This is a genomic window from Pseudomonas reidholzensis (assembly GCF_900536025.1).
In the GTDB taxonomy this organism is placed as follows: domain Bacteria; phylum Pseudomonadota; class Gammaproteobacteria; order Pseudomonadales; family Pseudomonadaceae; genus Aquipseudomonas; species Aquipseudomonas reidholzensis.
In genome coordinates this window covers 394,558-509,900 of record NZ_UNOZ01000013.1, presented here as the reverse complement: position 1 = coordinate 509,900, position 115,343 = coordinate 394,558, and the positions used below count along the sequence as shown (strand labels likewise).

Genomic DNA, 115,343 nt, shown 5'->3' with positions numbered 1-115,343 from the left:
CCGTTCGAGCTGCTGCTCGGGCGGCGCACCTATGACATCTTTGCCGGGTACTGGCCGCGGGTGACCTCCGAGATGCCGCACACGGGTATCGTCGAGGTGTTCAACCGGGTGCCCAAGCACGTCGCCACGCATGATCCGGACACGCTCGAGTGGCACAACAGCCATGCACTGGAGGGCGATCTGGCAAAGGCGATAAGTACACTGAAACAGCAAGACGGGGCACCGCTGCTGACCCAGGGCAGTGGCGAGCTGGTGCGCCAGTTGATGGCCGCCGGGGTGGTGGATGAGTTGCGGCTGATGACGCATCCGGTGGTGCTGGGGCGCGGCAAGCGGTTGTTCGATGAGACGGCGCAAGCGGCGGCGTTCAGGCTGGTGCAGTCATCCACGACCCCGACCGGGGTGCTGGTGGCGCGTTACGTGCGTGCGGGTGAGGTGCGCACGGGGTCATTCGAGACTGTTTGATGGTGGGTCAGTCCCGGCGTCTTCGCGGGTGAACCCGCTCCTACAGGGGTAGCGCTGTTCTGCGGCCTTTGCGCGGTACCTGTAGGAGCTGGCTTGTCCTGCGATGGGCCGCAAAGCGGCCCCGGGATCCAAAGTTCAACCCAGGGCTAAGCGGCCAGCCTCCCGCTGGCAATCGCCTCCGAGGCTGCCAGCATCGCCCGCAGCAACACCGCACACCCTGCCGCCAGATCTTCGGGCGTGGCGTTCTCGATCTCGTTGTGGCTGATGCCGTTCTCGCACGGCACGAAGATCATCCCCGCCGGCCCCAGCTCGGCCAGGAAGATCGCATCGTGCCCTGCCCCGCTGACGATATCCATATGCGCCAAGCCCAGGGTGCGTGCCGAGTCGCGCACGGCATCGACGCAGCCTTTATCGAAATACAACGCAGGGAAGTCCGCCGTCGGCGTCAGCTCGAAACTCAAGCCATGCTTGGCACAGGTCCCTTCGATCACTTCGCGCACCTGGGCGATCATCGAATCCAGCTGTTCGCCCTGCAGATGACGGAAGTCCAAGGTCATGCGCACTTCACCCGGGATGACGTTGCGCGAACCCGGATACGCCTGCAGGCAACCGACCGTGCCACAGGCATGCGGCTGGTGCCCGAGCGCCGCGCGGTTGACCGCCTCGACCACCGCCGCGGCGCCCACCAGGGCGTCCTTGCGCAGGTGCATCGGGGTGGGTCCCGCATGCGCTTCGACGCCGCGCAGGGTCAGGTCGAACCATTTCTGGCCAAGCGCACCGAGCACCACGCCAATGGTCTTCTGCTGGTCTTCGAGGATCGGCCCCTGCTCGATGTGCGCCTCGAAATACGCGCCCACAGGATGGCCGAGCACGGCACGCGGGCCGGCATAGCCGATGGCGTTCAGCGCCTCGCCAACGGTGACGCCCTGGGCGTCGGGCTTGGCCAGGGTGTCCTCGAGGGTGAACTTACCGGCAAACACCCCCGAGCCCATCATGCACGGGGCGAAGCGCGAGCCTTCTTCGTTGGTCCACACCACCACTTCCAGCGGCGCCTCGGTTTCCACGCCGAGGTCATTGAGCGTGCGGATCACCTCCAGCCCGGCCATCACCCCGTAGCAGCCATCGAACTTGCCGCCGGTGGGCTGGGTGTCGATGTGGCTGCCGGTCATCACCGGCGCCAGCTTGGGATTGCGCCCCGGGCGACGGGCGAAAATATTGCCGACGCCGTCGATGCTGACGCTGCAGCCGGCCGCCTCGCACCATTGCACGAACAGGTCGCGGGCCTGGCGGTCGAGGTCGGTCAGGGCCAGGCGACAGACGCCGCCCTTGGCCGTGGCGCCGAGGCGCGCGAGTTCCATCAGTGAGCTCCACAGGCGCTCACTGTCGACGTGGCGCTGGGTGGATTGCAGGACATCCTTGGCGGGATTCATGGGCGTGTCTCCTCAGGCGCTTTCTTCTGATGACGTTTTTGTGGGTGTCTGAGCGGGCCGCTTCGCGGGTAAACCCGCTCCTACAGGGTCAGCGGTGATCCTGTAGGAGCGGGTTTACCCGCGAAGCAGCCCCCTCGTTCTCACGGTAACGGCTTGGCCACACGTGCCGGGCTACGGGCGGCCAGGCCACCGAGCAGGTAATACAATCCCCCGCCGAGCAGCGAGCCGGTAAACCAGCCGTAGTCGTAGAACCAGCTGAAACTGCTGTTGCCGATGGCCATCACGGTCAGCGCCACCGGCAAGGCAAAGGCGGCAAAACCGGCCCAGTTCCACGCCGGGTAGACGTCGTCGCGGTACAGGCCGGCGAGGTCCAGCTGTTGCCGGCGTATCAGGAAGTAGTCCACCACCATGATCCCGGCAATCGGCCCGAGCAGGCTCGAATAGCCCAGCAACCAGTTGGAATAGACACTCTCCAGGCTCAGGTCGGAAACGATCCAGCCGAGCTTCTTGAGCAACTCGTGGCCCATCAGCAACAGGCCGATCACACCGGTCAGCAGCACCGCACGGGTCCGTCCGATCAAGCGCGGGGCGATGTTCTGGAAGTCGTTGGTCGGCGACACGATGTTCGCCGCGGTGTTGGTCGACAACGTGGCGATGACGATCAATGCCATCGCCAGCGCCACCCAGCCCGGGCTCTGGATGCGGCCGATCAGGCTGACCGGATCGGACACCGTCTCGCCCACCAGCGACGCCGACGCGGCGGTCATCACCACGCCCAGCGAGGCGAACAGGAACATGGTCAGCGGCAGGCCGAAGATCTGCCCGAGAATCTGGTCCTTCTGGCTCTTGGCGTAGCGGCTGAAGTCAGGAATGTTCAGCGACAGGGTGGCCCAGAAACCGACCATCGCCGTCAGCCCCGCGCAGAAGTAACTGACCACGCTGGCGCCTTCCGGGCGCTTGGGCGGTTGCGCCAGCAACTCGCTCATCGACATGTGCGGCAAGGCCCAGAACAGCAGGCCGAAACCGACCGCCACCAACAGCGGCGCCGACAGCGTCTCCAGCCACTTGATCGACTCCGCGCCGCGCAGCACTACCCACAGGTTCAGCGCCCAGAAGATCATGAAGCCGATCACCTCGCCGGTGCCGGCCAGGGCCTTCCAGCCGTCGAACACCGAGCCGAGGAACAGGTGGATGGCCAGGCCACCAAACATCGTCTGGATGCCAAACCAGCCACAGGCAACCACCGCGCGGATCAGGCACGGCACGTTGGAGCCGAGGATGCCGAACGACGAGCGCAGCAGCACCGGGAACGGAATGCCGTACTTGGTACCGGGGAAGGCGTTGAGGGTCAGCGGGATCAGCACGATCAGGTTGGCCAGCAGGATCGCCAGCAACGCCTCGCCGACGCTCAGGCCGAAGTAGGCGGTGAGGACGCCGCCGAGGGTGTAGGTGGGCACGCAGATCGACATGCCGACCCACAGGGCGGTGATGTGCCACTTGTTCCAGGTGCGTTGGTGGACCTTGGTCGGGGCCATGTCGTGGTTGTAGCGGGGGCTGTCGAGCACGTCACTGCCAGCATTCAGCTCGCACAACCCATCCTTTTCGATCACTTCGGATCTGCTCTGTTGCATGGGGCCTTCTCCAGATTTTTTCTAGTTGTTTGCTCATCGGGCTAATGCGATGGCCGGAGTACACACACCTGCGCGACTGCACCTGCGGCCCGGCCTGGCTGCGGGCGCAATCAATAAACGTGCCGGGTTGGCCGAAGCCGCCCCAACGGGCCGCCGCCGACCGTAGGTAACGCGCTGTTCTGCAAAGCATTCAGCAACAACCGCGAACATCCCGTGAGGGCCCTCGCGCACTGCTCGCACCGCACCTGGCCGCGGCGTCAGGTTTCAATCTGGTGCAGCCTGATTTTTTTACCCGCGGCTCGCGCTCCAACGCCAGGTTTCAAGCAGCTGATTTTGCATGGAAAATCTTGACCAATTTGGCATCTTGTCAAGTGCGTCAAAATGGTGAAGGGGCTCACCATTTTGGTGATTTTCGAGTTAAATCGTTATTTTTCAATAGGTTATTGAAGCTATAAGCTTATAAATTATTTTCTTGAACAAACCTTGATCAGCATCTAGATTTCATTCTTGTCAGGTCTGACAGGATTGCAAGTGACCTCCAGCCACTGACCGAAAAATAATTCAAGAACCGGCCCAGACCGGTCAGCCTGCGAGGAAGACGGCATGTCCCTGTTGATCCGTGGTGCCACCGTGGTCACCCACGAAGAAAGCTACCCCGCTGATGTCCTCTGTGTTGATGGCGTGATCCGCGCCATCGGCGACAACCTCGACACCCCCGCCGGCTGCGAGATCCTCGACGGCAGCGGCCGGTACCTGATGCCCGGCGGCATCGACCCGCACACCCACATGCAGCTGCCGTTCATGGGCACCGTGGCCAGCGAGGACTTTTTCAGCGGCACCGCGGCGGGCCTCGCCGGCGGCACCACCTCGATCATCGACTTCGTCATCCCCAACCCACAGCAATCGCTGCTGGAGGCCTTTCACACCTGGCGCGGCTGGGCTGAGAAATCCGCCAGCGATTATGGCTTTCACGTGGCCATCACCTGGTGGAGCGAGCAGGTCGCCGAAGAGATGGGCGAGCTGGTGGCCCATCACGGGGTGAACAGCTTCAAGCACTTCATGGCCTACAAGAACGCCATCATGGCCGCCGACGACACCCTGGTGGCCAGCTTCGAGCGCTGCCTGCAACTGGGCGCGGTGCCCACCGTGCACGCAGAGAACGGCGAGCTGGTCTATCACCTGCAGCGCAAGCTGATCGCCCAGGGCATGACCGGCCCCGAGGCGCACCCGCTGTCGCGCCCACCGCAGGTCGAAGGCGAAGCCGCCAGCCGCGCCATCCGCATCGCCGAGACGCTGGGCACGCCGCTGTACCTGGTGCACGTCTCGACCCGCGAGGCGCTCGATGAAATCGCCTACGCCCGGGCCAAGGGCCAGCCGGTCTACGGCGAAGTCCTGCCCGGCCACCTGCTGCTCGACGACAGCGTCTACCGCCACCCGGAGTGGTCGACCGCCGCCGGCTACGTGATGAGCCCGCCGTTCCGCCCGCGTGAGCACCAGGAGGCGCTGTGGCGCGGGCTGCAATCGGGCAACCTGCACACCACCGCCACCGACCACTGCTGCTTCTGCGCCGACCAGAAAGCCGCGGGCAAAGACGACTTCAGCCGCATCCCCAACGGCACCGCCGGCATCGAAGACCGCATGGCCGTGTTGTGGGACGCGGGGGTCAACAGCGGCCGCTTGTCGATGCACGAGTTCGTCGCACTGACCTCGACCAACACCGCGAAGATCTTCAACCTGTTCCCGCGCAAGGGCGCTATCCGCGTTGGCGCCGACGCCGACCTGGTGCTCTGGGACCCGCTCGGCACGCGCACCATCTCGGCCGAAACCCACCACCAGCGGGTCGACTTCAACATCTTCGAAGGCCGCACGGTACGCGGCATCCCCAGCCACACCATCAGCCAGGGCCGGGTGCTCTGGGCCGATGGCGACCTGCGCGCAGAACCCGGCGCAGGCCGTTACGTGGAGCGCCCGGCGTACCCCTCGGTGTTCGAGGTGCTCAGCCGCCGCGCCGAGCATCAGCGGCCGACGCCCGTCCAGCGCTGACCCACCCGCAAGGCCGCACCGGCTCAGCAGAAGCCGGGCGGCGCCGTATTGCTGTTGACTGCCATCCACCCGCACGGCGCGGGCGGGTAACCGCCGCCTGCTCCGACAAAAAAAATAGAGAGAGGCTACAACCGTGATCGATGCCCTGAACCACTTGCCGCGCCCCCGGGCCGGCGCCGAGGAGCTGGCCGGCCAGTTCGGCGACCTTGCCCCACCGCTTACCGCTCGCCAGGCCGCCGTCGAGAGTTCGCGCTGCCTGTACTGTTTCGATGCGCCCTGCGTCAACGCCTGCCCGAGTGAGATCGACATCCCGTCGTTCATCCACCGCATCAGTGACGAGAACCTGCAAGGCGCCGCCGAGCGCATCCTCTCGGCGAATATCCTCGGGGGCAGCTGTGCCCGCGTCTGTCCGACCGAGATCCTCTGCGAGCAGGCCTGCGTGCGCAACAACGCCAAGGAGTGCGCGCCGGTGCTGATCGGCCAGCTGCAACGCTATGCGCTGGACAACGCCGCGTTCAGCGAGCACCCGTTCAAGCGCTCGCCGGCCAGTGGCAAACGTATCGCGGTGGTCGGCGCGGGGCCTGCGGGGCTTTCTTGCGCGCACCGCCTGGCCATGCACGGCCACGACGTGGTGGTCTTCGAAGCACGCGAAAAATCCGGCGGCCTAAATGAATACGGCATCGCCCGCTACAAGCTGGTGGACGACTACGCCCAGCGCGAAGTCGAGTTTCTGCTGGGCATCGGCGGCATCGAGATCCGCCACGGCCAGCGCCTGGGCGACAACCTCAGCCTGACCGACCTGCACCAGCAGTATGATTCGGTGTTTCTTGGCCTGGGCCTGAACGCCGTGCGCCAGCTGGGCCTGCCCGATGAACAGGCGCCGGGCGTGCTCGCCGCCACCGACTACATCCGCGAACTCCGCCAGGCCGACGACCTCAGCCAACTGCCGCTGGCCGATCGCTGCCTGGTGATCGGGGCCGGCAACACCGCCATCGACATGGCCGTGCAGATGAGCCGCCTCGGCGCGCGCGACGTCAACCTGGTGTACCGCCGTGGCCACGCCGACATGGGCGCCACCGAGCATGAACAGGACATCGCCAAGGCCAACCAGGTGCGCCTGCACACCTGGGCCCGCCCGGACGCCGTGCTGCTCGACGACGATGGCCGCGTGCGCGGCATGCGCTTCGCCCGCACCGCGCTGGTCGAAGGCCGCCTGGGCGACACCGGCGAGACCTTCGAGCTGGCCGCCGATGCGATCTTCAAGGCCATCGGCCAATGCTTCGACGAGCACAGCCTGGGCGACCCGCTGGCCGCGCAACTGGCCCGCGACGGTGAACGCATTCGGGTCGACGCCGGCATGCGCACCAGCGTGCCCGGCGTGTATGCCGGCGGCGACTGCACCGCGCTGGGCCAGGACCTCACCGTGCAGGCCGTGCAACATGGCAAGCTGGCCGCCGAAGCCATCCATGCCCAACTCATGCTCAATGTGGAGGCTGCGTAAATGGCCGACTTGTCTATCGTGTTCGCTGGCATCAAGTCCCCCAACCCGTTCTGGCTGGCCTCCGCGCCGCCGACCGACAAGGCCTACAACGTGGTCCGCGCGTTCGAGGCCGGCTGGGGTGGGGTGGTCTGGAAAACCCTCGGCGAAGACCCGGCGGCGGTCAACGTGTCGTCGCGCTACTCGGCGCATTTCGGCCCCAACCGCCAGGTGCAGGGCATCAACAACATCGAACTGATCACCGACCGCTCGCTGGAGATCAACCTGCGCGAGATCACCCAGGTGAAGAAGGATTGGCCAGACCGGGCGCTGATCGTGTCGCTGATGGTGCCGTGCGAAGAAGAATCGTGGAAGTTCATCCTGCCGCTGGTCGAGGCCACCGGCGCGGATGGCATCGAACTCAATTTCGGCTGCCCGCACGGCATGCCTGAGCGCGGCATGGGCGCCGCGGTGGGCCAGGTGCCGGAGTACGTCGAGCAGGTCACGCGCTGGTGCAAGACCTATTGCTCACTGCCGGTGATCGTCAAGCTCACCCCCAACATCACCGACATCCGCCAGTCGGCCCGCGCGGCCCACCGTGGCGGCGCGGACGCGGTGTCGCTGATCAACACCATCAACTCGATCACCAGCGTCGACCTCGACCGCATGGTCGCCCACCCGATCGTCGGCGACCAGAGCACCCATGGCGGTTACTGCGGCTCGGCGGTCAAGCCGATCGCGCTGAACATGGTCGCCGAGATCGCCCGCGACCCGCAGACCCGTGGCCTGCCGATCTGCGGCATTGGCGGCATCGGCAACTGGCGTGACGCCGCCGAGTTCGTCGCCCTGGGCTGTGGCGCGGTGCAGGTGTGCACGGCGGCGATGCTGCATGGCTTTCGCATCGTCGAAGACATGCAGGATGGCCTGGCGCGCTGGATGGACCAGCATGGGCACCAGAGCCTGGAGGCGTTTCGCGGGCTGGCGGTGGGGCACACCACGGACTGGAAGTACCTGGACATCAACTACAAGGTCATCGCCAAGATCGACCAGGAGGCGTGCATTGGCTGTGGGCGTTGCCACATTGCCTGCGAAGACACCTCGCACCAGGCGATCGGCAGTACCTTGCAGGCGGACGGTACCCATGGCTACAGCGTGATCGAGGAGGAATGCGTGGGCTGCAACCTGTGCCAGATCACCTGCCCGGTCGAGGACTGCATCGAGATGGTCCCGCAGGACACGGGCAAGCCGTACCTGAACTGGACGCAGGACCCCCGCAACCCCTACCGCGAGGCCAGCTGAGGCCCTGAGATCGCCGGGGGCTGCTACGCAGCCCTTCGCGGCGGTCCGGCGTCCCGGCCGCTCCTACAAGGATTACCGCTAACCCTGTAGGAGCGGGCTTGCCGGGACGCCGGACCGCCGCGAAGAGGCCAGCACTGACACAACATGCCCCCAGCTCTCAAGGCTCCAACCCAATCCCCCGCAAGATCACCCCGGTCACCGTCTGCACCGCCCGCTCAAAGCCCATGTCCGACAACGCCTCACCACCATTGAGCAGCGCCACCTGATAACCAAAGTCGGCATAGTGCTGAGTCGACGCCCAGATCATGTACAGCAAGGCCGAAGGCTCGACGGGCAGAATCCGCCCCTCCTCCACCCAGCGGCGAATCTTGTTGATCTTCAACTGCGCCCACGGCACCAGGTTGTCATCCAGGCTCGCCCCGAGCAGCGGCGCGCCATGCAGCATCTCCTCCGCCCAGATCTTCGAACCCAGCGAACGCGAGCGCGAGTGGCTCATCTTCGCCCGGATATAACTGGTCAGCACCACCCGCGGATCGTCGAACTGCTCGAAGCACAGCGCATCCTGCTTCCACACGTCGAGCAGGTCCTGCAGCACCGCGCGGTACAGGTCGTCCTTGGTGCTGAAGTAATAGTGCAGATTGGAGCGCGGCAGCTCGGCCCGTTCAGCGATATCGCCCATTGAAGTGGCACCAAAGCCCTTCTCGGCAAACACCTGCTCGGCGGCCTGCAGAATCTTCTCGACGTTGCGCCGGCGGATCTCGATCTTGTGGTTGGCCATGGCCTGTCCAAAACGCCTGAAACCCCTCAAGGCTAACAGTTTTGCGGGTATCCGTGCGCAGCCAGATAGGCTGCCGGCCCCTCAGCCGGCAATTTACTCCACAACCGCCGCGGCCTTGCGCAAGCGCCAGCTCAACCAGCGCCCCACACTCAACAGCCAGACCAACCCGGCAATCACCCTGACACTCGTCAACATCCCTTCGACGCCCGTCTGGCTGATCAGCTTGCCGGCAACGAAGGGGAAGCCGAACACCCCGACAAAATACGCCAGGCTGAACAGCAGCAGCGCCTGCGCAGTCAGTTTCGACGGGGCCTCGTTCGCCGCCAGGCCATTGATCACCGAGTAGTTCAGCCCATAGCCGACCCCCAGCAGCGCGGCCGTCAGCAGGTAACTGATGCTGCCCTGTACCCACTCGCCAAAGCCCAGCACCGCGATCAGCATCAGCGTGGTCAACAGCGCCGAGGTCGACAGTGGATGACGCTTCACCACCCAGCCGGCGACCAGCAGCCGACAGGCGATGGCCGCGCCCATGAAGCCGACGAAGAACAGCGCATAATCCAGGCCGTGGCTGGCGGCGTAACTGGTCTGGAAACTGCCCATGCCACCAAAGATCGCCCCGCCCAGGCCGACCATCAGGATCGACAGCGCCGAGCGCGAGCGCAGCACGCTGGCCGCTGCGCCCAGGCTGATCTGCACCCGCTCGGCCGGGCGCTGCGCCGCGTCACCCTGAGCGCTACCCAAGCGCCAGAAGTACAACCCGCCGAGTGCCGCCGCCACTGCCGCGGCAACAAACGCCGCCTGCACCGGCAGCCCGGCAAGCCCTGCCAGCTTGCCGGCCAACGGGCCGCTGCCGATGCCCGCCAGCATGCTGCCTGACAGCAGCGCAAAGCAGTGCGTGCGCCGGGCCGGCTCGACCATCGCCGCGACCATGATCGGGCCGACCGTGTAGAACATCCCCCAGCCGACCCCGAGCAGCAGGCCGCAGCCCATCAGCAGCAGCCCGAGCCCCGGCGCCAGCGCGAAGCCTAACGAAGCGATCACCAGGGCCACGGCGCCCAGCGCAATACAGCGCGGTGCGCCCAGGCGCTGCATGACATGCCCCGAGGCCAGCACCGCCAGCAAGGTGCTGACCATGGCCACGGCGAAGACCTGCCCGGCATCGCGCTCGGTGCCGCCGAACGAGGTCACCAGTAACGACAGCAGGAAGGTCGCGCCGTAGGCGATCGAGAGGAGAAAGCTGGCGACGCAGAACAGGCCGAAGCGTGGGTGGGCGGGTGACGGCATTGCAGCGCTCCATGCGCGAGGAGGAGCGCTGTTTCTACCATGGATGGGGATTGCGATAGGCAATGGAATGGTGGAGTTGAGGTCGCGAGATTTGCACCTGACCGCACGCTATCCAGAGCGCTCCTCTCCACCCTGTGGGAGCGGGTTTACCCGCGAAGAGGCCCGTCCAGGCAACCTCGTCGTATGGCAAGGGCTTCGCCCTTGTTCGCGGGTAAACCCGCTCCCACAGGGTTATCCGGTGCTCTTGATTTAGCGCCGGGTGATCACTACCTCAAGGTACTCGCTCGGCACCACCAGCGAGACATCGCCCGCCACGTTGCCGTCATTCAACAGCTGCGTCAGATCACGCTCCAACGCCGCCGCAGCCTCGCTCTCCAACGACGCAAACGCCTTGTGCACCGGCCCATACCAGGTCCGAAACACATCGATGAAATGCGCCGCCGAGCGATAGCGGAAATTGAACTGCTCGCGGCTTACCTTGAGCGACCCGATCGCCTCGCCAAACAGCTCGCGCAGTTGCTCTTCATCGCCCCAGCGCGACGGCGGTTGCGCCCCGGCAGGCGGCGGCAAATGCCGGCCGAGGGTCTTGAACATCTGCCCGACGAAACCCTGCGGCGTCCAGTTGGCCAGGCCGATCCGGCCGCCCGGCCGGCAGACCCGGGCCAGCTCTTTAGCGGCCTGCGCCTGATCCGGCGCAAACATCACGCCAAAGGTCGACAGCACCACATCGAAGGTGCCGTCAGCAAACGGCAAGGCCTCGACATCGGCGGTCTGAAACTGCACCTGCAAGTGTTCGGCGCGGGCGCGCTCTTCACCACGTTTCAACAGCTCGGGCACATAGTCGGTGGAGGTCACCCGACATCCGCGGCGTGCCGCGGCCAGCGTCGCGTTGCCATTGCCGGCGGCGACATCCAGCACCTGCTCGTCCCAGCGCAGGTCACAGGCCTCGGCCAACCGTTCGCCGACCAACTGCAGGGTGGTACCGATGACGGCGTAGTCGCCGCTGGCCCACGCCGCCTGTTGGCGGGCCTTCAATGCGTTCATATCCAGGGGTGTGCTCATGGCGTGCACCTGATTGTTGCGCGCGGCCGCCATCCTTCAGGCGGTCGATGCGCCAGTGAGTGAGTGGAGGTTCTAGGCTGGGGGCGGCGGGGTTTGGCGAGTATGCAGTGTCGTCGTGGGACGAGCAGGAGTTCCCCGGCGGCGCGTCCAGGCCTTGAAAAGGCTAAGCGCCCTGTTTGCAAACAGGCAAGGGATGGCGTCGGGCGGGCAAGACGATTTAGCTACAACGCTAATAAATCAAACGAATAACGGAGGTGGCGCAGGACATGCGGGCCGGCTCGCATTTCGACACGCCGTGATCAGCCCCTCAAGCAGCACAACAGGGACCCTGTCATGGCGATCACGTGCATGGCTTGGGGACTTGTACCGCGCTCGAGATCGAGCGGCGCTCGATCCTGAGGACGCTACAAAAGCCAGTGGCATGCACATCAGAGCCAAACAGATTCCATGCCCCTACCTAGCATTTTTGCCAGTTGTGCACCCCCGGCCAATATCCAGACACTGCACCCAGCGCACACCTCCCCTACCGCAAGTAGGGAGGTGATCGATGCCGAGTTACTCACTGTCTCGCTCAGGATGAAGCCATGAATAAAAAACAACTGGTCGCCGCTATCGCCGAACGTGCCGGCATCTCTAAAATCCTGGCGCGAAAGGCGCTGGACTCGATCCTGGAAGCCGTTGGAGAAACGCTGAAGCAAGGCAAAGCCGTCGGCATCGTCAACTTCGGCTCCTTCAGCGTTTCCCAAACCAAGCCACGCGTCGGGCGCAATCCGCGCACCAAGCAGAGGATCAACATTCCATCGTGCAACAAGCCCACGTTCAAAGCCGGTCAAGGCCTGAAACGAACGGTCAACCCCGCATTCTGAGAGAGCTAAGCCCCATCAATCAGGGGCTTGTCCGGCCCGGCCTCAACCACACCGGGCCCGATCCCGCGCCGGGCACTCTGCCCGGTGCAGATTCAACGCCGTGTTGATAATGCCGATATGGCTGAACGCCTGCGGAAAATTGCCCAGCATGCGCTTGCCCGCCGGGTCGTACTGCTCCGCCAGCAACCCCACCTCGTTGCACAGCCCGAGCAGGCGCTCATACAACGCCTGCGCCTCGGCCTCGCGCCCCAGCAGCACATACACATCCGCCAGCCAGAACGAACACACCAGAAACGTGCCCTCCCCCGGCGTCAGCCCGTCGCTGCAACTGTCGCTGTCATAGCGCATCAGCAACCCATTCTTCAGCAAACGCTGCTCGATCTGCTCGAGGGTGCGCAGAAAGCGCGGGTCATCCGCCGGCAAAAACCCGGTCAGGGCAATCTGCAACAGGCTGGCATCCATCTCCTCCGAGCCATACGCCTGAACGAAGAACCTGCCTTGCGCATCGAGCCCGCGCTCGCATACTTCGCGACGAATCTCGTCCGCCACGTGCCGGTAATGTTGACCCCGCTCGCGGTCCTCTTCGGTGGTACCCGCCAGCCCCGCCGCGCGGTCGAACGCCACCCAGGCCATGACCTTGGAGTGGACGAAGTGCTGGGTGCCGCCGCGCACCTCCCAGATGCCCTCGTCCGGCTCGCGCCAGATGCTTTCCACGTACGGCATGATCAGCCGGGCAATCGCTGAGCTGCGTGGATGGCGCGGCAAGCCGCCCTTGATCGCCTGGGCCATGGCGTCGGCGACTTCGCCATAGATGTCCAGCTGGCGCTGGCCGGCCGCCGCATTGCCGACCCGCACCGGCTGCGAGTGCTCGTAGCCGGCCAGCCACGGCAGGCTGTACTCCTGCAGGTCGCGCTCGCCCGCCAGGCCGTACATGATCTGCATCTGCTCAGGATTACCGGCCACCGAGCGCAGCAGCCATTCACGCCAGGCCTGGGCTTCGTCGAAGTAGCCGAGGTTCATGAACGCGAGCAGGGTCATGGTCGCGTCGCGCAACCAGCAGTAGCGGTAATCCCAGTTGCGCTCGCCGCCCACGCGCTCGGGCAGCGAGGTGGTCACGGCAGCGACGATGCCGCCGGTGGGGGCGTAGGTCATGGCCTTGAGGGTCAGCAGCGAGCGGCGCACCTGAGCGCTGTAGCGGCCGACGTCGGGGCAGCGGTCGGCGAAGGCCTGCCATCGGCCGAGGGTGCGCTCGAGGGCGTCGCTGATGTCGCAGTCGGGCTGCACCGGCAGGTGCGAGGGCTGGTGGCGCAGGCTGAAGCTGTGGCGCTCACCAGCCGCGACGCGAAAGCGCGAGACGGTGTGGTGGTCGCGGGCGTGGGTGCTGACGGTGCTGCAGAGGATCAGGCGGTCGGGGCCGGCGACGGCGCTGAGGGTCAGCGGGTCGAGCTTTTCTACCCAGGGCACGCTGCGGCCGTAGTCGAAGCGCATCACCAGGTCCATCTCGAAATTGGTTTCGCCGGCGAGGCCTTCGACGATGCGGATCACCGAGTTGGCGTCGCCGAGCGGCATCAGGTCGAGCACCCGGGCGCGGCCGGTTGCAGTGGTGTAGGTGGTTTCCAGGACGAGGGTGTCTTGCAGGTACTGGCGCTCGCTGAGTTCGACAGGGTCGCAGGGGGCCAGGCGCCAGCGGCCGTTTTCTTCGTTGCCGAGCAAGGCGGCGAACACCGCGGGGGCGTCGAAGCGTGGCAGGCAGAGCCAGTCGAGGGAGCCGTCGCGGCTGACGAGGGCGGCGCTGCGGCAGTTGCCGAGCAGGGCATAGTCTTCGATCGGGGCGGGCATTGGCGCTCCTTGAGTGGGGGGTTCCTGGGTTTTCGAGGGTCTCTAGGTTGGTCTGGCCAATGGGTGGGTTAAGTTCCGACCCGGAGTCGAGATAGTTGGGGCCGCTTTGCGGCCCATCGCGGGCAAGCCCGCTCCTACAGGCGCAGCTCAGCCCTCTGTAGGAGCGGGCTTGCCCGCGATGGGCTGCGCAGCAGCCCCAGTGCATCACCCCAATGAATGCCACTCACGCTTGTCGCGGGTCAGCAGTTCGTTGCCGGCCTCGGGGCCATCTTCGCCGGCGGGGTACGCATGCACCTCGCTTTCATTGGCCCACGCATCGAGAAACGGCTGCACCGCACGCCAGCCGTTCTCGATGTTGTCGGCGCGCTGGAACAAGGTCTGGTCGCCGGTCAGGCAGTCGTAGATCAAGGTCTCGTACCCCGTCGCCGGGGTCATCTTGAAGAAGTCCTTGTAGGCAAAGCCCAGCTCGACATTCTCCATCACCAGCTCAGGCCCCGGCCGCTTGGCCTGCAGATCAAACCACATGCCTTCATTCGGCTGGATCTGGATCTTCAGGTAGTTGGGCTTGGGCCGCTCCAGCTCCGACTCACGGAACTGCGCATACGGCGCCGGCTTGAAGCAGATGGCGATCTCGGTGTCGCGCACGCTCATGCGCTTGCCGGTGCGCAGGTAGAACGGCACGCCGGCCCAGCGCCAGTTGTCGATCATCACCTTGAGCGCGACGTAGGTTTCGGTCTGGCTGTCGGTGGCGACATTGCCCTCCTCGCGGTAGCCCGGCACGCGCTTGCGGCCTTGCTTGCCCGCGCTGTACTGGCCGCGCACGGAGTTTTTCAGGGCCATTTTCGCCGACCATGGGCGGATCGCGCCGATCACCTTGGCCTTTTCACCGCGCACGGCATCGGCGCCGAACGCCGCCGGTGGCTCCATGGCGACCATCGCCAGCAGCTGGAACAGGTGGTTGGGGACCATGTCGCGCAGCGCGCCGGTGTTGTCGTAGAACGCACCGCGGGTCTCGACGCCAACCGTTTCGGCGGCGGTGATCTGCACGTGATCGATATAGTGGTTGTTCCAGAACGACTCGAACAGGCCGTTGGAAAAACGGCTGACGAGGATGTTCTGCACCGTTTCCTTGCCCAGGTAATGGTCGATGCGGTAGATCTGCCGCTCGCTCATCACCTTCAGCAGCCGGGCATTCAGCGCTTCGGCGCTGGCCAGGTCGGTGCCGAAGGGTTTCTCCACCACCACCCGCCGAAAGCCCCCGGCGGATTCGTCGAGCAGGCCGGCATCGCCCAGGCGCTGTGCCACTTCCGGGAAAAAGCGCGGCGAGGTCGCCAGGTAGAAAATCGCATTGCCGTGGGTCGTCTTGGCGATGCGTTTGGCCAAGGCCTCATAGGTGGCCGGGTCGAGGAAGTCGCCGGTCTGGTAGTCCAGACGCTTGGCCAGCTTGGCCCAGACCTTGTCGTCCAGGCACTTTGTCGCGCCCTCGCCCTTGTCGCGGTCGGCCATGAACCCGTGCAGGCGCTCGGCGAACGCCTCGGCGGTCGCCGCGTTATGGTCGACGCCGACGATCCGCAGGTTGCGGTCGAGCAGGCCGTCACGGCTGAGGTTGTACAGCGCCGGGGTCAGCAGGCGCTTGACCAGGTCACCATTGGCACCGAACAGGAACAACGTGCACGGCGGTGCTGCGGGGATCTTCTGTTGGCTCATTCGCGTTTTTTCTCGACATGCCCACCAAAGCCCAGGCGCATGGCCGAGAGCACTTTATCGCCAAAGGTGCCCTGCTGCTGGCGCGAGCGGAAGCGCGCGAACAGGGCGCTGGAGAGCACCGGCACGGGGACCGCCTGCTCGACCGCGGCGTCGATGGTCCAGCGGCCTTCGCCACTGTCCGACACCGAGCCGCTGAAGTCGGCCAGCGCCGGGTCGGCGACCAGGGCATCGGCGGTCAGGTCGAGCAGCCACGAGGTGACCACGCTGCCGCGCCGCCAGACTTCGGCGATCTCCGCCACGTCGAGGTCGAAGCGCTGCGCCTCGGGCAGCTCCGGGCCGCCCTTGCTGCGCAGCAGGTCGAAGCCCTCGGCATAGGCCTGCATCAGGCCGTATTCGATGCCGTTGTGGACCATCTTCACGTAATGCCCCGAACCCGCCGGGCCGGCATGGATATAGCCGTGCTCGGCACGCGCCGGTTCGCCGCTGCGGCCCTGGGTGCGGGGGATGTCACCAACGCCCGGGGCAAGCGCCTTGAACAGGGGTTCGAGGCGCTCGAAGACGTCCTTCTCGCCGCCGATCATCATGCAGTAGCCGCGCTCCAGGCCCCACACGCCGCCGGAAGTGCCGACGTCGAGGTAGTGCAGGCCGCGCGTGGCCAGCTCGCTGGCCCGGCGCATGTCGTCCTTGTAGAAGGTGTTGCCGCCATCGATGATCGCATCGCCCGGCTCGAGCAGCTCGGCCAACTGGGCGATGGTCTGCTCGGTCGCCTCACCGGCCGGCAGCATCACCCACACGGCGCGTGGCGCCTCGAGCTTCTGAATCAACGCGCCGAGGTCGTGCGCACCGCTTGCGCCCTCTTTGTGCAGGGCGGTCACCGCCTCGCGGTTACGATCGTGGACCACAGTATGATGCCCTGCACGCATCAGCCGTCTTGCGATATTGCCGCCCATGCGGCCCAGCCCGACGATTCCCAGTTGCATGTGCCGACGCTCCCTCAGAAATGGATGACAAGGCAGTTCAGGTTTTCAGATTAGTCCAGCACTTCGCCCGAGGGTTCAGCGACGAACGGCGTGACAACGATAAACAAAAAAGTTCCCATGACTGCAGAAAGAATTCAGAATGCGCCCCGCGCGAAGCGTCTACGCTTAAAAATGTCACTAGCCAATTGCGAGGTGTGCAATGGGTAACTTTATGCCAGCTACTCCCGTCCAGACCCTTTATGTCTCCGTACGCCGTGATGAACTGCGCCGTCTGAAGGAAGAGCGTGACCAACTGCAGCGCCAAGTGGCGCAACTGAGCATGCTGCTGGAGCAGAGCCGCAGCGACGGCAAAGCTGTCAGCGTCTGATCTTAGCCCTTTCCTCCAGTGGGAGCTGCCTTGGCTCCCACGCTGCTTTGCCCCCTGCCCTGATCTCGAATACCTGTGTGGCTGAGCCATTTTGGGGCCGCTGCGCGCCCCATCGCGACGCAAGGCCGCTCCCACACGCCCGTTGAGTAATCACTAAAAACAATTGAATTGGGAACGATTCGTGTTTATGGTGCGCGCATTCCTCATTTCTCCATTCACGTCTGCCCCGAGGCGTTGCATGTCGCTGCCTGAATCGGATTCGACCCTCCCGCTCGATGCCTTGTATGGCGCCCACCACGGCTGGCTGCAAGCCTGGTTGCGGCGCTCGCTCGGCTGCTCGCAGCAGGCGGCCGACCTGGCCCAGGACACCTTCGTGCGCCTGCTGGTGCGCAACCAGCCGGTCAGTGACCGTGCCCCGCGCGCACTGCTGGCGCGCATCGCCCGCGGCCTGGTGATCGACCATTGGCGCCGTGATGCGCTGGAACGCGCCTACCTCGACGCCCTGGGCCGGCTGCCCGAGGCCAGCCACCCTTCACCCGAGGTGCGCCACGAGGCCTTGCAGTGCCTGGAGCGCATCGCGCAGATGCTCGACGGGCTCAAGCCGGCCGTGCGCGAGGCCTTCCTGCTGTACCAGCTGGGCGGCCTGACCCACTCCCAGGTGGCCGAGCAGCTGGGCATCTCCAGCCGCACCGCCGAACGCCATGTGGCGAGCGCCCTTCTGCACTGCTACCAGGTGTGCTTCGAGGGCGCGCCATGAGTGCCAGCGCCGAGCGCTTGCCGCAGGCGATCGTGTGCCAGGCCATCGAATGGCAGATGCGCTTGCGCGATCACCCGGACCACGCCGAGCTGCACGCGCAACTGCAGGCCTGGCGCCAGCGTGACGGGCGCCACGAGCTGGCCTGGCAACGCATGCGCCAGCTCAGTGGGCAGTTCCAGGCCAGCCAGTTGCCCGACGCGGTGCAGACCAGCGCCCTGCTGCGCCGCGCCGAAACCGATGTCAGCCGCCGGCGCCTGCTCAAGCTGCTCGGCGTCGGCCTGGCCGTGGGCAGCACCACCTTGCTGGTCAGCAAGGCCCCGCCGGGATGGCGCAGCGACTTCGCCACCGCCACCGGCGAGCGCCGCCAGCTCGACCTGGGCAGCGACCTGCAGGTGACGTTGAACAGCAACAGTGCGCTGGACGTGCAAGGCCGCGAGCTGATCCTGCGCAGCGGCGAAGTGCTGCTGGACGGCAATGCCTGGCGCGCAAGCTGCCGCTTCGCGCTCTGTGAAGGCCAGCAAGCACGCGCGGTGCTGCGTGAACGCGAGGGCTACAGCGAGCTGCATGTCGAACGTGGCGAAGTGCGGGTGACCGCCAACAGCGGCAGCCGCACCGTGCAGGCCGGCAGCGGCCTGGCGATCGAGGCCGGCGGCTTGCGCGAGCTGGCCCCGGGCGCACTCGACCCGTTTGCCTGGAGCCGCGGCCTGCTGATCGTCAGCGACATTCGCCTGGACGACTTCCTCGCTGAGGCCGGCCGCTATCGCCAAGGTTGGCTGGGCTGTGACGCCGAGGTCGCCGCGCTGCGCCTGTCGGGCGTGTTCCGCCTCGATGAGCCGGCGTTGATGCTGCGCAACATTAGCCACCTGTTGCCGGTGCGCGTGGTCGAGCGCACGCGCTGGTGGGTGCGTGTCGCCCACGCCTGAAAAAAATCTGTCGGACTTTGCCGGCTCATCCGGTTAGGGATGATCACTCCCTCAATGGTCCTCCTTCATGTTGCCTGCCCGCCGTCTGCCAAACGCCCGCGCGCCCTTCCCTGCGCGCACCCTGCCACGTGCCATCTGCCTGGCCCTGAGCCTGTTCGCCGGCGCCGCCCTGGCCGAAGCGCAGACCGCCCCGAGCATCCCCGCCGGGCCACTGGCACACGCGCTGAGCACCTTTGCCGAACGCGCCGGGATCACCCTGTCGTTCTCGCCTGAAGCGGTGCGCGGCCTGAACAGCCCTGGCCTGGCCGGCGGCGGCTCCGTGCAGGACGGCCTGACCGCCCTGCTCAGCGGCAGCGGCCTGGCGGTGCACAAGACCGCGTCCGGGTATGTGGTGCTGCCCGCCGCGACCGACGCCGGCCTGCAACTGGAGCCGACCAACATCGACGCCAACGCCGCCCAGAGCGCGTTCGCCCCGGTCAGCGGCTACTACGCGAGCAACGCCAGCAGCGCGACCAAGACCGACCGGCCGATCCTCGAGACCGCGCAGAGCATCAGCGTGGTCACCGCCGAGCAGATCGCCGACCGCAAGGTCGACCGGGTCGAGGACGCCGTGGCCTACACCGCCGGGGTCCGCGTCGGCAGCTCCGGGCTCGACCCACGCTTCGACATGATCAGCGTGCGCGGCTTCGAGACGACCATCGCCGCCGACTTCCTCGACGGCCTGCGCCAGCCCGGCAGCGGCTGGCTCTCGCTGTACCAGACCGAGGCCTACAACCTGGAGCGCATCGAAGTGCTCAAAGGCCCGGCGTCGGTGCTGTACGGGCAGATCAGCCCCGGCGGCATGGTCAACCGGGTGAGCAAGCGGCCGAGCCTGGAGGCGAAAAACGAGGTGCAGATCCAGTCCGGCAACTACAACCGCGAGCAAGGCCAGTTCGACCTCGGCGGGCGCCTGGACGCAGAAGGTGACCTGCTGTTTCGTGTGGTCGGCGTGTACCGCGATGCGGAAAACTACATCGAACAGCTGAACAACGACGTGCGCCTGATCGCCCCGTCGCTGACCTGGCAGATCGACCCCGACACGCGCCTGACCGTGCTCGCCCAGTACCAGGAGCGGGAAACCGCCGGTTCGCCGATGCTCTACAAGGACGGCGATCACCTGACCAACTTCTGGCAGGGCGACGAATACTTCGACAAGCTCGAGCAGCGCCAGTGGACCCTGGGCTACGAATTCGAGCACGTGTTCAACGACACCTTCACCTTCCAGCAGAACCTGCGTTACGGCCAGATCGACACCACCAACCAGTACCTCGAGCCGTCGGAAGCCGGCGATGGGCATACCCTCGATCGCTATGCCGTGGGTATCTACGAGCACCTCGAGTCGGTGTCGACCGACACCCGCCTGGTCAGCCGCTTCGCCACCGGCGACCTGCAACACACACTGGTGACGGGGTGGGATTACGCCATGATCGACACCTCACTGCTCTACGCATGGGGGGCCGGACCGTCGATCGACCGGTATGCACCGGACTACCACCAGTTCGTCGCCCGCCCCAGCGATGCACTGGCCGATCAGGACGGCCTGGAGCACCGCAGCGGCCTGTACCTGCAAGACCAGATCGAGATCGATCGCTGGCGCCTGTCGGCCGGGCTGCGCCGTGACTGGGTGCATGTCCGCCGCAGCGACAACATGAATTCCAGCAACAACCGCAAGGACAGCGACTCGGCCACCACCGGCTCGGTGGGCGCGCTGTACCTGTTCGACAACGGCGTGGCGCCCTACGCCAGCTACGCCACCTCGTTCCTCCCGCAAAGCAGCGCCAAGCCCGATGGCAGCCCGTACAAGGCCATCGAGGGCGAGCAGTACGAAGTCGGCGTGAAGTACCAGCCGCCGGGCAGCTCGACCCTGCTCACCGCTTCGCTCTATCACCTGACCCAGCAGAACGTGCTGACCCGTGACCTGGCCGACGCGACCCGCAGCATCGCCACCGGCGAGCAGGTGTCGCGCGGCCTCGAGCTGGAAGCCGTGTCCGACCTCAATGACCGCCTGAAGATGACCGCCAGCTACAGCTATAACAAAGCCGAAGTCACCAAGAACAACGACGGCAACACCGGCAAGGCCCCCATGAACGTGCCTCGCCACCTGGCCTCGCTGTGGCTCGACTACCGCCTGCCATTCGGCCTCGGCGTGTCGGGCGGCGCGCGCTACACCGGCAGCAACTACGGTGACGCGCAGAACACCGAGAAAAACGAAGGCTACACCCTGGTCGACGCCGGCGTGCACTACGACTTCGGCGGCGGCCTGGATGGCGTGCGCCTGGGCTTCAACGCCCGCAACCTGTTCGACAAGCGCTACATCAATTGCCAGCAGGGCTACTGCTACCGCGGTGAAGCGCGCAGCCTGGTCACCAGCCTCAGCTATCGCTGGTAAGGAGCCTGCACATGATCCGCCGACGCCTACTGCTTTGCCTGAGCGCGTTGCTGCTGCCCGTCATGGCGCTCGCCCAGGCTGCTCCGGTGACCCTCGACGGCACTGAGCAATGGACCCTGAAGAGCGCCGAAGGCCGCGAATACCGCATCATGATCAGCCTGCCGGAGGGCGACGTGCCGTGGACCGGCGGCTATCCGGTGATCTACCTGCTCGACGGCAACGCCTACTTCCCGGCGTTCCATGCCGCCAAGCGCGCGCAGGACCGTTTGCGCGGGGCGATCGTGGTGGCCATCGGTTACCCCAGCGACACCCCGCTGGACTTCGAGCGCCGCGCTTTCGATCTGTCGCCGCCACAACCGGCCGAGCGCAACGTGCCGGCGCAGGGCGGCCAGGACCTGTTCCTGGACTTCATCGAGCAGCGCCTGATGCCAGAGGTCAATGCACGCTTCAAGGTCGACCAGGACCAACGCAGCCTGGTCGGGCATTCGTTTGGCGGCATGTTCGGGGTCTATACCCTGTTCACCCGCCCGGCGTTGTTCCAGCACGTGGTGGCGGTGAGCCCGAGCCTATGGTGGCGCGATCGCTACCTGATGGTGCATGAGCGGGCGTTTACCCAGCGCGCGCAGGCCGGGCAGCTGGACCTGACCCACAGCAGCCTGACGCTGATGATCGGCGACCGGGAAATGCCCCAGGAGATTCAGGATGCGCGTGCGTTGCAGCACCGGCTGGAGGCGCTGTCGGGGTATGGGCTGCGCAGTGATTTCCAGCTGGAGTCAGGGGAAGATCACATGTCGATGCCGTTTCGGGTGGCGGCGCGGGTTTTGGATGAGTTGATCAGTACGCGACGTTTTTGAGCGCCCCCACTGGCCTCTTCGCGGGCAAGCCCGGCTTAACTGACTGGCATTGGTCTTGCCCCGCGAAGAGGCCATTCCGCCTTGCACCAATAGGGTGCACAGTCCGATCCATGCCTTCTCATGAGGCACCCGAAAACCGCCACTGCCCCGCAACTGTGCCAACAAAAAATCCCCTTCCCCGCTCCTCTCCAAAGCCCAGCGCAGACGCCAACGTTTGCGTCTAGTCCGCGTCATAACGAAAGTGACCAACGGGTCACCTTTTTATCCGTTCGTCTCCTACACTCAGGTTTCGGCCCGCCATTTGCTCTGGAAAATACCGACACCAAATAAGTCGAACTTTCCAAATCAACGGTGGGTCAGGAAGTAAGTAGGCCAGCGCAACGGGATACCCCAGCCACGGCCACCCACCCCGATCAGTCACACCGCCTTCGGCAGGAATGCCGATCGCGCAGTGCGTGCGCGCACGACCCAGGGCATGGATAGCGTTACCCGAATCAGATTAGAGAGAAACCAATACGAAACACTGCAGCGGGTGCCAGCCACCCGGCTAAATAGGGACGGAGAGAAGTATGATCAGTGCCGCTGTCGAGCCTCACGTAGAGTCATTCAAATCGGACAACCGCGAGCCGCTCAAGCCGGACTTCGCCACGACAGGCATGGCACCTGGCGCCCAGCGCCAAAACAACCCGAACAAACGCAAAGTGCTGTTCGTCACCTCTGAAATCGCCGACCTGGTCAAGACCGGCGGACTGGGCGATGTCTCCGCCGCCCTGCCCCGCGCACTGGCCCACCTGCACGATGTGCGCGTGCTGATCCCCGGCTACCCGCAAGTGATCGACAGCGACAACCCGATCCATATCGTCGGCGAGCTCGGCGGCCACGCGGCATTGCCACCGTGCAAGCTGGGCCGCATGGACCTGGCCGACGGCCTGGTCATCTACGTGCTGATCTGTCCCGAACTGTATGAGCGTGAAGGCACCCCCTACGGCGCCAACAACGGCCGCGACTGGCCCGACAACCATATCCGTTTCGCCCGCCTGGGCCTGGCCGCGGCCGAAATCGCCGCCGGTGAAGGCATGGCCCACTGGAAGCCCGACCTGGTCCACGCGCATGACTGGCCCGCGGGCCTGGCACCGGCCTACATGCACTGGCGCGGCCTGAGCACACCGACCCTGTTCACCATTCACAACCTGGCCTACCAGGGCGTCTACAGCCGCGCGTGCAGCCCTGAGCTGGCGATCCCGGCGCACGCCATGCAGCAGGAAGGCATGGAGTTCTACGGCAAGCTGTCGTTCCTCAAGGCCGGCCTCGCCTACTCCAGCCACATCACCACGGTGAGCGCCACCTACGCCAAGGAAATCACCACCCCGGAGTTCGGCTGCGGCCTCGATGGCTTCCTGGCCAGCAAGGCCCAGCAAGGGCTGCTGGGCGGCATCCCGAATGGCATCGACGAAAGCTGGGACTCGGCCACCGACAAGCACCTGCATCACAACTTCAGCCTCAACGACTGGGACGGCAAGGCCCGCAACACCGAGCAGGTGCGTGAGCTGTTCGAGCTCGAACCCTCCGAGGGCCCACTGTTTGCCGTGGTTTCACGCCTGGTCTACCAGAAAGGCCTCGACCTGACCCTCGGCGTTGCCGACTACATCGTCGAGCAAGGCGGCCAGATCGCGATCATTGGCCGCGGCGAGCCGGAAGAAGAACAGGCCATGCGCGAGCTGGCCCTGCGTCACCCGGGCCGCATCGGCGTGCGCATCGGCTTCAACGAGACCGACGCGCGGCGCATGTTCGCCGGCAGTGACTTCCTGCTGATGCCTTCGCGCTACGAGCCTTGCGGCCTGAGCCAGATGTACGCCCAGCGCTTCGGTTCACTGCCGGTGGCGCGCAACACCGGCGGCCTGGCCGACACCATCGAGAACGGCGTGACCGGCTTCCTGTTCGACGAATCGACAGTGGAGAGCTACCGCGAGGCCCTCAGCCGCGCCTTCTATGTCTACGGCAAAAAGGACCTGTTGCATGCCATGCGCTGCCTGTCCATGACCCAACCGTTCAACTGGTGCCAGGCGGTGGAACCCTACGCGCACCTGTATGAGGACCTGGTGAAGCAGGTTCAGCTCGGCCACTACTGATCGAGGTGCTGAAGATGCACAGACATGGCGCACACTTGCTGGACGCCACGTCGGCGCGCTTCGCCCTCTGGGCGCCGGATGCGCGCAGCGTGAGCGTGCAACTGGAACAGCAACCCGACTTCGCCCTGCAGCCCGACGGCGACGGCTGGTTTACCGGCGTCGCGGCCTGTCAGGCCGGCAGCCGTTATCGCTATCGGATCAACGACGAATTCTGCGTGGCCGACCCGGCGTCGCGCTACCAGCCCGAGGGCGTGCATGGCCCCAGCCAGGTGGTCGACCTGGGGCGTTATCCGTGGCTGCACCCGTGGCAGGGGCGACCTTGGCACGAGGCGGTGATCCAGGAGCTGCATGTCGGCTTGCTGGACGGCTACGCCGGCGTCGCCGGGCAGCTGGCGCGGCTGGCCGAGCTGGGCGTGACGGCCATCGAACTGATGCCCTTGGGGCAGTTCCCGGGGGATCGCAACTGGGGCTATGACGGCGTCCTGCCGTTTGCCCCGCAGCACACCTATGGCAGCCCGCAGCAGCTGTGCGCGTTGATCGACCAGGCGCATGGGCAGGGCCTGATGGTGATGGTCGATGTGGTCTACAACCACTTCGGCCCGGATGGCAATTTCCTGCATCAATACGCCAGCGGGTTTTTCCGCGAAGACCGCCAGACGCCCTGGGGGGCGGCGATTGATTTTCGCCGGCCCGAGGTGCGTGAGTACTTTATCCAGAACGCCTTGATGTGGCTGTGCGACTACCGCTGCGATGGGCTGCGGCTGGATGCGGTGCATGCGATCGACCAGCCGGACTTTCTCGTCGAGTTGGCGGCGCGGGTGCGTGCGGCGACGGGGGCCGAGATGGCTGCCGAAGGCCGGCATGTCTGGCTGGTCCTGGAAAACGAACACAATCAGGCCAGCCTGCTGCAACAAGGCTTCGACGCCCAGTGGAACGACGACGGCCACAACGCCCTGCACGTGCTGCTCACCGGCGAAACCGAAGGCTACTACCAGGACTACAAGGACCGCCCGATCGACCAGCTCGCCCGCTGCCTGGGCGAAGGCTTCGTCTTCCAGGGCCAGCCCAACCGCCACGGCCATCCGCGCGGCGAGCCCAGCGGCCACCTGCCGCCGAGCGCGTTCGTGCTGTTCCTGCAGAACCATGACCAGATCGGCAACCGCGCCCTCGGCGAGCGCCTCACCCGCCTCTGCTCGCCGCAAGCGCTGCGCGCCGCCACCGGCCTGTTGCTGCTGTCGCCGATGATCCCGCTGCTGTTCATGGGTGATGACGACGGCAGCTGCAAGCCCTTCCTGTTCTTTACCGATTTCCACGATGAGCTGGCCGACGCCGTGCGCGAAGGCCGCCGTGGCGAGTTCGCCCACTTCACCGCGTTTGCCGACCCCGAGCAACGCGAGCGGATCCCCGACCCCAACGCGGCGGCGACATTCGACGCGTCGCGGCTGCAGCGCCAGGACGTGCTGGCCGGCTGGCACGGCCTGTACCACCAGTTGCTCGAACTGCGCCGCCTGCACATCACCCCACACTTGCCGGATAGCCGTGCGCTGGGCGCCGAGGTGCTGGGCGACCAGGCGCTCACTGCGCGCTGGCGGCTGGGCAATGGCAGCGAGCTGCGCATCGACCTCAACCTCGGCGCCGAGGCTCGGCCCATCACGCTGCCGCCCGCCGATCGGCGCCTGTTCGACAGCAGCGATAACGCCCATCCCGACTCCACCCTGGCCGCGCACAGTTGCGTGGTCAGCCTGCTTCCCCCTGGCCAGGAGCCTACATGAGCGAATCGCCCTTGCACCGTCTGGCCGCCCGTGCCGGCGTGGCCCGCGACTGGATCGACGCCAACAACCGGCCACAGCAGGTCAGTGACGCCGTGTTGCGCGAGGTGCTGGCCGGCCTCGGCCACCCCGCCGGCGACGCCGCCGCCATCAGCGCCAGCCTGCAGACCCTCGCCGAAGCCGAAGACAGCGAACACCTGCCGCCGCTGCTGACGGTCGAGCTCGACCAGCCGCTGAACCTGCAGCGCTACTTTGCCGCCGGCAGCCCGGTGCGCTGTGAACTGGAAAGCGGCGACCCGGTCGAGCTGAGCCTCGACGACCAGGCGCGCCTGCCCGGCAAACTGCCGCTGGGTTACCACCAGCTGGACATCGACGGCCGCAGCTTCACCGTCGCCGTCGCCCCGCCGCGCTGCCACGCCCTGGACGACGCCGTCGAGGCAGCGCCCGCGCGCTGCTGGGGCCTGTCCGTGCAGCTGTACAGCCTACGCCGCCCCGGTGACGGCGGTTTTGGTGACTGCCTGGCGCTCGAGCAACTGGCGCGCAGCGCGGCCGAACGGGGCGCCGATGCCCTGGCGATCAGCCCGATCCATGCGTTGTCCGCCGCCGACCAGCGTCACTACAGCCCCTATTCGCCCTCCAGCCGGCTGTTGCTCAACAGCCTGTACGCCAGCCCCGCCGCGCTGCTCGGCGAACGTGCGGTGCGGCTGGCGATCGAGGCCTGCGAACTGCAGCCGACCCTGGATGAGCTGGAGCAACAGGCGCTGGTCGACTGGCCTCGCGCCGCCGATGCCCGCCAGCGTCTGCTCAAGGCGTTGTACAAGGACTTCAGCCAAGGCAACCATCCCCTGCGGGAAGACTTCGACAGCTTCCGCCTGGCGCGCGGCGAAGCGCTGGAACATCACTGCCGCTTCGAAGTGCTGCAGTTCGAAGCCATGGAGCGCGGCCTCGGCGCCGACTGGCGCAACTGGCCCGAGGCCTGGCACGACCCGTACCACCCGGAGGTGGAAGCCTTTGCCGCCGCCCACCCGTCGTGGGTGGAGTACCACGCCTTCTGCCAATGGCTGACCGAACGCAGCCTGCAACGCGCCCAGGAGGCGGCGCGCAGCCATGGCATGGCGATCGGCCTGATCGCCGACCTGGCGGTGGGCGCCGACGGTGCCGGCAGCCAGGCCTGGAGCCGCCAGGACGAGCTGTTGTCGACGCTCACCGTCGGTGCCCCGCCGGATATCCTCAACCGCGCCGGGCAGGACTGGGGCATCAGTGCGTTTTCGCCCGAGGGCCTCAAGCGCAACGGTTACCGGGCCTTTATCGAAATGCTCCGGGCCAACCTGGCGCACGCCGGCGGCCTGCGCATCGACCATGTGATGGGCCTGCGCCGGCTGTGGCTGATCCCGCGCGGGGCCAAGCCCAGCGAAGGCGCTTACCTGCATTATCCGCTGGACGATCTGCTGCGCCTGCTGGCCCTGGAGTCGCAGCGCCACCAGGCGGTGATCCTCGGCGAAGACCTCGGCACGGTGCCCGAAGGCCTGCGCGAGGTGCTCGCCGACAAGGCGGTGCTCGGCATGCGCGTGTTGCCCTTCGAGCAACATTCGACCGGGCACTTCAAGCAGATTCTCGACTGGCCGGACAACGCCCTGGCCACCACCGGCACCCACGACCTGGCACCGCTCGCGGGCTGGCTGGAAAGCCGCGACATCGACTGGTACCACCGCCTGAAACTGCTCGATGCGCCCGCCGAACTGCACTGGCGGCATGACCGGCACAAGGAACGTGACGGCCTGCGCCGCGCCTTGGAAGCCAACTACGGCCCCCTGAAAAGCAACGACCAGGTGGTCGACGCGGCCATTCGTTTCGTCGGCCATACCCGCGCGCCGCTGGTGCTGATCCCGCTGGAAGACCTGCTCGGCTGCGTCGAGCAGGCCAACCTGCCGGGCACCACCGAAGGCCACCCCAACTGGCGCCGGCGTTTCGCCGCGCCGGTGCGCGACCTGCTTGACGACGAAGACGCCGCGCGGCGCCTGGAGCTGCTGGCGCAGGCCCGTGAACAAGCCTGGGAGCGCGACCGATGAAGCCCTTGACCGCCACCGTGCGGCTGCAATTTCACAGTGACTTCACCCTTGACGATGCCGTGGGGCTGGTGCCGTATTTCGCCCGCCTGGGCATCAGCCATGTATACGCCTCACCGATCCTCAAGGCCCGCGCTGGCTCGCGCCACGGCTACGACGTGGTCGACCCGACCCGGGTCAACCCGGAGCTGGGCGGCGAAGCGGCGCTGGAGCGGCTGGTGGCCGCCCTGCGCCAGCACGGCATGGGCCTGATCCTCGACACGGTGTCCAACCACATGGCCGTCGGCGGTGCCGACAACCCGTGGTGGCAGAGCCTGCTGGCCTGGGGCCGGCGCAGCCCCTACGCAGAGTTCTTCGACATCCAGTGGCACTCCGCCGACCCGCTGCTGGCCGGCCAGCTGCTGCTGCCGTTTCTCGGCAGTGACTATGGCGTGGCGTTGCGCAACGGCGAGCTGCCGCTGACCTTCGAGGGCGACGCCGGGGTGCTGCAGGTCGCCCACTACGAGCACCGCTTCCCGATCTGCCCGCTCGACTACCCGCGCATCCTCCGCCACAGCGAGCACCCGCAGCTGCGTGCCCTGGCCCAGCGCTTCAGCACCCTGAGCGCCTCGGCCGACCCGCTCGAAGACGCGCTGGCGCTGCAGGCCGAGCTGGCCCGCACGGTCAACGCCGGGGCCAGCCTGGACGATGCCCTGGCGGCCTTCGACAGCCGCAGCGAAGACGGTTTCAAGCGCCTGCACCAGCTGCTCGAGCACCAGACCTACCGCCTCGCCAGTTGGCGCACTGCGGCCGATGACATCAACTGGCGGCGCTTCTTCGACATCAACGAACTGGGCGGCCTGCGCGTCGAGCGGGCGGTGGTGTTCGAGGCCACCCACGCCAAGCTGTTCGAGCTGATCGAGCGGGGCCTGGTAGACGGCCTGCGCATCGACCATATCGACGGCCTGGCCGACCCGCGTGGCTATTGCCGCAAGTTGCGCCGGCGGGTCGACAGCCTGCAGGCCTGGCGCCCGCTGGAGGCCGCCGTGGAGCATGTGCCGATCTACGTGGAGAAGATCCTCGGGGTCGACGAGCACCTGCACGCGGACTGGTTGACCGACGGCACCACCGGCTACGAGTTCATGAACCAGGTTTCGTTGCTGCAGCACGACCCGGCCGGCGAAGTGCCGTTGACCGAGCTGTGGAGCACCGTCAGCGAACGCCCCGAGTTTGCCGAAGAGGTTCGCCAGGCCCGCCACCTGGTGCTCAACGCGAGTCTTGCCGGCGACTGCGAGTCGGTCGCCCAGGCCTTGCTGCAAGTGGCCCGCGACGACCTGATGACCCGCGACCTGACCCTCGGCGCGATCCGCCGCGCCTTGCAGGCGCTGGTCGAGCACTACCCGGTGTACCGCACCTACATCAATGCCATCGGCCGCCCGGCCGAAGACGAACGGTTTTTCCAGCAGGCGCTGCTCGGCGCCCGGCAGACCTTGAGCGAGGCCGACTGGCCACTGCTCGACCAGCTCGAACAGTGGCTCGGCGGCCAACCCTGGCGCCGCCTGCCACCGGGCCGGCCGCGCAAGCACCTGCGCCACGCCTGCGTGCGCTTCCAGCAGCTGACCGCGCCCAGTGCGGCCAAGGCCGTCGAAGACACCGCCTTCTACCGCTCGGCGCGGTTGCTCTCGCGCAACGACGTGGGCTTCGAGGCGGAGCGTTTCAGTGCCCCGCCCGAACAGTTTCACAACGAGGCGCAGCGGCGCCTGCGCGACTTCCCCGACAACCTCCTGGCCACCGCCACCCACGACCACAAGCGCGGTGAAGACTGCCGCGCCCGGCTGGCCGTGCTGAGTGAGCGCGGGCCCTGGCTGGCGAGCCGCATCGAGCACTGGCGCGAGCTGGCGGCGCCGCTGCGTGAAGCCCTCGCCGACGGCCCGGCGCCGAGCCCAGGCGATGAAATGATGCTGTTGCAGACCCTGCTCGGCAGCTGGCCGCTGGACCTCGACCTGGACGATCAAACGGCCCTGCGCCGCTACGCCGAGCGCATCCGCCAGTGGCAGCAGAAGGCCCTGCGCGAGGCCAAGCTGCGCAGCGCCTGGAGCGCGCCCAACGAGGCGTACGAGCACAGCGCGGCGGCCTATGTCGATGGCCTCCTGCTCGACCGCGAGAACCAGCAACTGCGCAAATCCCTGGCCGATGCCGCGCAGCTGCTGGCCTGCCCCGGCGCGCTCAACGGGCTGGTGCAGTGCCTGCTGCGGATGACCTCGCCCGGCGTGCCCGACCTGTACCAAGGCAACGAGTACTGGGATCTGAGCCTGGTCGACCCAGACAACCGGCGGCCGGTCGACTACGCTTCGAGGCGGGCCAGCCTGGACGCCAGCACGCCGCTGGCCGAGCTGCTCGAACACTGGCGCGATGGGCGTATCAAGCAGGCGCTGATCGCCGAAGTGCTCGACTGCCGCCAGGCCCGCCCCGAACTGTTCCGCCGCGGCGACTACCTGCCGCTGAGCGTGCACGGCCGGCATGCCGACAAGGTGCTGGCGTTCGCCCGGCTTGGCGAGGGCGAGCGCGCCATCGTGGTGGTGCCGCGCCTGGCCAGCGAACTGCTGGGCAGTGCTTCGATACCGTTGATCCCGGCACATAACTGGGACGACACCCGGCTGGTCCTGCCGTTTGCCGAGTCACCTGCCAACTGGACTGGACTTTTCGCCAGCCGCGCGGTCAGCCCTTCTAGAGAGCTGCTGTTGAGCGCGGTATTAGCGGAGTCTCCGGTCAATCTGTTGATACAACAATCTTGAGCATCAGGAGCGTCATGATGAGTGTCGATGAAAAACGTATTCGCCAATTTGCCTATGAGATCTGGGAGTCAGAGGGGAAGCCTGCGGGGCAGGAAGACCGGCACTGGACGATGGCCCGCAAGCTAGCCGAAGCCGAGGCCTTGGCACCCAAGGCGGCGCCGCGCAAGAAAGCTGCGGCCAAGCCCAAGGCCGAGGCCCCGGCAAAGTCGGCGGCGCAACCGAAAAAAGCCGCCGCGCAGCCTAAGCCTGCGGCTAGCGCAGCTGAAAAACCTGCACCCGCGAAAAAGCCCCGAGCAGCCAAGAAGCCCGCTGCTGGCTAAGACGCTCCTGTTGTCGGCCTCATCGCGGGTAAACCCGCTCCTACAGGGATCGCAGTGAACCCTGTAGGAGCGGGTTTACCCGCGATGAGGCCTCAGCCAGCCCCCCTTCCCCCGGCCATCGAGGACTGCCATGAGCCCCCGCACCCCTAAGAAAACCCGCTCCGTCGCCCCGTCGCGGATTCGTGAAGGCATGCCCTTCCCCCTCGGCGCCACCTGGGACGGCCTTGGGGTCAATTTCGCCTTGTTCTCGGCCAACGCCACCAAGGTCGAGCTGTGCCTGTTCGACTCCAGCGGCGAGCAGGAGCTCGAACGCATCGAGCTGCCCGAGTACACCGACGAGATCTACCACGGCTACCTGCCCGACGCCCACCCAGGGCTGGTCTACGGCTACCGCGTGTACGGCCCGTACGAGCCGGAGAACGGCCACCGGTTCAACCCCAACAAGCTGCTCATCGACCCCTACGCCAAGCAACTGGTTGGCACCCTTAAATGGTCCGAGGCGTTGTTCGGCTACACCATCGGCCACCCCGACGGCGACCTTTCGTTCGACGAGCGCGACAGCGCGCCCTTCGTGCCCAAGTGCAAGGTCATCGACCCGGCCTTCACCTGGGGCCGCGACCAGCGCGTGCAGACCCCGTGGGAGCGCACCATCCTCTACGAGGCGCACACCCGCGGCATCAGCATGCGCCACCCCGCCGTGCCGGAAAAACTCCGTGGCACCTTCGCCGGCCTGGCCAACGACGACCTGCTCAAGCACATCAAGGACCTGGGCGTCTCGTCGATCGAGCTGCTGCCGATCCACGCCTTCGTCAACGACCAGCACCTGCTGCAAAAAGGCCTGAACAATTATTGGGGCTACAACAGCATCGCCTTTTTCGCGCCGCACCCGGCGTACCTCGCCAGCGGCAAGATCGCCGAGTTCAAGGAGATGGTCGCGCACCTGCACGACGCCAGCCTGGAGGTGATCCTCGACGTCGTCTACAACCACACCGCCGAGGGCAACGAGCAAGGCCCGACGCTGTCCATGCGCGGCATCGACAACGCCTCGTACTACCGCCTGATGCCCGATGACAAACGCTATTACATCAACGATTCCGGCACCGGCAACACCCTCGACCTGAGCCACCCGTGCGTGCTGCAGCTGGTGACCGATTCGTTGCGTTACTGGGCCGGCGAGATGCGCGTGGACGGTTTCCGCTTCGACCTGGCGACCATTCTTGGCCGCTACCATGACGGCTACGACGAGCGTCACAGCTTCCTCGTGGCCTGCCGCCAGGACCCGCTGCTGAGCCAGGTCAAGCTGATCGCCGAGCCTTGGGACTGCGGCCCGGGGGGTTACCAGGTGGGCAACTTCGCGCCCGGCTGGGCCGAGTGGAACGACCGTTTCCGCGACACCGTGCGCAGCTTCTGGAAAGGCGATGAAGGCCAGCTGGCCGACTTTGCCGCGCGCATGACCGCCTCCGGCGACATGTTCAACAACCGCGGCCGACGGCCCTACGCCTCGGTCAACTTCGTCACCGCCCACGACGGTTTCACCCTGCGCGACCTGGTTTCGTACAACAGCAAGCACAACGAAGACAACGACGAGAACAACCAGGACGGTACCGACAACAACCTGTCCTGGAACTGCGGCGCCGAAGGCCCCAGCGAAGACCCCGAGATCAATGCCCTGCGCATGCGCCAGATGCGCAACTTCTTCGCCACCCTGCTGCTCGCCCAGGGCACGCCGATGATCGTCGCCGGCGACGAGTTCAGCCGCACCCAGCACGGCAACAACAACGCCTATTGCCAGGACAGCGAGATCGGCTGGATCAACTGGGAGCTGGACGAGGACGGCAAGGAGCTGCTGACCTTCGTCAAGCGCCTGACCCGTTTGCGCCTGAAGTACCCGGTGCTGCGCCGCTCGCGTTTCCTGGTCGGCGACTACAACGAGGCGATCGGGGTCAAGGACGTCACCTGGCTAACGCCCGATGGCAGCGAAATGAGCGTCGAGCAATGGGAGGATCCGCATGGCCGCTGCCTGGGCATGCTGATCGACGGCCGCGCCCAGGTCAGCGGCATCGCCCGCCCCGGCTCGGAGGCGACCGTGCTGCTGATCGTCAACGCGCACCATGACGTGGTGCCGTTCCTGCTGCCGACGGTGCCCGAGGGCGAGTACTGGAGCTGCCTGGTGGACACCGACCGGCCACAGCTGCGCAAGCCGCAGCGGTTGGACTTCGAGTCGACGTTCGAGGTGACCGGGCGCTCGTTCCTGCTGCTGGTGTTGCAGCGCGAAGAGGAGTGAACCTGGGCTGGGAGGCTCGGTCTTAGTGTGTACCGATACTGAATCGGCAGGGGCACACTGAACCCTGTGGGAGCGGGTTCACCCGCGAAGACGTCAGCAGCGGCACTGTCAATGTCCGGCGAGGGCTTTGCCCTCGTTCGCGGGTAAACCCGCTCCCACAGGGTTGGCGCCACTCTCTGGCAATGAGCAAGACAGACAGGAGTCCACGTGGATCTCGAAGCCGGCAGTCAAGGTTTCGCCAGCGTCAGCCAAGCCCCCGCCGTCGATCGGCTGCGGGTGCTGACGGTGAATACGCACAAAGGCTTCACCGCCTTCAACCGGCGCTTCATCCTCCCGGAGTTGCGCGAAGCGGTGCGCAGCACCCAGGCCGACATCGTGTTTCTCCAGGAGGTGCTCGGCAGCCACGACCGGCATGCCGCGCGCTACCCGGGCTGGCCGCAGACCTCGCAGTACGAATTTCTCGCCGACAGCATGTGGAGCGACTTCGCCTACGGGCGCAACGCGGTCTACCCCGACGGCCACCACGGCAACGCGCTGCTGTCCAAATACCCGATCGTCGAACACCGCAACCTCGACGTGTCGATCACCGGCCCCGAGCGCCGCGGCCTGCTCCATTGCGTGCTCGACGTGCCGGGGCAACGCCCGGTGCACGCCATCTGCGTGCACCTGTCGCTGCTCGAAAGCCATCGCCAGCAACAGCTGCAACTGCTGCGCAAGCTGCTCGACGAACTGCCGGCGGATGAGCCGGTGATCATCGCCGGCGATTTCAACGACTGGAAGCTGCAGGGCAACCGTACCTTGCGCCTGCACAGCGACCTGCACGAAGCGTTCGAGCGCCACCATGGCCTGCTCGCGCGTACCTACCCGGCGCGCCTGCCGCTGTTGCGCCTGGACCGCATCTACCTGCGCAACGCGCAGAGCCACGCGCCGCAGATCCTCGGGCACAAGCCTTGGACGCACCTTTCCGACCATTTGCCACTGGCCGTCGAAGTGCGCCTCTAGCAATGATTCGGCATAGCCAGCACGCGGCAAATAGCGAACCCCGCTATCGACCGGTCATTTGATCGGCAATTCAACGCGTTAGCGTGTGCCACGCGCGCGCGACGGCCTGCGTGCAGTTTCTTGACGCGAGCGCCGTCCTCTCCTTAGCTGAGATGACTACCAGACGGAAAACGTCACGTCGGGCCTCTAGCTCGCGCCTTCCTGCGCGCTCCTGGAGGCCGTCGTGCTGGTTTGGGTCGCCCTCTGTTTTAGTCGTACAGCTCGTGACAACAGGCCAGGTCCTTGGCTGTACCACAAAAACAAAGGAGAACCGCCATGAAAAGAACTGCGCCCTCGCTGCGCCTCGACCATGTTCTCTACGCGGTTTCCACGTCGCTGCTCCTGGCAACCCCGGTGGAAACCTTCGCGTTCGACCTGCAGGAGGACGAGCCCTTCGCCAGCCTCCTGCAACAGCCGGCGATGCCCCAGCTGTCGCTTGACCCGGTCAGCGCCAGCGGCTTGAACCTGAACACCCTCAGCAGCTTTTCCGATCAGCTGAGTCAGCGCCACGGGCACGCGGCACCGGACCTGATCGCCAGCCAATGGGCGCAGTTTTTCCCGGGCATGCCGCAACCCGGCGCCCAGGCCCCCAACCAACTCGAAGCGCCGAGCCAGCAACTGGTGATCGGCCCTGACCTGTTCGTGCGTGAGTCGTCGGCGGGCAACGTGCACCGCGCCGGGGTGTTCGTCGGCCACAACAACCTGCAGACCTCGTTCAATGGCCTGCGCCCGTTGCTCGGCGACAAGCAACGCAATGCGGTCAACCTCAGCGGCGAGAGCCTGGGGGTGTACTGGAGCATGAGCAATGAACAGGGCTGGCACCTGGATGCGGTGGCCATGGGCACGCGCATCGACGTCAGTGGCCGCAACGAGGGCGGTCAGCGGCTGGACGACAGCGGGCATGCGATGACCTTCTCGCTGGAGGGCGGCTACCCGATCGGCCTGGGCGGCGGCTGGGTGATCGAGCCACAGGCGCAGTTGATCAACCAGCAGTTCTTCCCCGGCAGCCAGGTGCAGGAAGAGACCTTGCAGGCGTTCGACAGCCAGCCGAGCTGGAGCGGCCGGGTCGGTGCCAAGTTGAGCGGGCGCTATGAAGTGAGCGGGATGCCGATCGAACCCTACGTGCGGACCAACGTCTGGTACGACTTCAGCAATGCCGATGGGGTGCAGCTGGACCAGGTCGACAAGATCTCCAGCTCGCGCTATTCGACCACGGTGGAACTGGGCTTGGGGCTGGTGGCGCGGGTAGCGCCGAATGTGGCGCTGTTCGTCAGTGCCGATTACAGCAGCGACATGGATGGCAATGACCTGAACGGGTTGATTGGCAGCCTGGGTGTGAAGATGCGTTGGTAAGGGTTGAAATCAGTGTCGACTTCTTCGCGGGTAAACCCGCTCCCACAGGTTTTTGTGGAGGCCCAACAATTCGGGCCGTCCCGAAAACCCTGTGGGAGCGGGTTTACCCGCGAAAAAGCCACCACCGATCAGGCGGGCTTCATCACCAGAACCCCCAACGGCGGCAAGTTCAGGGCCAGCGACAACGGCTGGCCATGGCTGGCGATCGCCTCACTGGCCACCGCCCCCAGGTTGCCCACATTCGACCCGGCATACAGCTCGGCATCACTGTTGAGCAACTCCTGCCAGCGCTCGCCAAACGGCACGCCGATCCGATAGCCCTCACGCGGCACCGGGGTGAAGTTGGCCACCACCAGCAGCGGCTCCCCGGCACTGCTCCAGCGCAACCAGGCAAACACGCTGTTCTGCGCATCATCGCCGATCAACCACTGGAAGCCCTGCGGCAGACAGTCCTGCTCGTGCAGCGCCGGCACTTCGCGGTACAGGCGGTTGAGGTCGCTGACCAGGTTTTTTACGCCCTGGTGCTCGGAGTACTGCAACAGGTACCAGTCCAGCTGGTGGTCGTGGTTCCACTCACGCCACTGGCCGAACTCGCAGCCCATGAACAGCAGCTTCTTGCCCGGGTGGGTCCACATGAACGTCAGGTACGCGCGCAGGTTGGCGAACTTCTGCCAGCGATCACCCGGCATCTTGTCGATCAGCGAGTGCTTGCCGTGCACCACTTCATCGTGCGAGATCGGCAGGATGAAGTGCTCGGAGTAGGCGTAAATCAGGCCGAAGCTCATCTCGTTGTGGTGGTGCGTGCGGTGCACCGGGTCGTTCTGGATGTAATGCAGGGTGTCGTGCATCCAGCCCATGTTCCACTTGTAATCGAAGCCCAGGCCGCCCTGCTGGGTCGGCTGGCTGACGCCAGGCCAGGCGGTCGACTCTTCGGCGATCACCAGCGCACCCGGCGCTTCATGGGCGACGATGCCGTTGAGGTGACGCAGGAAGTCGATCGCTTCGAGGTTCTCGCGCCCGCCATGGCGATTGGGCACCCACTCGCCTGATTTGCGCGAGTAGTCGCGGTAGAGCATCGAGGCCACCGCATCGACGCGCAGGCCATCGATATGGAAGTGCTTGAGCCAATGCAGCGCCGAGGCCAGCATGAAGCCGCGCACCTCGTTGCGGCCGAGGTTGTAGATCAGCGTGTTCCAGTCCTGGTGGAAGCCCTCCAGGGGGTTTTCGTATTCGTACAGGGCAGTGCCGTCGAAGCGCGCCAGGCCGTGTTCATCGGTCGGGAAATGCGCCGGTACCCAGTCCAGGATCACGCCGATGCCGCCCTGGTGACAGGCGTCGATAAAGGCGGCGAAGTCTTCGGCGGTGCCATAGCGCGAGGTCGGGGCGAACAGCGACAGCGGCTGGTAACCCCACGAGCCGCCGAACGGGTGCTCCATGATCGGCAGCATCTCGATGTGGGTAAAGCCCAGCTCCTGCACATACGGCACCAGCCGCTCGGCCAGTTCGCGCCAGTTGTAGAAGCGCGCGACATCACCGCCATCGTCCAGCTCGCAGCGCCACGAGCCGACGTGCAGCTCGTAGATCGACAGCGGTGCGTTGTAGGCGTGGCGCTCGGCGCGCTGCTCCATCCACTGCTGGTCGCGCCATTCGTGCGCGAGCGGGCCGGCGACCTTGGACGCGGTGCTCGGTGGCAGCTCGGTGGCACGCGCCAGCGGGTCGGCCTTGAGCGGCAGCACGCCGTCGCGGCCGAGCACTTCGAACTTGTACGCTTCGCCCACACCCAGGCGCGGCACGAACAGCTCCCAGACCCCGGCGTTGTGACGCAGGCGCATGGGGTGGCGGCGGCCGTCCCAGTTGTTGAAGCCACCGACCACCGACACCCGCCGGGCATTCGGCGCCCACACCGAGAACAGCACGCCGTCGATGCCGTCGACCTGCACCGGCTGCGCGCCGAAGCGCCCGGCCAGGTCGCGGTGGTTGCCCTCGGCGAACAGGTACATGTCCATCTCGCCCAGTTGCGGGCCGAAGCTGTAGGGGTCTTCGGTGACCTGCTCGCCGCCGGCCCAGGCGATCTGCAGCTGGTACGCCTGGGCGTGCTCCAGGTGCGCGCTGAACAAGCCCGGCAGGCTGCCCTGCTGCATCTCGACCAGCACACTGCCGTCATGCCGTGCCAGCAGCCTGGCACTCAGTGCGCCGGGCAGAAATGCCCGGACGAACAGGCCGCCCGCACCATCCGGGTGCGGGCCGAGCACGGCAAATGGGTCGGCGTGCTCGGCGCGGGCCAGGGCGTCGATGTCCCGTTGCCGAAGTCCGCCGTTATCACGCGTGGTTGCGTTCATCTATGACTCTCCCCAGGTACTGATCAGTCCATGCAAGCCATGCAAAGGCACGGCCAGCCACGTCGGCCGGTTCTCAGCTTCATACGTGATTTCGTAAGCGGCTTTTTCCAGGCAGAACAGTTCCAATGCGGCGCGCTCGCCCTCGGCCTGTTGCCAGGCATGGGGCATGGCGGCGGTGGCCAGGCCATAGGCTTCGACGAAGGCGTGGCGCGACTGGTGCAGGTACTGCCGGGCAACCCGCTGGCGAGCCTGGCGCGCCGCGTCGGAGAGGTCTACCGCCGAGGCGCTGCGCAGGATCATCGCAGCAGCATAGTCGAAGGATCGCAACACGCCGCTGACATCCTTGTACGGACTGTGCTTGGCCCGACGTTCGTCGAGCGGGCGCGAAGGCTCGCCCTCGAAATCGATCAGGTAGGCATCGCCCTGGACCACCAGCACCTGGCCCAGGTGGAGGTCACCGTGGACCCGCATCAACAGCCCGCCGGCGGCCTGCCGGGCCAGGTTGTCGACGTGCTTGGCGAGGCCATCGCGCTGTTCCTGCAGGTCATCGACCAGGGCCTGGCTGTCGCTGTCGAGGCTGTCGCGGTGCTGCGCCAGGAGGTCGAGGGCGTGGCTCAGCTCGGCGCTGATCTGCCGGCTCCAGCGGCTGCTGTCGTCGGCGCTGCTGGTGCGCGGGGTGAAGGCCGAATCGTCGCTCGGCGCGGCCAGCAGCAGGTGCATTTCGCCCAGGCGCTGGCCGAGCAAGGTGGCAAAGCCATTGAGTTCGGCGAGGGCGTCGGTGTGCGCTTCGGGGTTCTGCCCGTCGGGCTCCATTTCGTCGCGGATCGCCCGTTCCAGGGTGTTCTGGGTCCAGGCCCAGGCATCGCCCTGGTTGCTCAGGTAGCCCTGGGCGATCATCAGCAGGTGCGCGTGATCCTGGCTGTCGACCCGGCTGACCCAGGCCAGCAGCGGCGAGATGTTGGCAAAGCCGGCGGCGGTCAGGTAGGCGCTCATTTCCAGCTCCGGATGGACGCCTGGGTTGACCCGACGGATCAGCTTGAGCACCACCCGGTCGGCGATCACCACCGAGCTGTTGGACTGCTCGGCACCGAGGTAACGCACCTCGCTGTCTTCGTTGAGCTCGAGCGGCGCCAGCAAGTCGGTGCTTTCGAAGCGCAGTTCACCGGCGCTGCTGGGCAGCCGCGTGCCGTCCTGGCAGTTGCGCAGGACCGCGCGAATGAACGGCTCGAGGACAAAGGCGTCGGTGATCAACCCGACCTGACGGCCGCGACGCACCCGCGACAGGGCCAATTGCTGCGGCAGCGCGGTGTTGATCTGCTCTTCCGGCAGGAAGCCGAATGGCAACTGGTAATAATTGGCGACACCGTCACTGATGACTTCCAGCTCACTGAGCAGCACCGGCGTGGTCGCCGTGGCCAGGCGCACGCCATAGCGCAGGCGAACCTGGTCGAGCGGCCCTTCCTTGCCGGCGAACCAACGGCGCTTGGGCAGGTACTGCGGCAGGATGGCGTCTTGCAGCGCGTCGATGGCCGGGGCTTCGAGCAGTTCTTCCATGCGCTTGCGCAGCACCAGCGTGGTCAGCTCGGGCAGGCCTTCGGTGGGCTCGACGTGCCAGCTCGGCATGCGGTCGCGCGCGGCCAGGACGAACCAGTAGAAGCCATACGGCGCCAGGGTCAGCAGGAACGGCAACTGGCCGATCGGCGGGAAGGCGCTGCCGCCGAGCATCTCCACCGGCACCTTGTCGGCGTACTGCGAAAGCTCCAGCTCAGCCGCCTGGGCCGCACGCGAAACGTTGGCGACGCAGAGGATGATTTCAGTGTTGCCCTCGCCATCGGTGTACTCGCGAATGTAGGCGAGGATGCGCCGGTTGCTCGGCGTGAGCATTTTCAGCGTGCCGCGGCCAAAGGCCTTCTGCTGGTTGCGCACCGCCAGCAGGCGGCGGTTCCAGTTGAGCAGCGAATGCGGGTCGTGCGACTGCGCTTCGACGTTGACCGTCTGGTAGCCGTACAGCGGGTCCATGATCGGTGGCAGCACCAGGCGCTGCGGGTCGGCGCGCGAGAAACCGCCGTTGCGGTCCGGCGACCACTGCATCGGCGTGCGCACGCCGTCGCGGTCGCCCAGGTAGATGTTGTCGCCCATGCCCAGTTCGTCGCCGTAGTACAGGGTCGGCGTGCCGGGCATCGACAGCAGCAGGCTGGTGAGCAGCTCGATGCGCCGACGGTCACGCTGCAGCAACGGGGCCAGGCGCCGGCGGATGCCCAGGTTGATGCGCGCGCGGCGGTCCTCGGCGTAGTAGTTCCAGAGGTAGTCGCGCTCGCGGTCGGTGACCATCTCCAGGGTCAGCTCATCGTGGTTGCGCAAGAAGATCGCCCACTGGCAGTTGGCCGGGATCTCGGGGGTCTGGCGCAGGATGTCGGTGATCGGGAAGCGGTCTTCCATGGCCAGGGCCATGTACATGCGCGGCATCAGCGGGAAGTGGAAGGCCATGTGGCATTCGTCGCCCTCGCCTTCGCCGAAGTACGGCCGGGTGTCTTCGGGCCACTGGTTGGCCTCGGCCAGGAGCATGCGGTCGGGGTAATGGGCGTCGAGGTCGGCGCGGATCGCCTTGAGCACCGCGTGGGTCTCGGGCAGGTTCTCGTTGTTGGTGCCGTCGCGCTCGATCAGGTACGGGATGGCATCCAGGCGCAGGCCGTCGACACCGATGTCGAGCCAGTAGCGCATGACCTCGATGACCGCCTTGAGCACCTGCGGGTTGTCGAAATTGAGGTCTGGCTGGTGGGAATAGAAACGGTGCCAGAAGTACTGGCCGGCGACCGGGTCCCAGGTCCAGTTGGACTTCTCGGTGTCGAGAAAGATGATCCGCGTGCCGTCGTACTTCTGGTCGTCATCCGACCACACGTAGAAGTCACGGGCCTTGCTGCCGCGCTTGGCGTGGCGGGCGCGCTGGAACCACGGGTGCTGGTCGGAGGTGTGGTTGATGACCAGCTCGGTGATCACCCGCAGGCCGCGCTTGTGCGCCTCGGCGATGAAGCGCTTGGCGTCGGCCATGCTGCCGTAGTCGCTGTGCACGGCCTTGTACTCGGCGATGTCGTAGCCGTCGTCGCGCCGTGGCGAGGGGTAGAACGGCAACAGCCAGAGGGTGTTGACGCCGAGCTCGGCAATGTAGTCGAGCTTGCTGATCAGGCCGGCAAAATCGCCGATGCCGTCGTTGTTGGAATCGAAGAAGGACTTGATGTGCAGCTGATAGATCACCGCGTCCTTGTACCACAGCGGGTCATCGATAAAGGCTGCCGGGCGGGAACGCTTGGCCATGTGCGACTCCTTTCAAATTTTCATAAGCCTTGAGTGAGCGAGTGATCTGTAGGGGCGGGTTCACCCGCGAAAAGAACACCGCGGTGGATGGCAAGGGCTGCGCCCTTGTTCGCGGGTGAACCCGCTCCCACAGGAGGTACGTCGCTCTAACGGGCCCTTTCTATGCGCCAGATACCAAACGGCTGATAATCGGGGTCGATGCGCATCGATTGGGTCTTGCCGTGCCAGGTCCAGCGGTGGCCGTTCATCAGGTCTTCGCCCAGGGTGTCGGCGTCGTCGTCCAGGCCCAGCTCCCACAACGGCAACTCGAAACTCGCCTCCTGCACGTTGTGCGGGTCGAGGCTGATGGCCACCAGGATGAAGTTGTCGCGCTCGGGCGTGCGCTTGGCGAAATAGAGGATGTTGTCGTTCCAGCAATTGAAGAACGCCACCCCCAGGTGCGTCTGCAAGGCGCGGTTCTGCCGGCGGATGCGGTTGAGCTGGGCGATCTCGGCAATGATGTTGCCGGGCGCGCTGAAGTCGCGCGGGCGGATCTCGTACTTCTCTGAATCCAGATACTCCTCCTTGCCCGGGATCGCCGCGCCTTCGCACAGCTCAAAGCCTGAATACATGCCCCACAGCCCAGAGCCCATGGTCGCCAGCGCGGCGCGGATGAGGAAGCCGGCGCGGCCGTTGGTCTGCAGGAAGAACGGGTTGATGTCCGGCGTATTGACGAAGAAATTCGGCCGGTAGCACTGACTCCACGGCGGCTGGTTGAGTTCTTCGAAATACTCCCGCAGCTCCTGCTTGGTGTTGCGCCAGGTGAAGTAGGTGTAGCTCTGCGCATAGCCGACCTTGCCCAGCCGCGCCATCATCGCCGGCTTGGTGAAGGCCTCGGCGAGAAAGATCACCTCCGGGTGCTGGCTGCGCACATTGGCGATCAACCATTGCCAGAACGGCAGCGGCTTGGTGTGCGGGTTGTCAACGCGGAAGGTCTTCACGCCCTCCTCGACCCAGCCGACCACCACATCGCGCAGCGCCAGCCACAGCGAGGGCACGGCCTCGGCGGCATAGAAGTCGACGTTGACGATGTCCTGGTATTTTTTCGGCGGGTTCTCGGCATAGCGGATGGTGCCGTCGGGGCGCCAGCTGAACCAGCCGGGGTGTTCGACCAGCCAGGGATGGTCTTGCGAGCACTGAATGGCGAAGTCGAGGGCGATCTCCAGGCCGTGTTCAGCGGCGGCGGCCACCAACCGGCGGAAATCCTCGCGGCTGCCCAGTTCAGGGTGAATGGCGTCGTGGCCGCCTTCGGCGCTGCCGATGGCGTACGGGCTGCCCGGATCGCTCGGCTCGGCCTGCAAGGCATTGTTGCGGCCCTTGCGGTGCTGCTTGCCGATCGGGTGGATCGGCGGGAAGTACAGCACGTCGAAGCCCATGTCGCGGATCATCGGCAGGCGCTGGTGCACGTCGTTGAAGGTGCCGTGGCGTGCCGGGTCATCGGTGATCGAGCGCGGGAACAGCTCGTACCAGCTGGCGAACAACGCCGCCGGGCGATCGACGTCGAGCGGGAATTCGATGCTGCGGGTGAGGTAGCTGCGGTGCTCGGCCTCGGCCATCAGGCGGGCGGTTTCAGGGGCCATCAGCAGCGCCACCTGATCGTCCTGAGCCAGCTCGGGCAGGCGTGCCTGCACGGCCAGGATCTGGTCGCGCAGCGCGCCTTCACTGCGTTGCGCCCCTTTGCCCAGCAACAACCTGCCCTCCTCCAGCTCGAGGGTCACCTCGACGCCGGCGTGGTACTTCTTCTCCAGGTCGTGGCAATAGGTGGCGAACGGGTCGATCCAGGCTTCGAGGCTGAACAGGTGCAGGCCCAGCTCGCTGGGGGTGAACTCAGCCAGCCACAGGTCGTTGCCGGCCGCCTGCATGGGCACGCCATGCCAATGCCGGCTGTGCGCGACGCGCCAGTGCAGGACCACCATCAGTTGATCGTGACCGTCGCCGTAGACCTTGCTGCTGACCTGCACCGGCTGGCCGCTGACGGCCTTGGCGGCGAAGGTACCGCCGTCGAGCACGGGCGCGGTGTCCTCGATCACCAGCCGTGGCGCCAGCAGCGCCTGAGACAGGCTGATGGCCTGGTCGGGGTGGTCATTGGCCATGGGCACGCTTTCGAAGGGCTCGTTACGAGACATCGGACCTTGCTCCCTGTTGGCTTGTGGCGGTAAGGGTTCAGAGCCGGTGACACGCAGCGGGTTCAAAAAAATTGAGCGAATGGCGCAGCCCCGGATCAAAGCCACTACCACCTTCTCAACACCCGAAGCGAGGTCAGGCCATGAACATTCCCATTCCACCGGAGACACCCGATCCGAACATCGACGACCCGAGCCTCCCGCCGCCGGTGCCCGAACAGGACCCGGACGAGCTGCCGATCAAGCCGACGATGCCACCGACCGTGGGCGACCCGCCGAGTCAGGAGCCGCCGGTGAAAGCCTAAGGATAGCCAACTCACCTGATATTTCTGCCAGTAGTGACGGCCGCGGCATGTTCCTAGACTGGTGTCCCCCTGTTACGCAGGGGGACACCGAAAACAAGGAGCACGGGCATGTCATCCAGCAAGCAATTCTTCTACTGCGGTCGACAGTTGGTCCATTCACTGCAAGTTCAAGATAGCCAGCGTTTTTTTCGTCAGGGCCAGCGCCCTCTTGCTGGCATCAGCCAGTCACCTGACAGACGGGACAGTACGCTTGTCTATACCGATCCAGGTAACTCAGTACTAGGCGCCCACCTCAGGCAGCAAATAAATGCGCTTGACTACACCGCCTATGGATACTGCGAACCACCGACCAGTGCAGCCGCCCTATTAGCTTTTAACGGAGAGCTGCTGGATACCCACGCACACTTCTACCTGCTGGGGCAAGGACGTCGCGCCTACAACCCTGCCGTGATGAGATTCAATTCTCCTGACAGCTTGAGCCCCTTCAGACAAGGCGGCGTGAATGCCTATGCCTACTGTCATGGAGACCCCATTAACTACGCTGACCCACTAGGTACCTCCATCATTGGTCGAATGACGTCTGCATTTGAGCGCGGATTGAAAAACTTAGGTACAAGAGGCTTGCGAAACAGAATTAATCAGTATGACAACGGTGCCGCAGTGACGCATGCCGGCGCCCGTCTAGGATCTGACCGCAGGGAAGCAACATCTATAATCAACAGCTACGAAGGTGTTGAAATGATTCACCGCATGGACAGGGTGGAGCCAGATCTATACACGCATCCCGCCCTGAATTACCCGCAATCCTCGTTGATGGAAATGCACAACAGCATCAAAAAAATAGGCTTAGAACCCAATCCGGCAACGTCAAAATGGCTAACTGACATGTCGCGAAACGCAACGATGAAACACCATGACGCAATTATGGCCGGCCGTCACTCAAACTACCTAGACGACACGAGACTTTCACTTGACGACACTTATAAAGTAATGATTTTTGACCACCGTATTATGAACGCCCGCTACTTACCCAACCCACGAAGAACACCTGAAAGCCTCAGCAAAGACTTCATATTCCGCCGTGACGTAAGCATCATTAGACAAGGCATGTTGGCTGATTATGACCCTAATCTCGATAGGGTTTTAGATGATCTTCGGGCTAGTGGCTTAAGGTGAAGCACGCACCGGGAACTTTAGGGCGCAGTTGCGTTAGCGCAGCCCCGCGATCAGGTCGGCATTATCAGCAGACGCTCATCCAGGATCGGCCCCGCCAACACCTCGATACTGATCTCCCGCATGCGAAACTTCTGCACCTTGCCGGTCACCGTCATCGGAAACTCATCGACGAAGCGGTAATGCCGCGGCACCTTGAAATGCGCGATCCGTGCCTTGCACCAAGCCTGCAGCTCCTCGGCCAACGCGCTGTGCCCCGGGTGCGACTTGATCCAGGCCACCACCTGATATTTCCGCCAGTAGTGACGGCCGCGGGATGTTCCTAGAATGGTTTCTCCCTGTGGCACAGGGGCAAACCGGTCCTGGCCCTAATTCAGGGCGATACTCAGCAGACAGCAGGGAAGTCAGGCAGATGAAGACAGCGCGCTATTTCTATCGCAACTCAGACTTGATAACGACCGTCGAACCGCTGCACAGCGCCACGCGCTTCAGTCATGGAGCGCAGGTCATGGCATCTGTCACCCGCCCTGGTGATCAAGAAAATACCGAGCTGGTCTGCACGGACGCACAGCGGTCACCCCTGAACGGCGCGTCGCGCGCCGGCTTGCGCTCGATGCAGTTCGCCGCCTACGGATACACAGCGCCGAGCACCCTGCCAGTCGGGTTCAAAGGTGAACGTCTCGATCCGATCACCACGCACTATTTACTCGGCAGGGGTTACCGCGCCTACAACCCGGTATTGATGAGGTTCAACAGCCCTGACGGGGACAGCCCTTTCGATAAAGGTGGCTTGAATACTTATGCGTTTGTATTGGGCGACCCGGTCAACTTCAGTGACCCTAGTGGACACGGCATTGGCCCATTCATTAGCCCGCAACTTCGAACAACTCGCCCATATGTTACGTTCGGAAAACCCAGGACCATCAATCCGCAACTCAAATCTATTATTGTCACGCAGGGTCAAGAGGTTGGAAAGCCCGGGTACGACATGACGACTATCGTCGGTCACGGCACCGGATCTACCGTGGGCGGCTTGACACCGGAGCAACTTCTAAAAGGACTCAAAAAGGAAGGCATAGCCCTGGAAAGCGGACCGATTCACCTAGTCTCCTGTTATGGCGGGGCCACCGCGATGTCAGGGGATAGTCGCTTCCCAGCGACAGCGTTTGGCCAGACACTCTCCAACATGACAAACAAACCAGTCATCACCTACCAGAGCAAAATAATTAACACAAAAACGCCACACCCCACGTCGCCTACGGTGGAGATAAATCTGTTGCCCGATCAATACCTCGATGCAGAACCCGTCACCTTTTATCCGGAGACCCACCGTTCAACTACATCCATGAAAGGGTTACTCAAGCAGTTAACAGGCATTCGAACGAAAAAATAGAGGTACCCGTGTAGCCTATCAATCCACCACCCACGGTTGCCCCCGAACCAGCGCGCGGGCGATCGACCCCGACAGACTAAATCGGGCGCTCCCCGAGTTCTTCGATACTGATCTCGCGCATGCGAAACTTCTGCACCTTGCCGGTCACCGTCATCGGAAACTCATCGACGAAGCGGTAATGCCGCGGCACCTTGAAATGCGCGATGCGTGCCTTGCACCAGGCCTGCAGCTCCTCGGCCGACGCGCTGTGCCCGGGGTGCAACTTGATCCAGGCCACCACCTCTTCACCGTACTTACTGCACGGAATGCCGATCACCTGCGCATCGGCCACGGCCGGATGGGTGTAGAAAAACTCCTCCAGCTCGCGCGGATAGATGTTCTCACCGCCGCGAATGATCATGTCCTTGTTGCGCCCGACAATCCGCACATAGCCCTGCTCATCCATCACCGCCAGGTCGCCGGTGTGCATCCAGCGCGCCGGGTCGATGGCATCGACGGTCGCCTCGGGGTTGTTCCAGTAACCTAGCATCACGCTGTAGCCACGGGTGCACAGCTCACCGATCTGGCCACGGGCAACGATGCAGCCGTCGGCGTCGATCAGCTTGGTTTCCAGCTGCGGCTGGGTGCGGCCGACGGTGGTCACGCGCAGCTCCAGCTCGTCATCCGGGCCGGTCTGCAGCGACACCGGGCTGGTCTCGGTCATGCCGTAGGCAATCTGCACCTCGGCCATGTGCATCTGCTCGATGACCCGGCGCATCACCTCGATCGGGCAGGTGGCGCCCGCCATGATGCCGCTGCGCAGCGACGACAGGTCGAGGTGCTGGCGGGCCGGATGATCGAGCATGGCGATGAACATGGTCGGCACGCCATAGAGGATGCTCGCGCGCTCTTCGGCCACAGCGCGCAGGGTCAGCTCGGGGTCGAAGGCGTCGTTGGGGTAGATCATCGTGCTGCCATGGGTGATGCAGCCGAGGTTGGCCATGACCATGCCGAAGCAGTGGTACAGCGGCACCGGGATCACCATGCGGTCGCGGTCGCTCAGGCCAAGGCTCTCGCCGACCATCCAGCCATTGTTGAGGATGTTGTAGTGACTCAGGGTGGCGCCCTTGGGCGCACCGGTGGTGCCGGAGGTGTACTGGATGTTCACCGGGTGATCGAACTGCAGGCTGCGCTGGCGAGCCAGATAGGCGGCGGGGTCGGTCTGCCCTGTCCGCTCGGCCAGTTGCCGCCAAGGCAGAAAACCGCTGGGCGGCTGCTCGGCCAGGCTGATCACCCCGCGCAGCTCGGGCAGTGTCTCGCTTGCCCACGTGCCCGGTGCCTGATCGGCCAGGCCCGGCACCAGCTCGATGAGCATGGCGTGGTAGTCCGAAGCCTTGAACGCATCGGCGCAGACCAGCCAGCGGCAGCCGGACTGGCGCAGCACATAGTCCAGCTCGGCGACCCGGTAAGCCGGGTTGATGTTGACCAGGATCGCGCCGACCTTGGCGCTGGCCAGTTGCAGGATGCACCACTGGGCGCAGTTGGGTGCCCAGATGCCTACCCGATCACCGCACTCGACGCCCAGCGCCATCAGCGCGCGGGCATGCTGGTCGACCTCCTCGGCCAATTGCCGCCAGGTGTAGTGCAGGCCTTGGTGACGGACGACCAGCGCTTCGCCGTCCGCGCAGCGGGCCACCGTGGCGTCGAAGGCCTGGCCGATGGTCTGCTCGAGCAATGGCCTGACCTGGGGGCCGCGGGTGTAGCTTGGTTGGCTCATGAGTATCCCTTCTTGTGGTTGTTCTGGGCATGACTGAAGCAAGCGATGGATACTCTGGCTCAGATTAACGTTAACGTAAAGGTCATGGGTGCATTGACAGCCTCGAAGTGCAGGTTTACGTTAACGTAAAGGTTAGATAAAGACCGCGCACAGGGTCCGCTGCAAGCCCCATGAGCTACGGTGTAATCCACATTTCAAGAACAAGAAGGTGCCTCCATGCATTACCCGTCCCTGAACTTCGCCCTCGGCGAAACCATCGACATGCTCCGCGACCAGGTCCGCACCTTCGTCGCCGACGAACTGGCCCCGCGCGCCGCGCAGATCGACCACGACAACCTGTTCCCCGCCGACATGTGGCGCAAGTTCGGTGACATGGGCCTGCTCGGCGTCACCGTCGCCGAAGAATACGGCGGTGCCGGCCTCGGCTACCTGGCCCACGTGGTGGCGATGGAAGAGATCAGCCGCGGCTCGGCCTCGGTCGCCCTCTCCTACGGTGCGCACTCCAACCTCTGCGTCAACCAGATCAACCGCAACGGCAGCCACGCACAGAAACTAAAGTACCTGCCCAAGCTGATCAGCGGCGAGCACATCGGCGCCCTGGCCATGAGTGAGCCCAACGCCGGCTCCGACGTGGTATCGATGAAGCTGCGCGCCGAGCTGCGTGGCGACCATTACGTGCTCAACGGCAGCAAGACCTGGATCACCAACGGCCCCGACGCCAACACCTACGTGATCTACGCCAAGACCGACCTGGACAAGGGCGCCCATGGCATCACCGCGTTCATCGTCGAGCGCGACTGGAAAGGCTTCAGCCGCAGCAACAAGTTCGACAAGCTCGGCATGCGCGGCTCGAACACCTGCGAGCTGTTTTTCGATGACGTCGAAGTGCCGCAGGAGAACATCCTCGGCCAGCTCAACGGCGGCGTGCGGGTACTGATGAGCGGCCTCGACTACGAACGCGTGGTGCTGGCCGGCGGCCCGACCGGGATCATGCAGGCGTGCATGGACCTGGTGGTGCCGTATATCCACGACCGCAAGCAGTTTGGGCAGAGCATCGGCGAGTTCCAGCTGATCCAGGGCAAGATCGCCGACATGTACACCCAGCTCAACGCCAGCCGCGCCTACCTGTATGCGGTGGCCCAGGCCTGCGACCGGGGCGAGACGACCCGCAAGGACGCCGCCGGGGTGATCCTCTACAGCGCCGAGCGCGCCACCCAGATGGCCCTCGAGGCGATCCAGATCCTGGGCGGCAACGGCTATATCAACGAATTCCCGGCGGGCCGCCTGCTGCGCGATGCCAAGCTGTACGAAATCGGCGCCGGCACCAGCGAGATCCGCCGGATGCTGATCGGCCGCGAACTGTTCAACGAAACCCGCTGAGCACAAGGAACTGGCGCCAATGGCTACCCTGCACACCCAGATCAACCCACGCTCGGCGGAGTTCGCCGTCAATGCCGCGGCCATGCTCGAACAGGTCCAGGCCCTGCGCTCGCTGCTCGCGCAGGTCAGCCAGGGCGGCGGGCCCAAGGCTCAGGAGCGCCACACCTCGCGTGGCAAGCTGCTGCCGCGCGAGCGCATCGACCGCCTGCTCGACGCCGGCTCGGCGTTTCTCGAAATCGGCCAACTGGCCGCCCATGAGGTGTATGGCGAAGACGTGCCCGCCGCCGGGGTGATCGCCGGCATCGGCCGGGTCGAAGGCGTCGAGTGCATGATCGTGGCCAACGACGCCACGGTCAAAGGCGGCTCGTATTACCCGCTGACGGTGAAAAAACACCTGCGCGCACAGACCATCGCCCTGCAGAACCGCCTGCCGTGCATCTACCTGGTGGACTCTGGCGGCGCCAACCTGCCACGCCAGGACGAAGTGTTCCCGGACCGCGAGCACTTTGGCCGGATCTTCTTCAACCAGGCCAACATGAGCGCCCTGGGCATCCCGCAGATCGCCGTGGTGATGGGCTCGTGCACCGCCGGTGGCGCCTACGTGCCGGCCATGGCGGACGAGGCGATCATGGTCCGCCAGCAGGCGACCATCTTTCTCGCCGGCCCGCCGCTGGTCAAAGCGGCCACTGGCGAAGTGGTCAGCGCCGAAGACCTCGGCGGCGCCGACGTGCACTGCCGCATCAGTGGCGTCGCCGACCACTATGCCGACAACGACGAGCACGCCCTGGCCCTGGCCCGGCGCAGCGTCGCCAACCTCAACTGGCACAAGCTCGGCACCCTGCAGCAGCAGGCCGCGATGGCGCCGCTGCATGCCACTGATGAGCTTTACGGCGTAGTGCCGGCCGACGCCAAGCAGCCGTTCGATGTGCGCGAGGTGATCGCGCGCCTGGTCGACGGCTCGGTGTTCGATGAATTCAAGGCGCTGTTCGGCACCACGTTGGTGTGCGGCTTCGCCCACCTGCACGGCTACCCGGTGGCGATCCTGGCCAACAACGGCATCCTCTTCGCCGAAGCCGCGCAAAAAGGCGCGCACTTCATCGAACTGGCCTGCCAGCGCGGGATCCCGCTGCTGTTCCTGCAGAACATCACCGGCTTCATGGTCGGCAAGAAATACGAAGAAGGGGGCATCGCCAAGCACGGTGCCAAGCTGGTGACGGCGGTGGCCTGCGCCCAGGTGCCGAAGTTCACGGTGATCATCGGCGGCAGCTTTGGTGCCGGCAACTACGGCATGTGCGGCCGCGCCTACGACCCGCGCTTCCTGTGGATGTGGCCCAACGCGCGGATCGGCGTGATGGGCGCCGAGCAGGCCGCCGGGGTGCTGGCGCAGGTCAAGCGCGAACAGAGCGAGCGCAGTGGCCAGGTGTTCAGCGCCGACGACGAAGCGCGGCTCAAGCAGCCAATCCTCGACCAGTACGAGCGCCAGGGCCACCCCTACTATTCCAGCGCCCGGCTGTGGGACGACGGCGTCATCGACCCGGCACAAACCCGCGACGTGCTCGGCCTGGCGTTGTCCGCCGCGCTGAACGCCCCGATCGAACAGAGCCGCTTCGGCATCTTCCGGATGTGACCCCATGAGCGAATTCAGCACCCTTGAACTGATCAAGGACCCTCGCGGCTTCGCCACCTTGTGGTTGAATCGTGCAGACAAGAACAACGCCTTCAATGCGCAGATGATCCGTGAACTGATCGTCGCCATCGACCAGCTCGGCGCCGACGCCAGCCTGCGCTTCGTGCTGCTGCGCGGCCGTGGCCGGCACTTCAGCGCCGGCGCCGACCTGGCCTGGATGCAGCAGTCCGCGCAGCTCGACTTCCACACCAACCTGGACGACGCCCACGAGCTCGGCGACTTGATGTACAACCTGCACAACCTCAAGCTGCCGACCCTGGCGGTGGTGCACGGCGCGGCCTTTGGCGGTGCGCTGGGGTTGATCAGTTGCTGCGACATGGCCATCGGCAGCGAAGACGCCCAGCTGTGCCTGTCGGAAGTGCGCATCGGCCTGGCCCCGGCGGTGATCAGCCCGTTCGTGGTCAAGGCCATCGGCGAACGCGCCGCGCGCCGCTACGCGCTCACCGCCGAACGTTTCAGCGGCCTGCGCGCACGTGAGCTGGGCCTGCTGGCTGAGGCCTATCCTGCCGCCGAGCTCGACCAGCAGGTCGCGGCCTGGGTCGACAACCTGCTGCTGAACAGCCCGCAAGCCCTGCGCGCCAGCAAGGAGCTGCTGCGCGAGGTGGGCCACGGCGAACTGACCCCGGCCGTGCGCCGCTACTGTGAAAACAGCATTGCGCGCATCCGCGTCAGCCCTGAAGGCCAGGAAGGCCTGCGCGCCTTTCTGGAAAAACGCCGGCCCGCCTGGCAAGACTTTGACAAGGAGCCGCGCCCATGAGCCACCCCACGCTGACCACCCTGCTGGTCGCCAACCGCGGTGAAATCGCCTGCCGGGTCATGCGCACGGCCAAGGCCATGGGCCTCACCACGGTTGCCGTGCACAGCGCCATCGACCGCGAGGCGCGCCATGCTCGCGAGGCCGATACCCGTATCGACCTTGGCGGCAGCAAGGCGGCCGAGAGCTACCTGGACATCGCCAAGCTGCTGGCGGCGGCCAAGGCCAGCGGCGCCCAGGCGATTCATCCGGGCTATGGCTTTCTCTCCGAGAACGCCGGCTTTGCCCGGGCCATCGAACAGGCCGGGCTGATCTTCCTCGGCCCGCCGGCCAGCGCCATCGACGCGATGGGCAGCAAGTCGGCGGCCAAGGCACTGATGGAAACCGCCGGGGTGCCCTTGGTGCCGGGCTATCACGGCGACGCCCAGGACCTCGACACCTTCCGCGCCGCCGCCGAGCGGATCGGCTACCCGGTGCTGCTCAAGGCCAGCGCCGGTGGCGGTGGCAAGGGCATGAAAGTCGTCGAGGAAGAAGGCCAGCTGGCCGATGCCCTGGCCTCGGCGCAGCGTGAGGCGCAGTCGTCGTTCGGCGACGCGCGGATGCTGGTGGAAAAGTACGTATTGAAGCCGCGCCATGTCGAGATCCAGGTGTTCGCCGACCAGCACGGCAACTGCCTGTACCTCAATGAGCGCGACTGCTCGATCCAGCGTCGTCACCAGAAAGTGGTCGAAGAAGCACCCGCACCAGGCCTTGCGCCGGCGCTGCGCCAGGCCATGGGCGAAGCAGCGGTGCGTGCGGCGCAGGCGATCGGTTATGTCGGCGCCGGCACCGTGGAGTTTCTGCTCGATGCCCGCGGCGAGTTCTTCTTCATGGAGATGAACACCCGCCTGCAGGTCGAGCACCCGGTCACCGAAGCGATCACGGGCCTCGACCTGGTGGCCTGGCAGATCCGCGTGGCACGTGGCGAGCCGCTGCCGATCAGCCAGGCGCAGGTGCCGCTGATGGGGCATGCCATCGAAGTGCGGCTGTATGCCGAGGACCCGGCCAACGAATTCTTGCCGGCCACCGGCACCTTGAGCCTGTACCGCGAGTCGGCGCCGGGCGAAGGCCGGCGGGTCGACAGTGGGGTCAGCGAGGGCGACAGCGTTTCGCCGTTCTACGACCCGATGCTGGGCAAGCTGATTGCCTGGGGCGAAGACCGTGAACAGGCGCGTTTGCGCTTGCTGGCGATGCTCGATGAGTTCGCCATAGGCGGGGTGAAGAGCAATATCGCGTTCTTGCGGCGGATCCTCGCGCACCCGGCGTTTGCTGCCGCGGAGCTGGATACCGGGTTTATTCCACGGCATCAGGAGGTGCTGTTACCAGCGCCTGGGGCGTTGCCAGCCGAGTTCTGGGAGGCGGCGGCCGAGGCGTGGTTGCAGGGGCAGCCGGCGCAGGTTCGCGGCGATGATCCTGCCTCACCCTGGGCGGCGCGCGACGGGCTGCGACTGGGCTTGCCGGCGCGCAGCAGCCTGCACCTGGTGAGTGGCGGGCAAGACCAGGCGGTGGCGCTGGAGCGCAGTGCTGCGTCGAGCTTGCGGCTTGAGGGGGAGCAATTGTGTGTTGAGCGCGATGGCGTGCGCCGGCGGCACCTGGCGATTCGCCGAGGGGGCACGCTGTACCTGCGCTGGGACGGCGACGTGCATGCGGTGAGTGCCTTTGACCCGATTGCCGAGGCTGAAGCGAGCCATGGGCATCAGGGCGGGCTGAGTGCACCCATGAACGGCAGCATCGTGCGTGTGCTGGTCGCGCCTGGGCAGGTGGTCGAGGCTGGGACCGCGCTGGTGGTGCTGGAGGCGATGAAGATGGAGCACAGCATTCGTGCGCCCGAGGCGGGGACGGTGAAGGCGCTGTTCTGTCAGGAGGGGGATATGGTTGGCGAGGGTGCGGTGCTGGTTGAGGTGGAGTGAGGCCTGACTGAAGATTCTGGGGCCGCTTTGCGGCCCTGGCAGTTTCTTGGCTCGTCCACCAATCATAATCGCATGAAGGCCACCAAGTGCATGCCTTGAGCCTTTTGCGGCCCTTCAGATCGAGCGCCCCCCTAGAGAAGCCAGTGGCATGCGCCTGTCAGCCAAAACGCGGTCCGCTCTAGAAAATCCCGTGAACCCGCACCACAACCCCGAGAAACTCACACCCTTCTTCACACAACACCGTCGGATACCGCGTATTCAAGGGCCTGAGCAACCTTTCACCGCCCTCCTCGATCAACTGCCGCAGCACCGCCGACTTCCCCGGCTGCCGCGCAATCACCAACTTGCCCGGCTCAACCTCGAGCCCGCTGTCGACCAGCACCAGCATCCCCTCGGGCACGCTCTTGCCGCTCGGCGCATTCATCGAGTCGTTTTCCACCGGTAACCAGTAGGCATTGCCGGCGGGCAGATAATCGGTCTGCTCCTGCAACTCACCCGCCAGGGGCAGATCCCCCTGCAGATCAGCCCACTTCAGCACCGGAAAACGAAAACTGGCATAGCGCAGCGCCTCAGCCGACAACGGCCGCTCGGAAGCGTAAGTGCCGTGCGCTTCTCGCACCACATCGCGCTCGACCACCATCACCTGCGCCTGCAGGTACACCAAGCCCAGCGCTTCGATCTTTTCATTGATGGTCTTCAGGGTCGGCTTGCGCGTACCGCGCAGCCAATGGCCGACGCCGCCCTGAGTCATGTGCAGGCGCTCAGCGAGCTTGAGCTGGCTCAGCTTGTGTTCGCGCTTGTAGCGCGCGAGAAATTCGTTCCAGTTTTCCATGGCCGAAACAATACGGACTGTACTGAACCGTTCAATACACATTGTGAATTATCTTGAATCAGCCAATTAATACAGATTGACCTATCCTCTGAATTCAGTGTCCTTGAAAGGGAATCGAAGGTATCCAGATGAATTTGCAGAAAAACGACGAAACAGATCTCGACAGCGAAGCCGCGCGCCGCGCGCTCGACTACTACCTCAACCCCACCCCGGATCGCCCCAACCTGGACAACAAGGTCTGGGCACTACAACCCGGCGTTACCCACCTCCAGGCGTATGAGCATGCCCTCGGCCTGCTGCGCTGCGCCGCCGCGACCGCCCACGAAACCGCCTGCCATCAAGACGGCATGGCACGCGAAGTGACGCTCGCGACGATGCACATGATCAACATGGCCAGGTCGCTGCTGGAGCACAAGAAGCCGGGGCACACAGAGGGGATTTGAGCGAAGACGTGACGGCCAACCAACGGCAAAGGCCCCGATTGCCGGGACAGAGGAGGTGCACCGGTAAAAGTTTTTTACCGGATAACGCAAATAACATTTGACTGACAAATGATAACGATTATTATTGCACTCAGCAGGTCGCGAGACCCGCTGGATAACCTGGAGACCTTAGGTCGGACTCTCAGATTATCTCCTCATCAGGCTAATCACGGTTTTTGACCCGGCTTTTTGCCGGGTCTTTTTTTTTGGCTCTTCAGGCTAATGAAGAAGGGTTACCGCTTGAATGGCCGCGATGATAGCAAAGGTGTGTCATTTGGTGAATGGTTGTTACAACGTTTTGCGCAAACAGCACTTGAGAATCAATCTCGTTACGATTAAGCTGGCTGCGCATCAGGGAAGATGCCCCCACCCCGACACCAGAGCAAGGAGCAATACATGACCCGCCTGCTGCTGCCCCTTGAACACGCGCCCCATACCGACTCGGCCCCGACCGAGGATGACCTGTTGCACAGCCTCAAGCGCCTGCCCCGGCGCGTGCAGCAAGTGTTTCTGCTCAACCGCCTCGATCAACTCGACTTCGCCACCCTCGCGGGGCGCCTCGACCTGCCCCTGCTGAGCATCGAACGGCACATGAACCAGGCGCTGCAAACCGCACGCCCGCAGGGTGATGCCGTGGCCAGCGTGGCCGGGCAATGGTATGTGCGCTTGCAAAGCCCGCAGGTGACCGCCAGCGAGCGGATCGACTTTCGCCGCTGGCTCGACGCCGCCCCCGAGCACGTGCAGGCCTTTCATGAAACCGAATTGCGCTGGCGCAGCCTGCTGGCGCCGGCGCGCCAGCTGGGCCATGACGGCTGGTACCGGCAAGGCCGCGCGGCGCTGTCGCTGGGCGGCTGCTCGATTGCCCTGAGCCTCGGTGTCGCCGCCCTGCTCGCCTTCGACTACTGGGCCTGAACCCGCGGCAACCTTGGCCAACGCGCCCCATGGCGGGCGCAGGGGTGTAGAGTAACGTCACAACAAAGCCATCAGGAGCCTGGCAATGACCGTGACGCTGTCCCCCCTGCAGATCGACTGCGATTTCGATTCCGGCAATATCCAGGTGCTGGACGCCAGCGACCCGAGCCGGGTGCACCTGGCGATCCGCCCGGATAGCCACAGCGACCACTTTCAGTGGTTTCACTTCAAGGTCGACGGCCTGACCCTGGGCCAGACCCACCGTTTCAGCCTCGACAATGTCGGCCAGTCTTCCTACAAGAACGCCTGGCACGGTTATCAGGCCGTCGCCTCCTACGACCAGAAAAGCTGGTTCCGGGTGCCCAGCCAGTTCGATGGCACGGCGCTGCTGTTCGAGTTGCAGGCCGAGCAGCCACAGGCCTGGTTCGCCTACTTCGAACCCTATCCACGCGCCCGGCACAACCAGTTGATCGAACGTGCCCGTCAGTTGCCCGGCGTCGACCTGCTGGCCAGCGGGCGCAGTGTGCAGGGTCGCGATATTCCGCTGTTGCGCGCAGGCGATGGCGCGGCGGGCAAGCGCAAACTGTGGCTGATCGCCCAGCAACACCCGGGCGAGCACATGGCCGAGTGGTTCATGGAAGGCGTGATCGACCGCCTCGAAGGCAACGACGCGACGGTTCAGGCGCTGCTCGCCGAAGCCGACCTGTACCTGATCCCCAACATGAACCCGGATGGCGCGTTCCTCGGCCACCTGCGCACCAACTTCAAGGGCAAGGACCTCAACCGTGCCTGGCAGGACGCCAGTGTCGAGTTTACCCCCGAGGTGTTTTTCGCCCAGGCGCAGATGAAGCAGTACGGGGTCGATGCGTTTATCGACGTGCATGGCGATGAAGAGATTCCGCATGTGTTCACCGCGGCCTGTGAAGGCAACCCGGGTTACAGCCCGCGCCTGGAAACGCTCGAGGCGCAGTTCCGCAGTACCTTGTGCAGCGTGACCGAGGACTTCCAGACGGTGCATGGCTATACCCGGGACCAGCCGGGGCAGGCGAACCTGACCCTGGCCTGCAATGCGGTGGGCCAGGCTTATGATTGCCTGTCGCTGACCCTGGAGATGCCGTTCAAGGACCATGATGATGCGCCCAATGCCCTCACTGGGTGGTCTGGCGAGCGGTCGAAGGCGTTGGCCGGGGCTGTGCTGGAGACCTTGGGGAAAATGGTCAAGGATCTGCGCTGACGGGCTTTGGGGCCGCTTTGCGGCCCTTCGCGGGTAAACCCGCTCCCACATAGACCGCGTCGCTCTGCAGCATCCCGCGGTCCCTGTGGGAGCGGGTTTACCCGCGAAGGGCTGCACAGCAGCCCCAATTCAGACGCCGCACCCACCTCAGAACTGCACGTCGAGGATCACGCTGTCGGTATAGGTCGCCGCCGGCGGCGTGGCCTGGTCGGTGTACACCTTGGCGTTGTAGTTGAACACCTGGCTGCCCGTCCCGGTCCCTGGCCCCCCGTTCACGTTGGCATCGCTGCTGGCCCGCCTGGCCGCGCTCAGCGACCCCCAGCGCACAGCCCCCGCACTCTTGAAGATGTCGTACGCCAGGTAGTTGTTGGCCGGCGATTTCATCCGCCGCCGCCCTCCCGACACGTTCAGCCCGTCGTCCAGCCCGACCGTGTAGTTGCTGCCCTTGGTACAGGCAATGTTCACACTCTGGCTCACCGTACCGAAGCCACTGACCACCGGCGCACTGTTGAAGACGATGTTCGGCGTGGTGATCTGGCAGTCGTTGGTCACGGTCAGGCTGATGGTCAGGTTCTGGCTACCCGAACCGATATCACGCCCGATGCACAGGCCGCCCAGGCCAATCCCGGGGCAATAGTTCCAGACCCAGGCAATGCTCAAGGTTTCCTGATACACGCCGGCAGCCACGTTGGCCCCTATCACCGTCCTGAAATACAGCGGCACGGTCTTCGGCGCTGTGCCATTGAGCAGACCGAGCGCATCGATGATGCCGTTGGGCGCGAAATCGAACTGGGTGCCGCGGGTGATGGGAAAGCTGGTGGTGGCGTTGCCATAGATCGTGTAGGGAATCACGTCCCCGGTAGGCCCCACCAGGCCGTTGGTACCCGTGGCGGTGATGGTGGCGTAGAAGTGGTCATTATTGGTCAGCAATGCCAACAGCGAACCGGTGCACTGCAGCCCCGCATTCCCCGTGGTCGCGGTCTGCACCGTACCGCGCACCAGGGTCGAGTTGACCGTACCAAAGCTCGCCGGCGCGGTCGTCGTGGTGTTGCACCCGGCCCACACCGGCGCAGTGGGCAGCAGCAAGCCACACAACAGCAACCCCCTCAGCGCGGCGTTCATTGGCACACCAACGGGCCGATCAGCGGGATCACCCCCTGCCCTTCAGGCAAGTCGAACTCGACCCGGCACTGGCCCCCTTCGGCGATGTCCACGCGCAAGCGGTTGTGCGCCGAGAGGTTCTCCAGGTAGACCAGCCCGTCCCAACCCACCACCGCCTGGCCGCCGCCGTCTTCGAGGGTGACCTGGCTGCCCAGCTTGAGCACCTGCTGGTTGCCGTCGACCAACACGATGCTCGCCGCCAGCACCCGTTTGAGCTCGAACTCCAGCAGGTAGCCGCTGCCGCGACGCACCGCCACCCGCTGCTCGACCTGCGGCGCGAGGATGTCGGCGGCGAGGTCCATCGGGTCGATCTCGTACTTGCCGCGGTAATAGCCGCTGCTGTACGGCACCAGCAGGTGGCCGTTGCGGTCGGTGCGGCCGACCCGCTGGTTCTCGTAGCTCACCGGTACATCGGCATAGCCGCCGGTGCTGACCACCACAAAGGAATCGTCGATGCGGTTGGCGGCGAACACCCCGGCATCCATCCACACCAGCGAGCCGCTGGCATCCGCCCAACGGGTCATGGCGCCACTGCTGCCATAAGCCCCGGCCTGCAGTTGCACCGACTGCAGGCGCCAGGTGACGTCGGCCTGGCGATAGGCCTCGCGGTCGCCGTCGGCATAGCCCAGGTTGAAACCGACGCCGCCGCCGACCGGCACCGCGCGGCTGTAGTTGACCCGCTGCTGGCGTTCACCGTCCTGGTTGCGCTCCATGCTCAAGGCCAGGCTGCCGCGCAGGTCGAAGGGGATCACCAGCTGGGCCTGGACCGCCCACTGGCTGTCGCCGACCTCGCGGTTTGCCGACACATACAGGCTGCTGCCGGCCCACAGCGGCTTGCTCCAGCTGAGGTTGATCAGTCGCGTGCGCGAGCCGTCACCGGCGCTGACATCGAAGTAGCCGGCGCCGAGGCTGCCGTAGCGGTCGAGGTTGAGGCTCAGGGTGACTTGCTCGCTGCGCTCGGACAGGCGCATGTCGGGGGTGTCTACCCGCGACAGGTCGGCATAGTCGCCATGGCGTTGCAGGCGCTGGTAATTGAAGCCCAGGCGCTGGCTGTTGTACTGGTAGCCCAGCACCACCTGCTGGCCCTGCTCGCCGTCGAAGCGGCTCTGCGCCACGGCAGCGTTGAGCACGCCAAAGGTGCCCAGGCGCATGTTGCCGCCGACGCCGCCGAGCATCAGGCCCTCGGCGGTCTCGGCATGGGTTTCGACGGTGAGGCTGTCGCTGAGGCCATAGCGCAGGCTGGCTGAACCGACCCCCGGGCCGTAGCTGAAGTCACGCACCGCGTAGTCGCGACGCAGGCTGCCGGCGGCCACCGAGAAGTCACTCAGGCCCTTGGCCAGCAAGCTGCTGGTGACGTAGAACGGCAAGGTGGTCGAGACCTGCCGGCCAAGGGCGTCGGTGGTCACCACCACGGCCTCGCCGGCACCGTTGATGAACGGCACGTTGGTCAGCGTGTAGGGGCCGGGCTGCAGTTCGGTGGTGCTGCTCTTGTAGCCATTGATGAACAGGTCCAGCGAGGTCGGCACCGCCGCTTCGCCGGCGAAGGCCGGCAGCGGGTAGGTGACCAGGTCGGGCCGCACGCCAAAGTCGCGGGACAGCTGCAGGCCGCCGACCCGCACCGAGCTGCTCCAGGGCAAGGCACCGGTGACCACGTCGCCCGCCTCCAGGGTCAGCAGGCGCTGCTCGTCGGTGTAGCGCCAGGTGCTGTCGTAACGCATGAAGCCCGCGCGGGTGTCGCTGACAGGGGCGCCATTGAACGCCTGGCGCCACTGCCCGGTGGTGGTGAAGGTGCCCCAGCTGTCGAACAGGCGCAGCTCGTTCCAGGCCGCCAGGTAACTGCCGCCTTCATCGGTGTCGTTGAGGTACAGGTCGTAGTTGAACAGTGCGCCGAAGCTGCTGCGCGCGTCGCTGGCCGGGTACAGGCTGCGGTCGCCGACCTGCTGGTTGGGCAACCAGGCCGCGGGCACCTGCAGCAGCAGGCGCTGGTTCTGGCTGTCGTAATCGGCGTGCAGGGCCGGCCAGGCGTCCAGGGCCAGCTCGCCCTCGGGTTCGCCAGGCAGGCTGATGCCGGCAGCGCGGAGCACCTCGCTGTCGAGGAACAGCCGCCCGGCACGCTGCTGTACGGGCACCAGCTCAGCCCTGGGCATCTGGTTCACCAACAGGTCGAGGTACAAGGTGGCATCGGCGATCGCCGCTGCCTCGCTGGGCGGTGGCGGCAGGTCGTCGGCCACGCCCAGGCCCGGCCCCAGCATCAGCAGGCCTAGCCACACGCGGCGTGTCGTCAGCGACAGCCATTTCACACACGGCTTCCAGCCATTGTCGGGTCCTCCATGGGCCCTGACGTCGATTCACGGTGGCTTCAACGGCCCTGGCTGATCGCCTGGGCCGCATCCTGTCCATTGACCCGCCCCTTGAGCACGCTGGCGGCGGTGGGTGCGGTCGGTGCTGGCCAGCGCATGCTGGCGCCGGGCAACACGTAGCCGAGCAGGCCCTCGACCACCGGCTTGTCCTGGCCACCGTGCTGCAACACCACATCGGTCAGCCGCGCGTGCACCGGGCCGCTGTTGCTCAACTCGACATAGGGTTTGCCCTGCACGGTCACCGGGCGCCAGCTCAGTTGCGGCTTGCCGACGCCTTCGGCGCTGCGCTTGCCGTCCGGGTCGGGCTTGCCCCACAGGCCTTCGCCGTAGACGAACAGCGGCACCGAGTAGCGCATCTGCAAACGGATCGCCGCCACCGGACCACTGCTGGCGGCGTCGGCCGGCAACGGCGAGGGGATTTCGTCGATGATGATCCGATAGGCCTGCTCCTGGCCGGCCGGCGAGGCGCCGGTACGGGTCAGGCGGATCAGCTGTTTCTGCCCCGGCGCGATGTTGGCGACCGGCGGGCTGCCGATGATCTCGCGCTGGGCCTGGAACTGCTCCTCGAACGCCCCCTGGCGCCAGGCGAACACCCGCACCTGCAGGCTGGCCGGCGCGTTACCGCGGTTTTCCAGCCACAACGCACCGGCCTTCTGGTCGGCTTCCAGCACCGGGTCGATCGGCCAGATCAGCACCGACGTGGCCGCCCCCGCCGGCAGGCTCGCCAGCAGCAGCCACCCGATCATTCCTCGCGCCCACTTCGCGCCTGCCCGCATGCCGCTCTCCTTTGCTGCCTGTGATAAACAGTGGCCTGCTCACCAGGTCACCGTCACTTGTACCGAATCGGTGTAGGTCCCGGCTGGCAGCACGCCGCTCAACTGGGTGCGGCCGTACACCGGCAACTTGATCGCGGTGGGGTCGCTGTAACTGACGGCGACGCTCTGGCCGATCGCCAGGCTCTGGCTGTAAGCCGCGTCGCGGTAGAGCTGGTAGGCGAGCAACTGAGTGCCGCCCGTACGCTTGAGGTTGCGCGTGCCGCTGGCGCTGTTCTGGCCACCGTCCAGGGCCATGCTCAGGGCCACGCCCGGCGTGCACTGGAAGGTCACCGTGGTGCCGCCCACCGCTGCGCTCAGGGTCGCCGTGGCCAGCGCCGACTGGGTGCCGAAGTTCAGCGTGCCGTAGTTGCTCACGCCGCCCACCACCAGGCAGCCGGCGACGATCTGCGCGCTGACCTGGAAGGTGCTGGTGGTCGCCGCGCCCAGCGGCAGGGCCAACAGCATGCCCAGCCACGCCACGCCCTGCCGAGCCCAGGGGGTCATGGCTCAGAACGTCAGTTCGACCGCGACCGTGTCGGTGTAGGTGCCCGCCGGCAGGCCCGCCTTGCCGCGCGCCTGGCCATACAGGTTGACGGTCTGCGCCACGCCGGTGCTGGTCTGCAGGGTGATGGTGTCGCCGATCCCCAGCACCTGGGTGCGCGCCGAGTCGGTGTAGAAGTCGTAGGGCACGTAATTGGTGCCATTGGCCAAGGCCCGCGTGCCTCCGGGTGACAGGCCGTCATGGGTGCCCGCGCGCACGCGGATCGACGGCGTGGTGCCGCTCGAGCAGAGAATGCTCATGGCGCCGCCGCCTCCGCCCAGCACCTGGCCATCGGCGCTGGTGAACAAGGCGTCCTTGGTGCCGAAGTTAAGGGCACCGAAGTTCAGCCCTGAGGTGCCACCCGTGCCATTGACCTGGCAGGCCGCCGTGAGGATCAGGGTCGACGTGATCGACCCGGTCACCGTGTCGGCCTGTGCCTGGGAAGCGAGTGCCAGGCCGAGGCCGGCGAGGATGGAGCAAGTGACATGAGTGCGCATCGGAATCTCCTTGGGTGTTACCAGTCCAGGGTCACGCTCAGGGTGTCGCGGTAAAGCCCGGCAGGCAGTGCGCGCGGCTGCGCGATGACCACGCCGTAGATCGGAATCGGAACCTGCTGGGCACTGTTGACGGTAAAGGTGCGCGCCTGGCCCACCGCGTAACGGCTGTTGCCGTTGGGGTCGACGGCCAGTTGATAAGGGATCATCTCGCGGCCATTGCTCAGCCGGCGGACGCCGTCACTGCCGTTCTGGCCGGCGTTGATGCGCACGTTGAAGGCGCGCACCGACGGCGTACAACTGATCTGCAGGCCACCGTCACCGCCTGCTTCGTCGACCTTGCCCTGCAGCGGCTGCTCCCAGCTCGGGCCGCGCGCACCAAAGTCCATCACGCCGGGGTTGCCGAGGGTCGCGGGTTGCTGGTCGCTGCTGATCTGGCACGCCGCGCTGATCACCAGGCGCGCTTCGATGAAGCCGGTACTGGTGCCGTGTGCCAGGCTGCTGGGCAACAGCAACGGGCCCAGGCTCAACAGCAGGAGCGAGGTGCGGTTCATGGCGCGGGGTCCTTGTGCATGGGTAGTCTCCTCACCAGCTGACCGTGACTTTCAACAGGTCGCCGTACAGCCCTGCGCGGGGCACCCAGGCCAGGCGGTCGATCCGGGCGTAAAGCGGCAGCTCCACCGAACCGCTGTCCGGCACCCGCGCCGACTGCGCGATGTCGACGCTCAGCGGCTGGCGCCAGGCGGCATCGCGGTACAGGCGGTAGGGGATCGGCTTGGCCTGCTGGTCGTCACTGGCGAGAAAACGCAGCTCGCCGACGCCGCCGTGCTGGCCGCCGTCGACGCGTATCTGATAGGCCGTATCAGGGTTGCATTCCAGCCGCGGCGGGCGCTGGCTGAGCAATACGCCGGACAGCGGCGCACCGGCACCGTCGAGCCGCGCGGCCGCGCCCAGGTCGATCCGACCCAGCGCCTGTGCGCCCGCATCGCGTTGCTGGTTGACCAGCATGCAGCCCCGCTGCACCTGGACCCGCACCTCTACGAGAAAGTCCGTCGCCAGGGTGTTCGCGCTCAACAGCAGGCCTGACAACATGGCCAGAAAGCGTCCCGTCACCGTGTTATTCCTGTTCTTGGGTACCTGCTTCAGGTTAGCAGTGCAGGCGGGCTGCGACGGGGCTTGCGCCCCCTCCCTTGGCATTAGTCACAAGGCGCTAGAGGGCGGGGTGAAAGAATTTTCTTGTGCCGGGATAGAACCCCTGAACTTATCCACCCTCAAATGGCCATATGCCGGCAAAGCAGACGACATTCTGATACCTTGCTTTTGCAACATCCTGTGCCATGCGCATTCCGCCATGCCTGGACGGAACCGACAGGAGAACCGCCTTTGACCACTGCCCCGAACGCGCTCGACCAGGCGGTCGAACGCTGTGCCCAGGAACCGATCCAGGTCCCCGGCAGCATCCAGCCGCAGGGCTTCCTGCTGGTGCTGGACGAGCACGACCTGCGCATCCTCCAGGCCAGCGAGAACGCCGAACGCTGGCTCGGCCTGCCGGCCCGGGAAGTGGTTGGGTGTACGTTCCCCGACCTGGTCAGCGAAGACTTCGACCTGCGCGCCCACTTGCAGTACCTGCCCGATGACGAGGTGTTCCCCTTTCATATCGGCGACACCCGCATGCGCCACGGCGGTGACCGCCTGCGGGTCCTGGTGCACCGTCACGACCAGGTGCTGATTACCGAATTCGAACCCATGCGCCCCGCCCCTGGCCCGACCGGCCAGGGCGACTACTATCCGCTGGTGCGCGCCTTCGTCAGCAGCGTGCACAAGGCCGGCAGCCTCGAAGACCTGCTCCAGCAATCGGTGGTGCAGATCAAGCGCATCACCGGCTTTGGCCGGGTCAAGGCCTACCGTTTCGACGCCGAGGGCAACGGCGAGGTGCTGGCCGAGGTCGCCGACCCGGGCTACCCCAGCTACCTGGGCCTGTGCTTCCCGGCCTCGGACATCCCGCGCCAGGCCCGTGAGCTGTACCGGGTCAACCGCATCCGGGTGATCGAAGACGCCCACTATGTGGCCTCGCCGCTGGTGCCCACGCTCAACCCGCGCTCCGGCAAACCGCTGGACATGAGCTTCGCCGCCCTGCGCGCGGTGTCGCCGGTGCACCTGCAGTACATGCGCAACATGGGCACCCTGGCGTCGATGTCGCTGTCGATCGTGGTCGATGGCCAGCTCTGGGGGCTGATCTCCTGCCACCATGAGCAACCGCACCGGGTCGACCTGCCGACCCGCACCGCCTGCGAACTGCTGGGTAGCGTGCTGTCGCTGCAGGTCGAGTCGCGCGAGGCGCACACCAGCACCCAGACCCTGCTCGACATGCGCCAGCGGATCGTCCTCATGCTCGGCTCGATGGCTGACCACGACAGCGTCAGCCACGGCCTGCGACGGATCCCCAAGGTACTCCTGGACTTCGCCGACGCCAGCGGCGCGGCGGTGATCAGCGCCGAGCACTGCGACCTGGTCGGCGACACCCCGCCGGAGGCCCAGGTCAACGCCCTGGTCGACTGGCTGGCGGGGCGCGGCGAGGTGTTCCATACCGACAACATTCGCCGCGACATCGATGCCCTGCCGGAACTCGCCGAGCATGCCGGCGGCCTGCTGGCGGTGTCGATCTCGCAGCTCCACTCGCATTACCTGGTGTGGTTCCGCCCGGAGCAGACGCGCACCGTCAACTGGGCCGGGCGCCCGGAGAAACACATCGACGCGCAGGGTTCGCTGAGCCCGCGGCACAGCTTCGACAGTTGGCAGGAGCAGCTCAGCGGCTTCTGCAGGCCGTGGGACCCCCTGATCATCGACGGCGTGCAGGAGCTGCGCGGCGCGGTGTTCGGCATTGTCTTGCGCAAGGCCGAAGAGCTGGCCCAGCTGGCCGGCGAGCTGCGCCGTTCGAACAAAGAGCTGGAAGCGTTCTCCTACAGCGTGTCGCATGACCTGCGGGCGCCGCTGCGGCATATCGCCGGCTACACCGAGCTGCTCGCCGAGCTCGAAGGCAACGGCTTCAGCGAACGCGGCCGGCGCTTCCTCAAGCACATCGACGAAGCCGCCCAGTTTGCCGGATCGCTGGTCGACAACCTGCTCAATTTCTCGCAGATGGGCCGCTCCGCCCTGCGCCTCTCGGACGTCGACCTGAACACCCTGGTGGAGTCGATCCGCAGCGAGATGGCCCCGGACTACGCGGGCCGTGAGATCATCTGGGAGGTCGACACGCTGCCCACGGTGATTGCCGACCCGGCGTTCATCAACATGGTCCTGCACAACCTGATTTCCAACGCCATCAAGTACACCCGTGGCCGCACCCCCGCACGGATCACCATTGGCATGCGCCAACACGAGAGCGAAACCGAGATCTTCATCCGCGACAACGGCGTGGGCTTCGACATGGCCTACGCCGGCAAGCTGTTCGGCGTGTTCCAACGCCTGCACCGCATGGAAGAGTTCGAGGGCACCGGCATTGGCCTGGCCAGTGTGCGGCGCATCGTCGAGCGCCACGATGGTCGGGTCTGGGCCGAAGGCCAGATCGACCAGGGCGCCAGCTTCCATTTCACGCTTCCCCGCAAGCCCATCAATACCTGAGGCACCGTACGATAATGCTCAAGCCCATCCTTTTGGTCGAAGACAACCCTAGGGACCTGGAGTTGACCCTCCTTGCGCTGGAGCGCAGCCAACTGGCCAACGAAGTCATCGTCCTGCGCGACGGTGCCGAGGCCCTCGATTACCTGTTGCGCCGCAACGCCTACGCCGAGCGCGCCGACGGCAACCCGGCAGTGCTGTTGCTGGACCTCAAGTTGCCCAAGGTCGATGGCCTGGAGGTGCTCAAGGAGGTCCGCGCCACCGCCGAACTGCGCAGCATCCCGACCGTGATGCTGACGTCCTCGCGTGAAGAGCCGGACCTGCTCCGGGCCTACGAGCTGGGCGTCAATGCCTACGTGGTCAAGCCTGTGGAGTTCAAGGAGTTCGTTGCGGCGATCTCCGACCTCGGGGTGTTCTGGGCCGTGCTCAACGAGCCGCCGCCCGGCTCGCTGCGGCTGAACCGGCGCGGCAACAATTGAGCCTGGCGCCGATGCTGCCGAGCCCGCTGAAGCTGCTGATGGTCGAGGACAGCTCGATGGATGCCGAGCTGACCCTGCTGCGCCTGGAGCGCAGCGGCCTTGCGCTGCAGTCGCAGCTGGTGTTCGACCATATCGGCGTGGAACACGCGCTGCGTGATCAGCGCTTCGACCTGATCCTGTGCGACTGCGTGCTGCCGGGCTCGTCCGGCACCGAGGTGCTGGCGATTGCCCAGCGCATGGCCCCGGACGTGCCGTTCATCTTTCTCTCCGGCATCTATGGTGAAGAACACGCGGTGGAGATGATCCGCCTCGGCGCCACCGATTACGTGCTGAAGAAAAACCTGCCGCTGCTGCCCAAGGCCGTGCGCCGGGCGCTTACCGAAGTGCAGGAGCGCCAGCGTCGGCGCTGCGCCGAAGAGGCCCTGGCCGACGTCGAGGCGCGCGCGCGGATCGCCATCGATGCCGCCGGCATGGGCACCTGGGACCTGCGCCCGGAAGAAGGCCTGCTGCTCTGGGACGACCGCTGCAAGACCCTGTTCGGCCTGCCCGTCGACACCGAAATGAGCATGGACGTGTTCATCGCCGGGATCTACGCCGATGACGTCGCGCTGGTCCGCGCGGCCGTCGATCACGCCATGCAACCGACCAGCGATGGCCGCTACCGGGTCGAGTTTCGTATCGCCCAACCTCTGGGCCTGGAGCCGCGGTGGTTGCTCAGCAGCGGCCAGGCGCAGTTCGTCGACGAGCGTTGCGTACGCTTCTCCGGGGTGCTCCAGGACATCCACCAGCAGCGCCAGGCGACCCTGGCGCTCAAGCAGCTCAACGAGATGCTCGGCGAGCGGGTCGAGTTGCGCACCCGTGAGCGTGACCGTGCCTGGGAGTTGTCCCAGGACTTGCTCGCCGTGTTGCACAAGGACCTCACCCCGGTCGCCCTCAACCCCGCCTGGGAGGCCAGCCTGGGCATCTCCCGCGAGCGGCTGAGCCAGGGCTCGCTGCTGCACTTGCTGCCGGAGCAGGATCAACAGGCGTTTCTCGCCGAAGTCGCCGCCCTCGACCACGGCCGCACCAGTGCGCGCTTCGTCGGCCGGATCCAGCACGTCAGTGGCCAGCAACGCTGGCTGTCGTGGGTGGTGGTACCCGAAGACACCCTGCTCTATGTGGTCGCCCGCGACATCACCAGCGAGCGCGAGTCGGCGCTGGGCCTGGCCGAAGCCAACGCCCGCCTGCGTGACCAGATCGACGAGCGCGAACGCATCGAGGCGGCGCTGCAACAGATGCAGCGGCTGGAGGCGGTCGGCCAGCTCACGGCGGGCGTGGCGCACGACTTCAACAACCTGCTGACGGTGATCCTGACGGGCTCCAGCTTCGTCGAGCGCGACCTCGACAAGGGCAACGTCGACAAGGCCCGCAGCCGCCTGCAGCACATCCGCGAAGCGGGCGAGCGCGGCGCCAAGCTGACTTCGCAGCTGCTGTCGTTCTCGCGCCGCCAGCGCCTGGAACCGGTGCCGCTGAACCTCAACCGGACCCTGGCCGGCCTCGAAGAGCTGCTGCGACGCACGCTGGGCGGCAATATCTCGGTGCGCCTGGACCTGGACGACAGCCTGTGGCAGGCCCTGACCGACCCGACCCAGACCGAGATGATCATTCTCAACCTGGCGATCAACGCCCGCGACGCCATGCCCGACGGCGGCCAGCTGACCCTGACCACCCGCAATACCCAGGTCGCGGCACGCGCGCAGCGCCCGGAAGACCCCGAGCCCGGTGAATACGTGATGCTGTCGATCCGCGACACCGGCTGCGGCATGAGTGACGACGTGGTGGGCAAGGTGTTCGAGCCGTTCTTCACCACCAAGGACATCGGCAAGGGCTCCGGCCTGGGCCTGGCGCAGGTGTTCGGCTTTGCCAAGCAGTCCGGCGGCGGCGTGCGCATCGACACGGCCGTGGACCGCGGCACCCAGGTGTCGGTCTACCTGCCGGCGGTCAAGCAGGCGCTCGACCTCGACGTGGCGCCCATCGCCCCGCCACAGCCCGTGACCGCCGATGGCCGTGACCGCACGGTATTGCTGGTCGACGATGACCACCTGGTGCGCGACATGATCGGCGATGTGCTGCGCCTGCAGGGTTATCAGGTGCGCCAGGCGCACAGCGGCGAACAGGCCCTGGCGCTGCTCGATGATGACATCGACCTGCTCCTGACCGACTTCGCCATGCCCGAGTTCAACGGTGCCCAGCTGGCGCTGGCGGCGCGCACGCGCTATCCGCAGCTGCCGGTGGTGATCCTGACCGGGTACGCTGAGTTGCAGGGGCTGGAGTTGCCGGACAGCCTGATCATCCAGAAACCGGTGCAGGCGCAGGTACTGGCGCAAGCGTTGAACGATCTGCTGGGAGCGGCCTGAGCAGGAAGCTCGGTCGTTTCTAGAAGGATTTAGCGAAAAGGTACACGAGGGTAAAGCGAGGAAAAATAATGGCAGGGGCGGCTGGATTCGAACCAACGCATGGCAGGATCAAAACCTGCTGCCTTACCGCTTGGCGACGCCCCTGTATCGGATGCGACGAGTGCCGGGCACTGTCGTTCTGACAATTCCAACTGGCTGACAGCGTGGGTTGCTGTCTTGGAATGCGCGGCACTTTAACAACAAACTGCCGACCTGAAAACCCCTTTGTTAAAAAAAATGCTGAAAAACAGCAAGTTAGTGGGTGAAACCGTTCCCAAGAGCGGCCAGCACCGGCCCTTTACAACCGCCCGTCGCTTTTCCCCCGCCCCGCCAAAACGCAATCGCATTCCTCCCTTCCAATCAGATAAGCAATCACGCGCATCACAAGGAGGGCGCCATGCCAGTTTCCCACGACCTGTACCAGGACCTGCACTACCCCCGCGAGATCGTCCAGCAACGCCGCCAGCAGGACCCGCAGCTCGACCGCCTGCTCGACGAGTACATCGACATCGACAACCAGGTCCTGGCCGCCGAGGCGATCTCAGCCGGCATCGCCAGCGATGACGACCTGCACCGCCTCAAGGAGCGGCGCCTGTCGGTCAAGTACATGATCGAACGCCGCCTCGAACACAAGGCCTGAACACCGACGCGGGCGGTGCGATAGCCGCCCACAATCGGCGCGGTCGCCTAAGCGGTCGTTGCCTGCCGGTTTATCTAGTGGTCAAAATGGCGGCCTTCGCGCACGTTGCGCCCTGCCCTTTGAGGACCTCGAGTCTTGGCCGCCTGGATCCCCACCCCGCTGCGTCAACTGCGTCAACGCCTGCGCGGCGAGGTGCGCGCCGACAGTGACCTGCTGCGCCATTTCCAGGCCAAGGCCGCCGCCCGCGGCTACACCCTGAGCGACGGCCAGCGCCGGGTGATCGCCTGCATGGCCGAGCAGCTCGCCCTGCTCGAGCAGGGCCAGGCACGCAGCCTGTACCTGCATGGCTCGGTCGGCCGCGGCAAGAGCTGGCTGCTCGACGGCTTCTTCCAGGCACTGCCGGTCGAGGCCAAGCGCCGGCTGCACTTTCACGACTTTTTCGCCCGCCTGCACCAGGGCATGCACCGCCATCGGGCGCTGGACGATGCCTTGGGCGCGACGCTGGATGAGCTGATCGGCAACTGCCAGGTGCTGTGCTTCGATGAGTTCCACGTGCATGACATCGGCGATGCCATGCTCCTCACGCGCCTGTTCACGGCGCTGTTCGAGCGCGGCGTTTTCCTTCTCCTGACCTCCAATTACGCCCCTGAAGGGCTGCTGCCCAACCCGCTGTACCACCAGCGCTTCCTGCCGGTGATCCGCTTGATCAACAGCAGCATGCAGGTGCTCGAAGTGGGCGGCGAGACCGACTTTCGCAGCCTGCCGGCCAACCGCGAGCACCAGCGTTTTACCCAGGGGCACTATGTGTGGCCGGGGACTGCCGAACAGCGCCTGGCGCTGGCCGTGCCGGCTGTTGCGCCGGTGGTGCTGGAGGTCAACAACCGCCCGCTGCGTGCACTGGCCAGCGCTGGGCGGCAGGTGATGTTCAGCTTTGATGACCTGTGCGAGCAGGCCACGGCGGTGGTCGACTACCTGGAGCTGGTCGGGCGTTATGATCGCTGGATCATCGAGGGCCTGGACGACCTGGCCGAGCGCTCGCTGGCGGCGCAGCAGCGCTTCGTCAACCTGGTGGATGTGCTGTATGACCAGGACCGGGAGCTGGTGGTGATTGGCCGGCAGGCGCTGGAGGTCAGCCTGGGCGGGGCGATTGCCGACCTGATGCGCAGCCGGAGCCGGTTGGGGCAACTGCATCAGGTCGGGCCTACCGATTGCGCTGGCTGACCCGGCCTCTTCGCGGGTAAACCCGCTCCTACAGAGACCGTGCAATATCCAGAACAGCACTATGCCTGTGGGAGCGGGTTTACCCGCGAAGGCGTCATCCGGGGCGCCCCCTCATCCGGCTCGCGGCAAATCCGCCAGCACCGCCTCGATCTCACCCAGCACCGCCGGATCATCCAGTGTCGAAGGCGGCACATAGGCCACCCCATCGGCAATCTTGCGCAGCACCGCGCGCAGGATCTTCCCCGACCGCGTCTTGGGCAAGCGCTTGACCAGCCGCACCCGACTGAAACACGCCAGCGCGCCAATCTGCTCGCGCACGCTGGCCACCAGCGCCTGCTGCAACTGCTGCTCGGCCAACGCCTCGCCATCCTTGAGCACCACCAGCGCCAGCGGCACCTGGCCCTTGATGTCGTCGTGCACACCGATCACCGCGCACTCGGCCACTGCCGGGTGGCGAGCCACCAGGTCCTCCATCTCGCCCGTAGACAAGCGATGCCCGGCGACGTTGATCACGTCATCGGTGCGCCCCATGATGTAGACGAAGCCGTCGTCGTCCAGGTAGCCGCCATCGCCGGTGTGGTAATAGCCAGGATACGTCTGCAGATAAGCCTCGAGGTAGCGCTGATGGTCGCCCCACAAGGTCTGGCTGCAGCCCGGCGGCAGCGGCAAGGCGATGACGATCGCGCCTTGCTGGTTCGGCCCCAGCAGCTGACCTTCGTCATCCAGCACCTGAACGTGATAGCCCGGCACCGCGCGGTTGCTCGAACCAGCGCGCGCCGCGCTGCCCTCCAGGCCGACACAGGGCGCGGTGACCGGCCAGCCGGTCTCGGTCTGCCACCAGTGATCGTGCACCGGCTTGCCGGTGACCCGCTCCAGCCACTCATGGGTGCTCGAGTCGAGCTTCTCGCCGGCCAGGAACAGCTGGCGCAGCGAACTCAGGTCATGGCCGGCGATCAGCTGGACGTCCGGGTCCTCCTTGCGGATCGCGCGCATGGCCGTGGGCGCGCAGAACAGCGCATTGACCCGGTACTGCTCGATCACCCGCCAATACGCCGAGGCATCCGGGGTGCGGATCGGCTTGCCCTCGTAGAGCACCGTGGTGCATCCGGCCATCAGCGGCCCGTAGACGATCAGCGAGTGGCCGACCACCCAACCGACGTCGGAGATCCCCCACCACACGTCGCCCGCCTGCATGCCGTAGATATGGCGCATGGCAAAACTCAGGGCCACCGCGTTGCCGCCGTTTTCGCGAACGATACCCTTGGGTTTGCCGGTAGTGCCCGAGGTGTACATGATGTACAGCGGGTCAGCGGCGTCCAGCTCGACCGGCGCCACCGCCTGGGCCGTGGCCAGCGCCTGCTGCCAGTCGAGGTCACGGCCGGCCTGCAGCTCGGCGCGCGCCTGCGGGCGTTGCAGCACCAGCACATGCGCGGGCTTGTGCGTGGCCAGCTGCAGGGCGCGATCGACCAGCGGCTTGTACTCGATCACCCGCTCGAACTCCAGCCCGCACGAGGCGGTCAGCAGCAGCGTCGGCCGGGCATCGTCGATGCGCAGCGCCAGCTCGTTGGCGGCAAAGCCGCCGAACACCACCGAATGCACCGCCCCGATCCGCGCACAGGCCAGCATGGCCATCGCCGCCTGCGGCACCATCGGCATGTAGATGATCACCCCGTCGCCCTTGCGTACGCCCAGATCGCGCAGCAAGCCGGCAAGGCGCGCCACTTCATCGCGTAGCTGGTGATAGCTGAAGGTCTGTTGCACGCCGGTCACCGGCGAGTCGTAGATCAGTGCGGTCTGCTCGCCCCGGCCCTGTTCGATCTGGTGATCGAGGGCCAGGTAGCAGCTGTTCAGGCGGCCGTCGGCGAACCAGCGGTGGGTGCCGTCGGGGTTGGCCTGCAGGGTCAGGCGCGGCTTGCGCTGCCAGGCCAGGTGGTCCGCCTGCTCGGCCCAGAAGGCTTCGGGGTCGGCAATCGAATGGGCGTAGCTGTGCTGATAAGTCATGTCGGTCGCAACCCAGTACTTGTTGTTATTGAAGGGCGAGCTTCCAGTATGGACCGCCACTTGCACCCTGCCATGGGACTAAAGTCCACAACCGACCTGCAAATTCGCCTCCCGGTCGGCCGCAGGTCACGCCGCCGTGCGTTTGCCGGTATGATGCCGCCCTCGCCCAAACGCCACTGCGACTTCCATGCATAGCCTCGACGATCTACGTGCCGGCCGCCTGCGCGGCATCACCCGCCTGAACCTCAAGCAGGGGCTGACCCAGTTTCCCGAGGACATTTTCGACCTGGCCGACAGCCTCGAGGTGCTCGACCTCAGCGACAACGCACTCAGCGACCTGCCGGATGACCTGCACCGACTGAGCCAGTTGAAGGTGCTGTTCTGCTCCAATAACCGCTTCACCCACGTGCCAATAGGCATCGGGCGTTGCGCCAGGCTGGAGGCCGTGGGCTTCAAGAGCAATCGCATCACCACGCTCGACGCACAGGCCTTGCCGGCCAGCCTGCGGGCGCTGATCCTCACCGACAACGCCCTGCAAGCGCTGCCCGAGGCCTTGGGCGACTGCACCCAGCTGCAGAAGCTGATGCTGGCGGGCAACCGCCTGCGCAGCTTGCCGGCCAGCCTGGCGCGCTGCCAGCGCCTGGAGCTGCTGCGCATTGCCAGCAATGGCCTCAGCGAACTGCCCGACTGGTTGTTGCAGATGCCGCGCCTGGCCTGGCTGGCCTATGCCGACAACCCGCTGCCCGCAGGCTTCGTCGCGCCACCCGGCGCGGCGCCGTGCGCGAGCGTTGCCTGGAGGGATATCGAGCTAGGCCACGAGCTTGGCCGTGGCGCCTCCGGGGTGATCCACCGGGCCCGCTGCACGTTCCAGCAGGCGCCACTGGCCGTCAAACTGTACAAAGGTGCGATCACCAGTGATGGCTCGCCGCTGGCAGAAATGAGCACCTACATCGCCGCCGGTGAACACCCGCAACTGGTCGCCCTGGCCGGCCGGATCGACGATCATCCGCAGCAGTTGCCCGCGCTGGCAATGCAACTCATCCCCGCAGACTGGCACAACCTCGGCGGGCCACCCAGCCTCGACAGCTGCACCCGCGACCGCTACCCGGCAGAGCGCCAACTGTCGCTGCCGGCCCTGCGCCAGCTGGCCAGCGGGATCGCCTCGGTCAGCGCCCACCTGCACGCCCGCGGCATCAGCCACGGCGACCTGTACGCGCACAATATCCTCTGCGACAGCGACGGCCGTTGCTTGCTCGGCGACTTCGGCGCAGCCTCGTTCCATCCGCCCGCCCCTCACCCGGCGGGCTTGGCGCTGGAGCGCCTGGAAGTCCGAGCATTCGGTATTCTGCTGGGCGAGCTGCTGGCACGCTGCGAGCCGCCAGACGCGGACCTGCAGGCACTCGCGCGGCGCTGTCGGCAGGCAGACGTTGCCCGCCGGCCGCTGTTCAGCGAGGTGTTGACACACCTGCAACAGGGCAGCCCTGCGCGTGTCACCGCTCAGCCTGCCGCGCAATCCACCGCGATGGCTCTAGACTAGCGGCCACCTGACTCAACGGGTTCAATCATGGATATCGAACAGGCGCGTACCTTCCTCGAAATCGTCCGCGGCGGCAGCCTGGTCGCCGCCGCCGAGCGCCTGTTCGTGTCGCAGACCGCGATCACCGCACGGGTGCAGCGCCTGGAGCAGCAACTGGGCTGCCAGCTGTTCGTGCGCAGCCGCAGCGGGGTCAGCCTGACCAGCGACGGCGAGGCCTTCATCACCTACGCCAACCAGCTGGTGCAAACCTGGGAAGCGGCGCGCCGCGACCTGCCGCTACCGTCAGGTTGCCAGCAGTTGCTGCATGTCGGCGGCGAGGTGAGCCTGGGCAATCCGATGCTGCTCGACTGGGTCAGCGCGCTGCACCGGGAGCTGCCCAGCCATGCGATCCGCAGCGAGGTGAGCGATGGCGAGTCGCTGCTGCGCAAGGTCGAGATGGGCCTGCTGGACGCGGTACTGGTGTACCAGCCGAGCTACGGCCCGGGCCTGCAGGTGGAGCAGTTGATGGAAGAAAAGCTGATCCGCATCCGCCGGGTCGCGCGGCCCGAGCCGTATATCTACATCGACTGGGGCGAAGCGTTTCGCCGCCAGCACGACGCCGCCCTGCCCGACTGCGCGCGTGCGGCGTTGAGCTTCAACCTGGGGCCGCTGGCCCTGCAGTTCATTCTCGACCAGGGCGGCAGTGGCTACTTTCGTACGCGGGTGGTCCAGGCGTACCTGGACAGCGGCGTGTTCGAGCGGGTGCCAGAGGCGCCGGAGTTCACTTACCCGACCTACCTGGTGTATGCGCGCAAACGTGACAGCGAAGCGCTGCAGCAGGCCCTGGCGATCTTGCGCCGGCTGGTCGCGGCCGGCGCCAGCGACTGGTCACAACGCTGGGACCCGCTGATCTGAGGGCTGGCTGGCGGCGTTGAGCAAATGGCGCTTGAGGCCGGCGATCAGGTCGGTCTGGGTGACCACCCCGACCAGCTGGTCGCCGTCGAGCACCGGCAGGCAGTGCAAACCCTGCTCGCACAGCAATGGCAACAGACCCTCCAGCGGGTGCTGGCTGCTGACGCTGATCACCCGCCGGCTCATCACCTGCTCCATCAGCACCGGCTTGCGCCGGCGCCAGCTGAAGCGACCCCGGGCCATGGCCGGGCCGACCAGGTCGCTGAGGCTGACGATGCCGACCAGGCGCCCGCCGTCGAGTACCGGCAGGGTCTTCAGGTGATGGCTGGCGAGCAGCTTCCAGGCCTGGTCGAGGGTGGTGTCGCTGGCGGCGAACTGGATATCGCGTGACATCACCGCGCCGGCCGTGATGCCGCCCAGGCTGCGTTGCAGGGCGTGTTGTTCGGTGGCCAGGATGATCCGCTCAAGCTCGTCGCGGGTGACGTCGACGTATTCGCCAATGTCTTCCAGGGCCTGATCGAGGTCGGCGGTGCTGACCCCCACCCGCGCGCTCGGCAGGGGGTCGTGGGTGTGGTGCAGGTCCTTGCGTGGCGCTGCGCGCTTGGGATAACGCACACCGGTCAGGCGGTTGTAGAGCACCGCCACCGCGACCAGGATCAGCACGTTGAGCATGATCGGCTCGAGCAGGTGATCGCCCAGTGCGACCAGCCCCGGGTCGGCCAGCACCGCACTGACGGCGACACCGCCACCGGGCGGGTGCAGGCAGCGCAGCAGGCACATCAGCAGCAGGGACACGCCCAGTGCCGTGGCGGCAACCCACAGCTCGCTGCCAAAGCCATGGCGCAAGGCCAGGCCCAACGCGCCGGCCACGGCATAGCTGCCGAGCACCGGCCAGGGCTGTGCCAGCGGCCCGCCGTGCACGGCGAACACCAGCACCGCGGTGGCGGCCAGCGGGCCGAGCAGGTGCAAGGCGATCGACGGGCCGTAGGCCAGGCTGCACAGCCAGCCGGCGAGGAACAGGCCGAGCAGCGCGCCCATGCCGGCACGCAGCCATTCTTTTGGGGGGAGGTTCAGGGGCGCCGGTAACAGGCGCTGCAATCGACTTTCGGGACGCGAGGCAGACATCGGGCAGAGGGTCGTAATCTAAGGGTTGATAGGTTATGGATGCTTTGGGCGGGGATTGTGCAGGGCGCACCGTTTTGGTGCCAATTCAAAAAACTGCGCTTGGGCTGCAATTTTTTTGCAGGATGGGCTGATGGCGCCAGGGGTGGCCTCTTCGCGGGTAAACCCGCTCCCACAGGTGTTGCGTCCGCCCCGGACCCTGTAGGAGCGGGCTTGCCCGCGAAGAGGCCAGCGCTGAGAGCAGAGATCAACGACCCTTGCGCGGCAACTCGATGCTCACCCGCAATCCACCCAGAGGGCTTTCCAGCAAGTCGATGCGCCCGCCCCAGGCGTCGACAATGTCGCGCACGATGCCCAGCCCCAGGCCATGCCCATCGACCTGTTCATCCAGCCGCGAGCCCCGCTCGAGCACCTGCAGCCGGTTACCTTGAGGAATCCCCGGCCCATCATCGTCGACCCACAGCTGGTAACCCTCGGCACCCTGCGCAATCCCCAGGCGCACCTCGCTGTCGGCCCACTTGCAGGCGTTGTCGAGCAGGTTGCCCAGCAGCTCCAGCAGGTCCTCGCGGTCCCACGGCAGCAACAGGCCAGCCGGTACATCGCGCTCGAGCAGCAGCCCTTCTCCATGGATCATGCCCAGCGTCCCGAGCAACCCCGGCAGCTCGGCATCGCAATCGAACTGCGCACCGGGCAGCGCATCGCCGGCCAGCCGCGCGCGGTTGAGCTCACGGCTCAAGCGCTGCTGAATCTGCTCCAACTGCTCGCGCATCTGCTCCCGTACCTCCGGCAAATCCGCCAGACGCGCACTGGATGCCAGGCTGAGCAACACCGCCAACGGTGTCTTCAGCGCGTGGCCGAGGTTGCCCAGGGCATTGCGCGAACGGCGCAGGCTGTCTTCGGTGTGCGCCAGCAAGTGGTTGACCTGGTCCACCAGCGGTTGCAGCTCGCTGGGTACCTCGGCGTCCAGCTGCGAACGCTGGCCTTGCTGCAGTTGGGCGATCTGCTGGCGGGCACGCTCCAGTGGACGCAACGAGCGGGTGACGGTGATGCGCTGCAGCACCAGCACCAGGATCAACGCCACCAGGCCCATCCCGAGGCCGATCTGCTGCATGCGCTGGAAGCCTTCGCGCACTGGCGAATAGTCCTGCGCGACGCTGATCGAGATGTCCTGGCCGAGGCGTCGGTAATCGGCACGCAAGGCCAGCAACTGCTGACCCTCGGGACCTAGCTCGTGGGTGTCTTCCAGGCCAGGCTTGGCCGGCTTGGGCATGTCCAGGTCCCACAGCGAGCGGGAGCGCCAGGTGCCCTGGTCGAAGTCGATGCGAAAGTAATACCCCGAGAACGGCCGCTGGTACGCCGCAGAGACCCGCCGCTCGTCCAGCTGCAAACCGCTGGGGCCACGCACCAGCGCCACCAGCAGGTTCTCGCTCTCCTTGCGCAGGCCTGCCTCCAGGTACCGCTGCAGCCCCACCTCGAACAACCACAGCGACAGCTGCGCCAAGCCCAGGCCGACCACCACCAGCACCGCCACCAGGCCCAGGCTCAAGCGCGCCTGGATCGACTTCACGGGGTGTTCCCGGCGTAGACGTAACCCTGCCCGCGGCGCGTCTCGATCACGCTGCGGCCGAGCTTGCGACGCAGGTGATTGACGTGCACTTCAAGGACGTTGGAGTCGCGTTCGGTCTCACCGTCATAGAGGTGTTCGGCCAGGTGGCTTTTCGACAACACCTGCCCGGGGTGGAGCATGAAGTAGCGCAGCAGGCGAAACTCGGCGGCGGTCAGCTGGACGTCGACGCCCTCGCGGCTGACGCACTGGCGGCCCTCGTCCAGGTGCAGGCCGGCGGCCTCCAGGGTCGGCTGGTTGGCCAGCCCACGGGCACGGCGCAGCAGCGCCTGGATCCGCAGTTGCAGCTCTTCAGGGTGGAACGGTTTGCTCAGGTAGTCGTCGGCCCCGGCCTTCAGCCCTTCGATGCGCTCGGCCCAGGAACCCCGCGCGGTGAGGATCAGCACCGGCGTGGCCAGGCCGGCGGCGCGCCACTGGGCCAGCACCTCGAGCCCCGGCAAGCCGGGCAGGCCGAGGTCGAGGATGATCAGGTCATAGGGTTCGCTCTGGCCCTGGTACACCGCATCGCGGCCATCGGCCAACCAGTCCACGGCATAGCCCTGGCGCTGCAGGGCGGTGGTCAGTTCGTCGGCCAGGGGTACAGAGTCCTCGACAAGCAGCAGGCGCATTCAGTCGTCTTCCTCGTCTTTGAGCAGCACGCCGCTGCGGGCATCCAGCTTGATCTCGCGCACCACCCCGGCGGGGGTCAGCAGCTCGACCTCGTATTCGTAGCGGCCGTGCTTTTCTTCGAGCTCCGCCTCCAGCAGACGCGCCCCGGGGTAACGCCCCAGGGCCGAGTCGAGCAGCTGTTCAAGCGGCAGGATGATGCCCTTTTGCCGCAGCGCAAGGGCTTCATCCTGGTCGAGGTCACGGGCCACGGCCAGCGAACCGATCGTCATCAGCGCAAGGGCCAGGTAGCGCGCCTTTCGCGGTAGCGGGTTCATCAGGTGTCCTGTTTGTCCTTGAGTACTTCACCGGTCTTGGCGTCCAGGTCGACATCCCATTCGACGTTCTGTGCGTCGCGCAGCTCGACCTTGAAGATGTAGCGGCCGTACTCGTTTTCCAGCTCCGAGTCGGTGATGGTCGCGCCCGGGTGCTTGGCCTTGGCGACGTCCGCCAGCTTTTGCAGGGACTGCACGGTGCCGGCTTTTTCCAGCGCGCTGATTTCATGCGCCGGGACATCGGCCAGGGCGACATTGGCGCCTACGGCAAGGGCAGCGGCAGCGAACAGGGCAGTCAAAGTCTTCATGAGGTTCTCTCCATCGGGGTGTGCAAGTTGTCTACGGAATCAAGATTACCCAACGGTGCTTAATTCAACCTGAAGACAGCTGGCGCCATGATAGCGCAGTCGATCCGCCACCGGGCGGCTGCACGAACGGCCGCAAGCCTTGTCGCGGGCATGCTGGTAGAATCTGCGCCAGTATTTTTTACAAGAGTCTTTACCAGTGGAAATCTTCAAGGAATTCACCTTCGAATCCGCCCACCGCCTGCCTCACGTACCCGAGGGGCACAAGTGCGGTCGCCTGCATGGCCATTCGTTCAAGGTCGCCCTGCACCTGACCGGCCCGCTCGATCCGCACACGGGCTGGATCCGCGACTTCTCCGAGATCAAGGCGATCTTCAAGCCGCTCTACGAGCAGCTCGACCACAACTACCTGAACGACATCCCCGGCCTGGAAAACCCGACCAGCGAAGTCATTGCCAAGTGGATCTGGGAACAGGTCAAACCGTTGCTTCCGGAGCTGTCCAAGGTGCGTATCCACGAGACCTGCACCAGCGGCTGCGAATACACCGGCGACTGATCAGCGCCGTGCAGTAGGGTCTGGATGGGTCGCTAGCGCGCCTCAGCCCAGGCCCAGCGAGTCCTTGAGGAACGCCGGCGCGATGTAGCGCTGGTAGTGCGCTTCGGAGAGGATGAAAAATTCGCGGTCGATGGCGTCGCGCAATTGCGGCAGCTCCCAGTCGCGAAACTCCGGCAGCAGTGCCATGCCATAGGCGTCCAGGTCGCGAATCAGCCGCGCCCCGCGGGCGATCAGCTGGTACGCCCAGCAGTATTCCGACTGATGCGCGACAAAGCGGATCGAGCGCTGCTCCAGTTGCTGGCGCAGGCAGTCTTTGTCGAACACTTCGAGCTTGGCCATCATCACCTGCACCAGCAACTGCTCCAGGCGCAGCCAGACCGCGCGCTTCTCGTCGTCGCTGTAGCCGTTCCAGTGGATCACTTCGTGGTGGAAGCGCTTGCAGCCACGGCACACGAGGTCTCCGTAGACCGTGGAACAGAGCCCGACACACGGGGTTTTGATGGATTGGTTGGACATGGAAAAACAACGGCTTGGCGGAGGTACACGGGCCCATGTTAGCCCTTTGTCTAACCAGGGTCACCCGTTAAAGTCACAATAGCCGCCTTACCTTCGCGCGGTTTTTACCGTAGAATCACTTCGCCTTTTCAAGGCAACGATGTCCGTTGGAAGCTGTTTTCAAAGCGTCACGAGCACAGTTAATCCGGTAGAACGGCGTTGGCCCGGGCCATGCACCCCTCGCATGACCGCGCCAACCCCTCATCACACGCTCCGTTCTACAGGCGTAAAACTTTGAAAGCAGCTTCTACAAGGATTTCCTGCAACCCTGGCTGGGCGGCTCACGAAGCCGTATTGCGCATGGGTGCCGTAAATCCTGGATGAGCGTCCCGGACTCCCTTTAGGGACCACTGATGAGGGTAATAACTGTGCTTGAAGCCTACCGCAAACACATCGAAGAGCGTGCCGCCCTGGGTATCGTGCCCCAGCCGCTGAACGCCGAACAGACCGCAGGCCTTGTAGAGCTGCTGAAGAACCCACCGGCCGGCGAAGAAGCGTTCCTCGTTGAACTGATCACCGACCGCGTTCCACCAGGCGTTGACGAAGCTGCCTACGTCAAGGCCGGTTTCCTCTCCGCCATCGCCAAAGGCGAGGCCACCTCCCCGCTGATCGACCGCAAGCACGCCGCAGAGCTGCTCGGCACCATGCAGGGTGGCTACAACATCGAGACCTTGGTCGCGCTGCTGGACGACGCCGAACTGGGCGCCGTCGCGGCCGAACAGCTCAAGCACACCCTGCTGATGTTCGATGCCTTCCACGACGTGGCCGAAAAAGCCAAGGCGGGCAATGCCCACGCCCAGGCCGTGCTGGAATCCTGGGCTGCCGGTGAGTGGTTCACCAAGCGCCCGGCGATCGCCGAGAAGTACACCCTGACCGTGTTCAAGGTGCCTGGCGAAACCAACACCGACGACCTCTCGCCTGCCCCGGACGCCTGGTCGCGCCCTGACATCCCGCTGCACGCCCTGGCCATGCTGAAGATGGCCCGTGACGGCATCGAGCCTGAGCAACCGGGCGCCATCGGCCCGCTCAAGCAGATCGAAGCGGTCCGCGCCAAAGGCTTCCCGGTTGCCTACGTGGGTGACGTGGTCGGTACCGGTTCGTCGCGTAAATCCGCCACCAACTCGGTGCTGTGGTTCTTCGGCGACGACATCCCGAACGTGCCGAACAAGCGCGCCGGTGGTTTCTGCTTCGGCACCAAGATCGCCCCGATCTTCTACAACACCATGGAAGACGCCGGCGCCCTGCCGATCGAATTCGACTGCACCAACCTGGGCATGGGCGACGTCATCGACGTCTACCCGTACAAAGGTGAAGTCCGCCGTCACGACAGCGACGAGCTGGTCACCACCTTCGCCCTGAAGACCGAAGTGCTGCTCGACGAAGTGCGCGCTGGCGGCCGTATCCCGCTGATCGTTGGCCGTGGCCTGACCGACAAGGCCCGTGCCGAGCTGGGCCTGGGCGCCACTGACCTGTTCAAGCTGCCAGAAGCCCCGGTCGATTCCGGCAAAGGCTTCACCCTGGCACAGAAGATGGTCGGCCGCGCCTGCGGTCTGGCAGAAGGCCAGGGCGTGCGCCCGGGTGCCTACTGCGAGCCGAAGATGACCACCGTGGGTTCGCAAGACACCACCGGCCCGATGACCCGCGACGAGCTGAAAGACCTGGCGTGCCTGGGCTTCTCCGCTGACCTGGTGATGCAGTCGTTCTGCCACACCGCGGCCTATCCAAAGCCGATCGACGTCACCACCCACCACACCCTGCCGGATTTCATCCGCACCCGTGGCGGCGTGTCGCTGCGTCCTGGCGACGGCATCATCCACAGCTGGCTGAACCGCATGCTGCTGCCTGACACCGTCGGCACCGGCGGCGACTCGCACACCCGCTTCCCGATCGGCATTTCGTTCCCGGCCGGTTCCGGCCTGGTCGCGTTCGCCGCGGCCACCGGCGTCATGCCGCTGGACATGCCAGAGTCGGTACTGGTGCGCTTCAAGGGCAAGCTGCAACCGGGCATCACCCTGCGTGACCTGGTCCATGCGATCCCTTACTACGCGATCCAGAACGGCCTGCTGACCGTCGAGAAGAAAGGCAAGAAAAACGCCTTCTCCGGCCGCATCCTCGAGATCGAAGGCCTGGACGAGCTGACCGTCGAGCAAGCGTTCGAGCTGTCCGACGCCTCGGCTGAGCGTTCCGCTGCAGGCTGCACCATCAAGCTGCCGGAAAAAGCCGTTGCCGAGTACCTGCAGTCGAACATCACCCTGCTGCGCTGGATGATCAGCGAAGGCTACGGTGACGCGCGGACCATGGAGCGCCGTGCGCAAGCCATGGAAGCCTGGCTGGCCAACCCGCAGCTGCTGGCTGCCGACGCCGATGCCGAGTACGCCGAGATCATCGAAATCGACCTGGCCGACGTCAAGGAGCCTGTGCTCTGCGCGCCGAACGACCCGGACGATGCCCGCCTGCTGTCTTCGGTACAAGGCGAGAAGATCGACGAGGTGTTCATCGGTTCGTGCATGACCAACATCGGTCACTTCCGCGCGGCCGGCAAGCTGCTGGACAAGGTCAAGGGCGGTATCCCGACCCGTCTGTGGCTGGCTCCGCCGACCAAGATGGACGCTCACCAGCTGACCGAAGAAGGCTACTACGGCATCTACGGCAAGGCTGGCGCGCGCATGGAAATGCCAGGCTGCTCGCTGTGCATGGGTAACCAGGCGCGGGTACAGACCGGTTCGACCGTGGTCTCCACCTCGACCCGTAACTTCCCGAACCGTCTGGGCGATGCCACCAACGTCTACCTGGCGTCGGCTGAGCTGGCGGCGGTCGCTTCGATCATCGGCAAGCTGCCGACCGTCGAGGAGTACATGGTGTACGCCAAGGACATCGACAGCATGGCTGCCGACGTTTACCGCTACCTGAGCTTCGACCAGATCGCCGAGTTCCGTGAAGCGGCCGAAAGCGCCAAGATCCCGGTTGTTCAGGCGTAAGATCAGCGGTTAGCTTCCAGCTTCCAGCTGTAACAAAAAGCCCCGGCAGAAATGCCGGGGCTTTTTTTGTGGACGCCTTGATGGGCGTGGCACTCGATTGGCGCCTTAACGCATCAAGATCTCCACCAACACCTGCGCCGGCACACTCAACTCCACCCCGCGCCGCGTCACCACCTCGTACGGCTCACTGCGCGACTTCAACTGCAACGGCAACCTCACCAGCATCCCGTGATCCAGCGCCACCTTGGCCACATCCCAAGGCATCACCGCAAGCAACCCCGGGTCCTGCAGCAACATCGACAACGTCGTAAAAGTCGAAGACGTCTCGATCGGATACTGCGGAAAACCCAACCCCGCCTCGCGAAACTCCCGCTCCAGGGTCAAACGCATCGGCATGTTCACCGGAAACACCACCCACCGCGAATCCGCCACCTGCGCCAGCTCCAGCGAGTCACTGCCCGCCAACGGATGCGCCGGATTGGCCACCAGCACCAACTGCTCCTGGTGCTTGACCCGGCTGTCGTACGCCGCCGGACGCGGGCTGACACTGGTCCGGCAGATCACCACATCCAGACGCCCCTGATCGAGCAACGTCAGCAAGCGATCACTGGTGTCCTCGACCACCGCCACCGACAGGTCCGGCTGGCTCTCGCGCAAGCGCGCCAGGCCCTCCACCAGGATCGGCACCGCACCCATGATGGTGCCCACCGCCAACCGTCCACCATGGCCCTGGAGAATCCCCAGCATCTCCTCGCGCAGGTGCGCCAGGTCATTGCCGATCAAGCGCGCGTAACGCACCACGCAACGCCCCAGGTCATTGGCCTGGAGGCCCTTGCTGGTGCGCTCGAAGAGCACCGCGCCGAGCGTCGACTCGATCTCGTTGAGCGCCTTGGTCGCCCCCGGCTGGGTGATCGACATGGCCTCGGCGGCCTTGTGGATCGACCCCAGCTCGTCGAGGCTGATGAGCAAGCGCAACTGGCGCAGGCGAAGGCGCGAGGCCATGGAACTCAAAGGTGGCAGCATAGGGGATCACTAAAAGTTATCACGGGGTCAACAGCTCTCATTAGGCAGCAATGACGGGGAAATTTAAAGTGGCTGCACGTGCTTCCCCACAACAACAAACCGGAGCCAGCATGCGCCTGATCCAATTCGAAACCGCAACCGCCCAGCGCCATGTCGGCGTGGTCGAAGGCGACCTGATCCAGGTCGTGCGTCACACCAGCCACCTGCGTGAACTGGCCCTGAGCGCCATCCGCCACCAGCGCAGCCTCGCCGCCGAAGTGCTCGAACGCGGCCTCGACAGCAGCGACCAGCGCTACAGCGACGCCCTCGCCGAATGCCGGGTGCTGCCGCCGCTCGACCACGAAGACCCGGCCCACTGCCTGATCAGCGGCACCGGCCTGACCCACCTGGGCAGCGCCTCGACCCGCGACAAGATGCACCAGCAGAAAGCCGACGACGGCGCGGCCCTCACCGACACCGCACGCATGTTCCAATGGGGCATCGATGGCGGCCGCCCCGCCGCCGGCAGCGTCGGCGCGCAGCCGGAGTGGTTCTACAAGGGCGACGGCTCCACCGTGGTGCGCCCCGGCCAGGCCTTGCAGGCCCCGGCCTTCGCCGAGGACGCCGGTGAAGAGCCGGAACTGGCCGGCCTCTATGTGATCGGCGATGATGGCCAGCCGTACCGCCTGGGCTTTGCCATCGGCAACGAGTTTTCCGACCACGTCATGGAGCGCCGCAGCTACCTGTACCTGGCCCACTCCAAGCTGCGCAACTGCTCGTACGGCCCTGAGCTGCGGGTCGGCGAGCTGCCACGCCACCTGCAAGGCACCAGCCGAATCCGCCGCGGCGACCAGGTGATCTGGGAAAAGGACTTTCTCAGCGGCGAGGACAACATGTGCCACTCGCTGGAGAACCTCGAGTACCACCATTTCAAATACGCGCAGTTTCTGCGCCCGGGCGATGTCCATATCCACTTCTTCGGCACCGCGACCCTGTCGTTCGCCGACCAGGTCAAGGCCGTCGCAGGCGATGTGTTCGAAATCAGCCTGGCGGAGTTTGGCGCACCGTTGCGCAATGGCATTGGCATAACGCCTGCGGCCATCTCACCCGGTGCGGTGAAGACGCTCTGAACCGACGGCGGCGCAGGGCCGCGCCGCCGCGGCATTTCATAACAATCACAACAGTGAGATGAGCATGAACAACAGCCCTTACCCTGCAGCCCCGGCCCCCGCCCTGGCGGCCGCCGACAGCACAAAGCCGACCACCGTGCGCTGGCGTATATTCCTGATCCTGCTGTTGCTGGCAGCGATCAACTACATCGACCGCGCCTCGCTGTCGGTGGCACTGCCGTTGATTTCCGCCGAGTTCGAGCTGACCCCGGCACTCGAAGGCCTGATCCTCAGTGCGTTCTTCTGGTCGTACGCGTTGATGCAGATCCCGGCCGGGGTCCTCCTCGACCGCTTCCAGGTGCGCAATATCATTGGCGTCGCGACCATTGGCTGGGGCGCGTTCCAGGCGCTAGGCGGGTTTGCCCACAGCTGGGTCACCCTGCTGGTCACACGCATCGGCCTGGGCGTCGCCGAGTCGCCGATCATGCCGGCCGGCGCCAAGCTCAACGGCGCCTGGCTGACCCCCAACGAACGGGGCCGCGGCGCTACCCTGGTGGACGGCGGCGCGCCGCTGGGCACCGCCTTTGGCGCGATCATCATCGCCGGCCTGATCACCTGGTTCGACTCCTGGCGCATCGCCTTCATCATTGCCGGCGTCGGTACCGTGGCCGCCGGCATCTGGGCCTGGTGGTACATCCGCAACCACCCCAGCGAGCACCCGCAGGTCAACGCCGCCGAACTGGCCTACATCACCCAGGCCAACGACGCCGCGAGCAAGGCCAACGGCAACCGCAAGGCGGTGCTCAAAGAGCTGCTCAAGAGCCGCTCGGTGCTGTGCATGTTCGCCGGCTACGCCTGCTACAACAGCGTGTTCTATGGCCTGCTGACCTGGATGCCGAGCTACCTGCACCAGGCCCACAACCTCGATATCAAGGCCATGGGCGGGGCGACCTTCCTGATCTTCATGTGCGGTTTCGTCGGCGAGCTGATCGGCGGCTGGATCTCCGACAAGTGGAAAGCCAAGGGCGGCCAACCGAACACCGTGATGCGCAGCATGTTCGCCGGCTCCGCCGCGGTCGCCGCACTGTGCATCCTGCTGGTGGCCTACACCCCGGACGCCGGCCTGGTCATCGCACTGCTCTGCGTGGCGCTGTTCTTCATCCGCTGGTGCGGCATGTACTGGTGCCTGCCGGCGATCCTCGGTGGCAAGTCCAAGGCCGGCGTGCTCGGCGGCAGCATGAACTTCTGCGGCAACATGGTCGGCGTGCTGGTGCCGATCCTGATCGGCCTGATCGTGCAGTTCACCGGTTCCTACTTCCTGGCCCTGATCTTCTTCGTGGTCATGGCCTTCGGCCTGATGCTGTTCTCGGGCCTGATCGACTATCGCGAGCGCGGGCTGGCCTGAGCCACGCGCCCCATTGAGGTGACTGTCATGCAACTCATTACAACAACAGGCAGTGCAAGCGCTGCCAACGCCGTGATCCGACTCAACCCGCTGGACGATGTACTGGTGGCCCGCCAGCCACTGACCGAAGGCCTGCTGCTGGACGAAGGCATCGTTGTCCGCCAGCCGATCCCGGCCGGCCACAAGGTCGCTGCCCGCGCCCTGACGGCGGGCCAGCCGCTGCGCCGCTACGGGCAGATCATCGGCTTTGCCAGCCAGGCGATCGCGGCCGGCGAGCATGTGCACGTGCACAACCTGGCGATGGGCGACTTTGCCCGCGATTACGCCTTTGGCGTTGACGCCAAGGGGCAGCAGGCGCCCAACGACGACACCTTCATGGGCATCGTGCGCGCCGATGGCCGGGTCGCGACGCGCAACTACATCGGCATCCTCACGTCGGTGAACTGCTCGGCCACGGTCGCCCGCGCCATCGCCGATCACTTTCGCCGCGACATCCACCCCGAGGCGCTGGCGCCCTACCCTAACGTCGACGGCGTGGTGGCACTGACCCACGGCGTCGGCTGCGCGGTCGACCCCGGTGGCGAGGCACTGGCCATGCTCCGGCGCACCCTTGGTGGCTATGCCGTGCACGCCAACTTCGCCTCGGTGCTGCTGATCGGCCTGGGCTGCGAGACCAACCAGATTCCCGACCTGCTCGCCGCCCAGGGCCTGCAAAGCAGCCACGCGCTGCGCACCTTCACCATCCAGGGCACCGGTGGCACCTCGAAGACCATTGCCAGCGGCATCGCCCAGGTCAAGTCGCTGCTCGCCGACGCCAACCAGGTCGAACGCCAGCCCGTCAGCGTGCGCCACCTCACGGTCGGCCTGCAGTGCGGGGGCTCGGACGGCTATTCGGGGATCACCGCCAACCCGGCGCTGGGCAATGCGGTCGACCGCCTGGTCGCTGCCGGCGGCACCGCGATCCTTTCGGAAACCCCGGAGATCTACGGCGCCGAACACCTGCTGACCCGCCGCGCGGTCAGCCAGCAGGTGGGCGAGAAGCTGATCGCCCGCATCCAGTGGTGGGAAGCCTACTGCCAACGGATGGGCGCCGAGCTCAACAACAACCCTTCGGCGGGCAACAAGGCCGGTGGCCTCACCACCATCCTCGAAAAGTCCCTGGGCGCCGTGGCCAAGGCCGGCTCCAGTGACCTGGTGGATGTCTACGAGTACGCCGAGCCGGTGCGCGCCCACGGCCTGGTGTTCATGGACACGCCCGGCTACGACCCGATCTCCGCCACCGGCCAGGTCGCCGGCGGCGCCAACCTGATCGCCTTTACCACCGGCCGTGGCTCGGCCTACGGCTGCGCGCCTTCGCCGTCGATCAAGCTGGCCACCAACACCCGCCTGTGGGAAACCCAGGAAGAGGACATGGACGTCAACTGCGGCGGCATTGCCGACGGCAGCATGACCATCGAAGAACGTGGCGAACACATCTACCGCCTGATGCTGAGCATTGCCTCGGGCGAGCGCAGCAAGAGCGAACAGCATGGCTACGGCCAGAACGAGTTCGTGCCGTGGCAGATCGGCGCCATCACCTGATACCCCGTTTTGATTACCGGAGCCCGCATGACCCGTATCCTTGGTCACAACTACATCGCCGGCCAGCGCTCGGCGCAAGGCAACACCCTGCTCACCAGCCTCGACGCCACCACCGGCGAGCCGTTGCCGGGCGTGTTCAGCCAGGCCACAGAGGCTGAAGTCGCCGCCGCTGCCACCGCTGCGGCGGCGGCCTTCCCGGCCTACCGCAACCTGCCCGCCGACCAGCGCGCGGCGTTTCTCGAGGCCATCGCCGACGAACTCGACGGGCTGGGCGATGATTTCATCGCCACCGTGTGCCGCGAGACCGCCCTGCCCAGCGGCCGTATCCAGGGCGAGCGCGCCCGCACCAGCGGCCAGATGCGCCTGTTCGCCAAGGTGCTGCGCCGGGGTGACTTTTATGGCGCGCGGATCGACCGCGCGCTGCCCGAGCGCCAACCCCTGCCCCGCCCCGACCTGCGCCAGTACCGCATCGGCGTCGGGCCGGTGGCGGTGTTTGGCGCCAGCAACTTCCCGCTGGCATTCTCCACCGCCGGTGGCGACACCGCCTCGGCCCTGGCGGCCGGCTGCCCGGTGGTGTTCAAGGCCCACAGCGGCCACATGGCCACTGCCGAAGCGGTCGCCGACGCGATCCTGCGGGCCGCCAGCCGCAGCGGCATGCCGGCCGGCGTGTTCAACATGATCTATGGCGCCGGGGTCGGTGAGTGGCTGGTCAAGCATCCGGCGATCCAGGCAGTGGGCTTCACCGGGTCGCTCAAGGGCGGCAATGCCCTGAGCCGCATGGCGGCGGAACGGGCGCAGCCGATCCCGGTGTTTGCCGAGATGTCCAGCATCAACCCGGTGATCCTCCTGCCTGAAGCCTTGCAGGCGCGTGGCGAAAGCCTGGCGCGCGAGTTGGCGGCGTCGGTGACCCTGGGCTGCGGGCAGTTCTGCACCAACCCAGGGTTGATCATCGGCGTGCGCTCGGCGGCATTCAGCGACTTCATCGCGCTGTTCACCGCGCAGATGGCCGAGCAGCCGGCGCAGACCATGCTCAACCAGGGCACGCTGGCCAGCTACCGCCAGGGCCTCGTGCACCTGCACAGCCACCCGGGCGTGACGCACCTGGCGGGCGCCGCGCAAGGTGACCGGCAGGCACAGCCGCAGTTGTTCCAGGCGGATGTCAGCTTGCTGCTGGGCGGCGATCCGCTGCTGCAGGAAGAGGTGTTCGGGCCGGCCACGCTGCTCATCGAGGTGGCCGACCTGGCGCAACTGGCGGCGGCCGTCGGGGCGCTGCGTGGGCAACTGACGGCCACGCTGATCGGCGAAGCGGCGGAGCTGGCGGGCTATGGCTGGCTGAGTGAGCTGCTGCAGGAGAAGGTGGGGCGGGTGCTGCTCAATGGCTATCCGACCGGGGTCGAGGTGTGTGACGCGATGGTGCATGGCGGGCCCTACCCGGCCACCTCGGATGCGCGGGGCACCTCGGTCGGCACGTTGGCGATCGACCGTTTTCTGCGGCCGGTGTGCTTCCAGAACTACCCGGATGAGCTGTTGCCAGCGGCGCTGCAGGATGGCAATCCGCTGGGGATTTCGCGGTTGCTCGATGGCGAGCAGAGCCGTGCGGTGATTGTTCGGTAGGGCTGTCCTGCACCGGCCTCATCGCGGGCAAACCCGCTCCTACGGGGTCTGTGCACGTCCACCCTGTAGGAGCGGGTTTACCCGCGATGAGGCCTGCATTGGCAACACACCAACCCGCTCGCGACCTAGATCACCAACAGATCGACGAACTTGTGCACCGGCGTGGCCTCAAGCCGCGCCTGGGCCTTGCACAGGTCAAAGATCTCGGCACAACGCTGCCCCGCAAAGCGCGTGGCGAGGTTGGCCTTGAACTTCTCTTCCAGCAACGGAATCCCCTCGGCACGCCGGCGCCGATGACCGATCGGGTATTCGACGGTGACCTGCTCGGTGCTGCTGCCATCGTTGAAGAACACCTGCACGGCATTGGCGATCGAGCGCTTGTCGGCCTCCAGGTACTCGCGGCTGAAGCGTGGCTCTTCGACGATCTCCATCTTCTCGCGCAACCGGTCGATGGTCGGGTGGGCGGCGTGGAAGCTGTCTTCATAGTGCTCGGCCACCAGGTTGCCGAAGATCAACGGCACCGCCGTCATGTACTGCAGGCAGTGGTCGCGGTCGGCGGCGTTGGCCAGCGGGCCGACCTTGGAGATGATGCGGATCGCCGACTCATGGGTGGTAATGACGATGCGCTCGATCTCGTGCAGGCGGTTGCGCACCTTGGGGTGCAGTGTCACCGCCGCTTCGCAGGCGGTCTGCGCATGAAACTCGGCCGGGAAGCTGATCTTGAACAGGACGTTTTCCATCACGTAGCTGCCAAACGCCTGGGGCAGGCTGAAGCTGCGCTGCGCGGGCGGCTTGAGCGCCAGGTCCTTGTTGGTGTGGCTGAACAGCACGTCATAAAAGCCCCACTGCGGCGCGGTGAGCACGCCAGGGATGCCCATCTCGCCGCGCATGGCGATATCGGCCAGGCGCACACCCCGGCTCGAGGCATCGCCCGCGGCCCACGACTTGCGCGAGCCTGCGTTGGGCGCATGGCGATAGGTGCGCAGCGCCTGGCCGTCGACAAAGGCGTGCGACAGCGCCGAGAGCAACTGCTCGCGGTTGGCGCCCATCAGCTTGGCGCAGACGGCAGTCGAGGCGACCTTGACCAGCAGCACATGGTCCAGGCCCACCCGGTTGAAGGAGTTCTCCAGGGCCAGCACGCCCTGGATCTCATGGGCCATTACCATCGCCTCGAGGACGTCGCGCATGCTCAGCGCCGGTTCACCTACCGCCACCCGCCGTTGCGAGAGGTGATCGGCCACCGCCAGGATGCCGCCGAGGTTGTCCGACGGGTGCCCCCACTCGGCGGCCAGCCACGTGTCGTTGTAGTCCAGCCAGCGCACGGTGCAGCCGATGTCCCAGGCCGCCTTGACCGGGTCGAGCCGGTACGAGGTGCCGGGCACGCGCGCGCCGTGCGGCACCACGGTGCCCTCCACCAGCGGCCCGAGGTGCTTGTTGCACTCGGGGAAGCGCAGCGCCAGCAAGCCGCAGCCCAGGGTGTCGATCAGGCAGTTGCGCGCGGTGTCGAGCGCCTCCGCCGAACCGACCTGGTAGTCGAGCACGTAGTCGGCGAGGGTCTGCAGCACCCGGTCGTAGTCCGGGCGGTCGTTCAGGTCAACGTTGGCACTCATCTCTCAGTACTTCCTGTGGCAGAGGATCGAACGAAAAAGCCGAGCGCCGCCGCGTGCTAGAAGGCGTCGCCGGGTACCCGCACCCAGCCTTCCATCAACACGCGCGCGCTGCGGCTCATGATTGCCTTGGTCACGCGCCACTGGCCATCGACCTGGCGCGCCTCGGCGCCGACGCGCAAGGTGCCGGACGGATGGCCGAAGCGAACGGCACTGCGCGGCTCACCGCCGGCAGCCAGGTTGACCAGGGTGCCGGGGATCGCCGCGGCGGTACCGATGGCCACCGCCGCGGTGCCCATCATGGCGTGGTGCAGCTTGCCCATGGACAGCGCGCGCACCAGCAGGTCGATGTCGGCAGCCGCCACGGCCTTGCCGCTGGACGCGGTGTAGCCGACCGGCGGGGCGACGAAGGCGACCTTGGGCGTGTGCTGACGCTGGGCGGCATCGTCGACATGGCCGATCAACCCCATGCGCACTGCACCGTAGGCACGAATCGCCTCGAACCGCGCCAGCGCTTGCGGGTCGCCGTTGATCGCGTCCTGCAGCTCGCTGCCGCTGTAGCCGAGGTCGGCGGCGTTGACGAAGATGGTCGGGATACCCGCATTGATCATAGTCGCCTGGAACGTGCCGACACCGGGCACCAGCAGTTCGTCGACCAGCTTGCCGGTGGGGAACATCGCCCCGCCGTCGCCGTCTTCGTCGGCCGCCGGGTCGAGAAACTCCAGCTGCACCTCGGCGGCCGGGAAGGTCACCCCGTCGAGCTCGAAGTCGCCGGTCTCCTGCACTTCACCGTCACTGATCGGCACGTGGGCGATGATCGTCTTGGCGATGTTGGCCTGCCAGATGCGCACCGTGGCGATGCCGTTGCGCGGGATGCGCGCGGGGTCGACCAGGCCGCTGCTGATGGCGAACGAGCCGACGGCGGCGGAGAGGTTGCCGCAGTTGCCGCTCCAGTCGACGAAGGCCTTGTCGATGGCGACCTGGCCGAACAGGTAGTCGACGTCGTGGTCTGGGCGGGTGCTGGGGGCGAGGATCACGGTCTTGCTGGTACTGGAGGTGGCGCCACCCATGCCGTCGATCTGCTTGCCGTAGGGGTCGGGGCTGCCGATGACCCGCAACAGCAGTGCGTCGCGGGCCGGGCCGGGTTGCTGGGCGCGCTCGGGGAGGTCTTGCAGGCGGAAGAACACGCCTTTGCTGGTGCCGCCACGCAGGTAGGTGGCGGGGATTTTGATCTGCGCTGCATGTGCCATGGGTCTGTCCTGATCATTCTGTTGTGCATCTGGGGCCGCTTTGCGGCCCTTCGCGGGTAAACCCGCTCCCACAGGGATCGCTCAAAACTCTGTGGGAGCGGGTTTACCGGGACGCCGGACCGCCGCGAAGGGCTGCAAAGCAGCCCCCGCCGTTACGCGGTCGCTTCGAGGAAGTCCTGGGCGAAGCGCTGTAGCACCCCGCCCGCTTCGTAGATCGACACTTCTTCAGCCGTGTCCAGCCGGCAGGTCACCGGCACCTCGAGCTGCTCGCCATTGCGTCGCGTGACCACCAGGGTCAACGTCGCCCGTGGCGTGCGCTGGCCTATCACGTCGTAGCACTCGCTGCCATCCAGGCCCAGGGTGGTACGGTCGGTGCCGGGTTTGAACTCCAGCGGCAACACACCCATGCCGACCAGGTTGGTGCGGTGAATCCGCTCGAAGCCTTCGGCGACGATCGCCTCGACCCCGGCCAGGCGCACGCCCTTGGCCGCCCAGTCGCGCGACGAACCCTGGCCGTAGTCGGCACCCGCAACAATGATCAGCGGCTGCTTGCGCGCCATGTAGGTCTCGATCGCCTCCCACATGCGTGTCACCTTGCCCTCCGGCTCGAGCCGGGTCAGCGAACCCTGCTTCACGCTGCCGTCGTCCTTGCGCACCATTTCGTTGAACAGTTTGGGGTTGGCGAAGGTCGCCCGCTGAGCGGTCAGGTGATCGCCGCGGTGGGTCGCGTAAGAGTTGAAGTCCTCTTCGGGGAGGCCCATCTTCGCCAGGTATTCCCCAGCGGCGCTGTCGAGCATGATCGCGTTGGAAGGTGACAGGTGATCGGTGGTGATGTTGTCCGGCAGCACGGCCAGCGGGCGCATGCCGCGCAGGGTGCGTTCGCCGGCCAGGGCGCCTTCCCAGTACGGCGGACGGCGGATATAGGTGCTCATCGGGCGCCAGTCATACAGCGGTGGGACCTTCGGCCCCTTGTCTTCCTCGATGGCGAACATCGGGATGTAGACCTTGCGGAACTGCTCTGGCTTGACCGCCGCACGCACCACGGCGTCGATTTCTTCGTCGCTCGGCCAGATGTCCTTGAGGCGGATCTCCTTGCCGTCGACCACGCCCAGCACATCCTTCTCGATGTCGAAGCGAATGGTCCCGGCGATGGCGTAGGCCACTACCAGCGGCGGCGAGGCGAGGAAGGCCTGCTTGGCATAGGGGTGAATGCGCCCGTCGAAGTTGCGGTTGCCCGAGAGCACGGCGGTGGCGTACAGGTCGCGGTCGATGATTTCTTGCTGGATCTGCGGGTCGAGCGCGCCCGACATGCCGTTGCAGGTGGTGCAGGCAAAGGCGACGATGCCAAAGCCCAGTTGCTCCAGCTCCTGCTCCAGCCCCGCTTCCTGCAGATAGAGCTTGACCGCTTTCGAGCCCGGCGCCAGCGACGACTTGACCCACGGCTTGCGGGTCAGGCCCAGGCGGTTGGCGTTGCGCGCCATCAGCCCGGCGGCAATCACGTTGCGCGGGTTGCTGGTGTTGGTGCAACTGGTGATGGCGGCGATGATCACCGCGCCGTCGGGCATCTGCCCAGGCACGTCTTCCCAGGCGCCAGCGATGCCCTTGGCAGCGAGGTCGCTGGTGGCGACGCGGGCGTGCGGGTTGGACGGGCCCGCCATGTTGCGCACCACGCTCGACAGGTCGAAGCTCAGCCCGCGCTCGTACTCGGCGTTGACCAGGCTGTCAGCCCACAGGCCGGTGACCTTGGCGTAGGTCTCGACCAGCTTGACCTGCTGTTCTTCACGGCCGGTCAGGCGCAGGTAGTCGATGGTCTGCTGGTCGATGGCGAACATCGCGGCGGTGGCACCGTATTCCGGGGCCATGTTGGAGATGGTCGCGCGGTCGCCCAGGGTCAGCGCGCGGGCGCCCTCACCGTGGAACTCGAGGTAGGCACCGACGACTTTCTGCTGACGGAGGAACTCGGTCAGGGCCAGCACCAGGTCGGTGGCGGTGATGTTCGGTTGCAGGCGACCGGTCAGCTCGACGCCGACGATTTCCGGAAGGCGCATCCACGAGGCCCGGCCGAGCATGACGTTCTCGGCTTCGAGGCCACCGACGCCGATGGCGATCACGCCCAGCGCATCGACATGCGGGGTGTGGCTGTCGGTGCCGACGCAGGTGTCCGGGTAGGCCACGCCGTGGTCGCTGTGGATCACCGGCGACATTTTCTCCAGGTTGATCTGGTGCATGATGCCGTTGCCGGGCTGGATCACGTCGACGTTCTTGAAGGCCTTCTTGGTCCAGTTGATGAAATGGAAGCGGTCTTCGTTGCGGCGGTCTTCGATGGCGCGGTTCTTGTCGAACGCCTGCGGGTCGAAGCCCCCGCATTCGACCGCCAGCGAGTGATCGACGATCAGCTGCACCGGCACCACCGGGTTGACCTGGGCGGGGTCGCCGCCCCTGTCGGCAATCGCATCGCGCAGGCCGGCCAGGTCGACCAGCGCGGTCTGGCCGAGGATGTCGTGGCAGACCACGCGGGCCGGAAACCACGGGAAGTCGAGGTCGCGCTTGCGCTCGATCAGCTGCAGCAGGGAGGCGTCGAGGGTGGCCGGGTCGCAGCGTCGCACGAGGTTTTCGGCGAGCACCCGGGAGGTGTACGGCAGGCCGTCGTAGGCACCGGGCTTGAGAGCCTCGACCGCGGCGCGGGTGTCGAAGTAGTCCAGGTCTGAGCCTGGCAGGGGCTTGCGGAAGGCTGTGTTCATCATTATTAGTCAGGCTCGGTCACGGTGTTCAGTGGACGGTGCGGCGCTTGTCAGCGGGGCCGCTTCGCGGCCCATTCGCGACACAAGGCCGCTCCCACAAGGTTCGTGCATGCCGCAGGTCTGCTCAGCGACGCAAAAACCCTGTGGGAGCGGCCTTGCGTCGCGATGGGCTGCAAGGCAGCCCCAGGATCTTCAGTTCAGCGCTGCTCGATCGGCACGAATGCGCGCTGCTCGACGCCGACATACTCGGCGCTCGGACGAATGATGCGGTTGTTGGCGCGCTGCTCGAACACATGCGCGGCCCAGCCGGTCAGGCGCGAGCAGACGAAGATCGGCGTGAACAGCTTGGTCGGGATGCCCATGAAGTGATATGCCGAGGCATGGTAGAAGTCGGCGTTGGGGAACAAGCGCTTCTGCTCCCACATGGTCTTGTCGATGGCCTCGGAGACCGGGTACAGCACCCGGTCACCACACTCATCAGCGAGCTGCTTGGCCCAGCCCTTGATCACTTCGTTGCGCGGGTCGGACTCTTTATAGATCGCATGGCCAAAGCCCATGATCTTGTCCTTGCGCTCGAGCATGCGCAGCAACTCGGCGGTGGCCTCCTGCGGGCTCTGGAAACGCTCGATCAGCTCCATCGCCGCTTCGTTGGCGCCGCCGTGCAGCGGGCCGCGCAGCGAGCCGATGGCCGCGGTGATGCACGAGTACAGGTCGGACAGGGTCGAGGCGCAGACCCGCGCGGTGAAGGTCGAGGCGTTGAACTCGTGCTCGGCGTAGAGGATCAGCGAGACGTTCATCACCTTGACGTGCAGCTCGCTCGGCTTCTTGCCGTGCAGCAGGTGCAGGAAGTGCCCGCCCGGGGTGTCCTCGTCACTGTTGCACTCGATGCGCACACCGTGGTGGCTGAAGCGGTACCAGTAGCACATCACCGCCGGGAACAGCGCCAGCAGGCGATCGGTCTTGCCGTGCTGGGCGTCGAAGGTCAGCTCCGGCTCTAGGGTGCCGAGCACCGAGCAGCCGGTGCGCATCACGTCCATCGGGTGGGCGTCCCGCGGGATGCGCTCGAGCACTTCCTTGAGCCCCTGCGGCAGGTCGCGCAGGCCTTTGAGACGGGTCTTGTATTCCGCCAGCTGGGCCTGGCTCGGCAGTTCGCCGTACAGCAGCAGGTAGGCGACTTCTTCGAATTCGGCCTGTTTTGCCAGGTCGCGCACGTCATAGCCGCGGTAGGTCAGGCCGGCGCCGGCCTGGCCCACGGTCGACAGCGCGGTCTGGCCGGCCACCTGGCCACGCAGGCCTGCGCCACTGAGTACTTTTGCTTCGGCCATTGTGTTTCTCCTTTATTGAACTTGTTATGGAAGGTCCGGCTAATCAACTGTATCTGGGTGGTCTTCTTCGCGGGTAAACCCGCTCCTACAGAGACCGCATCGGCAGCACCCGACCTGCTAGGAGCGGGTTTACCCGCGAAGAGGCCGGCACTGCGAGCACGATTCAACCTTTCTTCTGGGCGAACAACGCGTCGAGGCTCTGCTCGAAGGCGTGGTAACCGATGGCATCGTAGAGCTCCATGCGGGTCTGCATGGTGTCGACCACGTTTTGCTGGGTGCCGTCGCGGCGCAGCGCGGTGTAGACGTTTTCGGCCGCCTTGTTCATCGCCCGGAACGCCGACAGCGGGTAGAGCACCAGCGACACGTCGACCGAGGCCAGCTGTTCGGTGGTGTACAGCGGAGTCGCGCCGAATTCGGTGATGTTGGCCAGGATCGGTGCGCGCACCCGGTCGGCAAAGGTCTTGTACATCTGCAGTTCGGTGATCGCTTCGGGGAAGATCATGTCGGCCCCCGCCTCGACGCAGGCAGCGGCGCGGTCGAGGGCGGCGTTCAGGCCTTCTACCGCGAGGGCGTCGGTGCGCGCCATGATCACGAAGCTGTCGTCCAGGCGCGCGTCCACCGCGGCCTTGATGCGGTCGACCATCTCCTGCTGGGAGACGATCTCTTTGTTTGGCCGGTGCCCGCAGCGCTTGGCGCCGACCTGGTCTTCGATGTGGATCGCCGCAGCGCCGAACTTGTTCATCGAGCGCACGGTGCGCGCCACGTTGAACGCCGAGGCGCCAAAGCCGGTGTCGACATCCACCAGCAGTGGCACGTCGCACACGTCGGTGATCCGCCGCACGTCGGTAAGCACGTCATCGAGGTTGCTGATGCCCAGGTCAGGCAGGCCCAGCGAACCCGCCGCGACGCCGCCACCGGAGAGGTAGATGGCCTTGAAGCCGGCGCGTTGCGCCAGCAGGGCGTGGTTGGCGTTGATCGCCCCGACCACCTGCAGCGGATGTTCGGCGGCGACCGCGTCACGGAAACGTTGGCCGGGCGTGCTCTTCACAGTCATGACTCACCTCGTGGGCTATTGTTGTCTGCGCCCTGATAGTGGCGCGCGATATTGCGTTTGGATGCGCCGATGTGGCGGCGCATGAGGAGTTCAGCCAGCTCGCCATCACGCTCGGCGATCGCATCGAGAATCCGGTGGTGCTCGGCGAACGCCTGGTGCGGGCGGTTGGGCGTGGCGGAAAACTGGATGCGGTACATGCGCACCAGCTGGTACAGCTCGCCGCAGAGCATCTTCACCAGGGTCTGGTTGCCGCTGCCCTGGATGATCCGGTAATGGAAGTCGTAGTCGCCTTCCTGCTGGTAATAGCCGAGCCCGGCCTGGAAGGCGGCGTCGCGCTCGTGGGTGTCGAGCACCCGGCGCAGCTCGTCGATTTCGGCGACGCTCATGCGCTCGGCGGCCAGCCGGCAGGCCATGCCCTCGAGCGACTCGCGGATCTCGTACAGCTCGATCAGCTCGGCATGGCTCAGCGAAACTACCCGCGCGCCGACGTGCGGCACCCGCACCAGCAGGCGCTGACCTTCGAGGCGGTGGATGGCCTCGCGCAGCGGCCCGCGGCTGATGCCATAGGTGCGCGCCAGCTCAGGCTCGGAGATCTTGCTGCCTGGGGCGATGTCGCCTTTGACGATAGCCGCCTGGATGCGCCGGAAGACATTCTCGGAAAGGGTTTCCGATTCTTCCGGCAGCGTGGCGGGGGCCTGGGTTACGTCCAGCATATTGTCGACACCTTTGGTTTCACTAGTGGCAAAACTAGCTAAAAGCAGGTCCTGAGTCAAAGACAAAATGCATATTGTCGACAATCTACTAATAACGAACTTACCCGGCGCCAGCGCTGTCAGATTGCGACCCGCTGGCGTCAACACATCGGCGTGATAGAATGCCGCGCTTCCCGAGGGAGTATGAATAGCGTGTCTGTCATCCCTGCAGGGCATTGATAGATTAACGAGGATGCTTGGCCAGTCGCCTTGCCCTGAAACCCGCACAGCACCGCGCCAGGATTTATGAGACTTACACCCGTTTTATTGTTGCTCTGCCTCGCCCTGCTGCCGGCCCTTGGCCAGGCGGCGGAGAAGTCCGTGTACGGCCTGAACGAATACGCCCGCCTCAACGACCTCGACCTGGAGGTGGCGGCCAAGCTCGACACCGGCGCCAAGACCGCCTCGCTGAGTGCCCGCGACATCAAGCGCTTCAAGCGCAATGGCGAGAGCTGGGTGCGCTTCTACCTGGCCATCGACGCCGCGCACTCGCACCCGATCGAACGGCCCTTGGCCCGAGTCAGCAAGATCAAGCGCCGCGCCGGCGATTACGACGCGGAAGAAGGCAAGGCGTATACCGCGCGCCCGGTCATCGAACTGAACATTTGCATGGGCCGAGCCCTGCGCACCATCGAAGTCAACCTCACCGACCGCAGCGCGTTCCAGTTCCCGCTGCTGATCGGCTCCGAGGCCTTGAAAGACTTCGACGCGCTGGTCGACCCCAGCCTCAAATACGCGGCCGGCAAACCTGCCTGTGCCACCGACGCTCCTAAAGCAGAGTAATCCCGATGCGCTCTCTTACCCTTCACCTCAAAGTCCTCATCACCGTCCTGGTGCTGCTGGGCGTGGCGGTCACGGCCTATCAGATCTTCTTTCTCGGCATCCCGGTGACCGAAGACGAGACCGACGACTTGTGGAACATCGACGCCAAGGTCGAGTTCGTCGCCAGTGCCAAGGACCCGGTCAAGGTGCAGATGTTCGTGCCCCCGCTGAGCCGCGACTACGTCAGCCTCAACGAGAGCTTTATCTCCAACAACTACGGGGTGAGCGTCAACCGCACCGACGGCAACCGCAAGGTGACCTGGTCGGCGCGTCGCGCCAGCGGCAACCAGACGCTGTACTACCGCCTGGTGCTGACCAAGCGCTACAGCAATGAAAAGACCACCATCAAAGGCCCGACCTTCCGTGACAGCCTGGCGGTCGAAGGCCCCGAGAAGATCGCCGCCGAAGCCCTGATGGCGCCGATCCGCCAGCACTCGGCCGACGTCGAGACGTTTGTCGGCGAGACCATCAAGCGGGTCAACAACCTCAATGACGACAACGTCAAGCTGCTGCTGGCCGGCGACACTTCGGCGCTGAACAAGGCCAAGATCATCGACCTGCTGCTGTCCATCGCCCACGTGCCGATGGAAAAGGTGCACACCATCCGCCTGGTCGCCGACACCCCGCAGACCCCTGAACTGTGGCTGCGCAGTTTCAACGGCAACGACTGGCTGTACTTCAACCCGGACACCGGCGAGCAGGGCCTGCCCAGCGACCGCCTGCTGTGGTGGACCGGCGATGACAACCTGATCACCGTCGATGGCGGCAAGAAAGCCAACGTCACCTTCAGCATGAACAACAGCGAGATGAACGCCATCCGCCTGGCCAAGCTGACCGACGAGAACACCGACGCCGACTTCCTCGAATACTCGCTGTACGGCCTGCCGCTGCAGACCCAGCAGACCTTCATGATCATGGTGATGATCCCGATCGGCGTGCTGGTGATCCTGGTCCTGCGCAACCTGATCGGCATCCAGACCCTGGGTACCTTCACCCCGGTACTGATCGCCCTGGCCTTCCGCGAGACCCAGCTGGGCTTCGGCATCATGCTGTTTACCGTGATCACCGCACTCGGCCTGTCGCTACGCTCGTACCTCGAACACCTGAAGCTGCAGATGCTGCCACGGCTGTCGGTGGTGCTGACCTTCGTCGTGGTACTGATCGCCGCCATCAGCCTGTTCAGCCACAAGCTGGGCCTGGAGCGCGGCCTGTCGGTGGCGCTGTTCCCGATGGTGATCCTGACCATGACCATCGAACGCCTGTCGATCACCTGGGAAGAACGTGGCGGTGGCCATGCCATGAAAGTCGCCATCGGCACCCTGTTCGCCGCCTCGCTGGCGCACCTGCTGATGATGGTGCCGGAGCTGGTGTACTTCGTCTTCACCTTCCCGGCGGTGCTGCTGGTGCTGGTGGGCTTCATGCTGGCGATGGGTCGCTACCGCGGCTACCGCCTGACCGAGCTCGTACGCTTCAAGGCATTCCTGAAGAAGGCTGACGCCTGATGTTTGGCCTGATCAAGACGTGGAAAGCCCTGGAGGCCCGGGGCATCATGGGTATCAACCGGCGCAATGCGGACTACGTCCTCAAGTACAACAAGCGCAATTTGTACCCGATCGTCGACGACAAGATCATCACCAAGGAGCGCGCGATCAAGGCCGGCATTCATGTGCCGGAAATGTACGGCGTGATCGAGACCGAGAAGCAGATCGACAAGCTCCACGAGATCATCGGCGGGCGCAGCGACTTCGTCATCAAGCCGGCGCAGGGCGCTGGCGGTGACGGCATCCTGGTGATCGCCGACCGCTTCGAAGACCGCTACCGTACGGTGTCGGGCAAGATCATCAGCCACGAGGAAATCGAACACCAGGTGTCGAGCATCCTCACGGGCCTGTACTCGCTGGGCGGCCACCGCGACCGGGCGCTGATCGAGTACCGGGTGACCCCGGACCAGATCTTCAAGAGCATCAGCTACGAGGGCGTGCCGGACATCCGCATCATCGTCCTGATGGGCTACCCGGTGATGGCCATGCTGCGCTTGCCGACCCGCCAGTCGGGCGGCAAGGCCAACCTGCACCAGGGCGCCATCGGCGTCGGTGTCGACCTGGCGACCGGCGTGACCTTGCGCGGCACCTGGCTGAACAACATCATCAGCAAGCACCCGGACACCACCAACGCGGTGGACGGCGTGCAGCTGCCCAACTGGGACGGCTTCATGAAGCTGGCGGCCGGTTGTTATGAGTTGTGCGGCCTGGGTTACATCGGCGTCGACATGGTCCTGGACCAGGACAAGGGGCCGTTGATTCTCGAGCTCAATGCGCGCCCGGGGCTGAACATCCAGATCGCCAACGACTGCGGCCTGACCCAGCGTACGCACGCCATCGAGGCGCACCTGGAAGCGCTGGCCAAGGATGGCCTGAGCGAAGACGCCGATCAGCGGGTCAAGGTTGCCCAAGGCCTGTTCGGGCACGTGCCTTCGCGGTGAATTCTGGGGCTGCTGCGCAGCCCTTTCGCGACACAAGGCCGCTCCCACAAGGTCCGCGCTGATCCAATCGTAGCGCGGTCCCTGTGGGAGCGGCCTTGTGTCGCGATAGGGCCGCAAAGCGGCCCCAATGCAGCAAACACGGATTTCAATGTCGCACCCAGTGCTAGGCCCTTTTCCTACAGCGCATTACAATCCCCTCCTCGCTTTTCAACGCCGCCCACTCGCATGCCGACCTGTACGCTCCACCCCCTGCCCTACCAAGCCGACCCCGCCGCCTACTTCGCTCGCCTGCGCACTGCGCCGGGTGCGATCCTGCTCGACAGCGCCCGCCCAGGTGCCGAGCGCGGCCGTTTCGACCTGCTCAGCGCCTGGCCGATCGAACACCTGCAAGCCGAGCCCAACGAGGACGGGCGAGATTACCTCCAGCGCCTGCGCGCCAGCCTGCACCAGCTGGGCCGTGCCGAGCTGCCCAGCGGCATCGAACTGCCCTTCGCCGGCGGCCTGATCGGCTACCTCAGCTACGACTTCGGCCGGCGCCTGGAGCACCTGCCCAGCCAGGCCCAGGACGACCTCGGCCTGCCTGACGCACAACTCGGCCTGTACGCCTGGGCGCTGGTCACTGACCACCACCTGCGCAGTAGCCAACTGGTGTTCCACCCGAGCCTCGCTGAAACCGAACGGCAGCGCCTGCGCAGCCTGTTCCAGACCCCGATGAGCGATGACAGCGGCGACTTCCAGCTGCGCTCGCCGATGCGCGGTGACCTGACCCCAGCCCAGTACCGCAGCGCATTCGACCAGGTGCAGCAGTACATCCAGGCCGGCGACTGCTACCAGATCAACCTCACCCAACGCTTCCGTGCACCCTGCCAAGGCGACCCGTGGCGGGCCTACCAGGCCCTGCGCAAGGCCTGCCCGACGCCGTTTTCCGGCTACCAGCAACTGGCCGACGGCAGCGCGCTGCTGAGCTTTTCGCCGGAGCGCTTCGTCCGGGTCAGCCAGGGCCAGGTCGAAACCCGGCCGATCAAGGGCACCCGGCCGCGCGCCAGCGACCCCGAACAGGACGCACGCAACGCCGCCGAGCTGCGCGCCAGCCCCAAGGATCGCTCGGAAAACCTGATGATCGTCGACCTGCTGCGCAACGACCTGGGGCGCACTTGCGAGATCGGCACGGTGCGGGTGCCGGAGCTGTTCAGCCTGGAAAGCTACCCCAACGTGCACCACCTGGTCAGCAGCATCACCGGGCGCCTGGCGGCTGGCAAGGACGCGCTCGACCTGATCGGCGACAGCTTCCCCGGCGGGTCGATCACCGGCGCGCCGAAGATCCGTGCCATGCAGATCATCGACCAGCTCGAGCCAACGCGACGGGCGCTGTACTGCGGGTCGCTGCTGTACCTCGACGTGCGCGGCGAGATGGACAGCTCGATCGCCATTCGCAGCCTGCTGATCAAGGACGGCCAGGCCAGCTGCTGGGGCGGCGGCGCGGTGGTGGCGGATTCGCAGTGGGAGGCGGAATATGAAGAGTCGATCGCCAAGGTTCGGGTGTTGATGGAAACGCTGCAGGGCCTCTGATCCGCGATTTTTTGTTACCATTTGCCCATTACGAGCGCACAGCGCCATACACACGATGGAAACCGCCTGATGAGCCAAGCCTTCGACGTCGCCGCCCTGGCCGCGACCTATGCCAACAAGTCCCCGCAGGACATCCTCAAGCTCGCCTTCGAGCACTTCGGCGACGATTTGTGGATCTCCTTCAGCGGCGCCGAAGACGTGGTGCTGGTGGACATGGCCTGGAAACTCAACAAGCAGGTCAAGGTCTTCAGCCTCGACACCGGCCGCCTGCACCCGGAGACCTACCGGTTCATCGACCAGGTCCGCGAGCAGTACAACTTGCCGATCGAGCTGCTCAGCCCGGATCGCGCCAAGCTCGACCCGTTCGTCCAGGAGAAGGGCCTGTTCAGCTTCTACAAGGACGGCCACGGCGAATGCTGCGGGATCCGCAAGATCGAGCCGCTGCGGCGCAAGCTGTCCACGGTCAGCGCCTGGGCCACCGGCCAGCGCCGCGACCAGAGCCCGGGCACGCGCAGCCAGGTGGCCGCACTGGAACTCGACGGCGCGTTCTCCACGCCTGAGCGCCCGCTGTACAAGTTCAACCCGCTGGCGCAGATGTCCAGCGCGGAAGTCTGGGGTTATATCCGCATGCTCGAGCTGCCCTACAACAGCCTGCACGAGCGCGGCTTCATCAGCATCGGCTGCGAGCCTTGCACCCGCCCCGTGCTGCCTAACCAGCACGAGCGCGAAGGCCGCTGGTGGTGGGAGGAGTCGACCCAGAAGGAATGCGGGCTGCACGCCGGCAACCTGATCTCCAAGGCCTGACCCGCAGGCTTCTAGAAACCGGCCCGATGGCCGGTTTTTTCATGCCCGGGCAAAAAGCCGCTTGCGCTCACGGTCTAGTGTATTGCTACACTAATACACATGGACGCCCTGACCCTGCATATCGAGCCCGCCTCGCCTGAACCCCTCTACCGCCAGATCGTCGGCCAACTCGGCCGCCTGATCAGCGCCGGCCAGTGCCCGCCCGGCACCTTGCTGCCCTCGGTACGCGAGGTGGCCGCGGCGCATGCGATCAACCCGATGACCGTGTCCAAGGCCTATGCCTTGCTCGAAGCCCAGGGCCTGCTCGAGCGCCTGCGCGGCAAAGGCATGCAGGTCGCGGCGCGCAAGCCCGGCGCCAGCACCCTGCAGACCCGCCTCGACAGCCTCGCCCCGGCGCTGCGCGACCTGGCCCGCCAGGCCCGCGAGCTGGATATCGAGCTTGCCCAGCTGGTCGATGCGCTGGCGCCACTGATGGCCGACTCCCCCACCTCGAAGGATCGAAATGACTGATACCCCACCCCTGCTCGAAGCCTGCGGGCTGACACGCCAGTTCAAGGCGCACACCGCGCTCGACGCGGTTTCACTGCGCATCGAGGCCGGCACGGTGCTCGGCCTGCTCGGACGCAATGGCGCGGGCAAAAGCACGCTGCTCGAGTGCCTGCTCGGCCTGCAACGGCCCGATGCCGGTGAGGCACGCCTGTTCGGCAAACCCGCCGCGCGCCTGGATGAAGCCGACAAGATGCAACTGACCTATGTGCCGCAACGCCTGGACGCGCTGGAGTGGGCCAAGGTCGGGCCCTGGCTGGACCTGTTCGCCAGCCTTTACCCGGGTTGGGACGGGCAGCGGGTCGAGCGACTGCTGGAGCGCTGGGCACTGGACCGCAAGCAGCAGATCAACCGTCTCTCGCCCGGCCAGCGCCAACAGCTGGCGATCATCCGTGCCCTGGCGCCGCGCCCACGCCTGCTGGTGCTCGACGAACCGGCGGCCGCCCTCGACCCGAGCGCACGCCGCGAACTGCTACGGGAAATCGTCGAGCTCTCGGGCGAGCATGGCGGCACGGTGATTTTCTCCACGCATATCCTCTCCGACCTGGAGCGGGTGGCCTCCCATGTGGCACTGCTGCACGGTGGACGCCTGCGCCTTGAGGGCGAACTCGACACCCTCAAGGACAACCTGCGCCGCCTCCACTGGCCCGCCGCGCACGCCCTGCCCGAGCACCCGCTGCCGGGCGAAAAGGCACGCCGACCGGCGGCTTCGGGAGGCTGGACGCTGCTGATCGACCAGAGCCAGTGGCACCTGCCCCTGCCCTCGCCGCCGCAGGCATTGTCGCTGGAAGACCTGTTCGTGGAGCTGACGGCATGAACGCCAACGCGCTGCGGCCACTGCTGCTGTCACCCTGGCTGTTCGGTTTTGGCGTACTGGCGCAGGCCCTGGCGCTGTGTGCGATCACCCAGCTCGGCCACGTTGGCGCGATGCGCGACGGCTCACTGCTGTGGCCCGTAGCGTGGGCCATGGTGGCCCTGCTGTGGTGGCTGCTGCATGGGCCGCGCCTGTGCAACAGCGCTGACAAGCTCTTGCGACTGCGGGCGCCCGGCGTCGCCCGAACCCTCGCGCCCGCCGTGGCCCTGCACCTCGGGCTGAGCGTAATGCTGCCGTGGGCGTGCCTACTGGTCGGAGCACCCGCCAGCGATTCGCTGCAGCTGGGCGCCGCGCTCTGGCTGGGTGCGGCACTCGGCGCCTTGATGCTGAGCCTGCCAATCTTCCTCGGCTTTGTGCCGGCCATGCTGGCCGGCTATGGCTGGCCGATGCTCGCCGACCCCGTTGCCAGCGCCGCGGCTGGCGCTGTGATCTGGCTGGTAGCGGCAGGCCTGTGGTTTACCCACGCCAGACGCCCACGTGGCCGTGACTGGATGCCCGCCGGCGCGACCTTCGAGGGCCTCGGCGCCAGCGCTCGCCACGACGCCGCGCGTGGCACGCCGCAGCCGTCGGCGGGTCGCTGCCAGGATCAGCGCCGCCTCGATAACCTCGCGGCGGTATTGGGCCGTGATTATCAGACCTTACGGCAAATCTTCGGCCGTCGGCGCTGCGCATTGTTCTATGCATGGCTGGTGGCAACCTGCGGCTTCGTGCTGTGGCTCGATCCCAGTTACGACAATGGCTTCCTGTTCGCCGGCCCGATCTTCTGCCTGGTCTTCGTACCGCTGCAGGCACCCAAGGCGCTTGCGCGGCTGCACAACCAGCGGCGTGCGTGCTGGGCCGACCTGCAATTGCTGGCAGGCCTGCCTCCTGCGGAGCAACTGCAGGCGGCGGTCATGCGTCAAGTGCGCTTGACCATTGCCGAACGCTGCCTGGCCATGGCCGCCCTGGCACTGTGCATGGGCGCTGACCGCATCGCCCAGGATGGGCGCTGGGCGCTGTTCGTGATCGGCTTCAGCCTGCTGGTCTGGGGCTGCGGGCAAGGCTTGGCACGGCTGGCATGGCGCGGCACGCTGGGCAGCGTGGCGCTCAACGTGATCAACGCGGTGATGATGCTGGCGGGGATCATCACCTGCGTGCTGTGGGTGGCATAGCGGTCGTTGACTGGCAGTTCCGGCCTCTTCGCGGGGCAAGCCCGCTCCCACAGGATCTCCGCTGACCGAAGGGGCGACGCTATCCTGTGGGAGCGGCGGTGCGCCGATGCGACTTGCCCCGCGAAGAGGGCCGAGCTTGCACCTAAACACCCATGAAAAAACCGGCCTAGGCCGGTTTTTTTGTGAAGCGTGGGGATCAGTGCACCGGCAGCTCGACGCCGTGGAACAGCTCTTCGAGCTCTTGCTTGTTGTGGCACTGGATGGCCTTGGCCATCACTTCACGGGTCAGGTGCGGTGCGAACTTCTCGATGAAGTCGCACATGAAGCCGCGCAGGAAGGTGCCACGGCGGAAGCCGATCTTGGTCACGCTGGCTTCGAACAGTTCGCTGGCATCCAACGCCACCAGGTCGCTGTCGAGCTTGGCGTCGACCGCCATGCCGGCAACGATACCCACGCCCAGGCCCAGGCGCACATAGGTCTTGATCACGTCGGCGTCGGCGGCGGTGAACACCACTTTCGGGGTGAGGCCACGGTGATTGAACGCCTCGTCCAGTTTCGACCGACCGGTGAAACCGAAGACGTAGGTGACGATCGGGTACTCGGCCACCGCTTCCAGGGTCAGCTTCGGCAGCTTGGCCAGCGGGTGGCCCTGCGGTACCACCACGCAGCGGTTCCACTTGTAGCACGGCATCATGATCAGGTCGCCGAACAGCTCCAGGGCCTCGGTGGCAATGGCGAAATCGACGGTGCCGTCAGCGGCCATCTCGGCGATCTGCATCGGCGAGCCCTGGTGCATGTGCAGCGACACGTCAGGGTACTGCTTGATGAAGCTGCTGATCACCGGCGGCAAGGCATAGCGCGCCTGGGTGTGGGTGGTGGCGATCGACAGGGTGCCCTTCTTCTCGTTGGAGAATTCCTGGGCGATCTGCTTGATGCTTTCGACCTTGCGCAGGATCTCGCCAGCGGTGTTGATGATGCGCTCGCCGGCCGGCGTGACGCGGGTCAGGTGCTTGCCGCTGCGCGCGAACACCTCGACCCCCAGCTCGTCCTCGAGCAGGCGGATCTGCTTGCTGATCCCCGGCTGAGAGGTGTACAGGCTTTGCGCTGTCGCGGAGACGTTGAGGTCGTGGTGCGCCACTTCCCAGATGTAGCGCAGTTGTTGAAGCTTCATAGGTTTCCCTCGGTTCAGCGGTAGGTCAGCAGCAGCTGGCAGCGACGATATATAACTATATTAGTGGCTTTGGTAATAAATCTAGAACTATTTTGTTACACCACTTCAGAAATAGCCTACTGCCAGCTTCACACTTTCCTACGCCCGAGATGCTGCGCCAACGGCACCATGTACACCGGCACTGGCGACAGCTGCAACAGTCGCACCGCGGTACGACCAATCGGCACATCCACCCCCGCGCCATGGGTATGGCTGCCGAAGATCAACAGGTCGACACTCAGCCGCTGGGCCTGTTCGAGGATAACCTGCGCCGGGTCGCCCTGACGCACCCGCACCGCACGGATCACCGCCAGGTCGGCCTCCTCGCCCAATTCATCACGAAAACTCTCGAGGACTTTCTGCTCGATGTTGGCCATTACCGTGTTCACGCCCTGGCTGTGCAGCTTGTCCAGGGTCTGTTCGTCCAGGTAGCTCTGCAGCAGGGACTCGGCGAACTGGCCCATGGGCTCGACGGCGTGGATCACATACAGCTCTGCATTGAAGGTCCGCGCCAATGCCAGCGCGTGTTGCATGACAAAGGGCGCGTAGACACCGAGGTCGGTGGCATACAGCATGGAACGGATCATTCGACCTCCTCGACTGCCGCGACGGCAGAGCAAGGTTCAGCTTAGCAGCGCCGCGGACGGCCGCCGTGCCATCCGGCGAGCAGCCCACGCGGCCACAGGCCTCGTCAGGCCTGGCGGGTGCGGCGGTCGAGGAAGGCCAGCGCCTGGTACAACATCTCCATGCGCGTCAGCGTGCAGCCGGCAGCACGCGCCCGCGCCAACGGCTCGGCATAGATCGCCTGCAGTTCCAGCGGACGCTGCTGGGCATGGTCGTGGTACATGCTCGGCCAATAGTCGGGCATCTGCTCGGTGACCCGGAACAGGTGCTCGGCATAGCCTTCGGGCAGCACCAGGCCGCACGCACGAGCACCCTCGACCACTTCGGCCATCAGCTGCTGGATCAGCAACCGGCTGTCAGCGTCGGCCATCAACGGCGTGGTACTCGCCTGCAGCAACACCGAAAGGCCGTTGTAGGGCACGTTCCACACCAGCTTCTGCCAGCGCGCCTGGTCGAGGTCGGCCATCGCCTGCGAGTCGACCCCGGCCGCCTGGAACAGCGCCGCGCCCTCCTCGACGATCGCCTGCCCGGCGTCCTCGGCAGGCCCGCTGTGGTAGCCCAGATTGACCGCGCCCAGGGCCTGATGGCGGATCACCCCCGGCGCCTCGCGGTTGACACAGATAAAGCACAGCCCGCCGAGCAGGTGCAGGTCGTCCGGTAACGCCGGGCGCAGCTGGTCTTCGACGCCGAGGCCGTTTTGCAGCAGCACCACCTTGGCCCCGGGCGCGGCCGCCTGGACGATCAACGGCGCCAGTTCGGCATTGCTGGTGGCCTTGGCCCCTACCAGCAACCAGTCACAGGCGGGCATGTCGGCGGCTGAAGCGTAGGCGTTGACCTGCAGGTGCAGCTGGCCGTGCCGCGCGCTGTCCACGCGCAAACCTTGCTCGCGCACGGCGGCGTATTCGCTACGCAGGAGGAAGTGCACATCGAAGCCGGCGCGGGCCAGCATCAGCCCGTAAAAACCGCCGATGGCGCCGCTGCCGATGATGCCGATACGCCCAGTGCGAGATTGCATGCCCTACTCCTTGTCCGATTGGCGGATTTTTCGTCCGATTTTTTTACACGTAAATCAGCCGCTTTTCGATCCTTCTCTATACTTTGGCCAATAAGGTCAAATAATCGACACGGAGTCGAGTATGTGCGGATACCTGCCTCACCCAGACGATATCCCGGTCGAATTGAGCCTGCGACCGTTCCCCAGCCTGTTTCGTCGGCATCTGCACACCCAGGGGCTGGGGGGTATCGCCTGCAACCATCCGCGCGCCTATCGCCGCGGCATGGCGATCGAGGTACTGATCCCCTCACTGGGCAGTGATGCGCGCTACCCGGGCTACGTCGCCTGGTGCCGCAAGCTCGATGACGGTTACCGCATCGGCGTGACGTTCACCGACGCCCAGGCCTTGTTCGGTGCGCGCATGGGCGAGCAGGTGTGCCAGATCCGCCATTATTGCCTGGAGCACGCGCAGGCCGAACTCGACCCGCCCACCACCGAGGCACTGGCTGCGCAGTGGGTGGGCCTGCACGCTGCCGAGTTTTCCGAAGCCAGCCTGCGGGCGGCGCAGCCCTGAAAATCCCCTGCTGCCGGTAAAAACCCCGTGCAGACTGGGGTCAGCCCATTGTCGCGCCCCCTGTAACGCGCTAAGGTTCGGCCTCCCCGCTGCGAACAATCTGCTGCTGGGCCGCACGGGGATTGCTGGCGGCCGGCACCCGTGACCTGACGAGTAACACGATGGCTGATTTACCGATCGACGACTTAAACGTTGCTTCCAACGAGACCTTGATCACCCCCGATCAGCTCAAGTCGGAGCTCCCTCTCAGCGCCAAAGCCCTGCAGACCGTGACTGCCGGCCGCGAAGTGGTGCGCAACATTCTCGACGGCAAGGACCACCGACTGTTCGTGGTGATCGGCCCCTGCTCCATCCACGACATCAAGGCGGCCCACGAGTACGCCGAGCGCCTCAAGGTGCTGGCGGCGGAAGTGTCCGACACGCTGTACCTGGTGATGCGCGTGTACTTCGAAAAACCGCGCACCACGGTCGGCTGGAAAGGCCTGATCAACGACCCGTACCTGGATGACTCGTTCAAGATCCAGGACGGTCTGCACATCGGCCGCAAGCTGCTGCTGGACCTGGCCGAAATGGGCCTGCCGACCGCCACCGAAGCGCTCGACCCGATCTCGCCGCAGTACCTGCAGGACCTGATCAGCTGGTCGGCCATCGGCGCGCGCACCACCGAATCGCAGACCCACCGCGAAATGGCCTCGGGCCTGTCGTCGGCGGTCGGTTTCAAGAACGGTACCGACGGTGGCCTGACGGTGGCGATCAACGCCCTGCAGTCGGTGTCCAAGCCGCACCGTTTCCTGGGCATCAACCAGGAAGGCGGCGTGTCGATCGTCACCACCAAGGGCAACGCCTACGGCCACGTGGTCCTGCGCGGCGGCAACGGCAAGCCCAACTATGATTCGGTCAGCGTCGCGCTGTGCGAGCAGGACCTGGCCAAGGCCAAGATCAAGGCCAACATCATGGTCGACTGCAGCCACGCCAACTCCAACAAGGACCCGGCCCTGCAGCCGCTGGTGATGGAAAACGTCGCCAACCAGATCCTCGAAGGCAACCAGTCGATCATCGGCCTGATGGTCGAAAGCCACCTGAACTGGGGCTGCCAGGCAATTCCAAAGGACCTGGCCGACCTGCAATACGGCGTCTCGGTCACCGACTCGTGCATCGACTGGAGCGCCACCGAAAAAGCCGTGCGCAGCATGCACAGCAAACTCAAAGACGTTCTGCCGCAGCGCGCTCGCGGCTGATCAAGCCCGAAACAAAAAACGCCAGGCATTGCCTGGCGTTTTTTTTGGCCTGGACCCGGGCCAAAAACTTCTCAATTGGAGGCTGCCACCCTGGATCTTGATCTTGATCTTGATCTTGATCTGGCTTGTGATCTTGATCTACAGCGACTTCAGGAGGCCGAACGGAGGTCTTGCGAAGCGAGGTGACGGCCAGGAAGGCCGGCAAGGGCTGCGGGCCAGGAAGGCCCGTACAGCCCGGTCCTCGCGGGAGCAAGACCGGAGTGAGGGAACCCGTAGCGAAGCGAAGGGTCGGATGCAGGAGCCAAGACCTTTTGGTTACTTTTGGGGCGTTTGCCAAAAGTGACCCGCCGTAAGGGCGGAAGGGGCCATCAGCCGCATCACTACAATCGGATAAGCCCCCAAACTCAAGCCTTGCTCGAATGCCGCTGCTGCCGCTCCATATACCGCTCGACATAAGAGCACGAAGGGATAACCGTATACCCCATCTCATCTGCATATTGCAGCGCCTGCTCAGTCAACGCCGCAGCAATACCCCGCCCCCGCAACGCGTTCGGCACAAAGGTGCGATAGATGTCCAGCGTCTGCTTGCCCAAGTCCATGTACGTCAGGTAGGCACGATGACCGTCCACGTTGGTCTCGAACTGATGACCGGCCTGGTCATGGTGGATGGTCAGCGCTTCGCTCATCACTACTCCTCGCAGGTCTTCTCGGCAGACCTTTACCTTAACCGATGATGTATCCGGCGGAGAAACTCTACGCCCCCCTCATGCCCCCTTCGACCGCACGCAAACCCGGTCGTTCTGTACCGCGAGCACCCTCAAATAGTAGGCGCCGCGAGCAGGATTGCTCAAGGTTTGCAGCGGCAAAAAAAAACGCGTATCCACACGCAGTGACCCGCACCACGCGCAGACTCGCAAGAGCAACCGGATGTTCTTCTGCTAAGACGCAAAATGACAGTACAAGTCACCTTTAGTTCAACAAAAAGTTCCGCTAGTACAATCGCTTGCGATCCCTGAAGGGCGTCTTCACAAAAACGCTACACAACGTGACGGCGCACCAGCGGGAACATTTTTTTTGCCGTTCTTGCGCTCTGTCAGTTTACTTACTACAAGTAATGGGTACTATGTACGCCGGCCAGTTTCTCTTTTCCGAGAGATGGCTCTTTAATAGAAAGTCCTTGAAGGGGAACACGATGAACAACGTTCTGAAATTCTCTGCTCTGGCTCTGGCCGCAGTTCTGGCTACCGGTTGCAGCAGCGTCTCCAAAGAAACCGAAGCTCGCCTGACTGCTACCGAAGACGCAGCAGCTCGCGCCCAAGCCCGTGCCGATGAAGCCTACCGTAAGGCTGACGACGCTCTGGCTGCCGCTCAAAAGGCTCAGCAAACTGCTGACGAAGCCAATGAGCGCGCTCTGCGTATGCTGGACAAAGCCAGCCGCAAGTAATAATCCTCACGGATTGTTGAGAAGCCGATCCACTCGTGGGTCGGCTTTTTTTTTTGCGTTTGTTTAGTGTAGATGCGTTGGGCGTTGGGGGCTTATCCATTTGATATGGTGGCGCTTATGGCCCCTTCCGCCCTTACGGCGGGTCACTTTTTTCTTGGAAAAAGTAACCAAAACCGCCGGCTCCCACATACGGCCCTCCGCTGCGCTGCGGGTTCCCTCACTCCGGCCTTGCTCCCGCGTGGACCGGGCTGTACGGGCCTTCCTGGCCCGCAGCCCTTGCCGGCCTTCCTGGCCGTCACCCCGCTTCGCAAGACCTCCGTTCGGCCTCCTGAGGTCGCCAAGTTTGGGGTGGCGCCTGGGCTGGCGTTATCTTCGATAGTGGCATTAGTGGTGGATATCTGATCATCGCGGGCAAGCCCGCTCCTACAAGGACCGCGCCGACCTGTAGGAGCGGGCTTGCCCGCGATGGCCGGAAGGTCAATGCACATTCTGGCGCTGCCGCGCTGTACCGCCCTTATAAACAAGCGAGAGCGCAGCGATTCGCCAGCCGTTGCCCTGGCCCTTGATCTGGCCTTTGATCTGGCTCGTGATCTTGATCTACTGCGACTTCAGGAGGCCGAACGGAGGTCTTGCGGAGCGAGGTGACGGCCAGGAAGGCCGGCAAGGGCTGCGGGCCAGGAAGGCCCGTACAGCCCGGTCCTCGCGGGAGCAAGGCCGGAGTGAGGGAACCCGCAGCGAAGCGAAGGGCCGTATGTAGGAGCAAGCGGTTTTTGGTTACTTTTTTCCAAGAAAAAAAGTGACCCGCCGTAAGGGCGGAAGGGGCCAGTGGCCGCACCACCCAAAACGGATAAGCCCAACAATCGAAACGCGCCCCCACCAGCAACTATCCCAATAATCCGTGAAGAACCTTCTTTATTGCCTGCAACACAACGTCAGGCAAAAAGCAAAAGGCCTGCACATGGCAGGCCTCAGACTCACGCAAACCGACTTACTGCAGTTCAGGCGGGATACTGCTGACCATTGGCGCAGCCCCCTCACCACTGATCGGCACGGCAATTTCAACCGGCATGCCATCTTCGGCAGCAACCACATCGCGCACCATGTCCCAGTTCATGCGCAGGTTGTTGGCCAGGTCTTCACGCTTGAGCAAGGCATTGATCACAGCGGTGTGCTTGTCTACCACCGACGGATCACCCTGATCATCGAGCGGCGTGTGAGCCTCGAGATAGACCTTGCCCGCACTCAGGCCGAACTTGTAAGGCTCGTTGATGATACGCACCGGCGTACCCACCGGGACCATCTTGGAAAGTTCCAGCACATTGTTGTTGAGCATGCGGAAGCAACCATGGCTGGTGCGCATGCCGATGCCGAACTTCTTGTTCGAACCGTGGATCAGGTAGCCCGGCACGCCGAGGGTGAACTTGAACGGCCCCAGCGGGTTGTCCGGGCCGGCCGGCACCACGCCCGGCAGGATGTCGCCGTCGGCGGCATGCTCGGCGCGGATCGAAGCCGGCGGCGTCCAGGTCGGGTTCGGCGTCTTGGCAGTGATCTTGGTGTTGGCGATCGGCGAGCCCCAGCCCTCACGACCAATCCCCAGGGGGAACGTATGCACCACGTTCTGGCCTTTCGGGAAGTAGTACAGGCGGTACTCGGCCAGGTTGATGACGATGCCTTCGCGCGGGCCCGGCGGCAACACATAGCGGGTCGGCAGGACGATCTCGGTAC

Annotated in this window: 91 protein-coding genes, 1 tRNA gene and 1 pseudogene (2 of these 93 only partly in view); 52 read left to right on the top strand and 41 right to left on the bottom strand. The window is 65.4% G+C overall.

The genetic code is table 11. The features are described from left to right. Nucleotides 1–462, top strand: partial view of a dihydrofolate reductase family protein gene (locus CCOS865_RS10335; RefSeq protein ID WP_119140390.1) — the 3' portion only. Its footprint begins 162 nt before the window's first position; only the last 462 of its 624 coding nucleotides appear in the window; the start codon falls outside the window, past its left edge; its stop codon occupies nucleotides 460–462. A 146-nt stretch (nucleotides 463–608) separates the two neighbouring features. Here the strand turns inward: CCOS865_RS10335 and CCOS865_RS10330 are convergent, their stop codons facing one another. Both CCOS865_RS10330 and CCOS865_RS10325 read right to left on the bottom strand, forming a co-directional pair. Then, nucleotides 609–1,892, bottom strand: coding sequence for a Zn-dependent hydrolase (locus CCOS865_RS10330; protein WP_119140388.1), 1,284 nt, complete (start codon nucleotides 1,890–1,892; stop codon nucleotides 609–611). A gap of 140 nt (nucleotides 1,893–2,032) precedes the next feature. Continuing rightward, nucleotides 2,033–3,523, bottom strand: a complete 1,491-nt coding sequence (locus tag CCOS865_RS10325; RefSeq protein WP_119140386.1) for an NCS1 family nucleobase:cation symporter-1 — start codon at nucleotides 3,521–3,523, stop codon at nucleotides 2,033–2,035. A gap of 603 nt (nucleotides 3,524–4,126) precedes the next feature. Here CCOS865_RS10325 and hydA point away from each other — a divergent pair. From hydA to preA, 3 genes are all read left to right on the top strand, one after another. After that, entirely contained in the window at nucleotides 4,127–5,566 is a 1,440-nt protein-coding gene (hydA, locus tag CCOS865_RS10320) for a dihydropyrimidinase (protein WP_119140385.1), read from the top strand. A 133-nt stretch (nucleotides 5,567–5,699) separates the two neighbouring features. Further along, nucleotides 5,700–7,067: an NAD(P)-dependent oxidoreductase gene (locus tag CCOS865_RS10315; RefSeq protein WP_119140384.1), complete on the top strand. Its 1,368-nt coding sequence runs from the start codon at nucleotides 5,700–5,702 to the stop codon at nucleotides 7,065–7,067. Then, complete coding sequence (gene preA / locus CCOS865_RS10310) at nucleotides 7,068–8,342, top strand: NAD-dependent dihydropyrimidine dehydrogenase subunit PreA (protein WP_119140383.1); 1,275 nt, start codon at nucleotides 7,068–7,070, stop codon at nucleotides 8,340–8,342. It abuts the gene before it with no gap. Between the two features lie 157 nt (nucleotides 8,343–8,499). On the opposite strand, the gene CCOS865_RS10305 is transcribed toward preA, so the two are convergent. From CCOS865_RS10305 to CCOS865_RS10295, 3 genes are all read right to left on the bottom strand, one after another. Beyond that, entirely contained in the window at nucleotides 8,500–9,120 is a 621-nt protein-coding gene (locus CCOS865_RS10305) for a TetR/AcrR family transcriptional regulator (protein WP_119140382.1), read from the bottom strand. 93 nt (nucleotides 9,121–9,213) lie between these two features. Next, nucleotides 9,214–10,404 carry an MFS transporter gene (locus CCOS865_RS10300; protein WP_119140381.1) on the bottom strand — a complete coding sequence of 397 codons (1,191 nt, stop codon included), beginning with the start codon at nucleotides 10,402–10,404 and terminating at the stop codon, nucleotides 9,214–9,216. Between the two features lie 249 nt (nucleotides 10,405–10,653). Further along, a complete protein-coding gene (locus CCOS865_RS10295) occupies nucleotides 10,654–11,466 on the bottom strand; it encodes a class I SAM-dependent methyltransferase (protein ID WP_119140984.1) in 813 nt (270 codons plus the stop codon). Between the two features lie 584 nt (nucleotides 11,467–12,050). Between CCOS865_RS10295 and CCOS865_RS10290 the strand changes: the two genes are divergently transcribed. Beyond that, nucleotides 12,051–12,332, top strand: coding sequence for an HU family DNA-binding protein (locus CCOS865_RS10290; RefSeq protein ID WP_119140380.1), 282 nt, complete (start codon nucleotides 12,051–12,053; stop codon nucleotides 12,330–12,332). A gap of 42 nt (nucleotides 12,333–12,374) precedes the next feature. On the opposite strand, the gene CCOS865_RS10285 is transcribed toward CCOS865_RS10290, so the two are convergent. From CCOS865_RS10285 to gnd, 3 genes are all read right to left on the bottom strand, one after another. Then, nucleotides 12,375–14,171: a glycoside hydrolase family 15 protein gene (locus tag CCOS865_RS10285; RefSeq protein WP_119140379.1), complete on the bottom strand. Its 1,797-nt coding sequence runs from the start codon at nucleotides 14,169–14,171 to the stop codon at nucleotides 12,375–12,377. A gap of 204 nt (nucleotides 14,172–14,375) precedes the next feature. After that, complete coding sequence (zwf, locus tag CCOS865_RS10280) at nucleotides 14,376–15,878, bottom strand: glucose-6-phosphate dehydrogenase (protein ID WP_119140378.1); 1,503 nt, start codon at nucleotides 15,876–15,878, stop codon at nucleotides 14,376–14,378. Then, nucleotides 15,875–16,876, bottom strand: a complete 1,002-nt coding sequence (gene gnd / locus CCOS865_RS10275; protein ID WP_279630124.1) for a phosphogluconate dehydrogenase (NAD(+)-dependent, decarboxylating) — start codon at nucleotides 16,874–16,876, stop codon at nucleotides 15,875–15,877. The genes zwf and gnd overlap by 4 nt, the downstream gene beginning before the upstream one ends. 181 nt (nucleotides 16,877–17,057) lie before the next feature. Between gnd and CCOS865_RS28180 the strand changes: the two genes are divergently transcribed. From CCOS865_RS28180 to CCOS865_RS10215, 13 genes are all read left to right on the top strand, one after another. Next, nucleotides 17,058–17,225: a DUF6026 family protein gene (locus CCOS865_RS28180; RefSeq protein WP_244216078.1), complete on the top strand. Its 168-nt coding sequence runs from the start codon at nucleotides 17,058–17,060 to the stop codon at nucleotides 17,223–17,225. 238 nt (nucleotides 17,226–17,463) lie between these two features. Continuing rightward, a complete protein-coding gene (locus CCOS865_RS10270; protein ID WP_119140374.1) occupies nucleotides 17,464–17,982 on the top strand; it encodes a sigma-70 family RNA polymerase sigma factor in 519 nt (172 codons plus the stop codon). Continuing rightward, nucleotides 17,979–18,905 carry a DUF4880 domain-containing protein gene (locus CCOS865_RS10265; RefSeq protein ID WP_119140372.1) on the top strand — a complete coding sequence of 309 codons (927 nt, stop codon included), beginning with the start codon at nucleotides 17,979–17,981 and terminating at the stop codon, nucleotides 18,903–18,905. The genes CCOS865_RS10270 and CCOS865_RS10265 overlap by 4 nt, the downstream gene beginning before the upstream one ends. Nucleotides 18,906–18,972: 67 nt before the next feature. Further along, entirely contained in the window at nucleotides 18,973–21,333 is a 2,361-nt protein-coding gene (locus tag CCOS865_RS10260; protein ID WP_119140371.1) for a TonB-dependent siderophore receptor, read from the top strand. 11 nt (nucleotides 21,334–21,344) lie between these two features. Then, the gene (locus CCOS865_RS10255; protein WP_119140369.1) at nucleotides 21,345–22,187 is read left to right on the top strand and encodes an alpha/beta hydrolase; all 843 of its coding nucleotides are present in this window, start codon (nucleotides 21,345–21,347) and stop codon (nucleotides 22,185–22,187) included. Nucleotides 22,188–22,756: 569 nt separating this feature from the next. Beyond that, nucleotides 22,757–24,316, top strand: coding sequence for a glycogen synthase GlgA (gene glgA, locus CCOS865_RS10250; RefSeq protein WP_119140367.1), 1,560 nt, complete (start codon nucleotides 22,757–22,759; stop codon nucleotides 24,314–24,316). A 14-nt stretch (nucleotides 24,317–24,330) separates the two neighbouring features. Next, nucleotides 24,331–26,088 carry a malto-oligosyltrehalose trehalohydrolase gene (treZ, locus tag CCOS865_RS10245; RefSeq protein ID WP_119140365.1) on the top strand — a complete coding sequence of 586 codons (1,758 nt, stop codon included), beginning with the start codon at nucleotides 24,331–24,333 and terminating at the stop codon, nucleotides 26,086–26,088. Next, on the top strand, nucleotides 26,085–28,154 hold the full coding sequence (gene malQ, locus CCOS865_RS10240; RefSeq protein WP_119140364.1) for a 4-alpha-glucanotransferase: 2,070 nt from the start codon (nucleotides 26,085–26,087) through the stop codon (nucleotides 28,152–28,154). Before treZ ends, malQ begins: the two co-directional genes overlap by 4 nt. Then, nucleotides 28,151–30,925 (top strand): malto-oligosyltrehalose synthase, encoded by a 2,775-nt coding sequence (locus tag CCOS865_RS10235; protein ID WP_119140362.1) that lies wholly within the window; start codon nucleotides 28,151–28,153, stop codon nucleotides 30,923–30,925. Before malQ ends, CCOS865_RS10235 begins: the two co-directional genes overlap by 4 nt. A 14-nt stretch (nucleotides 30,926–30,939) precedes the next feature. Continuing rightward, nucleotides 30,940–31,245 carry a DUF2934 domain-containing protein gene (locus CCOS865_RS10230; RefSeq protein ID WP_119140360.1) on the top strand — a complete coding sequence of 102 codons (306 nt, stop codon included), beginning with the start codon at nucleotides 30,940–30,942 and terminating at the stop codon, nucleotides 31,243–31,245. 130 nt (nucleotides 31,246–31,375) lie between these two features. After that, the gene (gene glgX / locus CCOS865_RS10225) at nucleotides 31,376–33,529 is read left to right on the top strand and encodes a glycogen debranching protein GlgX (protein WP_119140358.1); all 2,154 of its coding nucleotides are present in this window, start codon (nucleotides 31,376–31,378) and stop codon (nucleotides 33,527–33,529) included. A 207-nt stretch (nucleotides 33,530–33,736) separates the two neighbouring features. Further along, complete coding sequence (locus CCOS865_RS10220) at nucleotides 33,737–34,531, top strand: endonuclease/exonuclease/phosphatase family protein (RefSeq protein ID WP_119140356.1); 795 nt, start codon at nucleotides 33,737–33,739, stop codon at nucleotides 34,529–34,531. A gap of 315 nt (nucleotides 34,532–34,846) precedes the next feature. Next, nucleotides 34,847–35,923 (top strand): autotransporter domain-containing protein, encoded by a 1,077-nt coding sequence (locus CCOS865_RS10215; RefSeq protein WP_119140354.1) that lies wholly within the window; start codon nucleotides 34,847–34,849, stop codon nucleotides 35,921–35,923. Between the two features lie 128 nt (nucleotides 35,924–36,051). On the opposite strand, the gene glgB is transcribed toward CCOS865_RS10215, so the two are convergent. From glgB to CCOS865_RS10200, 3 genes are all read right to left on the bottom strand, one after another. After that, complete coding sequence (glgB, locus tag CCOS865_RS10210) at nucleotides 36,052–38,262, bottom strand: 1,4-alpha-glucan branching protein GlgB (protein WP_119140352.1); 2,211 nt, start codon at nucleotides 38,260–38,262, stop codon at nucleotides 36,052–36,054. Next, nucleotides 38,263–41,574 carry a maltose alpha-D-glucosyltransferase gene (gene treS / locus CCOS865_RS10205; RefSeq protein WP_119140350.1) on the bottom strand — a complete coding sequence of 1,104 codons (3,312 nt, stop codon included), beginning with the start codon at nucleotides 41,572–41,574 and terminating at the stop codon, nucleotides 38,263–38,265. A 146-nt stretch (nucleotides 41,575–41,720) separates the two neighbouring features. Next, on the bottom strand, nucleotides 41,721–43,739 hold the full coding sequence (locus tag CCOS865_RS10200; RefSeq protein WP_119140348.1) for an alpha-1,4-glucan--maltose-1-phosphate maltosyltransferase: 2,019 nt from the start codon (nucleotides 43,737–43,739) through the stop codon (nucleotides 41,721–41,723). Between the two features lie 140 nt (nucleotides 43,740–43,879). On the opposite strand from CCOS865_RS10200, the gene CCOS865_RS28175 reads away from it, so the two are divergent. Next, complete coding sequence (locus CCOS865_RS28175) at nucleotides 43,880–44,041, top strand: hypothetical protein (protein WP_167469040.1); 162 nt, start codon at nucleotides 43,880–43,882, stop codon at nucleotides 44,039–44,041. A 108-nt stretch (nucleotides 44,042–44,149) separates the two neighbouring features. After that, nucleotides 44,150–45,217, top strand: coding sequence for an RHS repeat-associated core domain-containing protein (locus CCOS865_RS10195; RefSeq protein WP_119140346.1), 1,068 nt, complete (start codon nucleotides 44,150–44,152; stop codon nucleotides 45,215–45,217). 50 nt (nucleotides 45,218–45,267) lie between these two features. Here CCOS865_RS10195 and CCOS865_RS10190 read toward each other — a convergent pair. Then, nucleotides 45,268–45,501, bottom strand: a pseudogene (locus CCOS865_RS10190) (AMP-binding enzyme); the annotation flags it as partial. Nucleotides 45,502–45,626: 125 nt separating this feature from the next. Here CCOS865_RS10190 and CCOS865_RS10185 point away from each other — a divergent pair. Then, nucleotides 45,627–46,607, top strand: coding sequence for an RHS repeat-associated core domain-containing protein (locus tag CCOS865_RS10185; RefSeq protein WP_119140344.1), 981 nt, complete (start codon nucleotides 45,627–45,629; stop codon nucleotides 46,605–46,607). 76 nt (nucleotides 46,608–46,683) lie between these two features. Here CCOS865_RS10185 and CCOS865_RS10180 read toward each other — a convergent pair whose 3' ends face one another. Beyond that, nucleotides 46,684–48,363, bottom strand: coding sequence for an AMP-binding protein (locus CCOS865_RS10180; protein WP_119140342.1), 1,680 nt, complete (start codon nucleotides 48,361–48,363; stop codon nucleotides 46,684–46,686). Between the two features lie 216 nt (nucleotides 48,364–48,579). Between CCOS865_RS10180 and CCOS865_RS10175 the strand changes: the two genes are divergently transcribed. The 4 genes from CCOS865_RS10175 to CCOS865_RS10160 are packed head-to-tail and all read left to right on the top strand — an operon-like array spanning nucleotide 48,580 to nucleotide 54,133. Further along, nucleotides 48,580–49,743: an isovaleryl-CoA dehydrogenase gene (locus CCOS865_RS10175; protein WP_119140340.1), complete on the top strand. Its 1,164-nt coding sequence runs from the start codon at nucleotides 48,580–48,582 to the stop codon at nucleotides 49,741–49,743. Between the two features lie 19 nt (nucleotides 49,744–49,762). After that, nucleotides 49,763–51,370, top strand: coding sequence for a carboxyl transferase domain-containing protein (locus CCOS865_RS10170; RefSeq protein WP_119140338.1), 1,608 nt, complete (start codon nucleotides 49,763–49,765; stop codon nucleotides 51,368–51,370). 4 nt (nucleotides 51,371–51,374) lie between these two features. Further along, nucleotides 51,375–52,187 (top strand): gamma-carboxygeranoyl-CoA hydratase, encoded by an 813-nt coding sequence (locus CCOS865_RS10165; RefSeq protein WP_119140336.1) that lies wholly within the window; start codon nucleotides 51,375–51,377, stop codon nucleotides 52,185–52,187. Next, a complete protein-coding gene (locus CCOS865_RS10160) occupies nucleotides 52,184–54,133 on the top strand; it encodes an acetyl-CoA carboxylase biotin carboxylase subunit (protein WP_119140334.1) in 1,950 nt (649 codons plus the stop codon). Before CCOS865_RS10165 ends, CCOS865_RS10160 begins: the two co-directional genes overlap by 4 nt. Nucleotides 54,134–54,311: 178 nt before the next feature. On the opposite strand, the gene CCOS865_RS10155 is transcribed toward CCOS865_RS10160, so the two are convergent. After that, nucleotides 54,312–54,965 carry a LexA family protein gene (locus tag CCOS865_RS10155; protein ID WP_119140332.1) on the bottom strand — a complete coding sequence of 218 codons (654 nt, stop codon included), beginning with the start codon at nucleotides 54,963–54,965 and terminating at the stop codon, nucleotides 54,312–54,314. A gap of 128 nt (nucleotides 54,966–55,093) precedes the next feature. On the opposite strand from CCOS865_RS10155, the gene CCOS865_RS10150 reads away from it, so the two are divergent. From CCOS865_RS10150 to CCOS865_RS10140, 3 genes are all read left to right on the top strand, one after another. Next, entirely contained in the window at nucleotides 55,094–55,408 is a 315-nt protein-coding gene (locus tag CCOS865_RS10150; RefSeq protein ID WP_119140330.1) for a DUF6124 family protein, read from the top strand. 435 nt (nucleotides 55,409–55,843) lie between these two features. Continuing rightward, complete coding sequence (locus CCOS865_RS10145) at nucleotides 55,844–56,359, top strand: DUF4880 domain-containing protein (protein ID WP_119140328.1); 516 nt, start codon at nucleotides 55,844–55,846, stop codon at nucleotides 56,357–56,359. A gap of 85 nt (nucleotides 56,360–56,444) precedes the next feature. Next, nucleotides 56,445–57,593 (top strand): M14 family metallopeptidase, encoded by a 1,149-nt coding sequence (locus CCOS865_RS10140; RefSeq protein WP_119140326.1) that lies wholly within the window; start codon nucleotides 56,445–56,447, stop codon nucleotides 57,591–57,593. 147 nt (nucleotides 57,594–57,740) lie between these two features. On the opposite strand, the gene CCOS865_RS10135 is transcribed toward CCOS865_RS10140, so the two are convergent. From CCOS865_RS10135 to CCOS865_RS10105, 7 genes are all read right to left on the bottom strand, one after another. Continuing rightward, on the bottom strand, nucleotides 57,741–58,715 hold the full coding sequence (locus tag CCOS865_RS10135) for a Csu type fimbrial protein (RefSeq protein ID WP_119140324.1): 975 nt from the start codon (nucleotides 58,713–58,715) through the stop codon (nucleotides 57,741–57,743). Continuing rightward, nucleotides 58,712–61,006: a fimbria/pilus outer membrane usher protein gene (locus CCOS865_RS10130; protein ID WP_208644521.1), complete on the bottom strand. Its 2,295-nt coding sequence runs from the start codon at nucleotides 61,004–61,006 to the stop codon at nucleotides 58,712–58,714. Before CCOS865_RS10130 ends, CCOS865_RS10135 begins: the two co-directional genes overlap by 4 nt. Before the next feature lie 107 nt (nucleotides 61,007–61,113). Continuing rightward, nucleotides 61,114–61,890, bottom strand: coding sequence for a fimbrial biogenesis chaperone (locus tag CCOS865_RS10125; RefSeq protein ID WP_119140320.1), 777 nt, complete (start codon nucleotides 61,888–61,890; stop codon nucleotides 61,114–61,116). 39 nt (nucleotides 61,891–61,929) lie between these two features. Then, nucleotides 61,930–62,433, bottom strand: a complete 504-nt coding sequence (locus tag CCOS865_RS10120) for a Csu type fimbrial protein (RefSeq protein WP_119140318.1) — start codon at nucleotides 62,431–62,433, stop codon at nucleotides 61,930–61,932. A gap of 3 nt (nucleotides 62,434–62,436) precedes the next feature. After that, complete coding sequence (locus tag CCOS865_RS10115) at nucleotides 62,437–62,967, bottom strand: Csu type fimbrial protein (protein ID WP_119140316.1); 531 nt, start codon at nucleotides 62,965–62,967, stop codon at nucleotides 62,437–62,439. Nucleotides 62,968–62,984: 17 nt separating this feature from the next. Continuing rightward, complete coding sequence (locus CCOS865_RS10110) at nucleotides 62,985–63,518, bottom strand: Csu type fimbrial protein (RefSeq protein ID WP_119140314.1); 534 nt, start codon at nucleotides 63,516–63,518, stop codon at nucleotides 62,985–62,987. A gap of 31 nt (nucleotides 63,519–63,549) precedes the next feature. Continuing rightward, entirely contained in the window at nucleotides 63,550–64,077 is a 528-nt protein-coding gene (locus CCOS865_RS10105; RefSeq protein WP_119140312.1) for a Csu type fimbrial protein, read from the bottom strand. Between the two features lie 270 nt (nucleotides 64,078–64,347). On the opposite strand from CCOS865_RS10105, the gene CCOS865_RS10100 reads away from it, so the two are divergent. From CCOS865_RS10100 to CCOS865_RS10090, 3 genes are read left to right on the top strand one after another with little or no spacing between them, the layout of a single operon-like run. Next, nucleotides 64,348–66,585: an ATP-binding protein gene (locus tag CCOS865_RS10100; RefSeq protein ID WP_244216077.1), complete on the top strand. Its 2,238-nt coding sequence runs from the start codon at nucleotides 64,348–64,350 to the stop codon at nucleotides 66,583–66,585. A gap of 14 nt (nucleotides 66,586–66,599) precedes the next feature. After that, entirely contained in the window at nucleotides 66,600–67,061 is a 462-nt protein-coding gene (locus CCOS865_RS10095; protein ID WP_119140308.1) for a response regulator, read from the top strand. Between the two features lie 11 nt (nucleotides 67,062–67,072). Next, the gene (locus tag CCOS865_RS10090) at nucleotides 67,073–69,457 is read left to right on the top strand and encodes a response regulator (protein WP_119140306.1); all 2,385 of its coding nucleotides are present in this window, start codon (nucleotides 67,073–67,075) and stop codon (nucleotides 69,455–69,457) included. Between the two features lie 69 nt (nucleotides 69,458–69,526). On the opposite strand, the gene CCOS865_RS10085 is transcribed toward CCOS865_RS10090, so the two are convergent. Next, nucleotides 69,527–69,601 (bottom strand) — tRNA-Gln (locus CCOS865_RS10085). Nucleotides 69,602–69,893: 292 nt separating this feature from the next. Here CCOS865_RS10085 and CCOS865_RS10080 point away from each other — a divergent pair. Beyond that, nucleotides 69,894–70,136: a hypothetical protein gene (locus tag CCOS865_RS10080; RefSeq protein ID WP_119140304.1), complete on the top strand. Its 243-nt coding sequence runs from the start codon at nucleotides 69,894–69,896 to the stop codon at nucleotides 70,134–70,136. 135 nt (nucleotides 70,137–70,271) lie between these two features. Continuing rightward, nucleotides 70,272–71,357, top strand: coding sequence for a cell division protein ZapE (gene zapE / locus CCOS865_RS10075; protein WP_119140303.1), 1,086 nt, complete (start codon nucleotides 70,272–70,274; stop codon nucleotides 71,355–71,357). Between the two features lie 111 nt (nucleotides 71,358–71,468). Here zapE and CCOS865_RS10070 read toward each other — a convergent pair whose 3' ends face one another. Beyond that, the gene (locus tag CCOS865_RS10070; RefSeq protein WP_119140982.1) at nucleotides 71,469–73,358 is read right to left on the bottom strand and encodes a propionyl-CoA synthetase; all 1,890 of its coding nucleotides are present in this window, start codon (nucleotides 73,356–73,358) and stop codon (nucleotides 71,469–71,471) included. 187 nt (nucleotides 73,359–73,545) lie between these two features. Here CCOS865_RS10070 and CCOS865_RS10065 point away from each other — a divergent pair, with 187 nt between their 5' ends. Together CCOS865_RS10065 and CCOS865_RS10060 are read left to right on the top strand one after the other, a co-directional pair. Continuing rightward, nucleotides 73,546–74,895: a leucine-rich repeat-containing protein kinase family protein gene (locus CCOS865_RS10065; protein ID WP_119140301.1), complete on the top strand. Its 1,350-nt coding sequence runs from the start codon at nucleotides 73,546–73,548 to the stop codon at nucleotides 74,893–74,895. A gap of 27 nt (nucleotides 74,896–74,922) precedes the next feature. Beyond that, nucleotides 74,923–75,789, top strand: a complete 867-nt coding sequence (locus CCOS865_RS10060; RefSeq protein ID WP_119140299.1) for a LysR family transcriptional regulator — start codon at nucleotides 74,923–74,925, stop codon at nucleotides 75,787–75,789. On the opposite strand, the gene CCOS865_RS10055 is transcribed toward CCOS865_RS10060, so the two are convergent. The 5 genes from CCOS865_RS10055 to CCOS865_RS10030 form a co-directional block, all read right to left on the bottom strand. Further along, on the bottom strand, nucleotides 75,763–76,911 hold the full coding sequence (locus CCOS865_RS10055) for an HPP family protein (protein WP_119140297.1): 1,149 nt from the start codon (nucleotides 76,909–76,911) through the stop codon (nucleotides 75,763–75,765). The genes CCOS865_RS10060 and CCOS865_RS10055 overlap by 27 nt on opposite strands. A 244-nt stretch (nucleotides 76,912–77,155) precedes the next feature. Continuing rightward, on the bottom strand, nucleotides 77,156–78,475 hold the full coding sequence (locus tag CCOS865_RS10045) for a sensor histidine kinase (RefSeq protein ID WP_119140295.1): 1,320 nt from the start codon (nucleotides 78,473–78,475) through the stop codon (nucleotides 77,156–77,158). Beyond that, nucleotides 78,472–79,140 (bottom strand): response regulator transcription factor, encoded by a 669-nt coding sequence (locus tag CCOS865_RS10040; protein ID WP_119140293.1) that lies wholly within the window; start codon nucleotides 79,138–79,140, stop codon nucleotides 78,472–78,474. Before CCOS865_RS10040 ends, CCOS865_RS10045 begins: the two co-directional genes overlap by 4 nt. After that, nucleotides 79,141–79,455 carry a PepSY domain-containing protein gene (locus CCOS865_RS10035; RefSeq protein ID WP_119140291.1) on the bottom strand — a complete coding sequence of 105 codons (315 nt, stop codon included), beginning with the start codon at nucleotides 79,453–79,455 and terminating at the stop codon, nucleotides 79,141–79,143. Continuing rightward, nucleotides 79,455–79,760, bottom strand: coding sequence for a PepSY domain-containing protein (locus tag CCOS865_RS10030; protein WP_119140289.1), 306 nt, complete (start codon nucleotides 79,758–79,760; stop codon nucleotides 79,455–79,457). Before CCOS865_RS10030 ends, CCOS865_RS10035 begins: the two co-directional genes overlap by 1 nt. A 196-nt stretch (nucleotides 79,761–79,956) precedes the next feature. Here CCOS865_RS10030 and queD point away from each other — a divergent pair, with 196 nt between their 5' ends. Further along, complete coding sequence (gene queD, locus CCOS865_RS10025) at nucleotides 79,957–80,313, top strand: 6-carboxytetrahydropterin synthase QueD (RefSeq protein ID WP_119140288.1); 357 nt, start codon at nucleotides 79,957–79,959, stop codon at nucleotides 80,311–80,313. Between the two features lie 42 nt (nucleotides 80,314–80,355). Here queD and CCOS865_RS10020 read toward each other — a convergent pair whose 3' ends face one another. After that, complete coding sequence (locus tag CCOS865_RS10020) at nucleotides 80,356–80,829, bottom strand: DUF1289 domain-containing protein (RefSeq protein WP_119140286.1); 474 nt, start codon at nucleotides 80,827–80,829, stop codon at nucleotides 80,356–80,358. A gap of 407 nt (nucleotides 80,830–81,236) precedes the next feature. Here CCOS865_RS10020 and acnB point away from each other — a divergent pair, with 407 nt between their 5' ends. After that, nucleotides 81,237–83,846 carry a bifunctional aconitate hydratase 2/2-methylisocitrate dehydratase gene (gene acnB / locus CCOS865_RS10015; RefSeq protein ID WP_119140284.1) on the top strand — a complete coding sequence of 870 codons (2,610 nt, stop codon included), beginning with the start codon at nucleotides 81,237–81,239 and terminating at the stop codon, nucleotides 83,844–83,846. A gap of 105 nt (nucleotides 83,847–83,951) precedes the next feature. On the opposite strand, the gene CCOS865_RS10010 is transcribed toward acnB, so the two are convergent. Beyond that, the gene (locus tag CCOS865_RS10010) at nucleotides 83,952–84,848 is read right to left on the bottom strand and encodes a LysR family transcriptional regulator (RefSeq protein WP_415842593.1); all 897 of its coding nucleotides are present in this window, start codon (nucleotides 84,846–84,848) and stop codon (nucleotides 83,952–83,954) included. A 131-nt stretch (nucleotides 84,849–84,979) separates the two neighbouring features. Here CCOS865_RS10010 and araD1 point away from each other — a divergent pair, with 131 nt between their 5' ends. The 4 genes from araD1 to CCOS865_RS09990 all read left to right on the top strand — a co-directional run bounded on the left by araD1 (nucleotide 84,980) and on the right by CCOS865_RS09990 (nucleotide 90,557). Continuing rightward, nucleotides 84,980–85,978, top strand: coding sequence for an AraD1 family protein (gene araD1 / locus CCOS865_RS10005; RefSeq protein ID WP_119140281.1), 999 nt, complete (start codon nucleotides 84,980–84,982; stop codon nucleotides 85,976–85,978). 64 nt (nucleotides 85,979–86,042) lie between these two features. Continuing rightward, complete coding sequence (locus CCOS865_RS10000) at nucleotides 86,043–87,362, top strand: MFS transporter (RefSeq protein WP_208644514.1); 1,320 nt, start codon at nucleotides 86,043–86,045, stop codon at nucleotides 87,360–87,362. Nucleotides 87,363–87,389: 27 nt separating this feature from the next. After that, the gene (locus CCOS865_RS09995) at nucleotides 87,390–88,943 is read left to right on the top strand and encodes a UxaA family hydrolase (RefSeq protein WP_119140277.1); all 1,554 of its coding nucleotides are present in this window, start codon (nucleotides 87,390–87,392) and stop codon (nucleotides 88,941–88,943) included. Between the two features lie 27 nt (nucleotides 88,944–88,970). Next, nucleotides 88,971–90,557, top strand: coding sequence for an aldehyde dehydrogenase (NADP(+)) (locus tag CCOS865_RS09990; RefSeq protein ID WP_119140275.1), 1,587 nt, complete (start codon nucleotides 88,971–88,973; stop codon nucleotides 90,555–90,557). A 125-nt stretch (nucleotides 90,558–90,682) separates the two neighbouring features. Here CCOS865_RS09990 and prpD read toward each other — a convergent pair whose 3' ends face one another. The 6 genes from prpD to CCOS865_RS09955 all read right to left on the bottom strand — a co-directional run bounded on the left by prpD (nucleotide 90,683) and on the right by CCOS865_RS09955 (nucleotide 99,247). Continuing rightward, on the bottom strand, nucleotides 90,683–92,167 hold the full coding sequence (gene prpD, locus CCOS865_RS09980; RefSeq protein WP_119140273.1) for a 2-methylcitrate dehydratase: 1,485 nt from the start codon (nucleotides 92,165–92,167) through the stop codon (nucleotides 90,683–90,685). A 56-nt stretch (nucleotides 92,168–92,223) separates the two neighbouring features. After that, on the bottom strand, nucleotides 92,224–93,414 hold the full coding sequence (gene prpF, locus CCOS865_RS09975) for a 2-methylaconitate cis-trans isomerase PrpF (protein WP_119140271.1): 1,191 nt from the start codon (nucleotides 93,412–93,414) through the stop codon (nucleotides 92,224–92,226). 152 nt (nucleotides 93,415–93,566) lie between these two features. Next, entirely contained in the window at nucleotides 93,567–96,155 is a 2,589-nt protein-coding gene (acnD, locus tag CCOS865_RS09970) for a Fe/S-dependent 2-methylisocitrate dehydratase AcnD (RefSeq protein ID WP_119140980.1), read from the bottom strand. Between the two features lie 197 nt (nucleotides 96,156–96,352). Beyond that, nucleotides 96,353–97,480: a bifunctional 2-methylcitrate synthase/citrate synthase gene (gene prpC / locus CCOS865_RS09965; RefSeq protein ID WP_119140269.1), complete on the bottom strand. Its 1,128-nt coding sequence runs from the start codon at nucleotides 97,478–97,480 to the stop codon at nucleotides 96,353–96,355. A 163-nt stretch (nucleotides 97,481–97,643) separates the two neighbouring features. Then, nucleotides 97,644–98,534 (bottom strand): methylisocitrate lyase, encoded by an 891-nt coding sequence (prpB, locus tag CCOS865_RS09960; RefSeq protein WP_119140267.1) that lies wholly within the window; start codon nucleotides 98,532–98,534, stop codon nucleotides 97,644–97,646. After that, nucleotides 98,531–99,247, bottom strand: a complete 717-nt coding sequence (locus tag CCOS865_RS09955; protein WP_119140265.1) for a GntR family transcriptional regulator — start codon at nucleotides 99,245–99,247, stop codon at nucleotides 98,531–98,533. The genes prpB and CCOS865_RS09955 overlap by 4 nt, the downstream gene beginning before the upstream one ends. Nucleotides 99,248–99,532: 285 nt before the next feature. Between CCOS865_RS09955 and rloA the strand changes: the two genes are divergently transcribed. The 8 genes from rloA to CCOS865_RS09915 all read left to right on the top strand — a co-directional run bounded on the left by rloA (nucleotide 99,533) and on the right by CCOS865_RS09915 (nucleotide 107,534). Next, nucleotides 99,533–100,069: a retropepsin-like aspartic peptidase RloA gene (gene rloA, locus CCOS865_RS09950; protein WP_119140263.1), complete on the top strand. Its 537-nt coding sequence runs from the start codon at nucleotides 99,533–99,535 to the stop codon at nucleotides 100,067–100,069. Between the two features lie 5 nt (nucleotides 100,070–100,074). Beyond that, nucleotides 100,075–101,610, top strand: a complete 1,536-nt coding sequence (rloB, locus tag CCOS865_RS09945) for an osmotic stress tolerance membrane protein RloB (RefSeq protein WP_119140261.1) — start codon at nucleotides 100,075–100,077, stop codon at nucleotides 101,608–101,610. Continuing rightward, entirely contained in the window at nucleotides 101,610–102,590 is a 981-nt protein-coding gene (locus tag CCOS865_RS09940) for an alpha-L-glutamate ligase-like protein (RefSeq protein WP_119140259.1), read from the top strand. The genes rloB and CCOS865_RS09940 overlap by 1 nt, the downstream gene beginning before the upstream one ends. A 225-nt stretch (nucleotides 102,591–102,815) precedes the next feature. Next, nucleotides 102,816–104,159 (top strand): aminodeoxychorismate synthase component I, encoded by a 1,344-nt coding sequence (pabB, locus tag CCOS865_RS09935; RefSeq protein WP_119140257.1) that lies wholly within the window; start codon nucleotides 102,816–102,818, stop codon nucleotides 104,157–104,159. 69 nt (nucleotides 104,160–104,228) lie between these two features. Beyond that, complete coding sequence (locus CCOS865_RS09930) at nucleotides 104,229–104,963, top strand: phosphoadenylyl-sulfate reductase (RefSeq protein WP_119140255.1); 735 nt, start codon at nucleotides 104,229–104,231, stop codon at nucleotides 104,961–104,963. Between the two features lie 99 nt (nucleotides 104,964–105,062). Beyond that, nucleotides 105,063–105,473: a GntR family transcriptional regulator gene (locus CCOS865_RS09925; protein ID WP_119140253.1), complete on the top strand. Its 411-nt coding sequence runs from the start codon at nucleotides 105,063–105,065 to the stop codon at nucleotides 105,471–105,473. After that, nucleotides 105,466–106,326, top strand: coding sequence for an ABC transporter ATP-binding protein (locus CCOS865_RS09920; protein WP_119140251.1), 861 nt, complete (start codon nucleotides 105,466–105,468; stop codon nucleotides 106,324–106,326). The genes CCOS865_RS09925 and CCOS865_RS09920 overlap by 8 nt, the downstream gene beginning before the upstream one ends. After that, nucleotides 106,323–107,534 (top strand): hypothetical protein, encoded by a 1,212-nt coding sequence (locus CCOS865_RS09915; protein ID WP_119140249.1) that lies wholly within the window; start codon nucleotides 106,323–106,325, stop codon nucleotides 107,532–107,534. The genes CCOS865_RS09920 and CCOS865_RS09915 overlap by 4 nt, the downstream gene beginning before the upstream one ends. A 196-nt stretch (nucleotides 107,535–107,730) precedes the next feature. Here the strand turns inward: CCOS865_RS09915 and cysB are convergent, their stop codons facing one another. From cysB to CCOS865_RS09900, 3 genes are all read right to left on the bottom strand, one after another. Beyond that, complete coding sequence (cysB, locus tag CCOS865_RS09910; protein WP_119140247.1) at nucleotides 107,731–108,705, bottom strand: HTH-type transcriptional regulator CysB; 975 nt, start codon at nucleotides 108,703–108,705, stop codon at nucleotides 107,731–107,733. Nucleotides 108,706–108,833: 128 nt separating this feature from the next. Beyond that, nucleotides 108,834–109,331, bottom strand: a complete 498-nt coding sequence (locus CCOS865_RS09905) for a universal stress protein (protein ID WP_119140245.1) — start codon at nucleotides 109,329–109,331, stop codon at nucleotides 108,834–108,836. Between the two features lie 104 nt (nucleotides 109,332–109,435). Further along, nucleotides 109,436–110,383 (bottom strand): putative 2-dehydropantoate 2-reductase, encoded by a 948-nt coding sequence (locus CCOS865_RS09900; protein ID WP_119140243.1) that lies wholly within the window; start codon nucleotides 110,381–110,383, stop codon nucleotides 109,436–109,438. A gap of 121 nt (nucleotides 110,384–110,504) precedes the next feature. On the opposite strand from CCOS865_RS09900, the gene CCOS865_RS09895 reads away from it, so the two are divergent. Together CCOS865_RS09895 and CCOS865_RS09890 are read left to right on the top strand one after the other, a co-directional pair. Continuing rightward, nucleotides 110,505–110,936, top strand: a complete 432-nt coding sequence (locus CCOS865_RS09895; RefSeq protein ID WP_119140241.1) for a PilZ domain-containing protein — start codon at nucleotides 110,505–110,507, stop codon at nucleotides 110,934–110,936. Between the two features lie 161 nt (nucleotides 110,937–111,097). Next, the gene (locus CCOS865_RS09890) at nucleotides 111,098–112,174 is read left to right on the top strand and encodes a 3-deoxy-7-phosphoheptulonate synthase (RefSeq protein WP_119140239.1); all 1,077 of its coding nucleotides are present in this window, start codon (nucleotides 111,098–111,100) and stop codon (nucleotides 112,172–112,174) included. Between the two features lie 404 nt (nucleotides 112,175–112,578). On the opposite strand, the gene CCOS865_RS09880 is transcribed toward CCOS865_RS09890, so the two are convergent. Beyond that, nucleotides 112,579–112,860 carry a GNAT family N-acetyltransferase gene (locus CCOS865_RS09880; RefSeq protein ID WP_119140235.1) on the bottom strand — a complete coding sequence of 94 codons (282 nt, stop codon included), beginning with the start codon at nucleotides 112,858–112,860 and terminating at the stop codon, nucleotides 112,579–112,581. Between the two features lie 506 nt (nucleotides 112,861–113,366). Between CCOS865_RS09880 and oprI the strand changes: the two genes are divergently transcribed. Beyond that, the gene (gene oprI / locus CCOS865_RS09875; RefSeq protein WP_003259780.1) at nucleotides 113,367–113,618 is read left to right on the top strand and encodes an outer membrane lipoprotei OprI; all 252 of its coding nucleotides are present in this window, start codon (nucleotides 113,367–113,369) and stop codon (nucleotides 113,616–113,618) included. 988 nt (nucleotides 113,619–114,606) lie between these two features. Here oprI and CCOS865_RS09870 read toward each other — a convergent pair. After that, nucleotides 114,607–115,343: the 3' portion of a L,D-transpeptidase family protein gene (locus tag CCOS865_RS09870; RefSeq protein ID WP_119140233.1), read on the bottom strand. Its footprint extends 241 nt past the window's final position; 737 of the gene's 978 nt are visible here — the last part of the coding sequence; its start codon lies off the right edge, out of view; it ends in the stop codon at nucleotides 114,607–114,609.

Bases quoted from the DNA above. Each gene is read 5' to 3' on its own strand.
- preA (WP_119140383.1), top strand. From the start codon at position 7,068: ATGGCCGACTTGTCTATCGTGTTCGCTGGCATCAAGTCCCCCAACCCG.
- CCOS865_RS09880 (WP_119140235.1), bottom strand. From the start codon at position 112,860: ATGAGCGAAGCGCTGACCATCCACCATGACCAGGCCGGTCATCAGTTC.
- CCOS865_RS10140 (WP_119140326.1), top strand. From the start codon at position 56,445: ATGACCGTGACGCTGTCCCCCCTGCAGATCGACTGCGATTTCGATTCC.
- CCOS865_RS09955 (WP_119140265.1), bottom strand. From the start codon at position 99,247: ATGCTGGACGTAACCCAGGCCCCCGCCACGCTGCCGGAAGAATCGGAA.
- treS (WP_119140350.1), bottom strand. From the start codon at position 41,574: ATGGCCAAGCGTTCCCGCCCGGCAGCCTTTATCGATGACCCGCTGTGG.
- CCOS865_RS09995 (WP_119140277.1), top strand. From the start codon at position 87,390: ATGCAACTCATTACAACAACAGGCAGTGCAAGCGCTGCCAACGCCGTG.
- CCOS865_RS10135 (WP_119140324.1), bottom strand. From the start codon at position 58,715: ATGAACGCCGCGCTGAGGGGGTTGCTGTTGTGTGGCTTGCTGCTGCCC.
- CCOS865_RS28180 (WP_244216078.1), top strand. From the start codon at position 17,058: ATGGGTAACTTTATGCCAGCTACTCCCGTCCAGACCCTTTATGTCTCC.
- CCOS865_RS09905 (WP_119140245.1), bottom strand. From the start codon at position 109,331: ATGATCCGTTCCATGCTGTATGCCACCGACCTCGGTGTCTACGCGCCC.
- CCOS865_RS09900 (WP_119140243.1), bottom strand. From the start codon at position 110,383: ATGCAATCTCGCACTGGGCGTATCGGCATCATCGGCAGCGGCGCCATC.
- CCOS865_RS09895 (WP_119140241.1), top strand. From the start codon at position 110,505: ATGTGCGGATACCTGCCTCACCCAGACGATATCCCGGTCGAATTGAGC.
- CCOS865_RS09940 (WP_119140259.1), top strand. From the start codon at position 101,610: ATGTTTGGCCTGATCAAGACGTGGAAAGCCCTGGAGGCCCGGGGCATC.
- CCOS865_RS09915 (WP_119140249.1), top strand. From the start codon at position 106,323: ATGAACGCCAACGCGCTGCGGCCACTGCTGCTGTCACCCTGGCTGTTC.
- CCOS865_RS10200 (WP_119140348.1), bottom strand. From the start codon at position 43,739: ATGTCTCGTAACGAGCCCTTCGAAAGCGTGCCCATGGCCAATGACCAC.
- CCOS865_RS10130 (WP_208644521.1), bottom strand. From the start codon at position 61,006: ATGCTGGGGCCGGGCCTGGGCGTGGCCGACGACCTGCCGCCACCGCCC.
- CCOS865_RS10010 (WP_415842593.1), bottom strand. From the start codon at position 84,848: ATGGCCTCGCGCCTTCGCCTGCGCCAGTTGCGCTTGCTCATCAGCCTC.
- rloB (WP_119140261.1), top strand. From the start codon at position 100,075: ATGCGCTCTCTTACCCTTCACCTCAAAGTCCTCATCACCGTCCTGGTG.
- CCOS865_RS09920 (WP_119140251.1), top strand. From the start codon at position 105,466: ATGACTGATACCCCACCCCTGCTCGAAGCCTGCGGGCTGACACGCCAG.
- treZ (WP_119140365.1), top strand. From the start codon at position 24,331: ATGCACAGACATGGCGCACACTTGCTGGACGCCACGTCGGCGCGCTTC.
- CCOS865_RS10185 (WP_119140344.1), top strand. From the start codon at position 45,627: ATGAAGACAGCGCGCTATTTCTATCGCAACTCAGACTTGATAACGACC.
- CCOS865_RS10120 (WP_119140318.1), bottom strand. From the start codon at position 62,433: ATGACCCCCTGGGCTCGGCAGGGCGTGGCGTGGCTGGGCATGCTGTTG.
- CCOS865_RS10020 (WP_119140286.1), bottom strand. From the start codon at position 80,829: ATGTCCAACCAATCCATCAAAACCCCGTGTGTCGGGCTCTGTTCCACG.
- CCOS865_RS10035 (WP_119140291.1), bottom strand. From the start codon at position 79,455: ATGAACCCGCTACCGCGAAAGGCGCGCTACCTGGCCCTTGCGCTGATG.
- CCOS865_RS10065 (WP_119140301.1), top strand. From the start codon at position 73,546: ATGCATAGCCTCGACGATCTACGTGCCGGCCGCCTGCGCGGCATCACC.
- CCOS865_RS10030 (WP_119140289.1), bottom strand. From the start codon at position 79,760: ATGAAGACTTTGACTGCCCTGTTCGCTGCCGCTGCCCTTGCCGTAGGC.
- acnD (WP_119140980.1), bottom strand. From the start codon at position 96,155: ATGAACACAGCCTTCCGCAAGCCCCTGCCAGGCTCAGACCTGGACTAC.
- CCOS865_RS10170 (WP_119140338.1), top strand. From the start codon at position 49,763: ATGGCTACCCTGCACACCCAGATCAACCCACGCTCGGCGGAGTTCGCC.
- CCOS865_RS09990 (WP_119140275.1), top strand. From the start codon at position 88,971: ATGACCCGTATCCTTGGTCACAACTACATCGCCGGCCAGCGCTCGGCG.
- CCOS865_RS10000 (WP_208644514.1), top strand. From the start codon at position 86,043: ATGAACAACAGCCCTTACCCTGCAGCCCCGGCCCCCGCCCTGGCGGCC.
- CCOS865_RS10295 (WP_119140984.1), bottom strand. From the start codon at position 11,466: ATGAGCACACCCCTGGATATGAACGCATTGAAGGCCCGCCAACAGGCG.
- prpB (WP_119140267.1), bottom strand. From the start codon at position 98,534: ATGACTGTGAAGAGCACGCCCGGCCAACGTTTCCGTGACGCGGTCGCC.
- glgA (WP_119140367.1), top strand. From the start codon at position 22,757: ATGATCAGTGCCGCTGTCGAGCCTCACGTAGAGTCATTCAAATCGGAC.
- CCOS865_RS10060 (WP_119140299.1), top strand. From the start codon at position 74,923: ATGGATATCGAACAGGCGCGTACCTTCCTCGAAATCGTCCGCGGCGGC.
- hydA (WP_119140385.1), top strand. From the start codon at position 4,127: ATGTCCCTGTTGATCCGTGGTGCCACCGTGGTCACCCACGAAGAAAGC.
- CCOS865_RS10230 (WP_119140360.1), top strand. From the start codon at position 30,940: ATGATGAGTGTCGATGAAAAACGTATTCGCCAATTTGCCTATGAGATC.
- CCOS865_RS10255 (WP_119140369.1), top strand. From the start codon at position 21,345: ATGATCCGCCGACGCCTACTGCTTTGCCTGAGCGCGTTGCTGCTGCCC.
- zwf (WP_119140378.1), bottom strand. From the start codon at position 15,878: ATGAGCCAACAGAAGATCCCCGCAGCACCGCCGTGCACGTTGTTCCTG.
- CCOS865_RS10330 (WP_119140388.1), bottom strand. From the start codon at position 1,892: ATGAATCCCGCCAAGGATGTCCTGCAATCCACCCAGCGCCACGTCGAC.
- glgB (WP_119140352.1), bottom strand. From the start codon at position 38,262: ATGAACGCAACCACGCGTGATAACGGCGGACTTCGGCAACGGGACATC.
- CCOS865_RS10110 (WP_119140314.1), bottom strand. From the start codon at position 63,518: ATGAACCGCACCTCGCTCCTGCTGTTGAGCCTGGGCCCGTTGCTGTTG.
- CCOS865_RS10215 (WP_119140354.1), top strand. From the start codon at position 34,847: ATGAAAAGAACTGCGCCCTCGCTGCGCCTCGACCATGTTCTCTACGCG.
- araD1 (WP_119140281.1), top strand. From the start codon at position 84,980: ATGCGCCTGATCCAATTCGAAACCGCAACCGCCCAGCGCCATGTCGGC.
- CCOS865_RS10285 (WP_119140379.1), bottom strand. From the start codon at position 14,171: ATGCCCGCCCCGATCGAAGACTATGCCCTGCTCGGCAACTGCCGCAGC.
- CCOS865_RS10260 (WP_119140371.1), top strand. From the start codon at position 18,973: ATGTTGCCTGCCCGCCGTCTGCCAAACGCCCGCGCGCCCTTCCCTGCG.
- CCOS865_RS10165 (WP_119140336.1), top strand. From the start codon at position 51,375: ATGAGCGAATTCAGCACCCTTGAACTGATCAAGGACCCTCGCGGCTTC.
- CCOS865_RS10235 (WP_119140362.1), top strand. From the start codon at position 28,151: ATGAAGCCCTTGACCGCCACCGTGCGGCTGCAATTTCACAGTGACTTC.
- CCOS865_RS10070 (WP_119140982.1), bottom strand. From the start codon at position 73,358: ATGACTTATCAGCACAGCTACGCCCATTCGATTGCCGACCCCGAAGCC.
- rloA (WP_119140263.1), top strand. From the start codon at position 99,533: ATGAGACTTACACCCGTTTTATTGTTGCTCTGCCTCGCCCTGCTGCCG.
- CCOS865_RS10125 (WP_119140320.1), bottom strand. From the start codon at position 61,890: ATGCGGGCAGGCGCGAAGTGGGCGCGAGGAATGATCGGGTGGCTGCTG.
- CCOS865_RS10115 (WP_119140316.1), bottom strand. From the start codon at position 62,967: ATGCGCACTCATGTCACTTGCTCCATCCTCGCCGGCCTCGGCCTGGCA.
- CCOS865_RS10180 (WP_119140342.1), bottom strand. From the start codon at position 48,363: ATGAGCCAACCAAGCTACACCCGCGGCCCCCAGGTCAGGCCATTGCTC.
- CCOS865_RS10300 (WP_119140381.1), bottom strand. From the start codon at position 10,404: ATGCCGTCACCCGCCCACCCACGCTTCGGCCTGTTCTGCGTCGCCAGC.
- CCOS865_RS10305 (WP_119140382.1), bottom strand. From the start codon at position 9,120: ATGGCCAACCACAAGATCGAGATCCGCCGGCGCAACGTCGAGAAGATT.
- CCOS865_RS10175 (WP_119140340.1), top strand. From the start codon at position 48,580: ATGCATTACCCGTCCCTGAACTTCGCCCTCGGCGAAACCATCGACATG.
- prpC (WP_119140269.1), bottom strand. From the start codon at position 97,480: ATGGCCGAAGCAAAAGTACTCAGTGGCGCAGGCCTGCGTGGCCAGGTG.
- oprI (WP_003259780.1), top strand. From the start codon at position 113,367: ATGAACAACGTTCTGAAATTCTCTGCTCTGGCTCTGGCCGCAGTTCTG.
- prpF (WP_119140271.1), bottom strand. From the start codon at position 93,414: ATGGCACATGCAGCGCAGATCAAAATCCCCGCCACCTACCTGCGTGGC.
- CCOS865_RS10270 (WP_119140374.1), top strand. From the start codon at position 17,464: ATGTCGCTGCCTGAATCGGATTCGACCCTCCCGCTCGATGCCTTGTAT.
- CCOS865_RS10150 (WP_119140330.1), top strand. From the start codon at position 55,094: ATGAATTTGCAGAAAAACGACGAAACAGATCTCGACAGCGAAGCCGCG.
- CCOS865_RS10155 (WP_119140332.1), bottom strand. From the start codon at position 54,965: ATGGAAAACTGGAACGAATTTCTCGCGCGCTACAAGCGCGAACACAAG.
- CCOS865_RS10090 (WP_119140306.1), top strand. From the start codon at position 67,073: ATGCTGCCGAGCCCGCTGAAGCTGCTGATGGTCGAGGACAGCTCGATG.
- CCOS865_RS10195 (WP_119140346.1), top strand. From the start codon at position 44,150: ATGTCATCCAGCAAGCAATTCTTCTACTGCGGTCGACAGTTGGTCCAT.
- glgX (WP_119140358.1), top strand. From the start codon at position 31,376: ATGAGCCCCCGCACCCCTAAGAAAACCCGCTCCGTCGCCCCGTCGCGG.
- CCOS865_RS10040 (WP_119140293.1), bottom strand. From the start codon at position 79,140: ATGCGCCTGCTGCTTGTCGAGGACTCTGTACCCCTGGCCGACGAACTG.
- CCOS865_RS10145 (WP_119140328.1), top strand. From the start codon at position 55,844: ATGACCCGCCTGCTGCTGCCCCTTGAACACGCGCCCCATACCGACTCG.
- cysB (WP_119140247.1), bottom strand. From the start codon at position 108,705: ATGAAGCTTCAACAACTGCGCTACATCTGGGAAGTGGCGCACCACGAC.
- CCOS865_RS09930 (WP_119140255.1), top strand. From the start codon at position 104,229: ATGAGCCAAGCCTTCGACGTCGCCGCCCTGGCCGCGACCTATGCCAAC.
- malQ (WP_119140364.1), top strand. From the start codon at position 26,085: ATGAGCGAATCGCCCTTGCACCGTCTGGCCGCCCGTGCCGGCGTGGCC.
- CCOS865_RS10290 (WP_119140380.1), top strand. From the start codon at position 12,051: ATGAATAAAAAACAACTGGTCGCCGCTATCGCCGAACGTGCCGGCATC.
- CCOS865_RS28175 (WP_167469040.1), top strand. From the start codon at position 43,880: ATGAACATTCCCATTCCACCGGAGACACCCGATCCGAACATCGACGAC.
- CCOS865_RS09890 (WP_119140239.1), top strand. From the start codon at position 111,098: ATGGCTGATTTACCGATCGACGACTTAAACGTTGCTTCCAACGAGACC.
- CCOS865_RS10055 (WP_119140297.1), bottom strand. From the start codon at position 76,911: ATGTCTGCCTCGCGTCCCGAAAGTCGATTGCAGCGCCTGTTACCGGCG.
- CCOS865_RS09925 (WP_119140253.1), top strand. From the start codon at position 105,063: ATGGACGCCCTGACCCTGCATATCGAGCCCGCCTCGCCTGAACCCCTC.
- CCOS865_RS10325 (WP_119140386.1), bottom strand. From the start codon at position 3,523: ATGCAACAGAGCAGATCCGAAGTGATCGAAAAGGATGGGTTGTGCGAG.
- CCOS865_RS10080 (WP_119140304.1), top strand. From the start codon at position 69,894: ATGCCAGTTTCCCACGACCTGTACCAGGACCTGCACTACCCCCGCGAG.
- pabB (WP_119140257.1), top strand. From the start codon at position 102,816: ATGCCGACCTGTACGCTCCACCCCCTGCCCTACCAAGCCGACCCCGCC.
- prpD (WP_119140273.1), bottom strand. From the start codon at position 92,167: ATGAGTGCCAACGTTGACCTGAACGACCGCCCGGACTACGACCGGGTG.
- CCOS865_RS10265 (WP_119140372.1), top strand. From the start codon at position 17,979: ATGAGTGCCAGCGCCGAGCGCTTGCCGCAGGCGATCGTGTGCCAGGCC.
- CCOS865_RS10160 (WP_119140334.1), top strand. From the start codon at position 52,184: ATGAGCCACCCCACGCTGACCACCCTGCTGGTCGCCAACCGCGGTGAA.
- CCOS865_RS10095 (WP_119140308.1), top strand. From the start codon at position 66,600: ATGCTCAAGCCCATCCTTTTGGTCGAAGACAACCCTAGGGACCTGGAG.